At 66.8% G+C, this 113,356-nt stretch carries 100 protein-coding genes and 1 pseudogene; 49 read left to right on the top strand and 52 right to left on the bottom strand.

All coding sequences use genetic code 11. From position 1 onward, the window contains the following. Positions 1–577 precede the first annotated feature (577 nt). Both DVS29_RS24205 and DVS29_RS24200 read left to right on the top strand, forming a co-directional pair. Positions 578–1,186 carry a helix-turn-helix domain-containing protein gene (locus DVS29_RS24205; RefSeq protein ID WP_118183046.1) on the top strand — a complete coding sequence of 203 codons (609 nt, stop codon included), beginning with the start codon at positions 578–580 and terminating at the stop codon, positions 1,184–1,186. 159 nt (positions 1,187–1,345) lie between these two features. Next, positions 1,346–5,461 carry a CheR family methyltransferase gene (locus DVS29_RS24200; protein ID WP_118183045.1) on the top strand — a complete coding sequence of 1,372 codons (4,116 nt, stop codon included), beginning with the start codon at positions 1,346–1,348 and terminating at the stop codon, positions 5,459–5,461. Between the two features lie 139 nt (positions 5,462–5,600). On the opposite strand, the gene DVS29_RS24195 is transcribed toward DVS29_RS24200, so the two are convergent. After that, positions 5,601–6,926 carry a cation:proton antiporter gene (locus DVS29_RS24195; RefSeq protein ID WP_118183057.1) on the bottom strand — a complete coding sequence of 442 codons (1,326 nt, stop codon included), beginning with the start codon at positions 6,924–6,926 and terminating at the stop codon, positions 5,601–5,603. Between the two features lie 182 nt (positions 6,927–7,108). Between DVS29_RS24195 and DVS29_RS24190 the strand changes: the two genes are divergently transcribed. Beyond that, positions 7,109–7,342: a DUF2795 domain-containing protein gene (locus DVS29_RS24190; RefSeq protein WP_118183044.1), complete on the top strand. Its 234-nt coding sequence runs from the start codon at positions 7,109–7,111 to the stop codon at positions 7,340–7,342. Between the two features lie 41 nt (positions 7,343–7,383). On the opposite strand, the gene DVS29_RS24185 is transcribed toward DVS29_RS24190, so the two are convergent. Further along, complete coding sequence (locus DVS29_RS24185) at positions 7,384–8,406, bottom strand: SDR family oxidoreductase (RefSeq protein WP_118183043.1); 1,023 nt, start codon at positions 8,404–8,406, stop codon at positions 7,384–7,386. A gap of 191 nt (positions 8,407–8,597) precedes the next feature. Here DVS29_RS24185 and budC point away from each other — a divergent pair, with 191 nt between their 5' ends. Continuing rightward, a complete protein-coding gene (budC, locus tag DVS29_RS24180) occupies positions 8,598–9,380 on the top strand; it encodes a meso-2,3-butanediol dehydrogenase (protein ID WP_118183042.1) in 783 nt (260 codons plus the stop codon). A 12-nt stretch (positions 9,381–9,392) separates the two neighbouring features. Here the strand turns inward: budC and DVS29_RS24175 are convergent, their stop codons facing one another. Genes DVS29_RS24175 through DVS29_RS24165 form a run of 3 tightly spaced genes read right to left on the bottom strand, consistent with a single transcriptional unit; the run spans position 9,393 to position 13,309 of the window. Then, on the bottom strand, positions 9,393–10,781 hold the full coding sequence (locus tag DVS29_RS24175; protein WP_118183041.1) for an LLM class flavin-dependent oxidoreductase: 1,389 nt from the start codon (positions 10,779–10,781) through the stop codon (positions 9,393–9,395). Next, positions 10,781–12,055 carry an SfnB family sulfur acquisition oxidoreductase gene (locus DVS29_RS24170; protein ID WP_118183040.1) on the bottom strand — a complete coding sequence of 425 codons (1,275 nt, stop codon included), beginning with the start codon at positions 12,053–12,055 and terminating at the stop codon, positions 10,781–10,783. The genes DVS29_RS24175 and DVS29_RS24170 overlap by 1 nt, the downstream gene beginning before the upstream one ends. Before the next feature lie 3 nt (positions 12,056–12,058). Next, entirely contained in the window at positions 12,059–13,309 is a 1,251-nt protein-coding gene (locus tag DVS29_RS24165) for an SfnB family sulfur acquisition oxidoreductase (RefSeq protein WP_118183039.1), read from the bottom strand. 302 nt (positions 13,310–13,611) lie between these two features. Between DVS29_RS24165 and DVS29_RS24160 the strand changes: the two genes are divergently transcribed. Then, a complete protein-coding gene (locus DVS29_RS24160; RefSeq protein WP_240655778.1) occupies positions 13,612–14,667 on the top strand; it encodes an ABC transporter substrate-binding protein in 1,056 nt (351 codons plus the stop codon). A gap of 74 nt (positions 14,668–14,741) precedes the next feature. On the opposite strand, the gene DVS29_RS24155 is transcribed toward DVS29_RS24160, so the two are convergent. From DVS29_RS24155 to DVS29_RS24140, 4 genes are read right to left on the bottom strand one after another with little or no spacing between them, the layout of a single operon-like run. Next, positions 14,742–16,232 (bottom strand): MFS transporter, encoded by a 1,491-nt coding sequence (locus tag DVS29_RS24155; RefSeq protein ID WP_118183037.1) that lies wholly within the window; start codon positions 16,230–16,232, stop codon positions 14,742–14,744. Between the two features lie 15 nt (positions 16,233–16,247). Beyond that, positions 16,248–17,366, bottom strand: coding sequence for a substrate-binding domain-containing protein (locus DVS29_RS24150; RefSeq protein ID WP_240655777.1), 1,119 nt, complete (start codon positions 17,364–17,366; stop codon positions 16,248–16,250). A 47-nt stretch (positions 17,367–17,413) separates the two neighbouring features. Beyond that, positions 17,414–18,799, bottom strand: a complete 1,386-nt coding sequence (locus tag DVS29_RS24145) for an LLM class flavin-dependent oxidoreductase (protein WP_118183036.1) — start codon at positions 18,797–18,799, stop codon at positions 17,414–17,416. A gap of 18 nt (positions 18,800–18,817) precedes the next feature. Further along, entirely contained in the window at positions 18,818–20,056 is a 1,239-nt protein-coding gene (locus DVS29_RS24140) for an SfnB family sulfur acquisition oxidoreductase (RefSeq protein WP_118183035.1), read from the bottom strand. A gap of 258 nt (positions 20,057–20,314) precedes the next feature. Here DVS29_RS24140 and DVS29_RS24135 point away from each other — a divergent pair, with 258 nt between their 5' ends. The 4 genes from DVS29_RS24135 to DVS29_RS24120 all read left to right on the top strand — a co-directional run bounded on the left by DVS29_RS24135 (position 20,315) and on the right by DVS29_RS24120 (position 24,971). Further along, entirely contained in the window at positions 20,315–21,352 is a 1,038-nt protein-coding gene (locus DVS29_RS24135; protein ID WP_420816159.1) for a sugar ABC transporter substrate-binding protein, read from the top strand. Further along, positions 21,349–22,896 (top strand): sugar ABC transporter ATP-binding protein, encoded by a 1,548-nt coding sequence (locus tag DVS29_RS24130; RefSeq protein WP_118183034.1) that lies wholly within the window; start codon positions 21,349–21,351, stop codon positions 22,894–22,896. Before DVS29_RS24135 ends, DVS29_RS24130 begins: the two co-directional genes overlap by 4 nt. Positions 22,897–22,969: 73 nt before the next feature. Then, the gene (locus DVS29_RS24125; RefSeq protein ID WP_118183033.1) at positions 22,970–23,989 is read left to right on the top strand and encodes an ABC transporter permease; all 1,020 of its coding nucleotides are present in this window, start codon (positions 22,970–22,972) and stop codon (positions 23,987–23,989) included. After that, the gene (locus DVS29_RS24120; RefSeq protein ID WP_118183032.1) at positions 23,982–24,971 is read left to right on the top strand and encodes an ABC transporter permease; all 990 of its coding nucleotides are present in this window, start codon (positions 23,982–23,984) and stop codon (positions 24,969–24,971) included. The genes DVS29_RS24125 and DVS29_RS24120 overlap by 8 nt, the downstream gene beginning before the upstream one ends. 93 nt (positions 24,972–25,064) lie before the next feature. Here DVS29_RS24120 and DVS29_RS24115 read toward each other — a convergent pair whose 3' ends face one another. Together DVS29_RS24115 and DVS29_RS24110 are read right to left on the bottom strand one after the other, a co-directional pair. Then, the gene (locus tag DVS29_RS24115) at positions 25,065–26,081 is read right to left on the bottom strand and encodes an ABC transporter permease (protein WP_118183054.1); all 1,017 of its coding nucleotides are present in this window, start codon (positions 26,079–26,081) and stop codon (positions 25,065–25,067) included. Positions 26,082–26,146: 65 nt separating this feature from the next. After that, complete coding sequence (locus DVS29_RS24110) at positions 26,147–27,658, bottom strand: sugar ABC transporter ATP-binding protein (RefSeq protein WP_118183031.1); 1,512 nt, start codon at positions 27,656–27,658, stop codon at positions 26,147–26,149. Between the two features lie 317 nt (positions 27,659–27,975). On the opposite strand from DVS29_RS24110, the gene DVS29_RS24105 reads away from it, so the two are divergent. The 3 genes from DVS29_RS24105 to DVS29_RS24095 are packed head-to-tail and all read left to right on the top strand — an operon-like array spanning position 27,976 to position 30,730. Next, positions 27,976–29,226: a Crp/Fnr family transcriptional regulator gene (locus DVS29_RS24105; RefSeq protein ID WP_118183030.1), complete on the top strand. Its 1,251-nt coding sequence runs from the start codon at positions 27,976–27,978 to the stop codon at positions 29,224–29,226. A gap of 52 nt (positions 29,227–29,278) precedes the next feature. Beyond that, positions 29,279–30,043: a flagellar motor protein gene (locus DVS29_RS24100; RefSeq protein WP_118183029.1), complete on the top strand. Its 765-nt coding sequence runs from the start codon at positions 29,279–29,281 to the stop codon at positions 30,041–30,043. A gap of 15 nt (positions 30,044–30,058) precedes the next feature. After that, positions 30,059–30,730 carry an OmpA/MotB family protein gene (locus DVS29_RS24095; protein ID WP_118183028.1) on the top strand — a complete coding sequence of 224 codons (672 nt, stop codon included), beginning with the start codon at positions 30,059–30,061 and terminating at the stop codon, positions 30,728–30,730. Positions 30,731–30,782: 52 nt separating this feature from the next. Here DVS29_RS24095 and DVS29_RS24090 read toward each other — a convergent pair whose 3' ends face one another. Then, positions 30,783–31,007, bottom strand: coding sequence for a DUF2964 family protein (locus DVS29_RS24090; protein WP_240655776.1), 225 nt, complete (start codon positions 31,005–31,007; stop codon positions 30,783–30,785). Between the two features lie 156 nt (positions 31,008–31,163). Then, the gene (locus tag DVS29_RS24085; protein WP_118183026.1) at positions 31,164–31,616 is read right to left on the bottom strand and encodes a hypothetical protein; all 453 of its coding nucleotides are present in this window, start codon (positions 31,614–31,616) and stop codon (positions 31,164–31,166) included. A gap of 326 nt (positions 31,617–31,942) precedes the next feature. Here DVS29_RS24085 and DVS29_RS24080 point away from each other — a divergent pair, with 326 nt between their 5' ends. From DVS29_RS24080 to DVS29_RS37410, 3 genes are all read left to right on the top strand, one after another. Beyond that, positions 31,943–32,326, top strand: coding sequence for a DUF3564 family protein (locus DVS29_RS24080; protein ID WP_118183025.1), 384 nt, complete (start codon positions 31,943–31,945; stop codon positions 32,324–32,326). A 357-nt stretch (positions 32,327–32,683) separates the two neighbouring features. Further along, positions 32,684–32,941 carry a hypothetical protein gene (locus tag DVS29_RS24075; RefSeq protein WP_118183024.1) on the top strand — a complete coding sequence of 86 codons (258 nt, stop codon included), beginning with the start codon at positions 32,684–32,686 and terminating at the stop codon, positions 32,939–32,941. 59 nt (positions 32,942–33,000) lie between these two features. Then, a complete protein-coding gene (locus DVS29_RS37410; RefSeq protein ID WP_164707980.1) occupies positions 33,001–33,159 on the top strand; it encodes a hypothetical protein in 159 nt (52 codons plus the stop codon). A gap of 22 nt (positions 33,160–33,181) precedes the next feature. Here DVS29_RS37410 and DVS29_RS24070 read toward each other — a convergent pair whose 3' ends face one another. The 3 genes from DVS29_RS24070 to DVS29_RS24060 form a co-directional block, all read right to left on the bottom strand. Continuing rightward, positions 33,182–36,886 (bottom strand): hydantoinase B/oxoprolinase family protein, encoded by a 3,705-nt coding sequence (locus tag DVS29_RS24070; RefSeq protein ID WP_118183023.1) that lies wholly within the window; start codon positions 36,884–36,886, stop codon positions 33,182–33,184. 91 nt (positions 36,887–36,977) lie between these two features. Continuing rightward, complete coding sequence (locus DVS29_RS24065) at positions 36,978–38,267, bottom strand: MFS transporter (RefSeq protein ID WP_118183022.1); 1,290 nt, start codon at positions 38,265–38,267, stop codon at positions 36,978–36,980. 59 nt (positions 38,268–38,326) lie between these two features. Continuing rightward, positions 38,327–39,145 carry a putative hydro-lyase gene (locus DVS29_RS24060; RefSeq protein ID WP_118183021.1) on the bottom strand — a complete coding sequence of 273 codons (819 nt, stop codon included), beginning with the start codon at positions 39,143–39,145 and terminating at the stop codon, positions 38,327–38,329. Between the two features lie 271 nt (positions 39,146–39,416). Between DVS29_RS24060 and DVS29_RS24055 the strand changes: the two genes are divergently transcribed. After that, positions 39,417–40,349 carry a LysR family transcriptional regulator gene (locus tag DVS29_RS24055; RefSeq protein WP_118183020.1) on the top strand — a complete coding sequence of 311 codons (933 nt, stop codon included), beginning with the start codon at positions 39,417–39,419 and terminating at the stop codon, positions 40,347–40,349. Positions 40,350–40,470: 121 nt separating this feature from the next. Here DVS29_RS24055 and DVS29_RS24050 read toward each other — a convergent pair whose 3' ends face one another. The 3 genes from DVS29_RS24050 to DVS29_RS24040 all read right to left on the bottom strand — a co-directional run bounded on the left by DVS29_RS24050 (position 40,471) and on the right by DVS29_RS24040 (position 42,555). Next, positions 40,471–40,743 (bottom strand): hypothetical protein, encoded by a 273-nt coding sequence (locus DVS29_RS24050; protein ID WP_118183019.1) that lies wholly within the window; start codon positions 40,741–40,743, stop codon positions 40,471–40,473. Positions 40,744–40,826: 83 nt separating this feature from the next. Beyond that, positions 40,827–41,453 carry a ubiquinol-cytochrome c reductase iron-sulfur subunit gene (gene petA, locus DVS29_RS24045; protein WP_118183018.1) on the bottom strand — a complete coding sequence of 209 codons (627 nt, stop codon included), beginning with the start codon at positions 41,451–41,453 and terminating at the stop codon, positions 40,827–40,829. Positions 41,454–41,553: 100 nt separating this feature from the next. Further along, the gene (locus DVS29_RS24040; protein WP_118183017.1) at positions 41,554–42,555 is read right to left on the bottom strand and encodes a GGDEF domain-containing protein; all 1,002 of its coding nucleotides are present in this window, start codon (positions 42,553–42,555) and stop codon (positions 41,554–41,556) included. Positions 42,556–42,765: 210 nt separating this feature from the next. On the opposite strand from DVS29_RS24040, the gene DVS29_RS24035 reads away from it, so the two are divergent. Continuing rightward, positions 42,766–44,868, top strand: coding sequence for a putative bifunctional diguanylate cyclase/phosphodiesterase (locus DVS29_RS24035; protein WP_118183016.1), 2,103 nt, complete (start codon positions 42,766–42,768; stop codon positions 44,866–44,868). A 54-nt stretch (positions 44,869–44,922) separates the two neighbouring features. Here DVS29_RS24035 and DVS29_RS24030 read toward each other — a convergent pair whose 3' ends face one another. Next, positions 44,923–46,794: a sensor histidine kinase gene (locus DVS29_RS24030; RefSeq protein WP_240655775.1), complete on the bottom strand. Its 1,872-nt coding sequence runs from the start codon at positions 46,792–46,794 to the stop codon at positions 44,923–44,925. Further along, positions 46,791–47,897, bottom strand: coding sequence for an ABC transporter substrate-binding protein (locus DVS29_RS24025; RefSeq protein WP_240655774.1), 1,107 nt, complete (start codon positions 47,895–47,897; stop codon positions 46,791–46,793). The genes DVS29_RS24030 and DVS29_RS24025 overlap by 4 nt, the downstream gene beginning before the upstream one ends. A gap of 485 nt (positions 47,898–48,382) precedes the next feature. Here DVS29_RS24025 and DVS29_RS24020 point away from each other — a divergent pair, with 485 nt between their 5' ends. The 3 genes from DVS29_RS24020 to DVS29_RS24010 all read left to right on the top strand — a co-directional run bounded on the left by DVS29_RS24020 (position 48,383) and on the right by DVS29_RS24010 (position 52,596). After that, a complete protein-coding gene (locus tag DVS29_RS24020; RefSeq protein ID WP_118183013.1) occupies positions 48,383–49,606 on the top strand; it encodes a sensor domain-containing diguanylate cyclase in 1,224 nt (407 codons plus the stop codon). A gap of 42 nt (positions 49,607–49,648) precedes the next feature. After that, positions 49,649–52,210 carry a GGDEF domain-containing protein gene (locus DVS29_RS38180; protein WP_118183012.1) on the top strand — a complete coding sequence of 854 codons (2,562 nt, stop codon included), beginning with the start codon at positions 49,649–49,651 and terminating at the stop codon, positions 52,208–52,210. A 137-nt stretch (positions 52,211–52,347) separates the two neighbouring features. After that, positions 52,348–52,596, top strand: a complete 249-nt coding sequence (locus tag DVS29_RS24010; RefSeq protein WP_118183053.1) for a DUF4148 domain-containing protein — start codon at positions 52,348–52,350, stop codon at positions 52,594–52,596. Between the two features lie 87 nt (positions 52,597–52,683). On the opposite strand, the gene DVS29_RS24005 is transcribed toward DVS29_RS24010, so the two are convergent. Further along, the gene (locus tag DVS29_RS24005; RefSeq protein ID WP_118183011.1) at positions 52,684–54,459 is read right to left on the bottom strand and encodes a winged helix-turn-helix domain-containing protein; all 1,776 of its coding nucleotides are present in this window, start codon (positions 54,457–54,459) and stop codon (positions 52,684–52,686) included. A 176-nt stretch (positions 54,460–54,635) separates the two neighbouring features. On the opposite strand from DVS29_RS24005, the gene DVS29_RS24000 reads away from it, so the two are divergent. Continuing rightward, on the top strand, positions 54,636–54,893 hold the full coding sequence (locus DVS29_RS24000; RefSeq protein ID WP_118183010.1) for a hypothetical protein: 258 nt from the start codon (positions 54,636–54,638) through the stop codon (positions 54,891–54,893). Between the two features lie 45 nt (positions 54,894–54,938). Here DVS29_RS24000 and DVS29_RS23995 read toward each other — a convergent pair whose 3' ends face one another. Then, positions 54,939–57,974 carry a PAS domain-containing sensor histidine kinase gene (locus DVS29_RS23995; RefSeq protein WP_118183009.1) on the bottom strand — a complete coding sequence of 1,012 codons (3,036 nt, stop codon included), beginning with the start codon at positions 57,972–57,974 and terminating at the stop codon, positions 54,939–54,941. A 640-nt stretch (positions 57,975–58,614) separates the two neighbouring features. Continuing rightward, positions 58,615–59,937 (bottom strand): thymidine phosphorylase, encoded by a 1,323-nt coding sequence (deoA, locus tag DVS29_RS23990; RefSeq protein ID WP_240655773.1) that lies wholly within the window; start codon positions 59,935–59,937, stop codon positions 58,615–58,617. Positions 59,938–60,203: 266 nt separating this feature from the next. Between deoA and DVS29_RS23985 the strand changes: the two genes are divergently transcribed. Continuing rightward, positions 60,204–60,680, top strand: coding sequence for a hypothetical protein (locus DVS29_RS23985; protein WP_118183007.1), 477 nt, complete (start codon positions 60,204–60,206; stop codon positions 60,678–60,680). Positions 60,681–60,986: 306 nt separating this feature from the next. Here DVS29_RS23985 and DVS29_RS23980 read toward each other — a convergent pair whose 3' ends face one another. Beyond that, a complete protein-coding gene (locus DVS29_RS23980; RefSeq protein WP_124800711.1) occupies positions 60,987–61,934 on the bottom strand; it encodes a hypothetical protein in 948 nt (315 codons plus the stop codon). A 353-nt stretch (positions 61,935–62,287) separates the two neighbouring features. On the opposite strand from DVS29_RS23980, the gene DVS29_RS23975 reads away from it, so the two are divergent. The 3 genes and pseudogenes from DVS29_RS23975 (at position 62,288) to DVS29_RS23965 (ending at position 63,227) form a co-directional block, all read left to right on the top strand. Continuing rightward, the gene (locus DVS29_RS23975) at positions 62,288–62,593 is read left to right on the top strand and encodes a hypothetical protein (RefSeq protein WP_118183005.1); all 306 of its coding nucleotides are present in this window, start codon (positions 62,288–62,290) and stop codon (positions 62,591–62,593) included. 86 nt (positions 62,594–62,679) lie between these two features. After that, positions 62,680–62,929 (top strand): annotated as a pseudogene (locus tag DVS29_RS37950) (type II toxin-antitoxin system RelE/ParE family toxin). 10 nt (positions 62,930–62,939) lie between these two features. After that, entirely contained in the window at positions 62,940–63,227 is a 288-nt protein-coding gene (locus tag DVS29_RS23965; protein WP_118183003.1) for a HigA family addiction module antitoxin, read from the top strand. A 19-nt stretch (positions 63,228–63,246) separates the two neighbouring features. Here the strand turns inward: DVS29_RS23965 and DVS29_RS23960 are convergent, their stop codons facing one another. The 4 genes from DVS29_RS23960 to DVS29_RS23945 all read right to left on the bottom strand — a co-directional run bounded on the left by DVS29_RS23960 (position 63,247) and on the right by DVS29_RS23945 (position 66,288). Then, positions 63,247–63,609 carry a hypothetical protein gene (locus tag DVS29_RS23960; protein WP_240655772.1) on the bottom strand — a complete coding sequence of 121 codons (363 nt, stop codon included), beginning with the start codon at positions 63,607–63,609 and terminating at the stop codon, positions 63,247–63,249. A gap of 100 nt (positions 63,610–63,709) precedes the next feature. Continuing rightward, on the bottom strand, positions 63,710–64,015 hold the full coding sequence (locus DVS29_RS23955) for a hypothetical protein (RefSeq protein ID WP_118183002.1): 306 nt from the start codon (positions 64,013–64,015) through the stop codon (positions 63,710–63,712). 383 nt (positions 64,016–64,398) lie between these two features. Next, entirely contained in the window at positions 64,399–65,217 is an 819-nt protein-coding gene (locus DVS29_RS23950) for a hypothetical protein (protein WP_124800710.1), read from the bottom strand. 168 nt (positions 65,218–65,385) lie between these two features. Further along, positions 65,386–66,288 (bottom strand): LysR substrate-binding domain-containing protein, encoded by a 903-nt coding sequence (locus tag DVS29_RS23945; RefSeq protein ID WP_118183000.1) that lies wholly within the window; start codon positions 66,286–66,288, stop codon positions 65,386–65,388. Positions 66,289–66,425: 137 nt separating this feature from the next. Here DVS29_RS23945 and DVS29_RS23940 point away from each other — a divergent pair, with 137 nt between their 5' ends. From DVS29_RS23940 to DVS29_RS23915, 6 genes are all read left to right on the top strand, one after another. Beyond that, positions 66,426–67,766: an NAD(P)/FAD-dependent oxidoreductase gene (locus tag DVS29_RS23940; RefSeq protein WP_118182999.1), complete on the top strand. Its 1,341-nt coding sequence runs from the start codon at positions 66,426–66,428 to the stop codon at positions 67,764–67,766. Positions 67,767–67,807: 41 nt separating this feature from the next. Continuing rightward, positions 67,808–68,545, top strand: a complete 738-nt coding sequence (locus DVS29_RS23935; protein WP_118183051.1) for an amino acid ABC transporter ATP-binding protein — start codon at positions 67,808–67,810, stop codon at positions 68,543–68,545. Positions 68,546–68,653: 108 nt separating this feature from the next. Then, positions 68,654–69,472 (top strand): substrate-binding periplasmic protein, encoded by an 819-nt coding sequence (locus DVS29_RS23930; protein ID WP_118182998.1) that lies wholly within the window; start codon positions 68,654–68,656, stop codon positions 69,470–69,472. Positions 69,473–69,536: 64 nt separating this feature from the next. Continuing rightward, a complete protein-coding gene (locus DVS29_RS23925) occupies positions 69,537–70,352 on the top strand; it encodes an amino acid ABC transporter permease (protein ID WP_118182997.1) in 816 nt (271 codons plus the stop codon). 47 nt (positions 70,353–70,399) lie between these two features. Continuing rightward, positions 70,400–71,737 (top strand): NAD(P)/FAD-dependent oxidoreductase, encoded by a 1,338-nt coding sequence (locus tag DVS29_RS23920; RefSeq protein WP_118182996.1) that lies wholly within the window; start codon positions 70,400–70,402, stop codon positions 71,735–71,737. A 43-nt stretch (positions 71,738–71,780) separates the two neighbouring features. Beyond that, positions 71,781–72,464 (top strand): SDR family NAD(P)-dependent oxidoreductase, encoded by a 684-nt coding sequence (locus tag DVS29_RS23915; protein WP_118182995.1) that lies wholly within the window; start codon positions 71,781–71,783, stop codon positions 72,462–72,464. Between the two features lie 18 nt (positions 72,465–72,482). Here DVS29_RS23915 and DVS29_RS23910 read toward each other — a convergent pair whose 3' ends face one another. Continuing rightward, complete coding sequence (locus tag DVS29_RS23910; protein WP_118182994.1) at positions 72,483–73,388, bottom strand: LysR family transcriptional regulator; 906 nt, start codon at positions 73,386–73,388, stop codon at positions 72,483–72,485. A 193-nt stretch (positions 73,389–73,581) separates the two neighbouring features. On the opposite strand from DVS29_RS23910, the gene DVS29_RS23905 reads away from it, so the two are divergent. From DVS29_RS23905 to DVS29_RS23895, 3 genes are read left to right on the top strand one after another with little or no spacing between them, the layout of a single operon-like run. Further along, positions 73,582–75,030, top strand: a complete 1,449-nt coding sequence (locus DVS29_RS23905; RefSeq protein WP_118182993.1) for a M20 family metallopeptidase — start codon at positions 73,582–73,584, stop codon at positions 75,028–75,030. Continuing rightward, positions 75,020–76,312, top strand: coding sequence for an MFS transporter (locus DVS29_RS23900; protein ID WP_118182992.1), 1,293 nt, complete (start codon positions 75,020–75,022; stop codon positions 76,310–76,312). The genes DVS29_RS23905 and DVS29_RS23900 overlap by 11 nt, the downstream gene beginning before the upstream one ends. A gap of 45 nt (positions 76,313–76,357) precedes the next feature. After that, complete coding sequence (locus tag DVS29_RS23895; RefSeq protein ID WP_118182991.1) at positions 76,358–77,413, top strand: serine hydrolase domain-containing protein; 1,056 nt, start codon at positions 76,358–76,360, stop codon at positions 77,411–77,413. A 48-nt stretch (positions 77,414–77,461) separates the two neighbouring features. On the opposite strand, the gene DVS29_RS23890 is transcribed toward DVS29_RS23895, so the two are convergent. The 4 genes from DVS29_RS23890 to DVS29_RS23875 all read right to left on the bottom strand — a co-directional run bounded on the left by DVS29_RS23890 (position 77,462) and on the right by DVS29_RS23875 (position 80,228). Beyond that, positions 77,462–78,166 carry a cytochrome b/b6 domain-containing protein gene (locus tag DVS29_RS23890; RefSeq protein ID WP_118182990.1) on the bottom strand — a complete coding sequence of 235 codons (705 nt, stop codon included), beginning with the start codon at positions 78,164–78,166 and terminating at the stop codon, positions 77,462–77,464. A 59-nt stretch (positions 78,167–78,225) separates the two neighbouring features. Next, positions 78,226–78,729, bottom strand: a complete 504-nt coding sequence (locus tag DVS29_RS23885; protein ID WP_118182989.1) for an arsenate reductase/protein-tyrosine-phosphatase family protein — start codon at positions 78,727–78,729, stop codon at positions 78,226–78,228. Positions 78,730–78,854: 125 nt separating this feature from the next. Next, positions 78,855–79,142, bottom strand: a complete 288-nt coding sequence (locus tag DVS29_RS23880; RefSeq protein ID WP_124800709.1) for a hypothetical protein — start codon at positions 79,140–79,142, stop codon at positions 78,855–78,857. 255 nt (positions 79,143–79,397) lie between these two features. Beyond that, positions 79,398–80,228, bottom strand: a complete 831-nt coding sequence (locus DVS29_RS23875; protein ID WP_118182987.1) for a CHAD domain-containing protein — start codon at positions 80,226–80,228, stop codon at positions 79,398–79,400. A 316-nt stretch (positions 80,229–80,544) separates the two neighbouring features. Here DVS29_RS23875 and DVS29_RS23870 point away from each other — a divergent pair, with 316 nt between their 5' ends. Together DVS29_RS23870 and DVS29_RS23865 are read left to right on the top strand one after the other, a co-directional pair. Next, on the top strand, positions 80,545–81,015 hold the full coding sequence (locus DVS29_RS23870) for an NUDIX hydrolase (protein WP_240655770.1): 471 nt from the start codon (positions 80,545–80,547) through the stop codon (positions 81,013–81,015). 211 nt (positions 81,016–81,226) lie between these two features. Further along, positions 81,227–82,063 (top strand): AraC family transcriptional regulator, encoded by an 837-nt coding sequence (locus DVS29_RS23865; protein ID WP_118182986.1) that lies wholly within the window; start codon positions 81,227–81,229, stop codon positions 82,061–82,063. 57 nt (positions 82,064–82,120) lie between these two features. On the opposite strand, the gene DVS29_RS23860 is transcribed toward DVS29_RS23865, so the two are convergent. The 5 genes from DVS29_RS23860 to DVS29_RS38175 all read right to left on the bottom strand — a co-directional run bounded on the left by DVS29_RS23860 (position 82,121) and on the right by DVS29_RS38175 (position 86,358). Continuing rightward, the gene (locus DVS29_RS23860; protein WP_118182985.1) at positions 82,121–82,456 is read right to left on the bottom strand and encodes a superinfection immunity protein; all 336 of its coding nucleotides are present in this window, start codon (positions 82,454–82,456) and stop codon (positions 82,121–82,123) included. Positions 82,457–82,640: 184 nt separating this feature from the next. Further along, complete coding sequence (locus DVS29_RS23855) at positions 82,641–83,456, bottom strand: alpha/beta fold hydrolase (protein ID WP_118182984.1); 816 nt, start codon at positions 83,454–83,456, stop codon at positions 82,641–82,643. Between the two features lie 159 nt (positions 83,457–83,615). Next, the gene (locus DVS29_RS23850; protein ID WP_118182983.1) at positions 83,616–85,613 is read right to left on the bottom strand and encodes a tetratricopeptide repeat protein; all 1,998 of its coding nucleotides are present in this window, start codon (positions 85,611–85,613) and stop codon (positions 83,616–83,618) included. A 147-nt stretch (positions 85,614–85,760) separates the two neighbouring features. Further along, positions 85,761–86,207 carry a hypothetical protein gene (locus DVS29_RS23845; protein ID WP_118182982.1) on the bottom strand — a complete coding sequence of 149 codons (447 nt, stop codon included), beginning with the start codon at positions 86,205–86,207 and terminating at the stop codon, positions 85,761–85,763. A gap of 28 nt (positions 86,208–86,235) precedes the next feature. Beyond that, on the bottom strand, positions 86,236–86,358 hold the full coding sequence (locus tag DVS29_RS38175; RefSeq protein WP_276314338.1) for a hypothetical protein: 123 nt from the start codon (positions 86,356–86,358) through the stop codon (positions 86,236–86,238). Positions 86,359–86,683: 325 nt separating this feature from the next. Here DVS29_RS38175 and DVS29_RS37025 point away from each other — a divergent pair, with 325 nt between their 5' ends. From DVS29_RS37025 to DVS29_RS23835, 3 genes are all read left to right on the top strand, one after another. Beyond that, positions 86,684–86,881: a hypothetical protein gene (locus DVS29_RS37025; protein WP_124800708.1), complete on the top strand. Its 198-nt coding sequence runs from the start codon at positions 86,684–86,686 to the stop codon at positions 86,879–86,881. A 114-nt stretch (positions 86,882–86,995) separates the two neighbouring features. Continuing rightward, entirely contained in the window at positions 86,996–87,166 is a 171-nt protein-coding gene (locus tag DVS29_RS37405) for a hypothetical protein (RefSeq protein ID WP_164707979.1), read from the top strand. Positions 87,167–87,372: 206 nt separating this feature from the next. Next, the gene (locus DVS29_RS23835; RefSeq protein ID WP_118182980.1) at positions 87,373–87,810 is read left to right on the top strand and encodes a rubredoxin; all 438 of its coding nucleotides are present in this window, start codon (positions 87,373–87,375) and stop codon (positions 87,808–87,810) included. On the opposite strand, the gene DVS29_RS23830 is transcribed toward DVS29_RS23835, so the two are convergent. After that, positions 87,796–88,539 (bottom strand): alpha/beta hydrolase, encoded by a 744-nt coding sequence (locus DVS29_RS23830; RefSeq protein WP_118182979.1) that lies wholly within the window; start codon positions 88,537–88,539, stop codon positions 87,796–87,798. The genes DVS29_RS23835 and DVS29_RS23830 overlap by 15 nt on opposite strands. 365 nt (positions 88,540–88,904) lie before the next feature. On the opposite strand from DVS29_RS23830, the gene DVS29_RS23820 reads away from it, so the two are divergent. After that, a complete protein-coding gene (locus DVS29_RS23820) occupies positions 88,905–89,852 on the top strand; it encodes a glycosyltransferase family 2 protein (protein WP_118182977.1) in 948 nt (315 codons plus the stop codon). A gap of 171 nt (positions 89,853–90,023) precedes the next feature. Further along, complete coding sequence (gene wrbA, locus DVS29_RS23815; protein ID WP_118182976.1) at positions 90,024–90,626, top strand: NAD(P)H:quinone oxidoreductase; 603 nt, start codon at positions 90,024–90,026, stop codon at positions 90,624–90,626. 81 nt (positions 90,627–90,707) lie between these two features. On the opposite strand, the gene DVS29_RS23810 is transcribed toward wrbA, so the two are convergent. From DVS29_RS23810 to DVS29_RS23795, 4 genes are all read right to left on the bottom strand, one after another. Beyond that, positions 90,708–91,412 carry an AIM24 family protein gene (locus tag DVS29_RS23810; protein ID WP_118182975.1) on the bottom strand — a complete coding sequence of 235 codons (705 nt, stop codon included), beginning with the start codon at positions 91,410–91,412 and terminating at the stop codon, positions 90,708–90,710. A 49-nt stretch (positions 91,413–91,461) separates the two neighbouring features. After that, positions 91,462–91,662: a hypothetical protein gene (locus DVS29_RS23805; protein ID WP_118182974.1), complete on the bottom strand. Its 201-nt coding sequence runs from the start codon at positions 91,660–91,662 to the stop codon at positions 91,462–91,464. A gap of 38 nt (positions 91,663–91,700) precedes the next feature. Continuing rightward, positions 91,701–91,922 carry a hypothetical protein gene (locus DVS29_RS23800; protein WP_118182973.1) on the bottom strand — a complete coding sequence of 74 codons (222 nt, stop codon included), beginning with the start codon at positions 91,920–91,922 and terminating at the stop codon, positions 91,701–91,703. A 136-nt stretch (positions 91,923–92,058) separates the two neighbouring features. Next, positions 92,059–93,732, bottom strand: a complete 1,674-nt coding sequence (locus tag DVS29_RS23795; protein ID WP_164707978.1) for a GGDEF domain-containing protein — start codon at positions 93,730–93,732, stop codon at positions 92,059–92,061. Positions 93,733–94,138: 406 nt separating this feature from the next. Between DVS29_RS23795 and DVS29_RS23790 the strand changes: the two genes are divergently transcribed. Then, positions 94,139–94,783 (top strand): uracil-DNA glycosylase family protein, encoded by a 645-nt coding sequence (locus DVS29_RS23790; RefSeq protein ID WP_118183049.1) that lies wholly within the window; start codon positions 94,139–94,141, stop codon positions 94,781–94,783. A 44-nt stretch (positions 94,784–94,827) separates the two neighbouring features. After that, the gene (locus tag DVS29_RS23785) at positions 94,828–95,214 is read left to right on the top strand and encodes a DUF488 domain-containing protein (protein WP_118182971.1); all 387 of its coding nucleotides are present in this window, start codon (positions 94,828–94,830) and stop codon (positions 95,212–95,214) included. A 123-nt stretch (positions 95,215–95,337) separates the two neighbouring features. Here the strand turns inward: DVS29_RS23785 and DVS29_RS23780 are convergent, their stop codons facing one another. The 5 genes from DVS29_RS23780 to DVS29_RS23760 all read right to left on the bottom strand — a co-directional run bounded on the left by DVS29_RS23780 (position 95,338) and on the right by DVS29_RS23760 (position 102,989). Next, the gene (locus DVS29_RS23780; RefSeq protein ID WP_118182970.1) at positions 95,338–96,246 is read right to left on the bottom strand and encodes a ProQ/FinO family protein; all 909 of its coding nucleotides are present in this window, start codon (positions 96,244–96,246) and stop codon (positions 95,338–95,340) included. Between the two features lie 186 nt (positions 96,247–96,432). Continuing rightward, positions 96,433–99,462 (bottom strand): FAD-binding and (Fe-S)-binding domain-containing protein, encoded by a 3,030-nt coding sequence (locus DVS29_RS23775; protein WP_118183048.1) that lies wholly within the window; start codon positions 99,460–99,462, stop codon positions 96,433–96,435. A gap of 54 nt (positions 99,463–99,516) precedes the next feature. After that, positions 99,517–100,365: a 2-keto-4-pentenoate hydratase gene (locus tag DVS29_RS23770; RefSeq protein WP_240655769.1), complete on the bottom strand. Its 849-nt coding sequence runs from the start codon at positions 100,363–100,365 to the stop codon at positions 99,517–99,519. Next, complete coding sequence (locus DVS29_RS23765; protein WP_118182969.1) at positions 100,365–101,651, bottom strand: MFS transporter; 1,287 nt, start codon at positions 101,649–101,651, stop codon at positions 100,365–100,367. Before DVS29_RS23765 ends, DVS29_RS23770 begins: the two co-directional genes overlap by 1 nt. A gap of 117 nt (positions 101,652–101,768) precedes the next feature. Continuing rightward, entirely contained in the window at positions 101,769–102,989 is a 1,221-nt protein-coding gene (locus DVS29_RS23760) for a pyridoxal-phosphate-dependent aminotransferase family protein (RefSeq protein WP_118182968.1), read from the bottom strand. A gap of 162 nt (positions 102,990–103,151) precedes the next feature. Between DVS29_RS23760 and DVS29_RS23755 the strand changes: the two genes are divergently transcribed. Beyond that, a complete protein-coding gene (locus tag DVS29_RS23755; RefSeq protein WP_118182967.1) occupies positions 103,152–103,877 on the top strand; it encodes a GntR family transcriptional regulator in 726 nt (241 codons plus the stop codon). Positions 103,878–104,367: 490 nt separating this feature from the next. After that, positions 104,368–105,921: a methyl-accepting chemotaxis protein gene (locus DVS29_RS23750; protein ID WP_118182966.1), complete on the top strand. Its 1,554-nt coding sequence runs from the start codon at positions 104,368–104,370 to the stop codon at positions 105,919–105,921. Positions 105,922–106,009: 88 nt separating this feature from the next. Here DVS29_RS23750 and DVS29_RS23745 read toward each other — a convergent pair whose 3' ends face one another. Genes DVS29_RS23745 through DVS29_RS23735 form a run of 3 tightly spaced genes read right to left on the bottom strand, consistent with a single transcriptional unit; the run spans position 106,010 to position 110,858 of the window. Next, positions 106,010–109,258, bottom strand: a complete 3,249-nt coding sequence (locus DVS29_RS23745; protein WP_118182965.1) for a bifunctional diguanylate cyclase/phosphodiesterase — start codon at positions 109,256–109,258, stop codon at positions 106,010–106,012. Between the two features lie 24 nt (positions 109,259–109,282). Then, positions 109,283–109,720, bottom strand: coding sequence for a type 2 periplasmic-binding domain-containing protein (locus DVS29_RS23740; RefSeq protein ID WP_118182964.1), 438 nt, complete (start codon positions 109,718–109,720; stop codon positions 109,283–109,285). Between the two features lie 10 nt (positions 109,721–109,730). Continuing rightward, positions 109,731–110,858 carry a hypothetical protein gene (locus DVS29_RS23735; RefSeq protein ID WP_118182963.1) on the bottom strand — a complete coding sequence of 376 codons (1,128 nt, stop codon included), beginning with the start codon at positions 110,856–110,858 and terminating at the stop codon, positions 109,731–109,733. Positions 110,859–111,097: 239 nt separating this feature from the next. Here DVS29_RS23735 and DVS29_RS23730 point away from each other — a divergent pair, with 239 nt between their 5' ends. The 4 genes from DVS29_RS23730 to DVS29_RS37400 form a co-directional block, all read left to right on the top strand. After that, positions 111,098–111,319 carry a hypothetical protein gene (locus DVS29_RS23730; RefSeq protein ID WP_240655768.1) on the top strand — a complete coding sequence of 74 codons (222 nt, stop codon included), beginning with the start codon at positions 111,098–111,100 and terminating at the stop codon, positions 111,317–111,319. Between the two features lie 391 nt (positions 111,320–111,710). After that, positions 111,711–111,932, top strand: a complete 222-nt coding sequence (locus tag DVS29_RS37020; protein ID WP_124800707.1) for a hypothetical protein — start codon at positions 111,711–111,713, stop codon at positions 111,930–111,932. Positions 111,933–112,092: 160 nt separating this feature from the next. Further along, positions 112,093–112,893, top strand: coding sequence for a hypothetical protein (locus DVS29_RS23720; RefSeq protein ID WP_118182960.1), 801 nt, complete (start codon positions 112,093–112,095; stop codon positions 112,891–112,893). Beyond that, the coding region (locus tag DVS29_RS37400) for a hypothetical protein (protein ID WP_205962512.1) at positions 112,890–113,356 on the top strand (467 nt) is incomplete at its 3' end. The genes DVS29_RS23720 and DVS29_RS37400, both read left to right, overlap by 4 nt.

Below are 113,356 nucleotides of genomic sequence, written 5' to 3'. Positions count from 1 at the left end.
ACCTGCCTGGCGATGTCAACGCCCACTGCGATACTGTTCATCGTGGATCCTCCGGTTGCCGGGAAATGCTTGCATTTTCCACCTGCGCACTTCGATTCCGTTGGCCCGTGAGGATCCACCCTTCCTTTTTCCCTCACTCGGTCACGGGGTGGGACGCGTTCATTTCATTCTCCCGTGGTGCTATCCGGATGCCTTTGTCGCCGGCCCCGCTGCCCGGCCCGCCCGCCCCGTTCCCGGCATGCTCTGGTCCCCAATCCGCAATCTCGGGCCAGCGCATCGATAATCGATCGTAGCAGCCCATTTTTTCAACCAGATCGTCCAATACCCGGCCGTTCCGGACACGCGCTGGCGGGTCGCGCCGATGCGGATCCGCCAGGCCGCGTGCACCCCGAACGACTTTGCACGCCGGTATTCCGGACCTCGCGCGGGGGCACTACAATCCAGTGGAAAGCATGGCCGCGCAACCGGATGTGTCGTTCGACGGACCGTGCAACGGCATGCAAATTGCGCGCCGCGCGTGACACTCGTCGCGAACGCGAGCGTGCCGAAAGCTGCCCGCCCCATCAGGAGACCGAGGTTGCAGCGGACCTACATTTATGCGAACCGGCCGGGCGATCGCCATTTTCCCGAGGCAGACCTGATCCGGGTGGACCGGGCCGGCTACCCCGTCGATCTTGGCCGCATCGCGATCGACAGCGTGCCGCCCTTCACTGCCGCCGCCGAACGGCCGCAACTGCGCGGGCTGCTGCGCCGCGCGGTGCGCGACGACGTGATCGTCTCGATAAGCCTCGCGTGCCTCGGCTGCAGCACCCGCGACGTGCTGGCCACCATCGACCGTTGCCGCACCGCCGAACTGCGGCTCTTCTGTCTGGACATCGGTCGCGTCAATCTCGCGTCGCGATCCGAACCCGCAGTGGTCCGCGCGCTGCGCTCGCTCGTGCAGCTCGACACAAACGCGCGGCAATCGCTCAGCAAGGAAAGCATCTCCGTCGCGCGTTCGCTCGGACGCCGGCCAGGCCGGCCACCGGCACTGTCCGCCGAGGAGCGCAAGAGCGTGCTCGCGCTGTTGCACAAGGGCCTGCCGGTCGCGGAAATCGCCCGGCGCTTCAATACGTCGCGGCAGACCGTGCTGCGCATCCGAAATGGCGCACCGGCCGCGCGCGAGCGACGTCAGGCCGCGGCGTGAAGTGAAATGAGGTGAAGTGGCCGGAATGTCTGGCCGGTTTCGCGTTGAATGCAGGTCGGAGACAATTGCGGGTTGAGAGGCGTCCATTGATGCCGCTTGCCCGACTCAGAGCGCCGCCAGATTGCGAAGGCGGTTCCACACGTTCGAGGATATGCGTTGATGGTTAAGCGAAAAGTGCAGCATCTGCACGGTCAGCTTACCCACCGGATCGTCGGTATCGGCGCATCCGCGGGCGGGCTCAAGCCGTTGCTGGATCTGTTCGAGACCATGCCATCCCATTGCGGAATGGCCTTCGTGATCGTGATGCATCTGTCGCCGGATCACGAAAGCAACCTCGCGGAACTGCTGCAGAAAGTGACCGACATGCCCGTCGTGCGCGTCACGCAGCCGTGCCCGATCCTCGTCGATCACGTCTACCTGATCACGCCGAAGATCGAACTCACCACGGTGGATGACTACCTGCGCGTGCGGCCCGCCAGCAATGACGAAGGGCGGCGCGCGGCGATCGATCTGTTCTTCCGCACGCTCGGCGAATTGCACCGTGAACGCGCGATCGGCATCGTGATGTCCGGCGCCGGCCCCGATGGCTGCGCGGGTCTCGCGCGCATCAAGGAGATGGGCGGCATCACGGTCGCGCAGGATCCTTCGGAAGCCGAATACGACAGCATGCCGCGCGAAGCGATCGCCGCCGGCGTCGTCGACTTCGTGCTGACAGCCGCCGAGATGCCGCAGTACCTGATGGACATCTCGAGCCCGGTGCTGCTCGGCCGGTCCGAGCAGCGGCCCGGTGACCAGAGCGACATCGTCGATGCGGAGAGCAACGAGCGCGCGCTGCGCGAAATCATGGTGATGCTGCGCACGCGCACCGGCCACGATTTCCGCCATTACAAGCGTGCCACGGTGCTGCGAAGAATCGAGCGGCGCATGCAGGTCAACGGCACGCTCGACATCCAAGCGTATCGTGATCATCTGCACCTGCATCCCGACGAAACCCAGGCACTGCTGCAGGACATGCTGATCAGCGTGACGAATTTCTTCCGCGACACCGACGCCTTCCAGGTGCTCGAAAAGGAGGTGCTGCCGCCGATGTTCACGCAGGAGCGCGGCCAGGATCGCATCCGCGTGTGGTCGGTCGGCTGCGCGACCGGCGAGGAAGCGTACACGCTCGCGATCCTGCTCGGCGAATGCGCGGCCCGCTCGGCGCAGCTCACCGAATACCAGGTGTTCGCTACCGACATCGACGAGCGCGCGATCAACATCGCGCGCAGCGGCCTGTACCCCGAGTCGATTCTCACCGATGTGTCGTCTACGCGGGCGCGCCAGTATTTCACGCGCGACGGCAATCACTATCGCGTGCAGACAGAGCTGCGCGAGCGCACGCTGTTCGCGCAGCACAACGTGCTGAGCGATCCGCCGTTTTCGCGGCTCGACCTGATCTGCTGCCGCAATCTGCTGATCTATCTCGACCGCGAAGCGCAGCTTGACGTGCTGAAGATGTTCCACTTCGCTCTGCGGCCGGGCGGCGTGCTGTTCCTCGGCGGTTCCGAATCCGCGGACGGCGTGGGCTCGCTTTTCTCGGTGCTCGACAAGCGCCACCGCATCTATCGCGCGAACGTCAGGTCGCGCACCGATACGCCGATCCAGGCATCCACCACCGGCTCCCTTGAGTCGCGCCCGCTGGTCGCCACCGTGCTGCCGCCCGGCAGCCGGCGCTTTTCCTACGGCGACCTGCACCAGCGGCTCGTCGAGCAGTACGCGCCGCCCAGCGTGCTGGTGAACCGGGACTCCGAAATCGTGCACCTGTCCGATCGCGCGGGCCGCTTCCTGCAGTACGCGGGCGGCGAGCCGTCGCACAACATCATCACCGCGGTGCGGCCCGAGTTGCGCCTCGAACTGCGCACGGTGATCTACCAGGCGCTGCACACGAACCGTAGCGTCGAGACGCGGCGCATTCGCGTGGATCGCGACGGACGCTCGTACTTCGTCAGCATGACCGCGCGCCCCACGCACGACCCGGAAGCCAATGCCGACTTCGTGCTGGTGCTGTTCGACGAAGTGGAAGACAGCATGGGGCACACCGACGTAGCCGCCCAGGATGCGCAGAAGGACCCGATCATCACGCAGCTCGAACGCGAACTGCAGCGCACGAAGGAACAGCTGCAGTCCACCATCGAACAGTCGGAAACCTCGACGGAAGAGCTGAAGGCATCGAGCGAGGAACTGCAGGCAATCAACGAAGAACTGCGCTCCGCCACCGAGGAACTCGAAGCCAGCAAGGAGGAGCTGCAATCCATCAACGAAGAGCTCACCACGGTCAACGCCGAGCTGAAGTCGAAGGTCGAGGAGACTGGCAAGATCAACGACGACCTGCAGAACCTGATCGCGGCGAACGACATCGGCACGATCTTCGTCGACCGCAATATCCGCATCAAGCGCTTTACGCCGCGTGCGATCGACGTGCTCAGCATCATCCCGTCGGATATCGGCCGGTCGCTGCTCGACATCACGCACCGGCTCGACTATCCGAAGCTCGCGGACGACGCGGCCGAAGCGTTCGATTCGCTGCGCCTCATCGAACGCGAACTGAAGAGCACTGACGGCCGCTGGTATCTCGCACGCCTCGTGCCATACCGCACCACTGAAGACCGCATCGACGGCGCGGTGCTGTCGTTCATCGACATCACTGCGCGCCGCAAGGCGGAAGACGAGCTGCGCGAAGGCGAACGGCGCATGCGCATCGTCGCGGAAGGCACGCGCGACTACGCGATCGTCACGTTCGATGACGAAGGCGCGGTCACCAGCTGGAACGCCGGCGCGCAGCGTCTGTTCGGCTATACCGAAGCGGAAATGATCGGCACGTCGCCCGCGCGCCTGTTCGTCGAGGAAGACCGCGAACGCGGCATTCCACAGCAGGAGTTCGAGCTGGCGCGCGCACGCGGCCGCATCGAGGAAAGCCGTTGGCAGGTGCGCAAGGACGGCACGCGTTTCTATGCGAGCGGCGTGCTGTTCAGGCTCGACGACGACGGCGTCAGCGGGTTTGCCCGCATCGCGCGCGACTTCGGCGAACAGACGCAGCCGGGCTTCGATACCGGCGCGCACGGCAGCGACCGGCAGACCGCGCGCGAACTCGACGCGGAACGCCGCCGCGACGAATTCCTCGCGGTCGTGTCGCACGAACTCAAGCATCCGCTCAACCTGATCTCGGCGAGCGCGGAGCTAATCGCGCGCGCGCCGGAAACGCGCCAGAACCTGAACCTGTCGCGCGCGAGCGACACGATCCGGCGCACGGTGCTGAGCCAGGCGCAGATCATCGACGACCTGCTCGATATTTCGCGCGTGCGGACCGGCAAGCTGTCGATCGTGCGCACCGCGTTCGATCTGCGCGAAGTCACCGCGCGCATTGCGTCCGCCGTGCAGGACGAGGCGCAGCAGCGCCAGATCGAGATCGAGGTCGACGCGCCCGGGCAGCCGGTGATCGTCTATGCCGACATCACGCGTCTCGAGCAGATCGTCTGGAACCTCGTCAGCAACGCGCTGAAGTTCACCGGCACCGGCGGACGGATCGCGCTGTCGCTGGTGGTGGACGGCCCGACGGCCGCGCTCAGCGTGGCCGACAACGGCGCGGGTATCGATGCCGCGTTCCTGCCGCACGTGTTCGACATGTTCCAGCAGAGCCGGCACTCACCGCGCCGCGGCGGGCTCGGCATCGGCCTCGCGCTGGTGAAAGAACTCGTCGGTCTGCAGGGCGGCGACGTGCGCGCGGAATCGAAAGGCCCTGGGCGTGGCGCGACCTTCAGCGTCAGTCTGCCGGTGAGGAACCTGCCCGCCGGCGCGTCGCGGTCGCATCACGACTACGTCGCGTCGCTGCACGCGCAACGCGTGCTGATCGTCGACGACGACGCGGTCACGGTCGAGACCTTCCAGTTGCTGCTCGAAAGCGAAGGCGCGACGGTGGTCACCGCGACGAGCGGCGAGGAAGCGCTCAAAGCGCTCAAGCACGAGAGCGCGGACGTCGTGCTGTCCGACGTCGGTATGCCGGGCATGGACGGGCTGAAGTTCGTGCGGCACGTGCGCCGCTTGCCGAACCACGAGCAGACCATCTGCATCGCGATGAGCGGCTACAGCCTTGCGGACGACATCAGCGCCGCGCTGGAGGCGGGCTTCGACGCGCATCTGAGGAAGCCGGTTGCGATGGACGATCTGCTCACAACCGTCGCGCGCCTGCGCGCGGAGCGGCGCGCGCAGCAGCAGAGTCCGGGGACGACCACGGCCTGAGCATCAGCTTCGGCAGCACACGAAGCACGAATGTGGACGCGCCGGCTGCATGGCCGCGCGCGGCCGGCCCGTCAGCGAACAAGTCAGACCTGCATCCGCTCAGCGCATCGTCGTCCAGCGGCGCTCGCGAGCCGCATGATCACTCCGCTGCCCGCGCACGCCGCCCACGCCAGTCGAAGTACCGCGCAAGCGCATAGCCCGCCGTCGAACCGTGCAGCAGCACCGACAGCACGATCGTATCCAGCACGACTGGCAACAAAGGCCGCAGCGCGCCGCGGGTTTCGTCGATGCCCATCGCAATGTAGTAGAACGCGCCGACGCCGCGAATACCCATCCAGCCCATCAGCATGCGTTGCGCGCGGTCCGCCCGCGAGCCCGCCATCGACACCAGCACCGACAGCGGCCGCACCACGAAGAACAGGAACAGCGCGGGCAACACGGCATGCACGTCGAGCATCGCGCGCCAGTGCGCGGACACCACGCAGCCGATGATCAGCATCAGCGACAACTCCGCGATCCGTTCGATTTCGAGCGTGAAGCCGAGCATCGCTTCCGCGAGATAGGCTGGCGCCCGTTCCGGGTCTTTCGCGACGTCGTGTGTCTCGCCGCGCTGCATGGTGTCGAGCACGTCGGCGGGGTTGGCCTCGCCGGTCGCGCGCAGCTCTTCATGGCGCAGCGCGACGGCCGCGACGAATACCGCGAGAAAGCCGTATGCATGCGCGAGCAGCGCCGCGCCATACGAAGCGGCCATCAGACCGAGCGCGATGAAACCATCGAGCCCGATCGCTTCGCCGAGGCGTGTGCGCAGCAACACCACCGCCCGCACGAACACGATTGCCAGCACCCAGCCGATCATGAGCGCGCCGCCCACACCCCACAGCACCGAAGCGACGAACGCGATCCCGCCTTCGAACGAGAACGAACGGCCGTGGCACAGCCACAAGCCCAGCACCGCGAACGGCCACGCCGCGCCGTCGTTGAGGCCGCCTTCGCCGGACAGCGCGAAGCGTACCGGTTCGTCGTCGCCGGCCTGGGTCACGCGCAGTTCGCTCGCGAGCACCGGATCAGTCGGCGCGAGCGCCGCGGCCAGAAACAGCGCTGCGCCCCACGATACGTCGCCGAACCACACGCCGAACGCCGTCATCAGCGCGACGGTGACGAGCATCGCCGGACCGCCCAGGCGCAGCGGTAGCAGCCATAGCGGACTTTTCATCGGCACGCGCAGATGCATGCCGATCGCGAACAGCGACACAACGAGACCGATCTCGGCGAATACGCGCAAGAACGCCGGCCGCCCGATCAGATCGACGTTGACGAGGCCTGCCAGCGATGGCCCGACGACGATGCCCACCGCGAGATAGATCATTGCGCCCGTCAGCGGCAGACGCGCGATCGGACCGCGCGCCAGGGCGACGAACATCAGCAGCACGCCGATCAGCAGGAACCAGAAGGCTTCGGAATTCATCGTGGACAAGTTGTGCCGGATGCACTGCGGCTGCAAGACACGTGCCACCGCCGTCGATGACCGGGGAACGCCGGATGCTTCCCCCTACACCGCGCCTCGCATTTCACGCGCTCGTGATCGACAGGTCGGGATTGCGGGGCTCAACCCACGTAAGCCCATCCCTTTTCTATCGCGGAGTACACATGGCACAGCATCCCGCTCATGCGCAAAATCATCTGCATCCTGACAAGCCGCCGCCCGTCGAAATCGAAAAGGCGCTGAACGGCGGGACCTATCCGACGACGCGCGAACGTCTCGTCGAAGCCGCGCGTTCGAATCGCGCCGATACGGAGGTCGTCGCGGTGCTGAACCAGTTGCCCGACCAGCACTACGACAGCGCCTCGGCGGTAATGAAGGAAGTGTCCCGCCTGCACTGACCGAAGCGAAGCAAGGTGCCGCGCGCAGGTTCCGATGCACGTCAAAACCGTGCACGACGTCGCCCCGCCGCGCTCAATCCAAACACCGTCAACGCCAACGCCGCGCCGACGATGCCGAGCGTCGTGCCGCGATGGGTCGCGAGCCACAGCGTCGGACTGCGCGCGGTCGCTTCTGCGTCGAAGCAGCCGCGCACACGATGCAGCCCCGTGATCGGCTTCCACAGGTTCGAGCGCGTGGCATCCGACGGCGACCTTCTCGGGTCCTCCTGAGCGCGGTAACCGGTCCGGCCGAGGTAATGATCGAGCCACCCCGGCGCCAGCTTGTTCGCGAGAATCGCTTTCAGCGTCGAACTGCCGACATACAGCTCGCGACGCCGGTGCGTCGCCGCCCACACGATCGCGCGCGCCGCGACCTCCGGCTGAAAGATCGGTGCGACCGGACGCGGCGCGCGCGGCATGTGCGAATCCGCCCAGTCGAACTGCGGCGTGTTGAGCGCCGGCATCTGCACCATCGTCACATGCACGCGGCTTTTCAGATGCAGCAGCTCGCAGCGCAATGCGTCAGTGAAACCACGGATCGCGTGTTTCGCGCCGCAATACGCGGACTGCAATGGAATCGATCGATACGCGAGCGCGGAGCCCACCTGCACGATCGTGCCGCGATTGCGCGCGATCATCCGTTTCGCAGCCGCCATCGATCCCCATACGAAACCCAGATACGTGACGTTAGTCACGCGCGCAAATTCGTCGGCGGTGATCTCGGTGACGGGTGAGAACACCGTCAGCATCGCGTTGTTCACCCACACGTCGATCGGCCCCAGCTCGCGTTCAACGCGCTCCGCGGCGGCCTCGACCGCATCCGCGTCGCTGACGTCGAGCGCGATCTGCAACGCGTCGACGCCGAGCGCGCGGATGTCGGCGGCGGTTGCTTCGAGCGCATCGGTATCGCGCGCGATCAGCGCGACGTTCGCGCCGCGCTGTGCGAACGCGAGCGCGGTCGCGCGTCCGACACCGGCCGTCGCGCCGGTGACCACTATCGTTCTTAAAGCCGTGTTCCGTTCCATGTCTGTCCTTTGCTCGCTGCTTCCAGGTAGGCCAATCGCGCGATCGGCATCAGCACTACCCGGCTGCGCCGCAAGCCGCGAGCCACGATGCCTGGGCAAGCCGCCGCCGCTCCTTAACGTCTGCAGATAACGCAAATGGCACATCGCTTGCGCGCCGCTCACCTGTCTATGCGTGTGACCGGGAGATTGCCATGCAGCAGCGATTCGAAGACAAGGTCGTGATCGTCACCGGAGCGGGTTCCGGAATCGGCGCGGCGACCGCGAAGCGTTTCTCCGATGAAGGCGCGAGCGTGGTGCTGTGCGGCCGCACCGTCGACAAGCTGGAGAAGATCGCAACCGGCCTCCCCGCTGACCGCACGCTCGTGCACGCTGCCGACGTGCGTCAGCTGCACGATGTCGCGGCGCTCGTCGCTGCCGCGCTGGAGCGCTTCGCACAGCTCGACGTGATGGTGAACAACGCGGGCGTCGCGCCGACCGGCGCCGTCACCGAACTGCCCGTTGAAGCGTGGCACGATGCGCTTGCGACCGACGTAAGCGGCGTGTTCTACGGCTGCCGGATGGCAATACCGCACCTGAAAGAGACGCGCGGCTCGATCGTCAATGTGTCGTCGGTATCGGGGCTCGGAGGCGACTGGGGGATGAGCTTCTACAATGCCGCGAAAGGCGCGGTGACGAACTTCACGCGCGCGGTGGCGCTCGATTGTGCGTTGGACGGGATCCGCGTCAACGCGGTGTGTCCGTCGCTCACCGCGACCGATCTGACCGAAGACATGCTCGCGGACGATCAGCTGATGAACGCGTTTCGCTCGCGCATTCCGCTGGCTGGGTCGCGCTCCACGCCGTATGCGGAGCCGGAAGACGTGGCGGCTGCGATCGCGTTTCTCGCCAGCGAGGACGCGCGCTTCATCACCGGCGTGAATCTGCCGGTGGATGGCGGCTTGAGCGCGTCCAACGGGCAACCGAAGCAGGCTTGAGCTGAAATGCGACTACTGCGGCCCATTCGCGGTTGAAAGTGCCCCTGCATCCGCACGAAAGCTGGCGCCAGCGTGCCGCGCAGGCAAGCGGTCACCCGAGCCGAATAGCTTGTGACGCAGCGCACCGTCCGCGTACGCGGTCTTGTAGATGCCGCGATCCTGCAACTCGGGCACCACGAGATCGACGAACTGCGCGTAGCTTTCCGGCACCACGGTGCGGCTGAGATTGAAGCCATCGACATCCGCTTCGTCGACCCACTGCTGCAGTTCATCGGCAACCTGCGCGGGCGTGCCAACGATCGCGGGATAGCGCCCGCCCAGCGCAAACATCTCGAGCAGCTTGCGGCGGGTCCAGCCATGCGCCTTCGCGGTGCGCGTCGCCGATTCGATCGCGTTGGTCGGAGCATAGTCGACCGGCTCGTCAAGGTCGTACTGCGCGTAATCGATGCCGGTGCTCGCCGCGAAATGCGCGAGGCCTGCCTCGGGGCTCGCATAGCGCAGATACTCGGCGTGCAGCTCGCGCGCTTCGGCTCCGGTGCGGCCCGTTACCACCACCGCACCGACGAACACCTTCACGTCGTCCGGGCGACGCCCCGCTTCGACGAGTTGCGCGCGCAGCGTGCGCACCGTCTCGCGTCCCACCTCGCGGTTCGGCGGCGAGATGAACACGCATTCCGCGTGACGCGCGGCAAAGCGCTGCCCGCGCCCAGAACTGCCCGCCTGGAACAGCACCGGCGTGCGCTGCGGCGACGGCTCCGCCAGGTGATAACCGTCCACGGTGTAGTAGCGCCCCGCGTGCTGGATACGATGCACCTTCGTTGCGTCCGCGTAGATGCGCGCCGTTTTGTCGCGACGCACCGCATCGTCTTCCCAGCTGCCTTCCCACAGCTTGTAAAGCACGTCGAGATATTCGTCCGCGCGATCGTAGCGTTCGTCGTGCGGCAACTGCTCGCGCCGGCCCATCGCGCGCGCGGCGCTGTCCAGATAGCCGGTGACGATATTCCAGCCGATGCGCCCTTCCGTCAGATGATCGAGCGTCGAGAAACGCCGCGCGAGCAGATACGGCTCTTCGTACGAGAGATTCACGGTCACGCCGAAGCCGAGATGCTGCGTGACGGCACCCATTGCAGACACGAGCAGCGTCGGATCGTTGAGCGGCAGCTGGATCGATTCGGCGAGCGTCACGTCGACGTTGCGCCGGTACACGTCGTACACGCCGACGATATCCGCGAGAAAGAGCCCGTCAAACAGGCCCCGCTCGAGCGTGCGGGCGAGTTCGGTCCAGTACGGCAGCAGCCGGTAGCCGGACGAACGGTCGCGCGGATGCGTCCACAACCCGTGATTGATGTGGCCTACGCAGTTCATGTTGAACGCGTTGAGCAGGATCTGTTTCCTTGCCATTACAGCGCTCCGTGCCGCGGCGGCCGCTTGCCGTTCAGATGGAAGTTGCCGATTGCGTGGTATTTCCAGTGCACCGGGTCGTGCAGCGTGTGCGTGCGCGCGTTGCGCCAGAAGCGGTCGAGGCCGAGACCGTCGAGCGTCGCCGCCGTGCCTGCGAGTTCGAAGAGGCGCGAGCCCGCGTCGAGCGAAATCGTGGTAGTCGCGGCGCGCGCCTCGGCCACCGCGATCGAAGCTTCAGCCACCGAGTGTTCGTCCGGCGCGGCCTGCGCCGCATCGACGAAGCGGCCCGCGCGGCGCAGCAGCGCTTCGGCCGCGCGCAACCGCGCCGCAAGATCGCCGAACTGCGCGATGGCGAGCGGATCGTCGGCGGCGCGTTCGACCTTCGCGTCGATCCAGGGCCGCGCGTGCTCGCGCACGAGGTCGAGCGCGGCCGCGAACGCACCGCGCGCCTGGCCCAGATCGATCGCCGCGTGCATGATCTGCGCGAGCGGTCCGATCGTCGTCGGCCGTTCGAACGAGCTCTGGAACGGCACGACCCAACCCGGCTCGACGCGCACGTGCTCGAACTGCACGGAGCCGCTGCCCGTCACGCGCTGACCGAAACCGTCCCAGTCGTCGGTCACCGTCACGCCGGGCGCGTTGCGCGGCACGAACACGAACCACGTAACGTCGCGACCGTCCTCTTCGGCCACGACGAGGGTCGGGACCCAGTGCGCGTACAACGCACCGGTGCAATAGAACTTGCGGCCGTCCACATGCCAGCCGTCGGCCGCACGCGTGAGCCGGGTGCGACGCGTGAAATCCCGCTGGCCGATTTCGGCGAGCGCATTGCCGAAGCGCTCCCCTGCCAGCACACGTTCGTAGAAAAAGCGCTGCTGCTGGGCGCTGCCGCCCACGCGCAGCACTTCGAGCGCGTAGAAATGATTCTGCGGAATCTGGCCGAGCGAGCCGTCGGCCGCAGAGATCGTCGCCGTCACTTCAGCGAGTGTGCCCGCCGTCACGGCCGGGCCGCCGTACTCGCGCGGCACGGTGATGGTCCACAGGCCGCTCGCGACGAACGCGTCGAGCTCGGCCCATGGCAATACCCGTTCGCGGTCGCGCAACGCGGCATCCACGGCGAACTGGGCGGCGAGCTTGCGCGTGGCTTCCAGCGCTTCCGCATCGCTGGCAATGCGTGCGGGCACGGCGGGTATCGAAGAGCCGACTCCATGTAAAACGCCGGATGCGGTGGAACCCACACGCTCATCGAGTGCGGCAGCAAGATCGGTCTTCATCGTTCAGTTCCACGAATGCCGTGCAGGCAACACATGATTCAGGTGGTAATTGCCGAGCAGATGCAGCTTCCAGCGCAGCGGATCGTGCAACGTGTGCGTGCGCGCGTTGCGCCAGTGGCGGTCCAGGTTGTGCGCGGCGCGCGTGGACGCTGAGCCCGCGAGTTCGAAGAGCTTTTCGCTCGCATCGAGCGCGATCCGCGTGGTCAGCACCTTCGCTTCGGCCACCGCAACGGAGGCGCGCGCGCTCGCATCGGCATCGAGCGGCGCTGCCGCGATCGCATCCAGCGCGTGCCCTGCTTCGAGCAGCACCGCATGCGCGGCATGCAGATCCACCAGCAGACGGCCGACGTCGCCGATGATGTACGGGTCGTCGGTTGCGCGTTCCAGCCCCGAGTCGATCCACGGCCGCGCGCGGTCGCGCACGAACGCGAGTGCGTCCTCCATCGCGGCCTGCGCGATGCCCTGATCGATGGCCACCTGGATCAACTGCGAGGTCGGGCCGAAGAGACCCGGCCGGTCGGCCAGTTGCCAGACCGGCAACACGTCGTCCGGATCGATCGGCACGTGGTCGAATACGACGCTGCCGCTCGCGGTGGTCCGCTGGCCGAACGCGCTCCAGTCGTCGATCACGGACAGGCCCGGCGCATCGCGCGGCACCCACACCTGGACCGCGCGACCTTCGTCGTCGGTGGCGCGGGCGGGCACGCGGTGCGCGAACAGCGCGCCCGTCGAATAGAAGCGATGCCCCGACAGGCGCAGGCCATCCGGCGTCGCGCGCAGACGCGTCCCGCTCTGCAGAATGGTGCGCGACGTCGCCGAGCGGCGCTCGGGCCCGGCGTTGCCGAGCCGCCGCCCGTCCAGCACCTCGCGATAGAAGCGCGCCTGCTGCGCAGGCGTGCCGATTTCGCGCAGCACGCCCAGCACGCCGAAGTGGTTCTGAGGAATCTGGCCGAGCGCGGGATCGGCTTCGCAGAGAATCACGAACACCTCGGCGAGCGTCGCGAACGACACGTCCGCGCCGCCATGGTCGCGCGGCACCGTGATCGCGCCGAGCCCGCTTTCCGACCACTGATCGAGTTCCGCCCACGGCAGACGACGTTCGCGGTCACGTTCGGACGCGCCGCCCGCGAAGCTTGCCGCAAGCGTGCGCGCGGCGGCGAGCGCGGCGGCGTCGCCGGCAATGCGTTGCACCCGGCTGGGGTCGGGCGGTGGCGGAACGCGGCCGCTATCGGGTGTGGCGTGGTGTGTCGGCATGGTAATCGATTCGGGATCGGGCTGACGGGATCGCCCGCTTCGTGGCTCGCGCGTTGCGCCGTCACGGGACGGATTCGCCGCGCGCGTCGCATCGACGGGCAAGCCTCCATTGGACCAGCGCGCGGCGGCGGCGCCTACCAGCGATTTGGCAATTGCTTATCGGCACTCGTGCTTACGGCTTCGCGCGGGGCGGGGACGCAACGCAACGCGCGTTTGGCGCTATCGATCCGCGAGATCGAGATTTGGACGCGCGCGCTGCTCCTCTATAGTCGGCGGCTCCACATCAAACGGGGCCTTTCGTCATGCACGCTTTCCGTCAGGTCGTTCGCTCGCTGCGCGTGCTTCGCGCGTCACATATGGCGGCGACGCTTCGCACGCCGCACACGCTGCGTCGCAAGCTCACGTGTGCCGTGCTTGGCGCAGGGGTCGCGCTCACCGCCGCCGCATGGTGCGGAAGCGCCGTTGCACGCGAGACGGTGTCGATCAGCTATCAGCGCTCGTCGACACTCTTCACCCTGCTCAAGCGCAGCGGCGAACTCGAGAAGCGGCTCAACGCGCAGGGCTACGACGTCAGCTGGCATGAAATATCGGCAGAACTGCTCGAGTCCATGAACAGCGCAAGCGTCGATCTGAACGCGGATGTCGCGGACGCATTCGCACTCTTCACGCAAGCCGCCAGCGCGCCGCTCACCTACTACGCGGAAGAGACATCCGCACCCTCCGCGCAGGCTATCATCGTGCCGTCGGATTCGACCATCCATAGCGTCGCCGATCTGAGGCACAAGCGCATCGCGGTGGCCAAAGGCTCGGGCTGCCACTATCTGCTGCTGGCCGCGTTGCGCAAGGCTGGCCTCGCGGTCAACGACGTCAACGTGCGATATCTGGAAGCGCCCGATGCGCTCGCCGCGTTCCGCGGCGGCAACATCGACGCCTGGGTGATCTGGGATCCGTTCCTCGCGGCCGAACAGCGCGATGGCAAGGCGCGCGTGATTGCCGACGGCCGTGATGGACTCGTGCAGTACAACCGCTTCTATACCGCAAAAACATCATTCCCCGCGAACCATCCGGACGTACTGCGCACCGTGTTTCAGGCGCTCGACGAGACCGGCCAGTGGGTGAAGGCGCACCCGCAGGACGCCGCGCGGATTCTCAGCCCGCTCTGGCGCAATATTCCGGCGCCGACGGTCGAACTCGCGAACAGCCGCCGCAGCTACCGTATCGTGCCCGTGCAGCGCGACCAGCTCGGCGAGCAGCAGCGCATCGCGGACATGTATCACTCGGCCGGCATGATCCCGAACGCGCTGAAAGCGACCGATATCCGTATCTGGACGCCATCCGCCACGACCGCGGCGCAGTGACGCGATGCCTGCGGAATCATTCGAATGAAATGCAACGCGCGGCGGAACTGCCGCGCGTCATCGTCTCGCCCCCTTCAATTAGCGACCGCGTAATCCTCGCGATCGATGTCGTAGCCCGACGGCTCCCAGCGGATCGCGAGCAACATCAGCAGCGACGTCAGCGGCGCGAACGCGATCACCCAGAACACCTTCGTGCCGAGCGCCGCCGCGAGCACCGGGAACAGGAACAGCGACACCGTCGATGCCGAACGCACGAGCGTCTGGTTGAAGCCGACGCCGATGCCGCGAAGCGAGGTCGGATAGCTGAGCGACGCATACGTCATCGCATGCGAGCCCGGACCGAAGCCCTGTCCGAACAGATAGCCGCCCAGCAGCAGGATCGCGAGCGCGACGAACGCGCCGCCCGACGGATGACCGATCAGCGCAAGTCCGATCACCGACACGAACTGCAGCGTCAGACCGGCCACGGTCATCTTCCACGCGCCGATCGTCGGCGCGGTCCGCACGCCGATCAATCCGCCCACGAACGCGAACAGCAGGTTGAGCGTGAGCGACGCGACGATGGTCGTGAGCGTCCCCTGCTTCAGGAAGCTCGCGATGATGACGGGCAACCCGAACACGATCGCGTTGTAGCCGAACGACGACGCCGCGCCGATCGTCGCGGCGAGAATCGTGCGGCGGCGGTAGGTGGCGTTGAACAGGACACCGTAATTGCGCCAGCGCGCTGAGCGGGGTGCGGTCGTCGCCGCCGTCGTGCCGCTGAGGTCGCGTGCCACCACCGCATCGACGCCATACGAACGTTTGAGGATCCGCGCGGCCTCGTCCAGATCGCCCTGATTCGCGGCCCACAGCGGCGATTCGCTGATATAGCGGCTGCGCACCAGAATGATCACGAGCGCGGGTACTGCGCCGAACGCGAGCGTCACGCGCCACAGCCAGCCGAGCTGATGCTCGGGCAACACCGCGTAGAGCGCGAGAATCAGCAGATAGCAGGTGCTCGTGGCCGCGTACCATGCCGGGCACCATGCGGCGACGCTCGCGGCCTTGTTGCCGCGCCCCGCCACCCGTGAGAACTCCGCGAGAAACGCCATGGCCACCGGCAGGTCGAGCCCGACGCCGACGCCCATCAGGAAGCGCGCGCCGCCGAGCACCCAGACGTTCGGCGCAAGCCCCGCGGCGATCGCGGCCACGACGAAGAACAGCATGTCGGCCATGAAGACACGATAGCGGCCGATGCGGTCAGTCAGATAACCGCCGAACAGCGCGCCGAGAATCGCGCCGAACGCAATCGATGCGGACACGATGCCTATCTGCACGGGCGTGAGCGCGAATTCGCGCGCGATGTCTTTCACGCCGTAGGCGAGCGACGTGAGATCGTAGGCGTCGAGAAACACGCCGCCCAGCGCGATCGCAATCACGATGCGCGCGTTGCTGCCGCGCGCGGCGCCGGCATTCACGATATTTGCGACGTCCTGCGCGGTGCGGATGATGGTGCGGCTGGAAGATGCGCCCGCATCGACGGCGGCGCGTTCGTCCGACCTGGACGGTACGGCGATGGTGGACATGATGGCGCCTCGATATCAGTCGTTACGGTTGCCCGGAATCCACGCGGCCGTCGCCGCGTCGCTCGTGCGGAACGCGGGGAATTTCGCGCCGAGCTCGGCCATCGTGTGAATGTCGTTCTTCACGAGATCGTCTCGCGTGATCAATGTCGGCTTCACGCTGATGTGACGCCCCGGGTCCTGTCCCGCCACCAGCAGCGCCGCGGCGCGCACCGACACCGCGCCGACCACCGCCGGATTGGTGGCCGCGGTCGCGACCCACGGGCTGCCCGGCGCACAGATCGCTTCGATGTCGGCCGTCGAGATGTCCGCGCTGTAGATGCGCAGCTTCGCGTCGAGGTTCGCTTCGTCGGCCGCAAGCTTCGCGCCGCGCGCGAACTCGTCGTACGGCGCGAACACGACGCGGATGTCCGGATGCGCACGATACGCGGCGGCCGCCTGATTCGCGACGGATTCGGCGATCGGGTTGTCCACCGTGCCCCAGCGCGCTTTTTCCTGCACGCCCGGATGCGCGGTCTTGAACGTGCGCCACACGGCGTCGCGGCGATCGAGCGGCGCGAAACCCGCCACATACACGTAGCCCGCTGAAAACGCGCTGCCGTTGTCCTTCACCGCCTGCTGCAGCAGCAGCGTCGCGAGGTCTTCGTCGCTCTGTTCGATCTGCGGCACCTTTGGGTTGTCGAGGTTGACGTCGAACGCGACGACCTTGATGCCCTTGTCGAGCGCGCGCTGTACGACGTCTTTGAGCGATTCCGGCAAGCCGTGATTCACGATGATCGCGGATACGTCAAGGCTGATCGCCTGCTGGATCTGCTCGCGCTCTTCGGCCGCGTCCTGACGGCCTTCGTAGATGCGCAGATCGACGCCGAGCGCTTTCGCCTGTTTCTGCGCGCCCGCTTCATAGGCCTGGAAGAAGTCGCCCGTCGACAGATAGTTGACGAGCGCGATTTTCACGCCGCCTTTGTCGAACGGCGCCGGCGCGCCCTGCACGCCGGCCGCGCACGCCGCGTGGCTCAAGCCGAGCGCGGCGGTGGCGAGTGCGATGGCGCTGAACGCGGCGCTGATGCGCGATGTGCGTCGGCGATGCTGCGCGGCTGCGGTGCGCGTGACGGTTTCTTTCTCGTTCGAGCGAGTCATTGGTAGTTCCCCTTTCGTCGTAATGATTTGAATGTTTTCGCGCGCAGTCAGACTGCCGGCTCCGCATGCGGCACGCGGCGATACCACGCGCCCGGATGCGGATCGGCGAGGCGTGGGCCGCGTGCGTGCAGCTTCTCGCGCAACGTGCCGCTCGCGTAGTCGGTCTTGTAGACGCCGCGCCGCTGCAGTTCCGGCACGACGAGTTCGACGAAGTCGCTGAAGGTCTCGTGCGTGAGCGCATACGCGAGGTTGAAGCCGTCGACGTCGGTCTCCTCGACCCACGACTGCAGTTCGTCCGCCACCTGCACCGGATCGCCGACCGTCAGCGGCCCGAGCCCGCCTATGCCGCCCCACTTCGCGATCTCGCGCACGGTCCACACACGCGTCGGATCGGCGCTCGACAGCGCCTCCACGGCGGACTGCACCGCGTTGCTCTCCACATGCCGCAGCGGTTCGTCAAGGTCGTACCTGGACAGGTCGATGCCGGTCCAGCCCGACATCAGCGCGAGCGCGCCTTCGTCGCTCGCATAGCGGCGGTAGTCCGCATGCTTCGCGTGCGCTTCGGCTTCAGTGCGGCCCGTGACAACCGTGTGCAGGTTGAAGATCAGCACGTCGTGCGGATCACGGCCGAACGCCTTCACGCGCGCGCGTATGTCCTTCACGAAGTCCTTCAGGATCACGCGCGACGGCGCCGCGATGAAGATGCATTCGGCATGCTGCGCGGCGAAGTCCTTCCCGCGTTTCGACGCGCCGGCCTGGTAGAGCACCGGCGTGCGCTGCGGCGACGGCTCGCACAGGTGGATGCCGGGCACGTCGAAATAGTGTCCGTGATGGCCGATCGGATGCACTTTCGACGGCTCCGTGAAAACCTGCCGCGCAGCGTCGCGCACCACGGCATCGTCTTCCCACGACGCTTCCCACAGCTTGTAGCAGACCTCCAGGTACTCTTCGGCGAGCGCATAGCGTTCGTCGTGATTTGCCTGTGCCGGCAGGCCGACGTTGCGCGCCGCGCTGTCCAGATACGACGTGACGATGTTCCAGCCGACGCGGCCGTTGGTCAGATGGTCGAGCGTCGACATGCGGCGCGCGAACGGATACGGATGCTCGTACGACAGCGAGCAGGTCACGCCAAAGCCGAGATGCTGCGTGACGTTCGCCATCGCCGACACCAGCAGGATCGGGTCGTTCACGGGCACCTGTGCGGCCTGGCGGATCGCCGCTTCGCCGCTGCCCTGATAGACGTCGTAGATGCCGAGCACGTCGGCGATGAACAGCCCGTCGAAGCGGCCGCGTTCCAGCAGCTTCGCGAGATCGGTCCAGTAGTCGAGCTGTTTGTAGCGCCACGAACGGTCGCGCGGATGCGCCCACAAGCCGGGCGACTGATGCCCGACGCAGTTCATGTCGAACGCGTTGAGGCGGATCTGTCTCGTCATGGCCGGTTCACCGTTCCTTCAATTCCACGCATGGCGAGCCGGCTTCACGCCGTTCAGATAGTAGTTGCCGACCAGGTGATACTTCCAGCGCACCGGATCGTGCAGCGTATGCGTGCGCGCGTTGCGCCAGTGTCGATCGAGGTTGTGCTCCGACAGCGTCGACTGCGTGCCCGCGAGCTCGAACAGTTTTTCCCCCGCAAGCAGCGCGATTTCGGTGGTCAGCACTTTCGCCTCGCCCACCGCCACCGATGCGCGCGCCACGTCGTCCTCGGTCGTCCGCGGTTGCGCAGCGATCTCGTCGAGCACGCGCGCCGCGCGTTCGAGCAACGCATCGGCCGCGTGCAGCTGGATATGCAGGCGGCCGATCTCGCGCAGCGTCAGCGGATCGTCGCTCGCGCGTTCCACGTTGCTGTCCACCCACGGCCGCGTGCGTTCGCGCACGAAGCGCAGCGTGTCGGCCACTGCGGCATGCGCGATGCCGGCATCGATCGCGGCCTGGATGATCTGCGAGATCGGACCGTTCAGTGTCGGCAGGTCGGAGAGCTGATACGCGGGAAACACATGCGATGCGGGAACGCGCACGCGGTCGAGCACGACCGTGCCGCTCGCCGTCGTGCGCTGTCCGAAACCAGACCAGTCGTCGATCACGGACAGACCCGGCGTGCCTTTCGGGATGTATGCAAGCCAGCCCTTGCGCTCGTCGTCGAGCCCGAGCACCGGCACGTAGTGCGCGAACAGCGCGCCCGTCGAATAGAACTTGGTACCTTCCACGACGTAGCTGTCGCCTTCTCGCGTCACGCGCGTCTTCAGGTCGAGCACGTTTTTCGTGCCCTTCTCCGAGAAGCCGTTGCCGAACCGCTTGCCTGCCAGGATTTCGCCGAAGAAGTGACGTTTCTGCTCCGGCGTGCCGGTCAACGCAATCACGTCGACGAGCCCGAGGTGATTCTGCGGCAGCTGTCCCAGCGACGGATCCGCCGCGGAAACGATCCTGATCACTTCCGCCAGTGTGACGAACGACGCGCCCGCACCGCCGTATTCTCTCGGCACCGTGATCGCCCACAACCCCGACTGCGAGAACCAATCGATTTCCTCGTGCGGCAAACGCCGCTCGCGATCGCGCTGTGCCGCACCTTCCACGAGCCGGGCGGCAAGTTCGCGTGCGACGTCGAGCGCTTCCGCGTCGCTCTCGATGATGCGGGCGACGTTAGTGGGCGCCGTTTCGCGATGCAGGGAAACCGGTGGGTCGATTGCTGCCATGCAGGACTCCGCTTCAGTGACTGTTTGCCCAATCTATCAGCGGCCCTGGGCGCGACCAAACGAGGGTTTGGAACATCGTTATTCGTTCGGAGCGCCGATGAATTGCAGTTCACGTGCGATTTACTGCCCGCCATCCGGTCGATAAACATAGCGTGAATCGATGGTTTCAATCCGCATCGACTGTTGAGTAGAGTCGCCTCAGCCTTTTCGGGCTCTTCATCTCCGTTATAACCACACTCTCTCGATCTCGACGCCATCATGATTCGCCGGATTCTCGCCTCGCTCCCGCGCGCTCGCGCACTGCCCCCGCTCGTCGCGGCTGCCACGCTCGTACTCGCAGGTATCGCACCGTTGACTCACGCGCAGGGCGCGACGGACGCAGCCACTAACGACAGCAACGTGCCTTCGCTGAAGGGCAAGCGGATCGGCATCACCGCGGTGGGCACCGATCACTACTGGGATCTGAAGGCCTACCAGGGCGCGATCGACGAAGTGAAGCGGCTGGGCGGCACGCCGATCGCACTCGACGCCGGCCGTAACGACAACCGCCAGATCGCGCAGATCCAGACGCTGATCGCGCAGAAGCCCGATGCGATCGTCGAGCAGCTCGGCACCGCTTCGGTGCTGGAGCCGTGGCTGCAGAAAATCCGCCAGGCCGGCATCCCGCTCTTCACGATCGACACCGCGTCGCCGTCGAGCCTGAACGACACCACGTCCGACAATTTCTTCATCGGCGAACAGCTCGCGCTGAAGCTCGTCAACGACATTCACGGCGAAGGCAACATCCTCGTCTTCAACGGCTTCTACGGCGTGCCGGTCTGCGCGATCCGCTACGACCAGCTGAAGTCCGTGCTCAAGTACTACCCGAAGGTGCACATCATCGAACCCGAGCTGCGCGACGTGATTCCGAACACGGTGCAAAGCGCGTATGCACAGGTGAGCCAGCTGCTCGCGAAGTATCCGAAGGGGCAGATTGCCGCGATCTGGGCCGCGTGGGACGTGCCGCAGGTCGGCGCGACGCAAGCGGTTGACGCCGCGCATCGCGACGAGATCAAGACCTACGCGGTGGACGGCAGCCCCGACGTCGTGACGCTCGTGAAAGACCCGAAATCGAGTGCCGCCGCGGTAGTCGCGCAACAACCCGCGCTGATCGGCAAGACCGCGGTAGATAACGTCGCGCGTTATCTCGCGGGCAATCGCGATCTCGCGCCGTACACCTACGTGCCGTCGATCCTCGTCACGAAGGACAACGCCGGCGCGCTGCAGCAGACCCTCGGCCAGATTGCTGCGAAATGAGCGCACCGGTCGCGCCGCCGGCGGCGCTCGCGCTGGCCGGCATCGTCAAGCATTTCGACGGCGTGCCCGCGTTGCGCGGCGCGTCGCTCGAAGTAGCGCCCGGCACCGTGCATGGACTCATCGGGCAGAACGGCGCAGGCAAGTCCACGCTGATCAAGATTCTCGCGGGTATTCATGCAGCCGACGCGGGCACGGTCAGCGTGCACGGCGCGCTGCAGCCGCACGGCGTCGCGCCGTCGGGCATCGCGTTCATCCATCAGGAACGCCTGCTGCCGCCTACGTCGACGGTGGCCGAAGCGCTTGCGCTCGGCAACGAACCCGCATTCGGGCCGCGCGCGGCCGGCGCGTTACGCCCGCTCGATACGCGCCGTCTCAAACGGCACGCACGCGAAGCGTTGCACGCGCATTTCGGCATCGATCTCGCGCCGGACCGTTTGATCGGCGAGCTCTCCGTCGCGGGACAGCAGATCGTGCAGATCACGCGCGCGCTGATCGGCTCGCCGCGCATCCTCGTGTTCGACGAACCGACCGCCGCGCTCGTGTCGCGCGAGGTAGACCGCCTGCTGAGCACAATCGATACGCTGCGGGCGCGCGGCCTGACGATCCTGTACGTGTCGCACTATCTGAACGAGATCGCGCAGATCTGCGATACGGTCAGCGTGCTGCGCGATGGCGTCGACGTCGCGCACGTCGATGCGCGTGCGACGCCGACTGAAGCGCTCGTCGAAGCGATGATCGGCGCTCCGGTGGCAACGCATACGCCTGCGTCGTCGCGCACGCCCGGCGATATCGCGCTGAGCGCGCGCGATCTCACGGCGCCCGGCCGCTTCGAAGACGTGTCGTTCGACGTGCGACGCGGCGAAGTGGTCGGCATCACGGGCCTGCTCGGCTCCGGCGGCAAACCGCTGTTGCGTGCGCTGTTCGGTCTCGAGCGCGGCGTGGCGGGCATCGTCGGCATCGCGGGGCGCACCGTGCGCTTGCGGCGTCCGCTCGACGCAGTGCGCAACGGCATCGCGTTTGTGCCCGAGGATCGCCGTACGCATGGCGTCGCCACTGCGTTATCCGTGCGCGAGAACACGATGCTCGCGAGCCTCGCCCGCGTGAGCCGCTTCGGGCTGCTTGCGCGTCGGCGGGAGACCGGCGTGGTCGCACGCCTCGTCGCCGCGCTGACGATCCGCACGCACAGCGCCGAGACGCCGGTGCGGCACCTGTCCGGCGGCAACCAGCAGAAGGTCGCGGTCGCAAAGTGGTTGAGCCGTGCGTCGTCGCTGTATCTGCTCGATGAGCCGACGGTGGGTGTCGACGTCGGCGCAAAAGCGGAGATCTACCGGCTGCTCGACGGCCTCGTGCGCGATGGCGCCGGCGTGCTGCTGTTTTCGAGCGACCTGATCGAACTGCTCGGTGTCGCCGATCGCGTGCTCGTGATGAAGCGCGGCCGCATCGTGCGCGAACTCGTAGCGCGCGAAACGGATACGCAGACGGTGCTCGCATGGGCAACCGGTGCACGGGAGACGATCGCGCCGCATGAACGGAACGCGGCATGAACAGCCTGTGTCCCAGCCATCGCCTGCCAGCTGTCGCGCACATCCGCGCTTTCCCCACACTCAGGACACCCTCATGAGCGAAACGCTCGAACTTTCTTCCGCGCCGGCAGGCACGCCCCGCCTGCGCGATCCGCAGTTCTGGCTGCGCAGCGGTACGGCGCTCGCGTTCGCCGTCGTGGTGGCCGGCTTCGCGCTCACGTCGCCGCTATTCCTGACCGTCGCGAATCTTGCGAACGTGCTGCAGCAGTCGGTGGTGATCGGCCTGCTCGGCTTTGGGCTGACCATCGTGCTGATCGCGGGCGGACCGGACCCGATCCGCGGCGGTCTCGATCTGTCGGTCGCGGCCAATCTCGGCTTGTGCGCCGCCGCGTTTGCGGTCGCGCAACGCGATGGTTTGCCTCCCACACTCGCGGTCGCGTTGACGCTCGCGGCCGGCGCCGCCGTGGGCGCGATCAACGCGGTGGCCGTGATCGCGCTGCGCATCGTGCCGCTGCTTGCCACGCTGACCACGATGAACATCGCCGCCGGCTTCGAGCTCGTGCTGACGCAGAACACGTCGGTGTCCACGAGCGGCGCGCTGACGACGTGGCTGCTGGACGACGGTCCGTTCGCCGTGCCGCACCTCGCGTACACACTGCTGCTGGCTGCCGTGCTATTCACCGCGCTCGTGCACTACACGCCGTTCGGTTTGCGACTCGCGGCGGTCGGCGCGCATCGCGACGCCGCGCGCGCGGCCGGACTGCGCACACAACGTTACGTCGCGGCGAGCTACGTGCTGTCCGGCATCGCCGCCGCGCTGGCCGCGCTCGCGTCGGCGGCACTGCTGAGCGGCAGTGCGCCGGGCGCGGGCGACAACCTGCTCGCGGTGGTCGCCGCGTCGCTGCTCGGCGTGGTGTTCTCGCGCCGCCTCGTGCCCACGATCCCCGGCACGCTGTGCGCCGTGCTGTTCATCGGCGCGATCGTCAACGGATTCCAGCTCGACAACGTGTCGAGCTACTACGTCAACGGCGTGGAAGGCGCGCTGATCCTGTTCGTCGTCGCGACGACGGCGATCGTGCGGCGCCGCCTCGCCGGGAGCCACGCGTATGACTGACCGCTCGTCCCTCCTGCAACAGCTCCCGGCCGCGCTCGCGAAGCTGCAGCGCTTCGCACTCGTCGCCGCGCTGGTCGCGGTGATCGTGTTCTTTGCTGTATTCGCGCCCGGCTTCGCGCGGCCCGGCAATCTCGCCGACGTGCTGCTGAACAACTTCGCGCTGCTCGCGATCGCGTCGCTCGGCATGACGCTCGCGGTGTCGCTCGGCGCGGTGGACCTGTCGCTCGGCACGTCGGTCGACGTCGCGAGTCTCGTCTTCGTGCTGCTGTGCGCGCATCACACGAACCTGCTGCTCGCGGCGCTCGGCGGTCTCGCGGCCGCGGCGCTGACGGGCGCGCTGAACGCGGTGCTGGTCGCGCGGATCGGCATCGCGCCGTTTCTCGCGACGCTCGGCACGCTCTTCATCGGCCAGACCGTGCAGCAGCTCGCCACCGACGGCGGCCAGCCCGTCTATCTGCTCAACGTCGCGTTGCCGCCTCTCTTCAGCGCGCTCGCGCACGGCACATTCGCGGGCGTTCCCGTGCCGCTGTGGATCGTCGCGGTGCTCGCGCTCGCGCCGCATGTCGCGCTCGGGCATTCAGTGTTCGGGCGTCAGGTCGCGGCGCTTGGCGCGCAGCCGGGCGTCGCGCGCTATTCGGGGCTGCCGGTACCGGCCATCGTCAGCGCGACCTTCATCGCCAGCGCGCTGCTGTATGGCGTGGTCGGGCTGCTGCTGTCGTCGACGGTCAAGGCGTATGTGCCGCAGGCGGGTAACGGCTATCTGATGAACGCGATCGGCGCGACCTTCATCGGCACGACGCTGTCGCCTGCGCGCCGGCCCGGCGTCGCGGGGACGCTGCTCGGCGTGCTGCTGCTGAGCCTCGTCGCGAACGGGCTGCTGCTGATCGGCTGGAACTTCTACTGGCAGCAGGTCGCGACGGGCGTCGTGATTCTCGCGGTGCTCGCAATCAGTTTCGCGCAGCGCGGCGCGCGTTTCGCTTAGGTTCCAGGGGCCGCGCGCGGCACGTCATGCGCCGGCAATCTCGATGCGCACGCGAGATATCTCGTGCATGCGTGCCATTGCCGGCGCCAGCGGTCACGCGTGCCCTTCCTCGCGCTTGCCGACGCTGAACGTGAACGCAAGCGCGCCGACCAGTAACGCGCCCTTGATGAAATCCTGCATGTAGTACGGCGCGTTCAGCATCGTGAGCCCATTGAGCAGCACGCCGACGAACACCGCGCCGATCACCGTGCCCAGCACATTTGGCCGCTTCGCGCCGCCCACCGCGTAGCCCACCAGTGCCGCCGCCACCGCGTCGAGCAGCAGCGAGTGACCGGCGCTCACATCGCCGCGGCCTACGCGCGCCGCGATCAGCACGCCGCCGAGCGCAGCGATCGCGCCGGACGCAACGTACGCGGCCGCGCGATAGCGCGCCGTCGGCGCACCGGCGAGACGCGCGGCCGTCTCGTTGCCGCCGATCGCGTACAGCACACGGCCCCAGCGCGTCGTCTCCATCACGACGCTGGCCAGCACCGTCAGCAGCACGAGCACGATCACCGGCAGCGGCACGACGTCGAACACGCGCAGCCTGCCGAGCGCGAGAAACGCGTCCGGGAAGATGCCCGACGCCTCGTTGCCATCCGGCAGGATCGTGCCCGTCGTGAGCGACCGGCCGCCGGTCGGAATCAGTTGCAGCCCCGCGAGCAGGAACAGCGTGCCGAGCGTCGCGAGCTGATCGGGCACGCGCAACCGCGTGATCAGCAGCGCGTTGAAGAGTCCAGCGGCCGCGCCGAGCGCGAGACACGCGGCCAGCGCCGACCACGCACCGCCGCTCCACACGACCAGCACGTAGCTCGCCGCCATCTGCGCGGAGGCCGCGATACTCCCCACCGACAGATCGAATCCGCCCGCCGCCAGCGTGATGGTCACGCCGATGCCGAGCAGCGCGGTGATCGACACGCTCTGCAGGATGCTGAACAGGTTGTCGACGCGCAGAAACGCGGGCTGCTCGATCGCGAACAGCACCACGAGCGCGGCCAGCGCGAGCAGCATGCCGCTGCGTTCCAGCGCTGTGCGCCACACCTGCGCACGCGGCGTGCGCGCGATGATCATATCGCGATGAAGCGGCGGCGCGACGGCGCCGACGGGCGGATCGTTCGATGACGTACTCGATTTCATCAGGATGACTGATCGGTAGTGAAACGGTTGGATGGCTTGGAAAATTCGGGCGCGCCGCGATCGAAATGCACGATGCGATCGGCTACTTCGAGCGCTTCCTCGAGATCGCTGACGAACACGAGCGTCGCGCGGCGATGCGCGTGACGGCGCAGCAGTTCGACGATATCGGCGCGCGCGCCGGCATCCACGCCCTGGAACGGTTCATCGAGCAGCAGCACGCGCGCGGGCTCCGCGTGCCAGCGCGCAAGCACGACCTTCTGCTGGTTGCCGCCGGAAAGCCGGCCCGGCCGGTCTTCCGGTCCGCGACAGCGAATGCCGAAGCGTTCGATCGCATCGACGGCCGCCTGACGTTCGCGGCGGCCCTGCACGAAACCGCGGCTGAACCAGCGCGACAGAAACGGAAAACCGATCGTGCCCGCGATCGTCGCGAACGGCACGCTGTCGGGAAACAGCGACGTGCGGCGGCGATCCTCGCTGAGCATGAACACGCCCGCGCGGATCGCGTCGGCGGGAGAACGTGGCTGCCAGCGCGCGCCATCGAGCGTGACGGTGCCGGCAAGCGCCTTCGATACGCCGAACAGCGTGCGCGCGAAACGCGACTTGCCGCTGCCGATCGGACCCGCGATCGCGACGATCTCGCCGCGCCGCACGTCGATGTCGAACGGCGCGCTGTCGGTGCGCAAGCGCAGACCGCGCACGCTGAGCGCGGGTTGCGCCGTATCACCATTGCTGTCATCGGTCGGCGTGCCTGCTCCGGTTTGCGCACGCGCGTCGTGCAGCGGTCGTCCCAGCATCGCTTCGAGCGCGGCGTCGAAATCGATGGGCTTCGGCATCTGCGCGACGATGCGTCCATCGCGCATCACGACCACACGATCCGCGACGCGCCGCAGATCGCCATGACGATGCGACACCAGCAGCGTCGCGACGCCTTCGCCGCGCAGACGCCCGATCAGTTCGAACAGCCGCTCAGCTTCGGCAGCCGAAAGGCTTGCGGTCGGTTCGTCGAGAATCAGCAGCGCGGGACGCGTAGCCAGGGCCCGCGCGATCGTCACGCGTTGCTGCGCCGCGAGAGGCAGGCTGGCGAGCGGCACATCGAGATCGACGTCGAGTCCCACGCGCGCCGCACGCTGCGCGGCTTCGCGGCGACGCACGCGCGCCGGCACGAACCATCGCGACTGGCGATCGCAGAACTGGTCGAGCAGCAGATTGTCCGCGACGGACAGCGTCGGCACGACCGCATCGGCGATCGCCTGATGCACGGTAGCGATGCCGCGCTGCACGGCATCATGCGGCGATTGAGGAACGTAAGGCTTCCCCGTCAGCGTCAAACCACCATGATCGGCCCGATACACGCCGCTGAAGATCTTCACTAGCGTCGACTTGCCCGCTCCGTTCGCACCCATCAACGCGACGACCTCGCCCGCTTCAATCGACAGATCGACGCGATCGAGCGCGATGCTCGAACCGAAGCGCTTGCCGATGCCGGCGGCGTGCAGAACGGGAGAAGACATGGAGACGAACGCGTGCGGTTGGATGGCGACGAAGCCGCGCCTTTCATCCGCATGACAAGCGGCAGACAGACAGGCAGCGACTCATGCAGCACGCTACCGGGCCACGCTCTGCCGGGCAACGAAGCAAACCTGATAACCAAATGAACGCGGTGCCGCATCGCATTGCATCGAACAGAACTCGCGCATCCGCGCAAGCCCCGGAAAATCCTTACCGGAAGTTGTAACAAAATGTTAAGTCGGCCGCGCGCGCCGCCGTTAAAAGGCTCAGACAGACAGCCACACAGTGGCGAAAATCAGCCCGGCTCCGGGGGACCAACATGAACCAGCAACGTGCTACCCGGACGCGCACCGCCGCGCCCGGTGAAGTCATCTACTCCGAAGGCTACGGTGGCGAAGCCGTCGTCTATCTGATTACTGACGGTAAGGTCCAGCTCTCGACGCACTGCGACGACAAGACCGTCGTGCTCGCTACGCTGGGCAAGGGGGAATTCTTCGGCGAAGCCGCGATTCTCCCGCCCGAACCTCGCACGCACACCGCGAAGGCGCTGACGTTCTGTCAGCTGACGGTCGTCGAGGCCAGCGCGATCGAGCAGGAGCTGGAACGCTCGTCGCCGCTCGTGCGCCACATGGTCCGCACGCTCGTACGCCGCGCGCGCAAGCGCGACGAAATGCTCGCGGCCTACACGCGCGCCGATTTCCTGCCGGCGATCGTCTCGTACGCGCATGTGCTGGCGCTGATGGCGACGTCCGAGAACGTCGAAGGCATCAACGAGTGGACGCACGAACGTTCGCGCCGCAGCGACGAAGTGTCTATTCCGCTCGCCGAAGTCGTGAAGCGCTGCCGCGCGATTGCCGGCCATTCGCGGGCGCGCGTGATGACGATGCTGAAGCGCATGGAGCGTCTGAACCTGATCGCGATGGACGGCAAGCCCGCCGAATTTCTCGGCAACGTCGCGACGCGGCCGGGTAGCGCGGACAGCGTGTCACCCCGCCACCACGTGGTGTTCGATCCGGCGCGGATCACCGAGCGCGCGCAGCAGGTCGCGAACGACGATCTCGACACCGCGCTCAACAGCGAGCTCGAACTGATCGATCTCGCGGAGCTGGAAGCGCTGATCGCCGTCGACAAGGCGATGATCCTCAGCAAGCTGTCGCACGGCGAGATCGCCGAAGACGTGTTCGCGTTCCGCAAGAGCCGCGTGCTCAACTACGTCGAGCAGAAAGGCACCGCGTATTTCTCGCGGCGCAATCCGCGCAAGGTGGTGGACGTGCAGTCGCTCGACGACCTGCAGTACGTCGACCAGCGCACGCTCTTTGAAGCGGTCGGCCAGTCCGACTCGTACGACCTCGCGAAGCTGTTCGCATCGAACGCGAGCCCGGCGGCGATCGAACTGCTGCAGTCGGTGATGGCGGAGGCGCGCCGCAACGAGATCTCGTGGATCATGCGGCGCGGCATCAAGGTCGATCCGGTGGAACTCGGCGACATCGAGCAGCGGCTGCTGGACACGGTGAAGGCGATCCGTTCGGCGGTCGCGGCGGGCGCCGAGCCACCGGCGCGCGAAGGCTGAACCCGCGCTTGAATCGAGTCTCCACGCACGGAAATACCGGAACAGAACCCTCATGGACCTCCTGACCCTGTTCGGCTCGCTGTTCGGCGTGGCCGCGATTGCCACGGGCTTCTGGCTCGAAGGCGGCCAGTTCGCGTCGCTGCTGCAGGCCGAAGCGCTCGTCGTCGTACTGGGCGGCACGATCGCCGCCGTGATGATCCAGAACACGTGGGCGCGTTTTCTCGACGGCATCAGGCAGTTCGCGCTCGCGTTTGCGAAGCCGCGTCAGGTGGATCGCGCGCATCTCGCGCTGCTGCTCGAATGGGGCGACGAGGCCAAGCTCAACGGCATGCTCGCGCTGCAGACGATGGACCTGTCCGGTATCGACGCGTTTGCGCGCCGCGGCATCGACCTGCTCGCCAATGGCGTTTCAACCGCGGTGCTCGAAGATTCGCTGCGCCGCGAGCTCGACGCGTACGAGCGCAACCGGATGGCCGCCGCGAAAGTCTGGCAGCAGGCTGGCGGCTATGCACCGACCTTCGGCATTCTGGGCGCAGTGCTCGGCCTGATTCACGTGACCGGCCATATCCTGGAGCCGTCCGCGCTCGGGCAAGGGATCGCGGCCGCGTTCACCGCGACGCTGTACGGCCTCGGTCTCGCGAACCTCGCGTTTCTGCCGCTGTACGGCAAGATCAAGGCGCAGATCGAATCGGAGCTGCGCTTCCGGCGGCTCTACTTCGACGGGCTGCTGGCCATTTCGCGCAAGGAATCGCCGCAGACGATCGAAACGCGTCTGACGGGCGACATTCGCGAGCGCTCCGCCGAACTGCTGGTCTGACGCGATCCTTCTGCCATGGAATATTCGTCGAGCACCTCGTCCGCACGCAGCCGGCCTCATGACGAAGAGGCGGACGACGAGGCCCGTTCGGAGCGGTGGCTGCTCTCCTACGCGGACCTCGTGACCACGCTGATGGTCTTCTTTCTCGCGCTCTATATCCTGCAGCTTTCAAGAACGAAAGAAGCCGAGCTCAAGGCGCGCGCGAACGCGGTCGTGGCGGCCGCGCTGCCTGCGCCCTCGCCCGCTCCGCGGGCCGGGCGCGAGCAGATGAAGACGCTGCTCGCGCCGCTCGTCGCGCGTCAGGAAATCGTGGTCAGCGATACGCCGCAAGGCGTGGAGATCGCGATCAACGCGAAGGTGCTGTTCGACAGCGCGGAGGCCAGCATCCGGCACGAATCGTTCGACGAACTCGGCCGCGTCGCGCAGATCCTGAAGCGCGCCGCGCCCACCAGCATCGTCGTGGTCGGCCACACCGACGACACGCCGATCGCCACCGCGAAATACGCATCGAACTGGGAACTGTCGGCGGCGCGCGCCGGCGCGGTCGTGCGCTTTTTCGTCGAGCATGGAATCGAGTCGCGGCGCCTGGCCGCGATGGGTCGCGCCGACAACGATCTGGTCGTGCTCGGCAACGACGCGGCCGCGCGCGCGGCGAACCGCCGCGTGACGATCCTCGCGCAGTTCTGAACGCGCCCGTCGGCACACCTCAGCGCTGCAGCAAGCGCCGGTTCGAACCGCGTCAGCTTTCGCCGTCGGACGCCAAATTCAGCGCCACCACGAATGCTGACACGCCGCCGATCAGCAGCGCCGCGCCGCGGATCGACGCGCCGGTATCGTCGAACACGAGCCCGTGCAGGATGAATCCGACGCCGAGCAACGAAACGAAAATGGCGATCAATGCGCACGCAATCCGGACGCTGCCCGAATGCGCATGGTGATCGTGGTGCCAGAGATGGAGCTTCACGAGAGCCTCCCGCATGCATCGCGGCCGGCCGGTCACGCGATGGTCAAACGGCCCGCCTATCCTGATGATGATCCGATCGCAGCAGCTCTGCCAGAGGTTTGGCGGAAGTCGCGTCGCGATCCATCCCGCGGCATCGGTACCTGAACAGCCTGACCTTCAAGGCTGCCTGCAGACCACCGCCGTGAGCACGAGCGGCACGACGGACCGGACGGTTGCCGAGCTGCCGGCTTCGCGCACGCGCGATTCGACCGCTTCCTTCGGCCCCGAGACGACCACGCCGTACAGCGTTCCGTCGACAGGCCGACCGTTGCCGGCCTTGAACAGGTCGTCGTCGGGCGCATAGCCGAGCACCGCATACACCCGGAAACCGAATGCCATCAGGCCGCTGCCGGCTGCCGGGCGAAACGCGTTCACCGAATTCGATTCGACCCGCATGGGTTTCGCATCGATCGAGCGGTCGTCGAGCAGGCCGGAAATGAACGCGTGCGGCTGCTGGTCGCAGCCGAGCGCATCATCGATCGCGTGGGTCTGCGCGACGGCGATGCCGGGCAGAGTCGCGGCGGCGCAGACGGCAAGCGCCTGAAAAAAGCGCATGGTTCGGATTCGCATCGTCTCTCCCGCGGGGCCGTCGAAGGTTCCAGGGTTTGAGCCGATCTTACGCGTTCGCGTTCCGTGACCTGTGTGCGGCCGGCATCCATCGTGCAGCGCGCAGCAGTGGCGCATGCCTGCGTTTCGCGTGCTTCAACGAAACCTGGGCAATCTGCGAACTCTGGTATTCAATGGAAGCATTCAAGGACACCGACGCGAGATTGCGTTACGGCAGCTTTCCCGCTGCTTTCCCGCAGCTTTCCGATAGCGGGACATGCGGACGCTCCACCTTGCGATCCGGTCCGTATTGCGACGGCCAACCTGCGCCGCCGCCCTCGGGAGTCATCATGCGCATTACCGTTCACCTCGATGCCTTCGACCATGCCACGCCCGCCACCTATGCGATCCTGTGGCTCGACAAGGCCGCGCGCAGATGGTCGCGCGAAGGGCATGCCGGCATCGACTTTCCAAGCTGGGGCACGCTCCTGCTCGATCGCGGCAGGACCGGCGTCATGACGCAGGACGGCATGCAGTCGCTCTGCATGCTCGACGGACTCGATCTGTCGGAACCGGAGGGCCCGTTCGAAGGCGAGACCGGCACTGTGTCGTGCATGTGCGATGGCGTCGAAGCGCGCGCCAACTCGCCCGAACACGGCCAGTGGCACGTGCAGTGGGTCGACCCCAACGATCCGGTTGCCGAAAGCAGCGTCTTCGCCGACGACGAGATCTGACTGCGCGTCGGCACGCGGTTCATCTCTGCCTTGATCCCGGTTCAACGCCGGGCGGACGGTGCTGTGCCCGTTGAAAGCACGCGCACGCACGTTCGTTCACGGCATCGGGATCGTCCCCATGTCTGAAGAAAACCCCCCGGGGAAAACCCGCTCATCTCATGCGTGCGGCATCGTAAGCGAATCCTGACGTTTGCGTCGGTACCCTTACCGCAGAATCGGCGGCGCCTGATTGGAATCGGCGAGGCCGTCGCCAATACTTTGGGACATGGATGTTCGCGCGCGGCCGGCCGCTTTCGAAGTTTCTTCACAGCCCGGCGCAATCGATGCGGACACCGAACCAGTTCACCGGAGACCGCCATGTCCCACGCTTCTTCCGCCGCACTCGCACTCGCGCCCGCACCATCCGGCGCCACGCGCGAACCGGCCGACACAGCTAAGCCCCATCACGACGCCGACGCGCTGCTTGAACTCGCGCGCACGTCGGGCATGCTCGTGCTGCTCGATGCGGAGATCGGCCAGCAGCGGTATCACAGCGTGGCGGGTTCGGTCGCGTCGCTGGTGCGCTTCGCGATGGCGATCAGCGAAAGCGTTCGCCGCGAACGCGCGCCCTGCTGAGCACGGCGATGATCACCCCACCGAAAGTGGTTGCCGCAGGGCGCTGCCGTCAGCATGCGATGGAACGCATGATCCGGCGCGAACGGCACCTCGGTCCGCGGCTGTTTGCGCGGCGCGTACCCGCATTGGCGTGCTGCCTCGCGCGCACCGTCAGGCCGCCGGTGCTGCGCCGGCCCGAGCGATGCCTGCTGCAGCGGGCCATGCAGGCGCGCACCTGAAGCGCACCTGCACAGCCCGCATTCACTCCTTCGCAGCGCCGTAGCCTCCGCCGCCCGGTGTCTGGATCACGAACACGTCGTTCGCGTCCATCTGCACCTGATGCCGCGCGCCGAAGCTTTCCTTCGCACCGCCGGCCGCGCGCTCGACCCAGTTGCAGCCGGTCGCACCGGGCGCGCCGCCGGCGAGCCCGAACGGCGCCACCACCCGCCGGTTCGACAGGATCACAGCGGTCATCGGCTGCAGGAAGCGCACGCGGCGCTCGGTGCCGTTGCCGCCGCGGTAGCGCCCTGCTCCTCCGCTACCGCGACGAATGCGGAATTCGTCGAGCCGCACCGGAAAGCGCCACTCCAGCACTTCAGGGTCGGTCAGACGCGAGTTGGTCATGTGCGTCTGCACCGCGTCGCAACCCGTGAAGGTCGGTCCCGCTCCCGAGCCGCCGCAGATCGTTTCGTAGTACTGGAAACGGTCGTTGCCGAACGTGAAGTTGTTCATCGTGCCCTGCGATGCGGCCACCACGCCCAGCGCGCCATATAGCGCATCGGTAATCACCTGGGAGGTCTCGACGTTGCCCGCCACCACCGCGCACGGATAGCGCGGATTCAACATGCTGCCTTCCGGAATCCGGATTTCGAGCGGCTTCAGGCAGCCCGCGTTCAGCGGAATGTCGTCGTCGACGAGCGTGCGGAACACGTACAGCACGGCCGCCTTGCAGATCGCGGCCGGCGCGTTGTAGTTGTTCGGCTGCTGCGCGCTCGTGCCGTCGAAATCGACCACCGCGGAACGCGCCGCGCGATCGATGCTCACCGACACCACCACCTTCGCGCCATCGTCCAGCGCGTATTCGTAGCGGCCGTCCTGCAGTGCGCTCAACGTGCGGCGGACCATCTCCTCCGCGTTGTCCTGCACGTGCTGCATATACGCCTTCACGACCTCGATGCCGAACTGGTCGCCCATCCGCGCGAGTTCCTGTGCGCCCTTCGTGCATGCCGCCACCTGCGCGCGCAGATCGGCGAGATTCTGCTCGACGTTGCGCACCGGATAGCGGTCGGACAGCAGGCGGTCGCGCACCGCGCCTTCGAGGAACGTGCCCTCGCGCACCAGCTGCACGTTGTCGAGCAGCACGCCCTCTTCGCCGACGTGCACCGAATCCGGCGGCATCGATCCCGGCGTAATGCCGCCGATGTCCGCATGATGCCCGCGCGCGCCGACAAAGAACGTCGGTTCGCTGGTGCTTTCGGCGCCGTCCGCGAACACCGGCATCACGACCGTGATATCCGGCAGGTGCGTGCCGCCGCTATACGGCGCGTTCAGCATGAACACATCGCCCGCGCGCATCGTGCCGCGGCGGCGCTCGAGAATCGTCTTCACGCTCTCGCCCATCGATCCGAGGTGCACCGGCATATGCGGCGCGTTCGCGATCAGGTTCGCTTCGCCGTCGAACAGCGCGCACGAGAAGTCGAGCCGCTCCTTGATGTTCACCGAGTACGACGTGTTCGCGAGCGTCACGCCCATCTGTTCGGCAATCGACATGAACAGGTTGTTGAACACTTCGAGCATCACGGGGTCGGCCTCGGTGCCGGCCGCGAAGCGGTTCGCGCGCGCTTCGTGGCGCTGCATCACCAGATGATTGCGCTCGCTGACTTCGACACGCCAGCCCGGCTCGATCACCGTCGTACCGGTCGGCTCGTTGATCACCGCCGGCCCTGTCACGCTGAAACCGGGCCCCAGCGTTTCGCGGTCGTACACCGGCGTATCGAGCCAGCGGCCGCCCGCGAACACGCGGCTCGTGCCGACCGGCGCGGCATCGCGCGACGCGTCGTCGCGTACCGGCCATTGACCGTCGTCGGTGGCCTGCGCGGCGCCGATCGCTTCCACCGCGATCGCTTCGATCACGAGCGGGCGGTTGCGCATCAGGAAGCCGTAGCGCACCTGGTACGCGGCTTCGAACGACTGCGTGACCACTTCGGGCGCGAGCGAGAACGGCACTTCGAGCGACGTGTCGGTACCGTCGTACTTCACGTGCATCGAATGCTTCACTGCGATCGCGCGCGGCTCGATGCGCTGCTCCGCCACTTCGTTGCGTGCCGCGTCGGCGAGCGCCGCGTATGCTTTCGCGCAGCCGGCGAGCGACGCTTCGCCCAGCACCTGTTCGACCGCGAGCTGCCGCATCGCGCGCACGTCGGCAAGTCCCATGCCGTACGCGGACAGCACACCCGCGAGCGGATGGATATGCACGTTCGTCATGCCGAGCGCGTCCGCGACGAGGCAGGCATGCTGACCGCCCGCACCGCCGAAGCACGCCAGCGTGTATTTCGTCACGTCGTAGCCGCGCTGCACGGAAATCTGCTTGATCGCGTTTGCCATGTTCTCGACGGCGATCGTGACGAAGCCTTCCGCGAGTTCCTCCGGCGTGTGGTGGGTGCCGGTCGCGTTCGATACCTCGGCGGCGAGCGCGGTAAAGCGCGAGCGTACGATGTCCGCATCGAGCGGCAGATTGCCGTCCGGGCCGAACACCTTCGGGAACCACGCGGGGTTGATCTTGCCGAGCATCACGTTGCAGTCGGTCACCGTCAGTGGGCCGCCACGACGGTACGCAGCGGGCCCCGGATTCGCACCCGCGCTTTCAGGACCGACGCGCAGCCGCGCGCCGTCGAAGCTGCAGATCGAGCCGCCGCCGGCCGCGACCGTGTGGATCTTCATCATCGGCGCGCGGATCCGCACGCCGGCCACTTCGGTCGAGAACTCGCGTTCGTAGTCGCCCGCGAAATGCGTGACGTCCGTCGACGTGCCGCCCATATCGAAGCCGATGATGCGATCGAAGCCCGCGAGCGTGCTTACTTGCGCCGCGCCGACGATGCCGCCCGCCGGCCCCGACAGGATTGCGTCCTTGCCCTGGAAGCGCTGCGCCTCCGTCAGACCGCCGCTGCTCTGCATGAACTGCAGCGGCACCGGCCCGAGATCGTCCTGCACCTGGTCCACATAGTGCCGCAGGATCGGCGACAGATACGCATCGACTACCGTGGTGTCGCCGCGCGATACGAGCTTCATCAGCGGGCTCACTTCGTGGCTCACCGAGATCTGCGTGAAGCCGATCCGTTCGGCGATCGCCTTCAGGCGCTGCTCGTGATCGTGATAGCGATAACCGTGCATCAGCACGATCGCACACGAGCGAATGCCCTTCGCGTGCGCCGCGCTGAGCGCAGCGAGCGCCGCGGCTTCGTCGAGTTCGCGCACCACGTCGCCATCCGCGCCGATCCGCTCGTCGATCTCGATCACGTCTTCGTACAGCAGCGACGGCAGCACGATCTCGCGGGCGAACAGCTGCGGGCGATTCTGGTATGCGATACGCAGTGCGTCCGCGTGGCCCTTCGTGATCGCGAGCACGGTGCGCGCGCCCTTGCGTTCGAGCAGCGCGTTAGTCGCGACCGTCGTGCCCATCCGCACGCTGTCGATCAGCTCCGACGGCACCGGCGCGCCGGCCGGCACGCCGAGCAGTTCGCGAATGCCGTGCACCGCCGAATCGCGATACCGTTCCGGGTTCTCCGACAGCACCTTGTGCGTGACGACGCGGCCATCGGGACGGCGCGCGACGATGTCGGTGAAGGTGCCGCCACGGTCGATCCAGAATTGCCAGCGGCGCTGGCCTGAGTGATGAGCAGGCTGATTTCGTTCCTGGTCCTGCCCTGCGGCGGGCTGCGATCGGTGCTGCGATCCGTCGTAATCCATGTTCGTCGGTGTTTCCAGTTGGGTTCGAAATAAGAAGTCAGGATAACGAAATATGTACGATGCTGAAGACCCCGATTCCGGAGTCCCGCGCTTACGGCGTCAACTCCCGACCACGCGTTTCAGGCAGCGACAGCGCAGCCAGCATCACGACGCCGTACGCGACTGCGGCAAACGTGCCGATCGCGGCGCCGAGCGTCATCTTCTGCGCGACGTAGCCGATCAGGAACGGGAACGTGGCACCGACTGCGCGGCCGAAGTTGTAGCAGAAGCCCTGCCCCGAGCCGCGGATGCGGGTCGGAAACAGCTCGGTCATGAATGCGCCCATTCCCGCGAAAATGCCCGACGCGAAGAATCCGAGCGGGAAACCCAGCACCAGCAGCAACGTGTTGCTGAGCGTGAGCCGCGTGTAGACGAGCGCGATGATCATCGATGCGACCGCGAACAGCACGAACGAGAGCTTTCTGCCGAGCCGGTCGCTGGCATACGCACCGGACAGATACCCCGCATACGAACCCGCGATGATCACCGCGAGATAGCCGCCGGTGCCCACCACGCTCAGATGCTGCTCGGTCTTCAGATACGTGGGCAGCCACGTGGTGATCGCGTAATAGCCGCCCTGCGTGCCGGTGGCGAGCAGCGACGCGCGCAGCGTGGTCCACCATACATCGGCGCCGAAGATCTCGAGAAACGACGCGCGCTGCTGCTGCGCGGCTTCGGTGTGTTTCTGCGCGACGTGCACGTCCGGTTCCCTGACGAGCCGGCGGATGAAGATCACGAACGGCGCCGGCGCAATGCCGATCGCGAACAGCGTGCGCCATGCGATCTCGCCCGGCAGCAGCGTAAACACCAGCGTGTAGAGTCCCGCCGATACGGCCCAGCCGATCGCCCAGCCCGCCTGCACCATGCCGACCGCCTTGCCGCGATCGCGCGGGCGGATCACTTCGCCGATCAGCACCGCGCCCGCGGTCCATTCGCCGCCGAAGCCGAGTCCCATCAAACCGCGTGCGACGAGCAGCTGCGTGTAGTCCTGCGCGAACGCGCACGCAAGCGTGAACACTGCGAACCAGACGATCGTGATCTGCAGGGTCCTCACGCGGCCCACGCGATCGGACAGCACGCCCGCCAGCCAGCCGCCCGCCGCAGACGTCAGCAGCGTGACGGTGCCGATCAGGCCCGCTTCGCCCTTCGTCAGACCCCAGCTTGCAATCAGCGCGGGAATCACGAAGCTCAGGAACTGCGTGTCCATCGCGTCGAGCGCGTAGCCGAGCTTGCAGCTCCAGAACGCGCGGCGTTCGTTCGCGTTCGTGTGGCGGTACCAGCCGAACAGGCCGCCGCCCGCCGCGGAATCGACGGAGCGATCGAGCGCCACGTCGGACTTCATAGGTCGTGCATCCATTGTCATGATGGGTCTCCCTGGGTAGCGGTATTCAAAGCACGTGTTCACAGCACGGCTAGCGATGCGTTCGTAATGTCGGTCATCAACATGTGCCCAGGCCGATGGGCGATCGCAAACGGCAGCTTCGCGCTTTCCAGCGCGCTTTGCGGCGTGACGCCGCAGGCCCAGAACACCGGAATCTCGTGTTCGTGGATCGACACCGCGTCGCCGTAAGTGGGCCGCGACAGATCGGCGATGCCGAGCGCGGCCGGGTTGCCGATATGGATCGGCGCGCCGTGGATCGACGGGAAGCGGCTCGTCACCTGTACCGCGCGGATTGCATCGGCGCCGCTCATCGGCCGCATCGACACGACCAGCTTGCCGCCGAAGCGCCCTGCCCGCTGGTTGTCGATGGTAGTGCGGTACATCGGCACGTTCACGCCTTCGTCGATGTGCCGCAGCGGAATGCGCTCGCGCGCCAGCATCTGCTCGAACGAGAACGAGCAGCCGATCGCGAATGCGACCAGATCGTCGCGCCAGAGTTCGAGCAGATCGGACGGCTGTTCGCACAGTTCACCGTGGCGATAAACGTTGTAGCCGGGCGCATCGGTGCGGATATCGAGGTCGCGGCCGAGCGCGGGCAGACTCCATGCGCCCGGCTCGCCGACCGCCAGCAGCGGACAGGCTTTCGGATTGCGCACGCAGAAGCGCAGGAAGTCGTCGGCGAATTCGGCGGGAACGATCGCGAGGTTCGCTTGCGCGTACTCGCCGCAGAAACCCGCGGTCGGGCCCGTGAAGGTCTTGCTGCGAACCTGCCGGCGAAAGTCGTGAGGCATGAGGGTGAGGTCCTGTCGAAGTGATTGAACGAAGGTTAGGACCGCCATAAACATCGCGCCAGCAAGTAATTGCGCGCAGAAGCGTCAAGGTTTTCTTAACGGAATGCCTGGGGTTTTCCATGACCGGCAAGCGCGACGCAGACGCTGACCGCCCGTCGCGCGGGGCGCCGGTGCTTCGTTGCGTGCGCTTCGAATCGCCGCGCATCGTTGCACGGCATCTGCCCAAAATCGTCCATCATTTAGTTTTTCTCTCGCGTGTTCGCGGGTCTGGCGCTACCATTTTCGGGCGTCCCTACCCGCTGGTTCACTCTTTGAATCGATGAACACACGCTTCCTCGAAACCTTCGTCACGCTCGCGGAGCTCGAAAATTTTCGCGCGACCGCACGCGTGCTGCATGCCACGCCCGCCGCCGTGTCGCTGCGCATCAAGTCGCTCGAAGACGAGCTGAAGACGGAACTGGTCGACCGGCAGTCGAGCGTGTTCCGGCTCACGCCCAACGGCCAGCATCTGCTGGGCCTGGCCCGTGAGGTGGTGCGCGCTGCACGCGCATTGCGCGAAGCGGCGGGACAGGAGCCGGTGATCGGCGGCAAGCTGCGGCTCGGCGTGATCGAGACGCTCGTGCACAGCTGGCTGTCGTCGTACATCACGCATCTGAATACGACCTACCCGGAGCTCGAAGTCGATCTGACCGTCGATTCGAGCTCGGTGCTGCAGCGCCGGATGCTTGCGGGCGAACTCGACATCGTGCTGCGTGTGGAAGGCATCGACAACACGCGCATCGCGTCCAGCGCGATCGCGAGCTACCCGGTGCGCTGGATCGCGCGCCGCGACCTGCTGCCGCGCCGCGCAACCGGCGTGGCCGGCCGGCTGTTCGACAAGCCGATCCTCACCTTCGGCCGCGGCACCGCGCCGCAGGTGGTGCTGGAAAGTCTCGTGCGCTCGATCGCGCGGCAGGAAAACGTGCGCGAGCACGAGATCCGGCTCACCTGTTCGCCGTCGGTCGCGGCGATCGTGCAGCTGGTGCGGGACGGCTATGGCGTCGCGGCCATTCCGCATCTGTTCGTGACGAAAGAGCTGGAGAGCGGCGAATTCGTCGAACTGCCGATCAAGCCGCTGCCGCCGCCGATCGTCGTGTCGCTGTGCAAGCCGGTCGATGCGAGCGCGATGATCCACGCGTCGGCGGAGGCTGCGTACTTCGCGTGCTCGACTTATTGCCAGACGTGGAAGAAGGACTACATCGAAGCGCTGTAGACGCAAAAAGGGCCCGGCAGCGTGTGCCGGGCCTTCAAAGGTCGCCTGCCAGGGGAAGCATGGCAACCTCACGTGGCCTGGAGGTCAAGCCAGCGCTATCGAAAGCCGTCAGAGCGGTCCGTCAGAGCGCACCGCCGGCTGGACGCCGGCACGCGTTGACGATCCATCCATCCGGGGCGGCGGCGGGAATCACCAGATCCTCATCGGACCGCGCGACGCGCGACGACATGTGGTTCGGCATCAGCCGCTGCGGCAGCGGAACGGTATTGAGCCGCGCGCGGTAGTACGCGCACCCCGGCTGCGGCTGCAGGGTCGAAGCGGCCGGCTGCGCGAACGCGCCGGCGGTGAACAGTACACCGAGTAAAGGTGCGCAGTAGAAGAGTCTCGATTTCATGACATCACCTCCTTGCGGCGCTGGCGGCATCGAATCCGCAGGCACGCGGCAGAGCAATCATCAAGCAACCGTGAAGCGTGCCACTAGGCCTCGCCGGTTTCATCCTTCCCGATCACGAGCTGGCCCGCCGACGGAAACATGAAGCGCGGCACATCCAGATTCTGCGGCGCGGGCTTGTCCTTGAACACACGCCCGGCAAGGTCGTAGGTCGACCCATGGCACGGGCACAGGAAGCCGCCGGGCCAGTCGTCGGGCAGATTGGCTTGCGGGCCCGGCTGGAAACGCGGCGACGGCGTGCAGCCCAGATGCGTGCAGACGCCCACCACGACCAGCAGCGCGAGCCGCCCTTCGCGCCCGCGATACGGGTTGTTGCAGTACGCGGGGAGCGGCATCGAGAACGGCTTGCGCGTGTCGGGATCGGCCACCATCGGCGTGGCCTTCTGCACGGCGTCCAGCATCGCCTGCGTACGGTTCACGACGAACACCGGCTTGCCGCGCCAGGCCACGGTCATCATCGTGCCTGGCTCGAGATGGCCGATCGCGACCTTGACCGGCGCGCCGGCCGCCACCGCGCTGGCGGGCGGATCGAGCGATTCGACGAACGGCGCGATCGTCGCGATGCCCGCCACACTTCCGGCAACCGAGGTCGCGACGAGCCATCGGCGTCGCGCCTCGTCGAACTCATACGCATGGACGAATGACGCTGTCATCGCTCCCTCCTTCCACGTCGCCGTGCTCGCTGTACGTGCCTTAAACGTATGACCCGGAGCTTAAAGGCGACTTAAAAGGGGTGAGGTGAATGCAGCCGCGTCACACCTTGTGGTGTCCGTGCCGCATCTGCTTCTGGCGGAACATCGCGGCGTCGGCGAGACCCAGCGCCTGCACCGGAGACAATCCCGGCGCCGCGGCGACGCCGCCCGCGCTGCCGCCCCAGTAGTCGAAGCTGCAGCCGTTCAGGTTGAAGCGGCCGCGCGTCGCGCCGGCCGCGCGCGTGCGCAGGATGCTGCAGCCATGCTCGGCCTGGCGCGGATCGCTCGGACCGGGGCCGACGATCGCGAACTCGTCTTCGTTGAGCCGCGCAACGATATCCTCGTCGCGCACGCTGCGGCGCAGCCGCTTCGCGCATTCCTGCAGCAGCAGATCGCCGGTCGCCCAGCCGTGCTGGTCGTTGATCGCCTTGAAGCCATCGAGATCAAGCGTCACGACGAACACGAAGCTGCGCTCGCGCACCGCGCGCGACATCAGCCGGCCCAGTTCGTCGACGAGCGCGCGACGGTTCGGCAGGCTCGTCAGCGGATCGATCAGCGCATACGCCGCGAGCCGTTCATCCGCCGCGTGCAGTTGCGTGAGCGCGAGATCGAGCTCGATGTGCTGCGCGATCAGCTTCGCAAACAGCGCAAACACGCTGCGGGCCAGCGCACTGGGCACGCGCCGCTCGCGGCTCGCCGCGCACAGCGTGCCGACCACGAGCCCCGCCGCCGTGCGCACCGGAATGCTCGCGAAGGTCCAGACGCCCGTCATCGCGACTTCGGTGGGCGTGCTGACCTCGATCGCCGAGAAGCCAGCAGTCTCGACCGAGCGCCGGCAGAAGCGGTCGATCCAGGGCAGCGCGGCGCCTTCGGGCACGACGAGCGCGCCATCGTTGCGCGCGAATCGGACTGCCTGCACGCGGCCGTCCACATCCAGCGACGTGAGGAACGACGACTCGCAGCCGGTGACCGTTCCCAGCATGTCGAGCATGGGGGGCACGAGTTCGTCGAGCGTGCGGGCGCCGGCGACCGTATCGGACAACTGGGCGAGTATCGAGTCCATGCGCTGACGTGAAAATGGAAATGAGCGATAGCGGGAATATCGGCACCCGGCGCGCCTTCTGAAGCGACTTTCACGGGGTCGGAAACACTGTGCTCCGCGCTAACGTTTGCGCCGAATATTTGATACCCGCGCCCTAAACATTCATGCCAAACTCGCCGATCATTCCGGCAGCGCGACGCACGAGCGCCGCGATCCCACTCATAAAACCCTATGCCGTCGAAGAACAAGGCCGCCTCGCCCGGCGCCGAAACCGGAACCGCACTCACCCCCGTCGGTTCCGACACGATGTACCAGCTGCTCGTGCAGAACATCACCGACTACGCGATCTACATGCTCGACGTGGACGGCATCGTCACCACCTGGAACAGCGGCGCGCTGCGCGCGAAAGGCTACGGCGCGAGCGAGATCGTCGGGCGCCACTTCTCGTGCTTCTACTCGCATGACGACCGCGAAAACGGCATCCCCGGCCGCAACCTGGCGACGGCGCGCACCACCGGCAAATACGAGGCGTACGGCTGGCGTTTTCGCCGGGACGGCAGCCGCTTTTGGGCCAACGTGGTGATCCAGCCAATCTACGACGACAACGGCGAACTCCACGGTTTCGCGAAGATCACCCGCGACTGCACGACACAACGCGACAGCGCGCTCGCGCTCGAGGCGACCACGCGCAATCTCGATCTCGCGCTCGAAAACATGCTGCAAGGACTCTGCCTCATCGATGCGCAGGGCCGGCTGATGCTCGTCAACCAGCAGCTCGGCCAGCTTGTGTCGGTCTCGCCCGCGCAGCTGACGCCGGGGCTGCGCGTGCCTGAACTGCTGCGGCTCGTGCATCGCGTCGCGCATCCCGCGGCCACGCCGGCCGATACGCGCCGCTTTCGCCGCCAGCTCTTCGCGGGCTGGGGCCGCGATCGCGAGCAGCACGTGACCGAGTTCGAGCATCGCGGCCGCGTGATCGAGCTCGTGATCCGCGCGCTGTCGGATGGCGGCTGGGTCGCAACCGCGACGGACATCACCGAACGGCGCGCAGCCGAAGAGCGCATCACGCATCTCGCGCATCACGATCTGTTGACCGGCCTGCCGAACCGCATCGATTTCCAGCACAGCGTGCGGCGTCTGCTGTCACGCGCGGACACCTCGGCTTCGATGGCGCTGCTGTATCTGGACCTCGACCGCTTCAAGGCCGTCAACGATTCGCTCGGCCACCATGCCGGCGACGAACTGCTGAAGGCGGTCGCGCAGCGCCTGTCGCTCACGCTGCGCGAAGGCGACGTGCTGTCGCGGCTGAGCGGCGACGAGTTCACGATCGTGCAGCGCCACTGCCGCGACGCCGGCGAAGCGGAAGCGCTCGCGCAGCGCTGCATCCGCCAGCTGACGCGACCGTTCGATATTCTCGGCAGCGAAGCGTCGATCGGCGTGAGCATCGGCATCGTCGTGCACCCCTCGTGCGGCAGCGCACCCGACGACGTGCTGCAGCAGGCCGACCTCGCGCTCTACAAGGCCAAACGCGAAGGACGCAACGGCTACCGCCTTTACGAGCACGGTATGGGCGATCCGCTGCGCCAGCGCAACGAACTGGAAGCGGACCTGCGGCGCGCGCTGCGCCGCCGCGAGCTGACGCTGCACTACCAGCCGATCGTCGATGCGGCGACCGGCCGCCTCACCGCATGCGAAGCACTGATCCGCTGGCATCACCCGACGCGCGGCCCGGTGCCACCGCTCGAATTCATTCCGCTCGCCGAAGAGCGCGGCCTGATGCCGGAGCTCGGCGCGTGGGTGCTCGAACAGGCGTGCCTCGATGCCGCGCGATGGCCCGAACACGTGCGCGTGAGCGTGAACGTGTCGCCCGCGCAGCTGCTGTTCGAGGAGTTCGTGCACGTGCTGCGTCGCGCATTGCAGCACTCGCGGCTGCGCGCCGACCGGCTCGAAGTGGAGATCACCGAAACCGCGCTGCTCGAATCGTCGGATACGCCGCGCGCGGTGTTGAACGCGATCCGCGCGCTCGGCGTCGGCGTCGCGATGGACGACTTCGGCACCGGCTACTCGTCGCTGAGCCTGCTGCAGGGCTTTCCGTTCTCGCGGATCAAGATCGATCGCAGCTTCGTCGGCGGCCTGGGTGAGGACCGCAAGTCGACGGCGATCGTGCGTTCGGTGATCGGCCTGTGCGAAAGCCTCGGCATTCCGGTGATCGCCGAGGGCGTCGAAACCGCGACGCAACGCGAGGCGCTCGCTACCGAGCGCTGCGGCGAACTGCAGGGCTTTCTGTTCAGCCGCCCGGTACCGAGCGACAGTCTCGGCGCGTGGCTCGCGAACTAAAGCGCAACATGCAACGCAAAAGCCTGCGCGCATGCACGCACGCGCGGCGCAGATTCAGCCTTCCTGATCCGATCGCACGAACGACTGCGCGTGCTCCACGCTATCGCCGAACGAGAGCCGCACGGTCGACCCAACCTCTTCCTCGCTCGTGATCTCGAGCTGCGCACCGATCATCCGCGCGCGCTCGCGCATGCCCTGCAGACCGTAAGAGCCACCCGCCGCCGCACGCGTCACGTCGAAGCCGATGCCGTCGTCGCATACTGTGATGTAAAAGCCGCCGTCGTCGCTTCCGCCGCCGCACAGCAGCACGTCCACGTGCGACGCGTTCGCGTGGCGGCTCACGTTGGTCAGCGCTTCCTGCACGATACGGAACACCGCGGTCGCGCGATCGTCGCCCAGTGCGGGTTCACGGCCTTCCAGCCGGAACCGGCACGCAATCGCGCTGTGCCGCGAAAAGTCCTGCACCAGCCACTCGAGCGCCGACACGAGCCCGAAGTTGAGCGCCGCCGGCCGCAGATGACTCGCGACGTTGCGCACGATGCGAATGGTCCGCTCGACGAGCTCGCCCATCTCCCCGACCTTGCCGCCCCACGCGGCGCCCTGGCTCAACAGCAGCTTCAGCAGCGACACGTCCATCTTGATCGCGGTCAGCAGCTGGCCGAGTTCGTCGTGGATCGTCATCGCGATCTGCTTGCGCTCTTCCTCGCGGATCGATTCCTGATGCGCGGACAGCTGCCGCAGCTGCTCGCGCGACTCGCGCAGCTCGCGTTCCGTCCGCATGCGTTCGCGCACTTCCTGTTCGAGCTCGTCGCGATGGCGTGTGAGCGTTTCCATCGCCTGCTTGCGCGCGGTCACGTCGGTCAGCTGGCCCTCCAGCCACTCCGGTCCCACCGCGCCGTAGCGCGAGCCGCGCGCGTTGAGCAGGCACCAGACGGCGCGGCCGTCGGCACGCGTCATCTCCAGTTCGAGCCCGGCGATCTTGCCGTCGGCGCGCAGCAGGTCGAACAGTTCGCTGGTCTGCTGCGCGCTGAACGGCAGTTCAGGTGCAACGGTGTCCGAAGCATTCGCGGCGATCGCGGCCGAGAGGCTCGCGACGTCGTCGTAGCCGAGCAGATGCGCCATCGCCGGATTCGCTTCGCACAGCGTACCGTGGCGGTCGAGCACGAAAATCCCTTCCAGCGAGTTCTCGACGATGCCGCGGTACTTGCGCTCGCTTTCCCGCAGCGACGCCGTCGAATCCCACAGGCGCTCGGCCATCACGTTGACGCGCGCGGCGAGCCGCCCGAGTTCGTCGCTGGATTCGACCGTGCAGCGCGCGTCCAGATCGCCGCCGGCAATCCGGTCCACCATCTCTTCGAGCCGTGCGATCGGCCGGCGCACCACCTGCCGGATCAGCAGGAAGGTCACGCCGTACAGCACCGCGAGCACGGCCGCGAGCGTGACGAGCACCGCGGTGCGCGCCGTCGCGAAATTGCGCTCGGTATAGACCTTCGTGAACACCACACGCACTTCGCCGATCCGTTCGCGCGGTGCATCGCCCGCTGGCGTGAATTCGATCGGCTGCACCCGCACCACCGTTTCGGCGGGGCCCGGCTGCGGCGCGTTGCGCACGTCGGCGATCACACCGTAGTTCGTCGCCGTCACGGTGAAGCGCACCACTTCCGGATTGGGCGCGAGCGCCTTCAGCTGTCGCGCGATCGCGTCGCGGTCCACGTTCCACAGCGGCTGCGCAAGCGACTGGCCGTACAGGTCCGCGATCCGGTTCGCGCGTTCGTCGAGCTCGACGAGCCGGCGTGCGCGCGCATGCTCGAGCAGCACGAATGCGGTGCTGCCCGCCACCAGCGTGATCAGCACCACAAGCGACACCATCAGCTTCGCGTGCAGGCTGCGGGTCCATACTGGAGGACGAACCGGGCCGCGCATCATGCCGCCTTCGCCGCGCGGTTCAGCAGCGGCTGCAGATCGAAGTCGTACTGGCCGGCGCGGCGCAGCCGGTAGCGCGAATAGCCGCTGAAATCCGGCGCGTTGCGGCGCTTGAACGCGATCTCGTAGTAGCGCGCCGCGTTCTCGCCGTACAGCACCTTCAGGTAGTCGAGCTTCAGACGCGGGCCGCCCACGTCGGCGAAATCGACACCGTGGTGGTAGTCGTAGAGCACGACCATCGCACACGCGCCGATGAACTGGTCGCCGGCGACGATCGCCGCGAGCTTGCCGCTGATGACGGTCGCCACCGCTTCGGGCAGTGCGCCGAGGCCGCCGACGATTGCCGGCGCATGCTTCGCCTCGACGGCGGCGAGCGCGCCGAGCGTCATCGTATCGTTGGCAGCCCACACGATGTTGGCGTCCGGATAGCGCGCGAGCAGCACGAGCGCTTTTTCGCGGCCGTCGGCGAAGCTCCAGTCGCCGTACACGAGCTGCTCGATACGGTCCTGCGGCCGGCGCGCTAGCGCTTCCGCGACGCCTTGCGCGCGTTCCTTCGAAACCGGCGTGATCGGGTCGCCGGTGATGCCGATCACGCGCGCGGGGCCGTCGCCGTTCACGCGGCACAGGTAGTCCATCAGCCGGAAGCTGCCGCGCGCTGCGTCGGCGGTGATCGTGCCGATCCAGTTCGCGATCGCGCCGCGCTCGTTGCCGGTGGCGGCGCGCTGCGCGTCGGTCAGGTCGTTGTGGATCAGCAGCACCTTCGCAGGCGATCGCGACAGCGTGCGCAGCATCTGCGCGGCCGCCATCTTCTCGTTGACGATCACCACGTAGTCCGGCGGGTCGCTGCGCGCGGCGACGCTTTCGGCCTGGCGCAGCATCAGCAGATGGTCGCGCTCCGCGTACAGCACCTCGAGCTGCATGCCGAAGCGTTCGGCGGTGGCCGTCATGAACCGCGACACGAGCTGCCAGTGCTGGCCCGTGCCGCGCTCGGTCTCCTCGCCCGGGTTCAGGAACACGATCCGCGCCGGCGTGTCGCCGCGGTCCGGTGCGGCCCATGCCGACGGCGACGCGGCGAGCCCTAAGCCCGCGCCCAGGACGCCGCTCATGCAGCCAGCCAGCATCTGTCGTCGGTTCATGGTGGGGTGAGGGAGAAGGGGTCGATGCGCCCGGCGCGCGACGCCGCGGGGGCGCCGGTCGACCGTTGCGCGCAGCATAGCGCGGCGCAATTACACTGACAATCGGGCTACCTGAGAGGTGACCTGAGAGGTGACCTGAGAGGTGACCTGAGAGGTGACCTGAGAGGCGACCTGAAGGGTGACCTGAGGGCGCTCCTGCGCGCCGAGCTGCGCTTCTCCACGCCCGTCCCCTGCCCAGCGCCCGGCCACCGAGCGCCACCGAGCGTCGAACTCGGGCGCTTTTCCCCTCCAGTTCCGCCGATCGGACCGGGCGCGCCGCGGCTATCCTTCCGGTCAGGATGCGCAAAATGCGTATCCACGCCACAGACCGGCTCGCGCATCGCGCCGCCGGCCGGCCCGAACCCGGCCGCTTCGCGCCCCTCCCGCGAACCGGCAGACGTTGACTGTCCGACACCATGCATACGATCGAACCGCTTCTCAAACGCCGGCTACGCGTCAGCGCGCTCCTCGGCGCCGTGCTGATCGCGGGCGCGGGCATTGGCGCGTCGATGCAGCAGTCGGAATCCGACTGGGTCCGGCACTCGTACGAAGTGCTACGCGTCGAGGCCGAAATGCGCGCGGCGATGCTGGTGCGCGACTCGGCCACGCTGCGCTACGCGTACGGCATCCCGACCTTCGGCACCCTCGCCCACGACCCGGACGCCGCCCACAACGAAGCGGACAGCGCCTACGAAAAATCGGAACGGCTGCGCGACCAGCTGCTTGACCTGACCGCCGACAATCCGCGCCAGGTCGCCCGGCTGCAGGCGCTCGGCGGCGCGATGGCGCGCCTGCGCGCCCGCATGGACGCCGTGCACGAGAGCATGGCGGCGGGCAATCCGCAGGCCGCCCGCGAGTACGTGTCGCAGAACGGCTATCTCGAAGACCGGATGACCGCGCGCAATATCCTGCGCGACTTCGAGACCGAGGAGTACGGGCTGCTGGACGCGCGCCAGGCCGCGCTGTCGCGCTGGGCGCTGCTGCTGTGGGCCGGACTGATCGCGCTCGTCGCGATGATCGCAACACTGCTGTATCGCACGAAGAACGCGATCGGCGCGGAGATCGGCCGCGCGGGCGCGCAGCAGGCGCAACTGCGCGAACTTGCGTTCACCGACCCCGAAACCGGGCTCGCGAACCGCCGCATGCTCGACGAGCGCTTCCGCCGTCTCGCCGAACTCGCGGCGCGCGACGGCACGCCGCTCTCGCTGGTGCTGCTCGACTGCGGCGGCTTGAGCTCCGTGAATACGGCGTGGGGCCATGCGGCCGGCGCGCGGATCCTGCGCACGGTCGGCACGCGCATCGAGGCTGGCGCGTTGCGCCCGGACCTGATCGCGCGTCTGCACGCCACCCAGCTGTGCGTGCTGCTGACGGGCGTCGACGGCGAGCGGGCGCGCACCGCCGCGGCCGCCTTCGCGCGCGACGTCGGGCGCGCGGTGAGCGTGATCGAAGGGCTCGACGTCGATCTGACCATCACGACCGGCAGCGCATCCTACCCGCTCGACGGCGCGTCGCTCGACACGCTGCTCGACGATGCGCTCGCACAGATCGCCGCCCAGACGCGTACGCCGCTGCCGTCGGCGGTTCCGCATGGCGCGGCGCGTGTCGCGGACCTGCCGCGCAGCGCGGGAGGCGCGCGATGACGCGCTGCACGTGCGCCGGCCGCCGCAGCGCAGGATCGGGCGATGTCTGACGTGGTACGCCAGCGCAGCCTCATTCGACGCGTCCGCCGCTTCGCCGCACATGCGTTCACGTGCCAGAGCGGCGCGCTGCTGCTGACGCTCGTCGCCGCGTTCGAGCTGGCGGTCGCGGTGCTGCATCGCGCGGGGCTCGTCGAAGCGACCTCGCGCGTGCTGCCGCTCAACGCGCTGTGCTTTGCCGCGTTCGGCGCGACGCTTGTCGCGGAAGCGCACCGCCGCCGGCCCCGCGCGCGTCCGATGTTCGCGGTGCCCGGCCTCCTCGTCGCGCTCGGCATCACGGTGCTGTGGGAGTGGTTCCAGCGCATCGGCTTTCATCTCGACGCGCGCTACGTGGACCGCCTGCTCGCGGATCCGTCGAGCCAGCAGTATCCGGCGGCCGCGCTCACCGCGGTCGGCTTCCTGTTTGCCGGTTCCGCGCTCTACTACACGAGCGCGTTCGACGGCACGCGCGACAGCGTCGCCGTGCGCGCGTCGACCTATGGCGTGGTCGCGACCGGCGTGCTGGGCCTGTTCGGCCAGGCGATGGGCATCGGCAGCCTGTGGGCGTGGGGCGATCTGCTCGTGGTCGCGCCGCTGAACGGGGTCGGCTTCGTGCTGGGCGGGATCACGCTGTGGTGCATCTGGGCTGGACGCCGCCCGGGCATGTCGGTGCTCGGCGAGCGGCCCGACGCGCGCATCGGCGTGATCTCCGCGCTCGTGCTCGCGGGCGCGAGCCTCGCGGTGGGCGTCGCGGTCGCGACGATGTTCGTGCGCAGCGAAGAGCACGAGATGCGCCGCGACACGCTGCGCGACGTGACGGAGCGCGCGCGCATCCTGTCGTCGCTGCTCACGTCGACGGAAGCGCGCACGCGCGCGTTCTCGAACAAGCTCGCGCGGCATCCCGGCGTGATCGCCTGCGCGGCCGACCGCGCGCGCTGCGCGTCGCTCGCGCTCGACGCGTACATCGGCGAAGGCGGCTTCAGCGCGATCCGGCTCGAAGACGGCGAACACCACGTGCTCGCATCGGCGGGAAACTGGCAGGGCGTGCCCGCGCAGGTGGTGCGGCTCATCCCGCAGGACCCGGGCGGCGCGCGCACGGCGTGGCTGCTGTGGGACGGCGCGTATCTGTACCGCCAGCGTCAGGACGTCGTACTGACAGCACCGGCTGCGGCGTCCGGCGTCGACGGCCATCTCGTGCTGGAAACGCAGCAGCTTCTGCCGGTGATGGATGCGGTGAACGTGTCGCACGGCAACGAGGACGCCGAGCACTTCTTCCTGTGCGGCGCCGAAGCCGGCATGCTGCGCTGCTTTCCGACCCGCGCCGGTGAAGTGCCGCACAACCGCGCGCTCGACAGCACGTCGGCGCGGCCGATCTTCTCGCTGCTCGCGTTCGCCGGCCAGACCGGCGCCGTGCATCGCCGCGACGTCTGGCACGAAGACGTGGTCGCGGCTTACGCGCCGGTCGGCAGCACCGGTCTCGCCGCGACCTTCAAGGTGCGCGCGGAAGCGTATCTCGCGCCCGTGCAGCGCGCGCTCCTGATCGCGCTCGTGTCGATCTTCGCGGGCGTCACGGTGGGCACGCTGTTCCTGCTTGCGCGGATCCGCCCGCTCGTGGTCGCGCAACGCGCGGCCAGCGACGCGCTGCGGCAGAGCGAAGCGCAGCTGCGCACCGTCACGGACGCGATCCCGTCGCTCGTCGCGTTCGTCGACAGCGGCGAAACCTGTCGCTACGCGAACGCGGCGTTCGGCACGATGCTCGGGCTCGAACCTTCGCAGGTGATCGGCCGCTCGCTCTTCGACGTGCTTGGCGACGCGGGCTACGCGCTCGCGAAGCCGTATCTGGAACAGGCGCTCGCCGGGCACGCGGTGGCCTGGAACCAGCCGCTCGCGACGCCGCACGGCGAGCTGCGCATCGAGTCGCACTACCTGCCGCGGCGCGGCAGCGACGGGCGTGTCGACGGCTTCCACGTGATCGTCAACGACATCACCACGCAGTATCTGAAGGCGGTGGCGCTCGAAGAAGCTGCGATGCGCGATGGTCTCACGCAGCTCTTCAACCGCACCGCGTTCGCGCGCAAGGCCGAAGATGCGCTGCTCGAACGGCGCCGGCACGGCGCGCTGCTGGGCGCGTGCTATATCGATATCGACCACTTCAAGCAGATCAACGACACCTACGGCCATGCCGCCGGCGACGCCGTGCTGCAGACGATCGCCGCACGGCTGCGCGAGGTCACGCGCGGCAGCGACGTGATCGCGCGGCTCGGCGGCGACGAGTTCGCGATCCTGTTTCCGCGGCTGCGCGACGAAGCGTCCGCGGGCGCGATCGCCGCGCAGATCTGCGCGGTGGGACGCAAGCCCGTGCCCTGGGATGGCGGCGAGATCAGCGTGTCGCTGAGTCTTGGCATGGCGCTTGACCAGGGCAGCGTGTTCACTGCCGATGCATTGCTCGGCACCGCCGACGACAAGCTCTACGAAGTGAAACGCACCGGCCGCGGCAGCTGGAGGCTCGGCTTCACGCGCGCGGGCAGCAAGGCGGCCACGCTGCCCGCCGGCACCGTCCAGACTTAAGCATTTCTCCACCTCCTCTCCATGGTGGCGCGCGCCGCGCGGACCGAACATGGGCTCACGCGATCGGCCCGTGCCGCATCGCCGGGCCGCCAGCGCATCGCTGGCGCCCTCGGTACACAGCCATGGAGGAATCGGACATGAACACCCTTCGAATCGTGGTGGCCTGCGCGGCCGCCTGCATCGCGGTCGGCGCGTGGGCGGACGACGCGACGACGGCCACGAACCAGACCGAACAGCCGGCGCAGGATACGGGCGGCGTGATGCCGGGCATGCAGACCGGCGCGAACCAGGCGTTGACGCGCGAGCAGGTCAATCAGGACTTTTTGCGCGCACAGCAATCCGGGCAGATCGAGAAGCTGCAACGGGATCTCTATCACGGCAACTGATCCGCGCGCGACGGGACGGGGCACAGCGGCGGGCATGACGGCGAGGCGTGGACGCGTGTCGACGTCGCGCCGCATCCGCGTCTTCGCTCACTGCACGATCTGTTTGACGATCGCGCGAAATTTTCCGGTGGTCCGGTAGCGCTCGAACCACGGATTCGTGCGCAGTTCGACGAGGCGCGAGCTGCGTTCCGCGAGCGCGCGCTCGAGCCAGTGGAACATCTCGTCGGGCGCGGAGAGCCGCGCGAAAGTCTCGGCCAGCAGCAGCGGCGACGTGTAGCCGCTGCGCTGGCGCGCGCGCAGGTCGTCGAGATGTCCCTGCAGCACCGCATCGTAGCCGCCCGCTTCCCAGCGGCTTCGCACGGTAGCCGCGGCGATCGCTTCGGCGCAGCCCGTCAGCGCCTCGACGGTGGATTCCGTCGCCGCCTCGAAGAGACCTCGCACCTCGAACGCGATCGCCAGCAGTTGATAGACGAGCGGCGACTGCTCGCGGTGACCGGGCGAAAAATACTCCCGGACGATGTCCTCGTGCTTGCCTGCGAGCACGAGACCGAACGCGCGCGAGCCCTGAAAACCGTACGGATCGATCTTCTCGGCGCGCGCCATCGCGGCATAACCCTCTGAATCGCGGCCGATGCCGAGCAGGAGGCGCGCATACAGCCGGTGCGACTCGGGATGGCTTGGATTGAGCCGCAGCGCCTCGCGAAACCCGGCCTCGGCGCGGCGCCAGTCCCAGTCGTAGAAGTAGTGCACGGCGGCCATCGCGTGATGCGCCTCCGGCAGCGCGGGATCGAGTTCGAGCGCGCGCTCGGCCATCGCGCGCGCGATCGGCCAGCCCTCGTCCGGCGCGAAGCAGCCATGCACGACCGTCGAGCCGTAGTAGTTCGACAGCCCGCAGTAGCCGAGCGCATAGGTCGGATCGCGTTCGACGGCGGTATCGAAGTAGCGGCGGCTGCGGAAGAAGTCTTCCGCGCTCAACGCGTGGTGCGCGCAGAAGCCCGCGTCGAAATGCACGCGCCGGTACCAGAAGTAGCGGCCGCGCAGATACGCGTCGTGCGCGGCGGGGTCGACCGGCAGGCGCCGCGCGAGCAACGCTTCGCGCTCTTTCGCGATGGCCGGCGTGATGTCGGCGGCGAGCGCCGCGCCGAGTTCTTTCAGGATGTCGAGCGCGCCCTGCGCGACCGGTTCGTGCACGCGGCTCCACACCTGCGTCTGGTCCGCGCAGCGCACGAGCGTCGCGAGAATGCGGCTGCGCGCGCCCTCGCGTGCGAGCGAGCCTTCGAGCACGTAGTCGAGCGACAGCTCGCGGGCGATCTCCGCGATGCTCTTGCTGCTGCCGCGATAGCGCGCTGCGGTCGTGCGGGCGATCACCACGAGCCGCTCGGGGCCCAGCATGCCGAGCGTCGCCGACGCTTCGTTCGCGAGCGCGTCGCAGAAGTCGTCCTGCGCGGCATCGCCGGTGACGTTTGCGAACGGCAGCACCATCAGCCGCGCGGGAGGTCCGCCCGCTGGTGCGTCCGCCGCCGCGTCAGGCGATGCGCGCGACGGCGCTTCGATGCCGTCGAGCCGGTAGCCCTTGCCCTTGACCGTGATCAGCACGCGCGGACTCGACGGATCGTCGCCGAGCGCGACGCGGATCTTGCGCACCGCCGTGTTGATGCCGTTCTCGGTGTCGCGGTACAGGTTGCCGCCCCACAGTGCCCGCACCATGTCGGCGCGCGACACCAGCTCGCCGTCGCGCGACGCGAGCAGGATCAAGAGCTCCATCGGCAGACGCTCGAGGCGCACCTCCTCGCCCGCGCGCCGCAGCTGGTAGCGTTCGATGTCGAGCTCGCAGTCCGCGAACTTCACGAGTCTCGCGTTCATGTGCCCTCCGTCGGCTCCATTGACTATAGTTGCCGCGCTGACGAATCGCCTGATCTTTCGTCGCGCGACGGCCCTGCTGCAGCGCCCGCCGGGGAAGGGTCGAACAGCGGCCGGATAGCGGCCGGATAGCGGCCGCGTGGCCGGAAGCCTCGTCCGATTGCGGGTAAACTGTGCCGATGGAGAAATGCCGCTACTGCCACAAGTTGCGCGACGAATGGGACTGCCACGGTCAGGAGTGCCGCACGGCGATCGTCAAGGCATTGAGGAGACAGCGCCTCGGCCTGCCGATGGTGCCGAACGTGATCCGCAACGAGATTCCGCCGGACGCGAGCACGGGCGAGGTGATCGCCCAGTTGTCGCGTCGGCGTCTGCGCGCGCGCCGCGGCAACGAAGAGCGGCGCGAACGCCGCGAAATCGACTACGGCGAAGATTAAAGCGCGGGGGAAGACCGCCGCGGATCGCCGCGCGGTCGTGCCCGCTCAGAGCAGCGACCCGCTGCCGCTGTGCTGCGGCACCGCCCGAGCCGGCAGGCGCACGGTGATCTGCGTGCCATGTCCCGGCGAACTGTGCACATCGATCTCGCCGCCCAGCATCAGCGCCCGCTCCTTCATGCCGATCAACCCGAACGACGTTCGCCGTGCCTCGCCCGGATCGAAACCGCGGCCGTCGTCGCGCACTTCCAGCTCGTAGCCCGCGTCGCGCTCGCGCAGCGCCACGCACGCGCTCGCCGCGCCGGCGTGCCGCATCACGTTGGTCAGTGCTTCCTGGGTAATCCGGAATAATGCCGTCGCCCGCTCGTCGTCGAGTTCGACCTCGCCGGACGGCACTATGAGCCGGCAGGCAATCTGGCTCGCGCGCGAAAACTCCCGCGTCAGCCATTCGAGTGCGGCGACGATGCCTTCGTCGAGCACCGCGGGCCGCAACAGCGTGATCACGTTGCGCACCACCTTCATCGTGTCGTCGGCGATGCCGAGCATGCCCTGCACGCGCGCCGCGATCGCCGGATGACCGCTGCCGAACTCGATGCCGAAAGTCGACACGCCCATCCGCAGCGCCGTCAGATGCTGGCCCAGCTCGTCGTGAATCTCGCGCGCGATGCGCTTGCGTTCCTCCTCGCGCGCGGTTTCGCGGCGCGACGTCAGTTCGCTCAGCAGCGCGTACGATTCGCGCAGCCGCCGCTCCGCATCCATCCGGTCGGTGATGTCGCTCCAGATCGTCAGCACGCTTTCGATCCCGCCCGCCGCGTCGTATTCAGGCACCGCGCGCACGTACCAGCTCGCGAGCCGGCCGTCGTGCTCCCACGTCAGATCGATCTTCTCGGGCACACCGCTTTCCATCACCGTGCGCAGCTTCTGCCGCAACGCGCGACGTGCGTTCAGCGGCGCGACCGGCAGCTGCATCAGCGTCTTGCCGGCCGCTTCGCCGGCTTCGAGCCCGCTGATCCGCTCGAATTCGGGGTTCGCGTAGACACAGCGGAACTCGCGGTCATAACGCACGATGATGTCGGGCGCGTTCTCCGCGAGCGTGCGGAACGCGGCTTCGCTCGCACGCAACGCGGTTTCGGCGGTGCGCAGACGCGTGATGTCGTGCGCGATGCCAAGCACGCTCACCACCTTCCCCTCCGAGTCTTTCTCCGGCACGTGACGGATCTCGAACACGTGCGGCTGGCCGTCGATCTCCCAGCTCGCCTCGACCTCGTTCGACTGGCCTTCCTCGACCGCGCGACGGATGCCTTCCTCCAGCACCGCATTCTGTTCGCGCTGGTCGACCGGCTGGATCTCATGCAGCCGCTTGCCGACGAATGCGTCCTGCGGCATGCCGAACGAGTTCGCGACGAGCGGGTTCACGTACAGATGGCGGCACGCGGGATCGAAGCGCGCGATGAAGTCCGGGAAGTTTTCGGTCAGCGTGCGAAAGCGCTCTTCGCTGCGCTTCAGTTCGTCGACGTCGCGGCAGATCGCGAGCACGCTGCCAACCGCGCCGCCCGTCATGAACTCCGGCACGAGCCGCACGTGCCCCCAGCGGACCTCGCCGCGGCCGTCGCGAAAGCGCGTCTCCCGGACGATCTCCGCGCCGCTCTCGATCACCTGTCGCAGCCACTCCACGTATTGCGCGAACTCGATGACGGGCGACTCCGACGCCTGGATCGGGTCGAGCGGCACGGCTGGAATGGGCGGCACGATGCGCTGCAGCGCGGGGTTCGCATAGATGCGCCGATAGTCGCGATCGTAGCGCGCGATGTAGTCCGGCGTGTGCTCGACCACCGCGCGAAACGCCTGCTCGCTCGCGTGGAGCCGCTCTTCCGCACGCTTGCGTTCGGTAATGTCGCGGCCGAGCGCGAGCACGCCGGTCACCGCGCGGTTCGGTCCGCGCTCCGGGATGATGCGGATGTGATGGTGGCGCGTGCCGTGACCGAGGTCGGCGAGCGTGAGTTCGACCTGCTGCTCGATGCCCGTCTCGAGGCAGGTGTAAAGCGCCTGCTGATAGTCCGCGTAACCTGGCGCCGACATGCGGTCCAGCGGCCGTCTGCCGAGCAGGTCCTGCAACGGCTTGCCGAGCGTCGCGACGAGTTCCGAGTTCGCATACACAAGCCGGCAGTCGCGATCGTAGCGGCAGATGATGTCTGGCGTGTTCTCCGCGAGCCGGCGAAACTGCGCTTCGAGTTCCAGCTGCGTGACGAGCAGCGCTTTCGTGCGCACGCTGCCGGTAGTGTCGCGCGCAATGCCCGCGATGCGCGCGATCCGCCCGTCGCCGCCGCGTACCGGCATCAGCGTCGCATGGAAGTAGCGCGGCTCGCCGCCCACTTCCAGCGTCAGCTCCTGCTCGATCGCGGCCTCGACCGCGACGCAGCGCACGAACGCATCATGCAGCGTGCCCGCAAGCGCGGCGGGCATCGCTTCGTCCACGGGACGTCCGATCATCTCCGTGCGCGTGATGCCGAACGCACTTTCGCACGCGGCGTTGATCTCGATCAGCGGAAAGCGCCGGCCCGCGTCGACGCTTGCCAGAAACAGCACGTCGGACACGTTGTCGAAAATCTGCCGGTAGCGGCGCTCGCTTTCGCGCAGCAGCGTCTCCGCGCGGCGGCGCTCCGTCACGTCGCGCGCGAGTGCGAGGTTGTACTCCTCGCCGCCAAACGCGAACTGCGACACGTTGATCTCGACCGGAAAGCGGCTGCCGTCCTTGCGCCGATGCAGGCTTTCGATCGTCAGCGAACCGACACGCTTCAGCGCGGACCAGACTTCGTCCCAGCGGGTGAAGTCGAAGTCCACGTCGACGTCGACGACCGTCATCTGCAGCAGCTCCTGCTGCGTGTAACCGAGCGAGCGACACGCCTCCTCGTTCACGTAGACGAAGCGCGCGGTGCGGTCCGCGAGAAACGCGGCCTCGTGAACGCGATTCAGCGCGAAGTGCAGCAGCTCGGTGCGCCCCGCGACCGGATCGGGCGCGCGAACGCCCGTTCGCAGCGAACCCTGTCGATGCTCGTCTTCACCCTGCGGCGCGTTCTCTGACATTGATCTACATCGATCGTTTGGTGTGACGATAGCCGCGCGGCCCCGCGTGGGGTCACCGGCTATTCAGCTTTTCAGGAATTCTGCGCCGCGAACGAGGCCCGTACAAGAAGCCGCCTTCCCTGGCCGACCCAGGGTCGACCTTGACGACGCTGAACGATCGCACGCGACGATCACCAACCGCAAATTGCAACGGACCCGGTCATAACACCCCAACGGGACCACGACGGAGCGGCAAGCAAGAATGTTCCGGGCGTGCCATACTCATTCGCCATGCTGTGTTTTCTTCTTTCGCGGCACTGACCATTCGCGCAACCGCGCACCGCGGGACATGGCGGCACACTACCGCACTCTGCCGGGCAGAATCAGTCTTTCCTTAACGGATTACCAGTCGTTCCCTACCGCCCGGCTCTTTCCTCGATGTGCCCACCTGCCTTAATCTTTACCTGACGTCGCGGCCGGATGCCCGCGTCGTCCTCCCAGCTGCCGGCGGTCCTCGACGTCGGAATAGCTCCTGACGCCGCGTGTCTTCGCCGGCGTCTTTTTTTTGCCTGGACGGTTTGTGGCGCGTGCTTTTGCTTGTGTTTCGCAGTGAATTTTATCGTTCGCCATCCTGATCGAATGTCGGATGACCTGACGCAGGTCAGTCGATCAGTTCGTAGAGCGTGACGGGCAGTTCGGGCATGACGGCGTTGGTCTCGATCGCATAGGCGGCCAGCACGTCGCGGGCGGCCTGCGCGGCGCTCGCTGTATCGCGCGCATGGACCATCGCGAGCGGCTGCCCGGCCTCGACGACCTGTCCCAGTTCCGCGAGATCGGTGAGACCCACCCGATGATCGACGGCGTCTTCCGGATGACGCCGTCCGCCGCCCAGCGACACGACCACGAGCCCGATCTCGCGGCAATCGATGCGCGCGACGACGCCACGCACCGGCGCCGGCACCGGCATCACGACGGGCGCGCGCTGCAGGCAGCGGTCCGGCGCATCGACGAGATCCGCGGCGCCGCCGAGCGCGCGCACCATGCGCGCGAAGCGCTCCGCCGCGGCGCCCGATGACAATGCCGCGTCGAGCTGGGCGCGCGCGCTCGTCGCGTCGGCGGCGAGCCCGCCGGTCACCAGCATCTGCGTCGCGAGCGCCATCGTCACGTCGTGCACGCGCGTGGGCCGCGCGCGTCCCGTCAGATAGTCGATCGCGAAGCGGATCTCGAGCGCATTGCCCGCGCACGGCGCGAGCGGCTGGTTCATGTCGGTGAGCCACGCAGTCGTCTTCATGCCCGCGCCGTTGCCGACGTCGACGATGCTCCGCGCCAGTTCCACCGCACGCGAGCGCGTCGGCATGAACGCGCCGCAGCCAACCTTCACGTCCATCACGAGCGCGTCAGCGCCAGCCGCGAGTTTCTTCGACAGGATCGACGCGGTGATCAGCGCGACCGATTCGACTGTCGCGGTGACGTCGCGGATCGCGTAGATGCGGCGATCCGCCGGTGCGAGCTGCGCGGTCTGACCGATGATCGCGATGCCGACGTCTTTCACCACCTGCTGGAAATACGCGGTATCCGGCGTCAGATCGTAGCCAGGTATCGACGCGAGCTTGTCGAGCGTGCCGCCGGTGTGCCCGAGGCCGCGCCCCGAGATCATCGGCACGTGGCCGCCGCAGGCCGCGACGAGCGGGCCGACCAGCAGCGAGGTCAGGTCGCCGACGCCGCCGGTCGAATGCTTGTCGATCACCGGCCCGTGCAGACCGAACCCGGCCCAGTTCAGCACCTCGCCGGAATCGCGCTGCGCGAGCGTCAGCGCGACGCATTCGTCGAGACGCATGCCGTTGAAGAACACCGCCATCGCGAACGCGGCGATCTGGCCTTCGGACACGCTGCCTTCGACGATGCCGCGCACGAATGCGGCGAGGTCGGCGGCGTCGATCGGCAAACCGTCACGCTCGCGGCGAATCAGTTCCTGCGTCAACACGTTGCGCGCTCCTGTTCGGGGATCGTTGCGGCCGCATGGGGTGGCAGGCCACGCCGGGCTCGAAGGATCCAGTATAGGGGCGATGCGGTACGACATGACAGCTGGCCGTTCGGCCGATACCGGACGCGTCAGGGGCACCCATACCATGTGCCGGTGCCTGGAGATGAAACGATGATGAGCCGCCGAAACCGCCGCTGCATGACCCCGATCGATTCGAAGACCCATGCGGATCGCGTCTCGCGCAACGTTCAGCGCGCCGCACGCCGATGAAGCTGGAACTCGAAATCTGGTGGTTCGTGGTCAACGTGTTTGCCGTTGCGGCAGGGCCGTGGATCGCGAACAGTATCGTTTTCCTGATCGTCCGGAGGCTCGATCCGACCGAGCAATGGGATCCATGGCGCGCGTACCGCGAGTATCAGATGGGGTTTGTCGCAATGGGATGGACGACCACGGCACTTTACGAGATAGCGAGCCGCGAGACGCTTCTCTCGCATGTCGGGTTCATCCAGGTCGTCCTGGGTTTCTGCATCGCATTCGGTGCGCTGTTCGCGGCAGGTGGTGCACGTCAACCCGTCGATCCGGCGACATGCGAAACGGCCGACCGCGACGCGGGAATCTGGAATCGGCTCAAAGTGTGGGCGGACTTTTACCAATTCTTTACATTTTCGCTGATTGCCTGTCTGGTATCATTCGTACTACTAGACATTATCCATGTGAATAACGCGTCTCACCTTGCCGAGTAGGAGTGTCCATGCCGCATGCCGATCATCGCCGCAACCAGTTCCCGGAGCCGTTCCGGACGGTATTTTTCCGGTCAGCTAGATATCGATGCTGGCTCTCGTCGTAGCAACGGTCTGTCTGCCGGGCCTGCAAGTTCCGGAATTGTGCAAGAGGATATTCCACTAACTGCCAGCGGCTCTGGCATTGGACTGCTGGGATCCGCCGTCGGTATCCCACCTCGACGCGCTTCGGCGGACTTTCGTATTTCTGGTGGATGCAGGCGCCGATCAGCTGAGATGTGCTCTCTGACTACCGCCGACTCCTGCCGACTAACGGCGGAAATCCCCGCCATGCGAGACACCTGCCTGCCCCGCGCCGAACTGTCCGCTACTCGTTGTGCCCGCAGCAAATGCACCGCTGCCGTCTTGCATGGCACCTGAGCCATCATCGAGAAGATTCCGCCTCGCGCCCGCACGAACTGCGGCTGCGTGCGCCGTACCATTCGCCGGCGGCGCACCGTGCGCGACGATCGGCGCACGGCCATAGCGGTAGGGCTGATCCAGTTGCAGTACTGCGGCCACACTGGGATTGCAGCCGTCCGTGACCACCAGCGTCTCCTGCGAGAACGCGCCGCCCGTGCCTACGCCCGCCGCGACCATCCCACCTGCATGCACCGTGTCGCACTGGCGTGACGCGACGAACGTGATCGCCCCCGCCGGGATCGACACATCGACGAGTTCCGCGTGACCGACCACGACGTCGAGCAGCCGCCCTGCGTCGAGCACGCCGTCCTGAACCGGACCTGTCTTGATGAAATCGACCTGCAGCGCGAAGCCGGTGAGGTGCTGCGCCTTCGGCGGCAGCGCGAGCGAATACGGCGCCGCGCGTGGTCCGTCGTCGATACCCGCGAAACTGCCGCCGCTCGCGGTCACGCGCATGCCGATACCGGCGAGACTGGTCGGAAACACCTTGTCGAAATCGCGTACCGTCTGCAGCGGGGTCACGAAGCGCACCTCGCGCAGATTCGGTCCCGCGTCGCACGTGAACGGAACGTCGTGCAGCGCCGCGACGCGCACCGAGCCGAGCGTCGCGCCGACTGGCGCATCGTGCGCCACCGCGATGGTCGCGGGCGGCAGCGACAGTTCCTCGCGAACGCCGGCCGCAAGCGAACACGCGGCATGCGCAACCTGCGCGCCGCCGAACCACGTCGCCGCGACGAGCGCGATCAGCCTGAACAACTGGGCATAGCGTCTGGTCCGTACCTGCTTCCCGTTCACATCGTCACCATGCGCCTGTTCTCGTGCCGGCGATTGTACGGACGTCACGGCGGACGCACGACTTCGCATCCTTACCGCGGATGACACCGCGCGCACCTGTCAGCGTGTTGCAAATGCCGTGCGATTCGCGTGAAAGCCGTCATCATCTTTCCCACATAACGGGCCGTTTTCGCGCGCGTCCATGCGTCGCGTAAGGAAACACTGAACGGCCCGGTCCGAAATTCCTGATTTCGCGTTTTGCGCAGTCGCAGGTATCAAGTCCGCTCACGACGCCCCGTATACATGCGTATGCGACTCGACGATTCCGTTGCGCGGTCGCTCAGGGATCGAAGGTTCAGGGTCAAGGAAAGGCGATGAATGTTCTGCGGCATCTCTTCAAGCGTCTCGATCAGATGGAGATCGAGATGGACTCGTCGTGGTCCAGGGACCGCAGCCTCGTGATCGCCGAGATTCGCCGCAAGATCATCGAGTACAAGATCGACCTCGCGGACCTGAACGTGCCGTCGAAACGCAAGATCCCGCGCGCGCGGGGCGACGCGCGCAATAGTGCGAAGCGCAAGACGGAGAAAGACGGCGCGGCCGGTAAAGGCAATCCCGACGCGGCGGCAGATCAGGCGCGCGATCCGGCCGATCTCGATCTGCCGGAGAAGGCGCCCTGAGCACGCTATAACGGCTGGCGTTATATAACGCGTCGCGTTATAGTCAGTCGACGGCGATCGAGAACTTCAAGGACAGAGAGACCGCGCTGGTCTGGTCAGATGACCGCTCCAGGCGGCTTCCGCGAGAGATCCAGCAGATCGCACGCCGCAAGCTGCGGATGCTTCACAACGCATACAGCCTTGCCGACCTTCGCATTCCCCCCCGCGAACCGGCTCGAGGCATTGGCAGGTAACCGGCGCGGCCAGCACAGTATCCGCATCAACGACCAGTGGCGGATCTGCTTTCGCTGGGAAGACGGACACGTCCGCGATGTCGAGATCGTCGACTACCACTGAGGAGCCGCACATGGCAAAGCTCGAAAATGTACACCCGGGCGCGGTGCTCAGCGAAGAGTTCCTCGAGCCGTTGAACCTTAGCCAGAATGCGCTTGCACGCGCAATGAAGGTACCGCCGCGGCGCATCAACGAAATCGTCCACGGTGACCGGAACGTGTCCGCGGACACCGCGCTGCGGCTTTCGATCGTGCTTGGCACGACGCCCCAGTTCTGGCTGGGGCTGCAGGCCGACTACGATCTCGAGGAAGCGGCCAGGAACGCCGACTTCTCCGAACTGCACCCGCTTGCGACGGCGTGACGCTGCCGGCAGTCGCGTCTCACCGCGCGGCCCCCGCATCGCGCTGCGCCTCGCCCAGCGCGATGCTTTCCATCGGCAGCGTCGTCGCTGCATCGATCACATCGGCGTAGCTGAAGCGGTACTGGTCGTGCAGCGCCTGCAGGCCGGCCGCGCCGTAGCAGAAGTCTGCGAGCGCGATCGTGCGCAGACCGATAGGATAGTAGAGCCGTTCCAGACACGTGGACGTGGATGGCGCGGCGTAGCCCGACCACTCGCCGTCGAGGGTCACGTCGTCGGCGCCATCGAAACCGTCGTCGCACGACGTCATCACGAGCGCGCACAGCGCAAGTGCGAAAACCAGCCAGATAATCGAAGCCCGCATGTTGAATGACTGAAGTTGCATCGGTCATTCAGACACGCGCATCGCCACAAGGTTTGTGAAGCTGGCTTACCGTACGTTTCGCGCCTTTACCGCAAGAACGCAGCAACGCACGGCGGCGCCATCAACCGAAACGCTGCCCTCTTCGCTGCAACTCGTTCAGGTAAGCATTGGTAAGACCGAGCAACGATTCGCGATAGCCGTCGGGGAACACGACGTCGTCCATCGAAGCGAGCGCGTCCTCGATGCCGCCGCGAAACGCCTGCGTGACGCCGTGGCATTGCGTCGGCGACAGATGCGACAGCGCCGCGTCGACGAGCTTGCACAGCACGACGACCTGCGCGGTCAGATGCGCGATTGCATCATTGCCGGCGTCGGATTGAGATGAGGTTGGGTCGGCGCAATCGGCCGATAGTGCGGAAGGAGTCATGGTACGTGGGTCCAGCGAAGTTGCGATGCCGCGATCCGGGCAATCGATGTCCGCAATCGCACCTGTGCGGCAACGTCAACTACGCTGCCCTGCCCCATCGAGTCGGCAGGGCATGACGCATAGTACGACCAGCTTCTCGAACACCAAAGCACCACCGGTGTCGGGATTTCCTGATTTTACGGTGGGAGCATTTCCCGGTCCATGCATGCCGCGGCGCACAGACCGATGCATCGAAGCGTCACCGCGCTACAATCGCCGCGTCGCGAGACGCTGCGCACTGCAAAGCATCGCAATCTCCGCGCCATGCGCACGGATCAGCAAATAATCAGGGACGCGACGGCTTCGATCCCGCGCGCCCCCGATGTTCATCGAACCAGCGGCACTTACCAGCCCGACTGATAGTACGAGTACGCGTACGCCGGCTGATCGCCATAACGCGTCACATAGCCCGGCTGCCAGTAGCGTACCGGCACCGCACGGTACGCGCGCCGTGGCTGCACGATCATCACCGGCGCGCTGGGCGCGGGCTGCTCATACACATACTGCGCGGGCTCCGGATCGGCGGATGCGACGTACACCGTCGCGGGCGGCGGCGCATAAGCCTGCGTGCGCGGATCGTCGACGGGCGTGTAGTTGAAACCAGACTGCGTGTAGACGTTCTGCGTCTCGACGTATTGCACTGGCGGCTGCTGGTACGCGACCTGGCGCGGCTGTGCATAGGCCACCGGCTGCGGCGGCTGCCACGCCATCTGCGCCTGCGGCTGAGGTTGCGGCTGCTGCACCGGCTGATAAGCGACGGTCTGCTGCTGCGGCACGTGAACGGGCGGCCGCGGTACCTGCGCGTAAGCGCGCGGCTGCGGCTGCGGCTGCGGCTGTGCCTGCGGCGGAATGCTCGTGTAGCGCGAGTTGTCGTCCTCGCTGACGGTATGCGGCAACGGCGGCAGCGGCGGGACTTTCGCTTCGCGCTCCGCTTCTTCCTTGCGGCCGGCGATCAACCCGTTGCGGTACGCGCGCGCTGCATCGCTCATGCGATGCTGCGGGTCCTCCTGCGCACCGTCGGCATTGATCAGATATTCGTTCGGCGACAGCGTTCGGGCGACCGCGGGATCGCCGTGATCGTAAGCGCTTTCCGGACCGTCCGCGAAAGCGCCTACGGAAACGCTCGCGAACAGCATGCCCACCAATACGGAGACTTTACTCATGGCACAGACTCCAAACCTTCAGCAAGTGGACGGCATGCGCAAGTGCCGATGTCGGTTCGCCGCTTGACCGGCGAACGGGTGAAGAGAAGCGCTCATGTATAACGGCAGTCCTGCTGTTTAGCCGCATGCGGGTAAACACCGCTCCTTTGCACCATTCAGTCACACCACTCACTTGCGCCACGCGCTCAGCTCGCGCGCCATCGTTTCGTTCGCGAGTTCGAGGAACGCCCGCACGACCGGGTTCGTCTGCTGCAGTTGCGGGCACACGGTGTAGCCGCGAAACACGATGTCCGGCGAAAACGGTCGGAACGCGATGCGCTTCGGACTGGTGTCGAGCGTCGCGAGCGGATTGACGATGCCGATGCCGAGGCCGCGCGACACCAGTGCGCAGATCGTCGCGCCGTACGGCGTTTCGATCGCCGGCACCTGGTCCGCGTAGGCCTCGCGCAGCACGCGGTCGATCGACGCGCGCGTGTCGTCCGCGTACGAAGGCAGGATCAGCCGCTCGCCGCGCAGGTCCGCTGCCGCGATGCGTTTGCGCGCGGCGAGCGGATGACGCGCGGGCAGCGCGCACTGGCTGGGCAGGCGGTACAGTTCGGCGCTCGTCACGCCGAACGCGTCCGGCGTGGTGGTCGCGAAGCCGACGTCGCAGTACGCCGACGACGCCCAGCGCTGAATGGTCCCTTCGCTGCGCATCTCGAGCGATACCGCGACGCGCGGATACGCCGCGAGAAACCGCTCGATCACCGCCGGCACGAACGACAGCGCGAGCACCGGCGCCGCGACGAGCCGCAGCCGCCCGCTGCCGAGCTGACGGATCTCGCGCGCCGAATGCGCGAGCTTCTCGAGCCCGACGAAGCTGCGATCCACTTCGCGATAGAACGCGCTGCCCGCATCCGTCGCGCGGATCCGTCCGCCGTTGCGTACGAACAGCGCGAGCCCGGTTTCATCCTCCAGTTCCGCGATCAGCCGGCTGATGCTCGGCTGCGAAGTGCCGAGTTCCGCCGCCGCGGCGGTCATCGAACCGCGCAGCATCACCAGCCGGAACGCCTCGATCTGCCTCTGGTTCATCTCCGCTGTCTCCGTCGCGCGCTGGCCAAACCGCAGCCTGCCATATCAAAAATGAATGGAAGCCCTTTTTGTCGCTATTTGACCGGATAGCCGCCGCAAACCTAGACTGGTTTACAGTTAAGCAACGGCCGAATTCCATGCGCCCCGATGCCCTGCTCTTCGACGACGCGTTCCGCGTCGCGCCGTACTGGTGGGAAGCCGCACCGCCCGAGACGGCGCGCGCGCCATTGCCCGCGAGCGTCGATCTCGCGATCGTCGGCAGCGGCTACTGCGGGCTGTCCGCTGCGGCCGAAGCCGCACGCCATGGCGCCAGCGCGGCCGTGCTCGATGCGGCCGAGCTCGGCGCGGGCGGCAGCACGCGCAGCGGCGGCATGGTGTCGAGCGGCCAGAAGCTCGCGCTGACCAACGCGATTCGCGGCGTGTCCGCCGAACGTCTCGTGCGGCTGATGCACGAATCGATGGCGAGCTTCGACTACCTGAAACGCCTCGTCGCCGACGAATCGCTCGACGCCGATCTGCGCATCACCGGCCGCTTCTTCGGCGCGTACACGCCGGGGCATTTCGAACAGCTGCGCCGCCAGGGCGAACTGCTGCGCGACAAGACCGGCGTCACCGTACACACGATCACGCGCGACGCACAGCGCGCGATCATCGCGTCGGACTACTACTACGGCGGCATCCTCGTCGACGAATACGGCGGCCTGCATACCGCGAAATACCATCGGTCGCTGCGCGAACTCGCGCGGCGCCGCGGCGCGACGCTGCATTCGCATGCGGCCGTCGAGCGGATCGAACGCGTGGCGATCAACAGTTCGCCCGCCACGCGTTTTCGCCTGCACACCGCGCGCGGCGTGCTCGACGCGAAACACGTGCTGGTCGCGACCAACGGCTACACCGGCAACCTGCTGCCGTTCTTCGCGCGCCGCGTGCTGCCTGTCGCGAGCTACCAGATCGCGACGGAACCGCTGCCGCCCGGCCTGATGGACGTGCTGAATCCAGGCCGCCGGATGATCAGCGACTCGAAGCGCAACCTGTTCTACACACGCCCATCGCCCGACGGCACGCGGATGATCTTCGGCTCACGGCCCGCGATCCGCGAGGTCGACGAGCGCGCGGCCGCGCGCCTGCTGCATTCGAAGATGGTGCAGCTGTGGCCCGCGCTGCGCGACGTGCGGATCACGCACGCATGGAAAGGCTATGTCGCGATGACCGGCGACAAGCTCGCACACATCGGCGAGCACGACGGCATCCACTACGCGCTCGGCTGCAACGGCAACGGCGTCGCGCTGATGAGCTACCTGGGCCAGCGCATCGCGCGGCACATGCTGGGTGTCGAGCGCGACGCGGGCGCGTTCGGCGAAGGCGCGTTCCCGGTCAGCGCGGCGGGTGTCGCGAGCCATGTCGCGGTGCCGCTCGGCGCCGCGCTCTATGGGCTCGACGATCTGTGGCGTGGCCGCGTGCGCGCCGCGCTGTCCTGAACCTGCTGCATCGCACGCATCTCACCTCGAAGGAGCGACGCATGATCCGCCTGCACAACGTGTCGAAATGGTTCGGCGAGCATCAGGTGCTCGCCGACTGCTCCGCGACGGTCTCGCGCGGCGAAGTCGTCGTGATCTGCGGGCCGTCGGGCTCCGGCAAGTCGACGCTGATCAAGTCGGTCAACGGGCTCGAGCCGGTGCAGCGCGGCGAGATCGTCGTGAACGGCCTGACCGTCGCCGCGAACGGCACGCAGCGTATGACCAATCTCACGAAGCTGCGCGCGCAGGTCGGCATGGTGTTCCAGCACTTCGAACTGTTCCCGCATCTGAGCGTGCGCGACAACCTGATGCTCGCGCAGCGCAAGGTGCTGCGCCGCGGCCGTGACGAAGCGGCCGAGAAGGCGCGCGCGTTGCTGCAGCGGGTCGGTCTGCGCGCGCACGAAGACCGTTACCCCGCGCAGCTGTCGGGCGGTCAGCAGCAGCGCGTCGCGATCGCGCGGGCGCTGTCGATGGACCCCGTTGCGATGCTGTTCGACGAGCCGACTTCTGCGCTCGACCCGGAGATGGTCAACGAGGTGCTCGACGTGATGACCGAACTCGCGAGCGACGGCATGACGATGCTGTGCGTGACGCACGAGATGGGTTTCGCGAAGCGCGTCGCGAACCGGATCGTGTTCATGGACGGCGGCGCGATCGTCGAGGACGACACGAAGGAGCATTTCTTCGATCGTCCGCGCTCGGCGCGCGCCCGCGAGTTCCTGTCGCGCATCCTGCATTGACCGACTGAACCGAATGCGGTGCTGCCCGCGCATCGCGGGCCACCGGAGCACTGCTCACCGTTTGCGCTTTCATCCGTCCAACGCAGTTCCTTTCGAAGGAGCCACATCATGCGTTTCCGTCATCTCGCGCGACTCTTCGCGATTGCCGTTCCTCTCTGTTTCGGCGCGCTCGTGCCGGCGCATGCCGAGGACGTCGGCACGCTCACGCCCGGCAAGATCGTCGCCGGCGTCGATGCGAACAACAAGCCCTACTCGTACATCGACAACGGCAAGATGACGGGCTTCGACGTCGAGCTGATCCGCGCGATCGCCGCGAAGCTCGGCCTCACCGCCGACTTCCGCGCGCAGGACTTCAGCGGCCTGCTGCCGAGCGTCGCGAACCAGCAGATCGACCTCGCGGCCGGCTCGATCTCGATCACGAAAGACCGCCTGAAAATGGTGGACTTCTCCGAAGGCTATCTGACGGGGCTCCTGAGCGTCGCGACGCTGCCGGGCAGCCCGATCACCGGCGATGTCGCGTCGGTGAAAGACAAGCGGATCGGCGTCGTGCAGGGCACCATCGAAGATACGTACTCGGACAGCTACCTGCCGGGCGCGCAGATCGTGCGCTTTCCGAACCTGAACGCGGGCTTCCTCGCGATGCGCTCGAAATACATCGACGGTTACTTCGTCGACAAGACGCTCGTCGAAGGGCTGCAAGGCAAGTACCCGCAGATGAACATTGCCGACAAGCTCGATATTTCCGCGGTGAACCTGCCGGCCGGGTTCCCGGTGCGCAAGGGCAACACGAAGCTCGAAACGGCGCTCAACAAGAGCATCGACGAACTCGTCGCCGACGGCACGTGGCTCAAGCTCTATCTGCAGTTCCATCCGGGCTATCCGAAGCCGGCGAACCTGCCGCCGTACCAGATGAAGACCGGCAGCTGAACGGTACCGCGTCTCAGGTCGCACATCGCGCCGCGCATCGTCCACCTTCAACGAGGAGCGCATCATGAACGCCTTTCTGCAGAACTTCCTCGACTGGCCTCTCCTGATCGGCTCGCTGCCGGCGCTGCTCGGCACCGGGCTCGTCAATACGCTCGTGCTGTCGCTGTTCTCGACGGTGCTCGGCATCATGGCCGGCATGGTGCTCGCGCTGATGGCGGTGTCGAATACGCGCTGGCTGATGCTGCCCGCGCGCATGTACGTCGACCTGTTCCGCGGGCTGCCCGCCGCGCTCGTGATACTCGTGGTCGGCCAGGGGCTCGCGCCCATCGGTCTGCAGATCTTCGGGCCCAATCCGTATCCGCTCGCGATCGTCGCGCTCGCGCTGATCTCGTCCGCGTATATCGCGGAGATCTTCCGCTCAGGCATCCAGAGCGTGGGGCGCGGCCAGCTGTACGCGTGCCAGGCGCTCGGCATGAGCTACTGGAGCGGCATGCGCCACGTGATCGTGCCGCAGGGCATCCGCCGCATCCTGCCCGCGCTCGCGAACCAGTTCATCTCGATCGTGAAGGATTCGAGCCTCGTCTACTTCCTCGGCCTGCTGACTTCGCAGCGCGATCTGTTCACGATCGGCCAGAATACGTCGGTGAATACCGCGAACCTGTCGCCCCTCGTCGCGGCCGGTGCGGTCTATCTGCTGATCACCGTGCCGCTCACGCACGCGATCAACCACATCGACCGCTGGACCAACCGTCACGCGAATCCGCGCGCGCGGGCTTCGCGAGCGGAGCGGCGCGCGGATCGCATCGCGGGCACGGCGCGCAGCGGCGAAGCGGTGCCGGCTGCGAACGCGGCCGCGGGTATCGCGAAACGGCAAGGCTGACGCATACTTCGAAGCTCCGACGAATCCACCACCTGAACAACGCCAACATGGGACCACAAGTCGAACCCGTCGCCGACGATACGCAACTGCCCGCGCGGGCCGACGTCGTCGTGATCGGCGGCGGCATCATCGGGGTGTCCACCGCGCTGTACCTGAGCGAAAAGGGCCTCACGGTCGCGCTCTGCGAGAAAGGCCATATCGCGGGCGAGCAGTCGAGCCGCAACTGGGGCTGGGTGCGCGTGACGCGCCGCGATCCGCGCGAGCTGCTGCTGTCGATCGAAAGCCTGAAGCTGTGGCGCACGCTCGACCGCACGCTCGGCATCGAAACCGGCTTCAACCAGTGCGGCATCCTGTACATGACGAACGACGATGCCGCGCTCGCCGAGCATCTCGACTGGCTGAAGCGCGCGAAGCAGATTGCCGGCGATACGTTCGACACGCACGAGGTGGATGCGAAGGCCATCGCGGCTCTGCTGCCGGGCGCCGTGAAGACCTACAAGGGCGGGCTCTTCACGCCCGGCGACGCGCGCGCCGAACCGCAGAAGGCCGCGCCCGCGATCGCAAACGCACTGCGCAAACGCGGCGTGAAGATCCTCACGCCGTGCGCGGTGCGCGGCATCGAAACCTCCGCGGGACGCGTGAGCGGCGTCGTCACCGAGCACGGCACGATCCGCTGCGATGCGGTCGTGGCAGCGGGCGGCGCGTGGACGCGGCTCTTCTGCGGCAGCCTCGATATCGACGTACCGCAACTGCTCACGCGCAGCTCGGTGCTGCGCACGGAACCGCTCGAAGGCGGCCCGACCTGCAGCGCGAGCAACAAGGAGTTCGCGTTCCGCAAGCGCGCGGATGGCGGCTACACCGTCGCTTACGGCTTTCGCACCCACGCGGATCTGACGCCCGATGCGTTCCGCCTGTTCTTCAAGTACATCGAAGCATTGAAGAGCGTGATGGGGTCGCTCAGGATCGGCATCGGCCGGCGCTTCTTCGATGAACTGAAGCGCCCGCGCCACTGGGCGCTCGATCAACCCACCGCTTTCGAAGCAGTCCGCACGCTCGATCCCGAGCCGGTCGTGCCGTACGTCGACAACGGGCTCGCGGAGTTCGTGAAGGTGTTTCCGCAGCTTGCCGGCGCGCGCATCGCGCAGCGCTGGGCAGGTTATATCGACGTCACGCCGGACGCGATTCCGGTGATCTCGGGCGTCGAGCGGCTGCCGGGGTTCTTCATCGGCACGGGCTTCTCGGGACACGGCTTCGGCATCGGTCCGGCGGCGGGCAAGCTGATGGCGGACCTCGTCGTGAACGACACGCCGCTCGTCGATCCGCACGCGTTCCGGCTGTCGCGCTTTTCCGACGGCACAAAGATCGTGATCGACGCGGGGTTCTAGCAGGGGCTCATTCTCGACAGCTAAAACGCGGAGGACGACAGCAATGGACAAGGTAGCGATGATTTCAGGCGGAAACCGTGGCATCGGCCTCGAGATCGCGCGCGAGCTGCATCGGCGCGGCTACCGGCTGTCGCTCGGCGTGCGCGATCCGGCGTCGTTCCATCCGGAGTTCGATGCGTTCGTCTCGCCTTATGAAGCGCGCGATGTCGACGCGGGCCGCCGCTGGGTCGACGCGACGATCGCGCGGTTCGGTCGGCTCGACGTGCTCGTCAGCAACGCGGGCATCTGCAGGATGATCACGTTCGAAAACGGCACCGACGCCCTCCTCGACGAAACCTTCGACATCAACGTGAAGGCACCCTTCCGGCTCGTGCAGGCCGCGCTGCCGCATCTGCGCCGCGCGGGCAACGCGCGTTTCGTGCAGCTCGCGTCGCTGTCGGGCAAGCGCGTGAAGAACCTGAACGTCGGCTACCAGATGTCGAAGCACGCGGTGATCGCGCTCAATCACGCGGTGCGCCGCGCAGGCTGGGACGACGGCGTGCGCGCCACCGCGATCTGCCCGGGCTACGTGAACACCGACATGGCCGCGGGCATCGCCGATCTGCCGCCCGACGCGATGACGCAGCCGCGCGACCTCGCGTTGATCGTCGCCAACACCATCGAGCTGCCGAACTCGGCAAGCGTCGCGGAAGTGCTCGTCAACTGCCGCCACGAAGATCTGTTCTGAGCGTCGCGCAGCGCGGGTTCAACCCACCACCTCCGGCCGTTCCATCTCCTGCCTCAACAGATCGACGAACGCGATCACCGGCTGCGGCAGCGTGCGCCCGGCCATCGTCTGAACCTGCAGCGTGCGCTGGTGCAGTTCGGGATTCGCGATCGGCACCGCGGCCAGTCCGTCCACCTTCAACCGCGTGCGCACCGTGATATATCCGGTCAGCGTGACCGCGTCCGTGTGCCGTACGAAGCTCTGCAACGCCTGGTGATAGTTGCTGACGAACACCGGCTCGAAGATCAGCCCTTCCAGACTGCACGCAATGTCGAACAGCTGCCGGATCGTCACGCCCTGGTTGTCCATCGCGAGCGGCCATTCCATCAGATCGGCGAGCGACACCGACTCGTGCGCGGCAAGAGGATGGTCGTGCCGCATCAGCGCATAGATCGGCGCGCGCTGTGCGACCTGCACCTGAATGTCCCGCTCAGGCGCGATGCTGAAACATACGGCGAGGTCGTGGGTGCCCTCGCGCACACGCTGCGTTGCAGCAGACGGCGCCGACACATCGAGCTGGAAATGCGCGCGCGGATGCGTGCGCAGGAAATGCGCGAACACCTGCGGCAGAAAATACGGCGCCACGCCCTCCGAACTCGCGACGCGGATCGTCACGCGGCCGTCCGCGGTCATGCCGCGAATCTCGTCGGCGATACGCTCGTCTTCGAGCTGGCTGCGCCGCGCGTGATTCGCGAGCAGCCGCCCCGCATCGGTCAGCACCATGCCGCGCGGCCGCCTTTCGAATAGCGGCGTGCCCATCTGTTCTTCGAGCTTCGCGATCTGCCGGCTCAACGCCGAGATCGCCACGTAGAGCCGCTCCGATGCCTTGCTGAGCGAGCCGCTGCGGGCCACCTCGAGGAAATAGCGCAGTGCGGTCTGATCCATGGTCTCCGTGGCGCGATGCGCATGAGTTGGGTCACCGAAGCTTTGCCGTTGCGGCAAAGCTCGCTGCCAAATATTGTAATTGTCCAGAAATATCGTCCACGTCAGCATGGGTCGTCAACGAGTGCGCGCCCGCATTGCGCGCTCGCTTCGATCTAATCGAGCGTCCCCACGACGCGCCACGACGGAGATCTACGTGACCCGCGACACGGCCATCCAGCTTGCCACCCAGCGCTACGAATCCGGCGCGTTTCTCGACGACCTGCAACGCCGCGTCGCGATCCGCACCGAAAGCCAGGAGGCCGATAGCGGCGCCCGGCTGCGCGCCTATCTCGACGACGAACTCACGCCGACGCTCACTGCCTGGGGTTTTACCTGCCGCGTGGTGGACAATCCGGTGGCGAGCGCCGGTCCGTTCCTGATCGCGCATCGCCACGAAGGCGACGATGTGCCGACGGTGCTGAGCTACGGTCACGGCGACGTGGTGCGCGGCTACGACGCTCAGTGGTCCGACGGCCGCTCACCGTGGCAGGTCACGGTGGACGGCGAGCGCTGGTATGGCCGCGGCACCGCCGACAACAAAGGCCAGCACAGCATCAACCTCGCCGCGTTGCGCGCGGTGCTCGACGCGCGCGATGGCAAGCTCGGCTTCAACCTGAAGCTGCTGTTCGAAACCGGCGAGGAAGTCGGCTCGCCGGGCCTGCACGCGCTGTGCCTGCGGCTGCGCGACGAACTCGCCGCGGACGTGCTGATCGCGTCCGACGGCCCGCGCCTCGCCGCCGGCCGGCCGACGATCTTTCTCGGCTCGCGCGGCGTGATCAATTTCCGGCTCGACGTGAACCTGCGCGACGGCGCGCATCACTCGGGCAACTGGGGCGGACTCCTGCGCAATCCGGGCGTGGTGCTCGCGAACGCGATCGCGTCGATGGTCGATGCGAACGGCCGCATCGCGATCGATGGACTGCGTCCGCCGCCGGTTCCCGATTCGGTGCGCCGCGCGCTCGCGGACATCGTGGTCGGCGGGAATCCGGGTGAACCCGAAGTCGATCCGGATTACGGCGAACCCGACCTCACGCCGACCGAGCGCGTGTTCGGCTGGAACAACATCGAAGTGCTCGCGTTTCGCACCGGCAACCCGGAGAAGCCGGTCAACGCGATTCCGCCGCAGGCGTTCGCGCACATGCAGATCCGCTTCGTCGTCGGTACCGACTGGCGCAACCTGCAGTCGATTGTGCGGCGCCATCTCGACGCGCACGGCTTCCCGATGGTGACGGTCGAAGTGGAGCGCGGCATGCCGGCCACCCGCGTCGATCCCGAGAACCCGTGGGTGCAATGGGCGCTGCGCTCGCTCACGCAGACCACCGGCACGCAGCCGGTGCTGCTGCCCAACCTCGGCGGCACGCTGCCGAACGACGTCTTCGCCGACGTGCTCGGCATGCCGACGCTGTGGGTGCCGCACTCGTACCCCGGCTGCTCGCAGCACGCGCCGGACGAACATCTGCTGGGCCCGGTGGTGCGCGAAGGGCTGCGCATCATGGCGGGCCTGTTCTGGGACCTCGGCGCGCGCAGCGGCGACGCCCCCGATGCCAATCCCGCGGCCCATCTGCCGCGCAAGTCGACCGGAGGCCGGCGCAATGAGCACTGAGTCCGTCACGATCCCGCAGTCCACCCACACGCCCGCATCGCGCCGCGGCGTCGCCCGGCTGATCGTCGCCACGTCGATCGGCAATGCGCTCGAGTTCTACGACCTCGTCGTGTACGGCTACTTCGCGGGCACGTTGTCGAAGCTGTTCTTCCCCGCGCACAACCACACGGTGTCGCTGCTGATCACGCTCGGCACCTTCGCGCTGTCATATCTCGCGCGGCCGGTCGGCGCGCTCGTGCTCGGTTCGTACAGCGACCGGCACGGCCGCAAGGCGTCGCTCACGCTGTCGATCGGCATGATGACGCTCGGCACCGGCATGGTCGCGCTGATGCCGTCGTACGCGTCGATCGGCCTCGCCGCGCCGGTGCTGATCTTCGTGTCGCGCGTACTGCAAGGCTTCTCGGCGGGCGGCGAGTTCGGCAGCTCGACCGCGTTTCTGGTCGAGCACGCGCCCACGCGCAGCGGCTTCATGTCGAGCTGGCAGTTCTCGAGCCAGGGCGCGAGCACGCTGCTCGCATCGTTGTTTGGCGCGGTGCTGACGGGCACGCTCACGCAGCCGCAGCTCGAAGGCTGGGGCTGGCGCATCCCGTTCCTGTTCGGCATGCTGATCGGCCCGATCGGGTTCTACATTCGCCGCCGTATCGACGAAACGCCCGAGTTCGAGCAGGCCGAAAAAGTGTCGTCGCCGGTGCGTACCGTGCTCGCGACGCAAAAGGCCGGCGTGCTCGTGTCGATCGGCTCGCTCGTGCTGACCACCAGCGCGAACTACATGCTGCTCTACATGCCGACCTACGCGTCGCGTCAGCTGGGCCTCGCGCCGTCGTCGGGCTTCATCGCGACGCTGACCGCGGGCTTCATCATGATGACGCTCGTACCGTTCGTCGGACACCTGTCCGACAAGGTGGGACGCATCCGCATCATGCTCGTGATGGGCGTGCTGTTCTTCGTGACGATCTATCCGGCATTCGTGTTCATGAACGCGCACCCGTCGCTGCCCACGCTGGTGGCCGCCGTGGTGTGGGTCGCGCTGCTGAAGGCCACCTACTTCGCGCCGATTCCCGCGCTGATGGCCGAGCTGTTCCCGACGGAGACGCGCACGACCGGCATGGCGTTCGGCTATAACATCGCCACGACGATATTCGGCGGTTTCACGCCCTTCGCGGTCGCGTCGCTGATCGCCGCGACGGGCAACAATCTCGCGCCGGGCCTGTATCTGATGATCGCCGCGGTGATCAGCCTGGTCACGCTGGTGTGGGCGCGCGTGAAGCTGCAGGTGCGTTAGGCGCCTTTTTCAGAAGCCGTATGGAAACAGTCAGGATCGCCAATCATGTCTGAAAGCCTGCAACGCGCAATCCGCTTCGCCATCGAGCACGAATCGACGTGGGACCGGAACGTGGACGGCGCATGGGGTGTGCACGTGAACGACCCGCCGCCATGGAACCGGCTGCTCGGCCCGGTACACGACCGTGGGCCCGTATCGGGCGCGATCGCGATGGGCGGCCGTATGCTGACGAGCTGGGGCGAGCCGGACCGCCCTGACCTCACGTTCAGCATCGCGAAGACCTACCTCGCGCTGCTCGCGGGCGTCGCGCACGACCGCGGCCTGCTGCCCGATCTCGACGAGCCCGTGCAGGTGCGCGTGCCCGGCATCGGCTTCGACGATCTGCACAACGCCGAGGTGACGTGGGCGCACCTGCTGCAGCAGACGAGCGAATGGCAAGGCGTGTGCTTCGGCCTGCCCGACCAGGCGGACCACTATCGCGCGGTCACGTTCGGCGATCCGCCTGCGGGCAAGAAAGGCGACCGGCGTCCAGTGCAGGCGCCGGGCACGTACTGGGAATACAACGACGTGCGCATCAACCAGCTGTCGCTCGCGTTGCTGCACCTGTTCGACCGGCCGCTGCCGGACGTGTTTCGCGAAGCGATCGCACGCCCCTGCGGCGCGACGGACACCTGGAACTGGGCCGGCTACGACAACGCGTGGGTGGAACTTGCCGGCGGGCGGCGGGTGCAGTCGGTGCCGGGCGGCACGCACTGGGGCGGCGGTCTGTCGATCAGCGCGAACGACCAGTTGAAGATCGCGCAGATGCTGCTCGACGATGGCATCGCAAGCGGTCACCGCGTGCTGTCGAAAGCATGGATATCGCGGATGCGCACGCCCTGCCCGCTCGCGCCGTTCTACGGCTATCTGGTGTGGCTCAATACCGGCCGCAAGATGTTCCCGAGCGTGCCGGAGACGAGCTGGTTCGGCGTCGGCGCGGGCAGCTCGTTCATGTGGATCGAACCGTCGCTGCGGCTCGCGCTGATCGTGCGCTGGCTGAACCCCGAACATGCGAACGAATTCTTCGGACTCGTGCATCAGGCCGTGCGCGAGCTGCGCTGACGGGTGAGCGCTTTACATCGCGCTTTACAGCTTGATTCACACCGCGATTTACACGTAAGCCGCCAGCAACGCAACCACCGCTGAAGCTGCGATCAGCAACACCACGGCCAGCAGCGGCGACACCATTCGCGGCGCGCGAACCGCACCGGGCAGCCGCTTGTAGCCGGTGATCATCGGGCGCACGAGGTTGTGCCCCTTGATCGCCGCATACGCGACGATCGCGAGCAGGTGCAGCGCGATCGCGACGAGCAGCACGTCCCACACCACTGCATGCAGCGTCGCGATGCCGTTCGCGATCCAGCCCGGCACGATCCCGGCGAGCGGTCCCTCGTCCGCGACTTCGTTGTAGACGTAGATGCCGCTCAGCGTTTCGATGAAGAGGAGCGCCAGCAGCACGAGCACCATCCAGCCGCCGGCGGGGTTGTGGCCGGGCTGCCGGTCGGGTTCGCGGTGGAACAGATGACGCAGATGGTCGACCGCCGCCGCGGGCGACGCGACGAAGCGCGCGAAGCGCGCGGTCTCGCTGCCGAAGCAGCCCCACAGCAGACGGAACAGCACGAGCGCGAGCAGCGTTTCGCCGATCCGCACGTGCCAGTCGATCCAGTTCTCGCGCTCGGTCACATACGCGAGCGCGACGAGCACGACGGCGAGCCAGTGGAAGAGCCGCGTCGGCAGATCCCAGACGCGTACGCGGCGGACTGGCGCTTCCGGGTCGCGCGATGCGGCGGATCGGGTGTCGGGGTTGACGGGCATGGGGCCGATCGCTTCAACGGACTGGATGAAATCCGATGATAGCGGCTTCGGCGTTCGTGTCACGCGGTGGCGGGCAGGTCGCGTGAGGTATCGCTCAGCACCGCGCCAAGCGCGGCGATGGCCGCGCGCGCGGGCGTCGCGCTGCAGAAGCTGTCGACACGCCGCAGCAGTTGCCAGAACGCGCGCTGAACCGCGCGCGTGCGGATCGCGATGTCGTCCATCGTCGCGAATGCGGTGTCCACTTCCCAGAGGCAGATGGCAGGTTCGCCGGGAAACGCCGGCAGCGCGCGGTCGTGCAGACGATCGCACAGCACGACGACGTCTAGCCGCGGCGCCCATTCGCCGGTGAACTCGTGCCAGCTTTTCGGATTGAGCAGATGCGTGGCCGAGATGCCGGGCCGCAATTCCGCGAGCGCCATCCGGTCGACCTGCGCGGCCGGCTCCCAGCCGGCGCTGTAGGCTTCGAAGCGCGGGCCGCCCAGTTCGCGCAGCAGCGCTTCCGCCATGATGCTGAGCGCCGCATTGTCACGGCACAGAAACAAGACTTTACAAACGTCACGCACGGTGTATCCCCGAGTCGGTCCTATGTCGCTTTTTGTGCCCCGATTATCGCTGTTTCTGCCGGCCAATCAATGACAAAACAATAGAGGCCGATTTCGGAGGGACGCTTTCGGGTTCGACTAGCCGCTCAGACGCCCGCGGGACGCCCGTCGTGCGCGAGCGCAACTGCCGGAACGTCGTGCTCCGTCAGCAGGTTGTCGAGCACGAGCAGCAGGTCCTGTTCGTCGGGCACGGTGCCCCAGCGGCTGCGCGCGGACGCCGTCGCGATCGCGAACCACGAGTCCGGCGGATACCACTGGTGCGTCACCTTGCCGTGCTCGACGACACGCAGGCGGCCGCTGTCGCGCTGATAGTCGACGACGACTTCGCCGCCGCGCACACGCCGGCGCGCGCTGATTTTCAAGGGGTCCGACATGCTGGTCTCCGGCGCGCTCTTCCGCACGCTCATCCGTTGCGCGGGCCACGTCCCGCGCTTCGGCGGGATCGTGGCGACATGCGGCTTCGACGTGCAAGCACCATGCCCATTCGGGCAGATCGCCGCGTGTTGGGTATCGGGCCGCGGAGCGCGGCGATTTCGACTGGAAAGTGCGCCGTGTTGAAGAGCGGCGTGCGCCGTGAGCGCGCCATGAGCACCGGGCCGGTGCTCGGCCTGAACGCGGCACGCCCTAGTTCACATCAGTTTCGCCGCCGCGCGCATCTTGCGCTTGCGCGCCTTGCCGAGTATCGCGAGCACGGTCCCGCCAGACTGCGCATCCGGGAATACCCCGAGGTTATGCTGCAGCAGCGCTTCGCTCGCGACGACGTCGTTCAGTTCGCCGAGCCGCTTTTGCACCTTCTTCAGCGGCTTGAGCGCCTTGCGCTGTTTTTTCGCGAGCAGCGGCTCGAAGAACTCCAGCAGGTAGCGCACCTTCTTCGCGGCCTTGCGCACGTCGTGAAACGACGCGTAGTCGCCCCGCTTCGCGTGCGCGGCGCGCCGCATCCGCCGCTTCAGCGAGCGGTCCGCCGATGCGAACCGGCGACGTGCGAAACGTTCGAGCGGCGTGCGTTCGTGCGCGGTGTTCAACGCGCGATTGGCGGTCTGCAGCGCGGCACGCAGCATCGGTTTGACGTCGCGGCCGGCCAGCAGCTCGCGGCTGCGTTGCAGCGCTTTCGCGCGCTCGGCTTCGAGGGCCGCGATATCGAGCGCCGCGCTTTCCGGCGCGTGCTTCAGCAGTTCGATCAGGATGTCCCAGTCGCGCGTTTCGCCGGCGGCCGCGGCGAGGCGCTTGAAGAGCGCACGCTGCTGGTCGTCGAAGCCGCGGTCGAGGAGCGGCCGGTACGCCCACAGCAGCGAACGCAACCGGCGCAGCGCGACGCGCATCTGATGCAGCACCTCGGCGTCCGTGCTCGACGCGAGCGCGGCGGCCTGACCGACCGCTTCGTCGATCAGCGGTCGCGCGTACTGGGAGAACTGGCTTTCCGCACTGTCCTGGGCTGGCGTGGCTTCGTCTTCGCGAGTCATGGTGTCTCCAGCAGCAACGTGTCCAACCGACGCAAGATGAATTCCCGGTCCGCGGTTCGCGGTTCGCGCCGCCATTCGGACCGATCACGGCGCGTGATTCGCGCGCGGTGCCGTCATGCCAAGCCGTCATGGATTCGTCACAATCCGCCACCACCATGACGTGGGACGTTCTCCCGCTTCGCGTTGCGGGCAATCATGCACGCGGGTGACGGCGCTACGTCTTCTGAAATTATAGATAGAGGCGGCCCGGCCTGGCATCACGCTTGCGGCCGCATACGCCCGGTCACCGAGGGTCGAGTCGCCTGTGAAGCAGTCCATGAAGCAGCCTGTGAAGCAGCGAGCCACTGTCATCTGCCGGCAAGGAACGCAAATCCTGCTGGTGTCGCGTCAACACGGCCGCTGGGCGCTGCCTGGCGGACGGCCGAAACCAGGCGAGGACCTGGCCCAGGCCGCCGCGCGTGAACTGCTCGAAGAAACCAGCCTGCATGCGCTCGGCCTCAGCTATCTGTTCGAATTCGTCGGCGCGGGCACGCATCACCGCGTGTATATCGTGCGGACCGCGCCCGGCGAGGTGCCGAAGCCCGGCAACGAAATCGCGCGCTGCCGCTGGGTCGAAGTCGCCGACGTGCCGGCGCTCGCGGCCAGCATCGCGACCAAAGGCATCGTCGATGTGCTCGCCACGCCACCCGTGAAGGGCAAGGTAAGGCGACCTGGCCGCCGCGGCCGGCAGGATGCTTTCAGCCGCAACGTGTCGTATGCGATGCGGGAGATGGGCGAGATCGTGTAGCGTGTGGTGCCGTGCCGTGCGGTGCGGTGCGGTTGAGATGCGCCGCGTCCACGCATTGCATCTGGTGCGACCGCATGCGCGCGAGCCTGGCGTGAACCCCACTACGGCCCGCGTGATAGCATCGGTTGCGCCTTGACTGCCGCAACCCGCCGCCGATGCTCCCCACTTGCCACGCTCACTCTGCCCGCCGTCTTTCGCGGCTATCTCCGCCATGCCGCTCGCCGCGCCGCCCGAGCTGAACGAAGGCCCCGGCCACGCGCTCGCCCGCCACTATCCGCGCGGCCACGAGATCGATGCGCACGCACACACGTGGGCGCAGGTGCTGTACGCGGTATCGGGTGTGATGTTCGTCGAAGTGGGACGCGAAGCGCTCGTCGTACCGCCGCAGCGCGCGGTGTGGCTGCCGCCCGGCACGGTGCATTCGATCCGGATGATGAGCGCCGTCGACATGCGCAATCTCTATCTGCACGAACGCGATATCGGCCACCTGAGTCGCCGCTGCGACGTGTTCGAGGTCAACGGACTGCTGCGCGAACTGCTGAAGACTGTCGCCGAGCGCGAGCATGAACGCGACGAAACGTACCTCGCGGCCGCATACCGTCTCGCCGCGCTCGAACTCGCGCATGCGACACGTTACCCGTTGCGGATTCCGTTGCCCGATGCGTCGGACCGGCGTCTCGACATGCTGTGCCGCGCGGTGATCGAGCGGCCTTCGGTCGATATCGGTTTCGACCAGCACGCGGCGTTCGTCGGCGCGAGCGTGCGTACGCTGGCGCGGCTGTTTTCACGCGAGCTCGGCATGGGCTTCGCGGAATGGCGCCGCCAGGTGCAGCTCGCGATTGCGGTCTCGCGGCTTGCCGAAGGACAGGCGGTGAGCGCGGTGGCGCGTTCGCTTGGCTATCTGCCGAGCAGCTTCAGCGATATGTTCCGGCGTGAACTCGGCGCGCCGCCCGGTGAATTCCGTCCGGCGCAGACGCTCGGCACTTCTGTTCAACCCGTCGATGGATTCGATGCCGGGCCGACACGATCTCGCGGCGAGCTTTCCTGATCCGGCTTTCGTGCTTCAAACCACTCGCGCTTTGCAACTCGCTCGCGAGTTCGACGTTCAGCCCTGCTTCACGCAGCGGCCGTTGATCATCTGCCCGTCGCAGTGACTGCGCGCATGCGCGCGGCGGGTCAAAATCGCGAGCGTCGACGTCGCGGACAAACGGCGGCTGCGGCGCAACGTCGTCGTGATTGCGCGCGGCGTAGCGCGCTGCTGCACCCACAGGAACGCGGCCACCCAGCCGACGATGGTCCAGCCCAGCAGCACATTGAACACCGTCAGTTGTGCCGCGTCGTCGTGGCCCCGTGCATCGGCAAGAATCGAAGGCAGGCAGTACAGCAGCACGGCAGCGAGCACCACGACGGGCGCGGCGAACAGCGCGAGAGGATTCGACATGACACAACTCCAGCAGAGTCGGAAGTGCCAACGATTGTAGGCATCTGTCCGCGCTGGAGCGATACGCGCAACGCGAAAACTCTGTTTCGCCTGCGCGGCTAATCGGAGGAGAAAGCGGGCTGTAAAGCGAGGCTCTGAGGCGGGCTGTAGAGCTGGCTGTAAAGCGACGCGACGAGTGAAGCGCTCAACGCGCCGCGACAAGCACGCGCGCGACGAAGCGCAGCATCACGTCGTTGAAGCGATCCGGCCTTTGCAGCGGCGCGAAGTGCGTGACGTCGCGCAGTTGCACCAGCTCCGCATCGGGCAGACTGCGCGCCAGATATTCCGCGTGCTCCCAGCGGATGAATTCGTCGTTCGCGCTTTGCGCAACGAGCACCGGCACGCGAATTTCAGCGAGATCTTCGGCGCGGTATTCAGGCTGCGTGCGCTGCATCTCGCCAACCGCGGCGACAAACGCGTCGAACTGATCCGGCGTCGCGGAGCGTTCCGCGTAGTCCTGCCGGTGACGCGCGAAGCAGCGGTCGATCAACGGCGTCGCGACGAATGGCTTCGTGCCTGACGCATCCATGTTGCACGCGAAAAACAGCACGCCCGCCACGCGTTGCGGCGCCTGCCGCGCGAGCACGAGCGCCGTGCACGCGCCATCGCTCCAGCCGACGATCGCAGCGCGCCCGATGCCAAGGGTATCCATCACCGCTAGCACATCTGACGCAAGCAGTTCATATGAAAACGGCCGCGCGTCGCGCGTGCTGCGGCCGTGACCGCGGCTGTCGATCGTGATCGTGCGATATCCCGCAGCGACGAGCGCGGGCACCTGATGGCCCCAGTTGCCGCTGTGTCCCAGGCCGCCGTGCAGGAGGATCACCGTGGAGCCCTTGCCATGCGACGCATACCAGAGCTGCGCGCCATCGTGCGCGACGTAGGCGCTGTCGTTCGCAGGTGGCAGTGCGGGTGCGCCGTGCGCGGCGAATTGCGCGAGGTCGTCGTCGGTGGGCAGCATGAGGGTGGCTCCAGTAATCGGTGCGTTCACTGCGTGTTCATTGCGGCGTTCACTGCGTGTTCAGTGCAACGCTCACTGCATCTTCATCGCAACGTTCACTGCATGTTCACTGCGCCGCTCACTGCGTGTTCATCGCGGGGTTCACCGCAACACTAACGCTCATTGCGGCTCGATCGCCCGCGCTTCCGCGAAACGCTCGATGCACGCCTGCCGCATCGCTTCCACCGGCGCGGCCCAGTTGCCGGGTCGCGGCTGCCGGAACACGCGCATCTGCGGATACCACGGCGAATCGGTGCGTCCGTGCAGCCAGCGCCAGTCAGGATCGTGGCTCGGCAGCAGCACCCAGCACGGCTTGCCGAGCGATGCGGCGAGATGCGCGGTCGACGTATCGACGCAGATCACCAGATCGAGTTCGCCGATCACCGCGGCCGTGTCGGCGAAATCGGTCAGCTCGTGACCGAGCGCGACGAGCGGTTGCCACGCGGGCGGGTTGTGCGCCTCGTCTTCGCCATGTCCTTTCTGCAGGCTCACGAACGACACGCCCGGCACGCTCCACAGCGGCGCCAGCGAAGCAAGCGACGCCAGCGACCGGTTCGCATCGTTGTGATGACGCGGGTTGCCTTTCCACACCACGCCGATACGTGGCCCCACAAGCTCGGGCTGCAGCATCGCGAGACGTTCCCGCCAGACGTCGGCACGCGCTGCATTGATACGCAGATAGTCCGCGGACGGAATCGTGTCGAGCGTCGTCCCGACGCGAAACGGCACGCTGAGCAGACTCGTCCAGCAATCGTAGTCGCCGGTGCGGGTCACCGCGTCGTCATGCGAGAACACCGCATCGACGCCATCGACCGCCTCGAACAACCGATGCAGCGGCGCCATGCACACCACACCGATGCGCTCCGCTCCCGCCGCTTTCAGCAGCGGCAGATAGCGGCCGAACTGGATCATGTCGCCGAGACCGTCCTCCTGCCAGACGAGAAGCCTGCGGCCATGCAGCGCTTCGCCCTGCCACTGCGGCAGCGGCAACACCGCTTTCGTTTTCGCGTGAATGAAGCGCGGCAGCGTGTAGCGCGACTCGTAGAGCCGCCAGCCTTCCTCGTACGCGCCGAGATTCAGCTGCAGCGTCGCGAGGCTGAACTTCGCCTCGACGTACTGCGGGTTCAGTTCGAGCGCGCGACGGTAATGCGGTTCGGCATCGTGCGGCTGACCGAGCGCGCGCAGCGCCGCCGCGAGATTGTGATGCGGTTCCGCCGCGTCGGGACGCAGCGCGAGCAGTTGCTCGTATACATCCGCGGCTTCGCGCAGACGTCCGGCTGCCTGCAGCACGTTGCCGAGATTGTTGAGCGCCTCGACGGCGTGCGGCCGGATCCGCAGCGTCTCGCGATACGCGGCTTCCGCTTCGGCGTTGCGTTCCAGCCGGTGCAGCACGATCCCGAGATTGAAGTGCGCGTCCGCGTGCTGCGGATGCAGCGCGATCGACTGACGGAACGACGCTTCCGCTTCCGCGAGCCGGTTCAGTGCGAGCAGCGCGCCGCCCAGACTGTTGTGCGCCTCGACGCTGTCCGGCTGCAGCGCGATTGCGAGCCGGCACGCGAGTTCGGCTTCGAGCAGCCGGCCTGTGGACTGCAGGAGGCTGCCGAGGTTGCCAAGCGCATCCGGATAGTGCGGACGCAACGTCAGCGCCTGCTTGTACGCGGCTTCCGCATCGGCGAGCTGGCCCAGCTGCTTGAGCACGTTGCCGAGATTGTTGTGCAAGTCCGGACTGTCCGGGCGAATGGCGAGCGACGCGCGATACGCGCGTTCGGCATCGTGTGCGCGGCCCTGTTCATGCAGCAGCAGACCGAGCGTGAAGTGGGCATCGGGATCGTGCGGGCACAGCTCGATCGCGCGGCGGCAGGTGCGCTCGGCTTCGTCGCGCTGACCGAGGCCGTGCAGCACGATCGCGAGACTGCGGTGCGCGTCTGCATCATTGGGTTCGACCCGCAGCAGCGCGCGCAGCACGGCTGCGGCTTCGTCGAGCCGCGCGCTGCCGTGCAGGTGCGCGGCGAGCTCGCGGTACGCGTCGGGGCTGGCCGGATGCGCGTCGATGGCCCGGCGCAAGCGGGCTTCGGCGGCGGCCGGGTCGGACGGAACGGTGGGCGGAACGGCGGTCATCGGCGGATCGGGTGGGCATCGTAAGCTGGCTGGACGCCAGCTTACGCCGGATCGGTACGCGCCGAGCGCTGGAAAAGCGTAGCCGCAGGCGCTCTGTTCGCTGGATTGAACGGGCCGCGAAGCGCCGCCGCCAACGCCGCCCGCCTGCTACTGCAGGCCCTTTGGCGGCTGCGGGTTGTTCGCGGGATTGGTGTCGTACTTCGTGACCTGTTCGATGTCGCCGCCAACCAGCGCGCGCAGCTCCGCTTCGAGCGGCCCGGCGAGTTCGGCCGGATAGACTTCCGCGCCGTCCACATAAACCGTGAACGCGCGAAGGTACTTCGCCTGCTTCTGCGGATCGTCGATCGTCGCCCGGGTCCAGTGGTACAGCGGATACGCATCGGGACCGAGCTGTTCCGCCTTGCTTACGTAAGCGGCGAACGCGTCGTACTGGCACTGGAGCGTCGCGCGGTGGCGTCGGAGCACCTCCGCGAGCGCTTGATGCGCACCGCCCGCCGGATCGCGACGCAGTTGCTCCGCGAGTTCGGGCGCCAGCGTCATGCGCAACTGGAACTGCCACGAATCGGACTCAGATTTCGTCTTAGACTCGGCCATCGATGCTCCGTCGACAGAAATGCCGCCCTCACCCGCCGCCGAGCAGCCGCAGCAGGTCGACGAGGAGCGTCCACGCCATCACGATCAGTTGCCACAACTGCTCGAGCCGCTGCCAAAGCCCGGCGTGAAAGAGCCCTTCGATCCAGTTCATGCGGTTTAGTCGGACACCTTGATTTGGGCAGCGGAGCGGCCGGTGCCGTCGGCCGGGCGCGGGACCGGGCTTCGTCGCCGGTCCGTGCGCGCTTCGCTGCAATTCTGTTCGCGCCGCGCTAAGCTTGCGATCGCGCGAATGCAGCCGCTCGGATGCGGTGCATCCCGACAGTATCGCATCCAGTGTCGGTCCGCGCGCCAGATCGTCAGATTCGGTGAGGAATTGCAGGTATTGCCGCGCGTCCAGGCTCACATGCCGGCACCGGCAGCGGACGACCCGCGCGAAACGATCGCGCGCAGCCGTGCGACAGGACAGTCTGAACACCATGAATGAAATGTTTGTCTCGAGGAGTAGCGCGCTCTCGTTGATCGCGGAAGAGCGGCGTCTGCGCCATGACGGCCGGCAGGCTGCAAGCGGCAGCGTGTCGGACGACGATCTCGTGCGCCTGCTGCTCGACGTGCGCGCCGGCCGCATCGAAGCGTTCCGGCTGCGAGCCGACCTCACGATCCGCATCATGACGTGATGGGTCGAAACCGCATCGAAGCTACACCGAAGCTACACCGAAGCCACAACCGGACCGCATGAGCACATCGGCTACACTCCCTGCAGCGCAGTCACATAAAACAGGGAGGATTCAATGACGCTGGTGATTTATCTGGTGGGCTGGCTGATCCTGATCGGCGGTATCTCGTGGGCGCTGGTCTCGCTGCACGTATCGCAACTTCACGTCGGCATCGTCGCCGTAATCCTGCTCGGTATCGCGGTGATCACCGGCGCAACCCGCACCCGCAATCGCGACCGGCAGTAGCGTACGAAGTTGCGTCGCAGTTGCGTTCCAGCCGGCCTTCGCGCCGGCTGCTCGCAGCGCTTTCCCAACCAGCAGGAAACACTGCATCTTCCGATGCGCGCGTGCGGCGCGTGCGCGAAGCACCGATAATCGCGTGTCGGTTCTCAAACCCGCGCAAAACCGCACATGGCCGCGATGGCCGTTCACCCTCCTCGCCGCACACTCCGATGTACAAGAAAGGCTCCGCACTCGAACTCCAGTTTTCTCCGGCACGACTCAACGATGGCGCGGGCGATCCGTTCTGGATCGACCTCACCGCGAGCGAAGCCGAACGCCTGCTCGCCGCGCTGCAGGCGCGCCTGTCGAACGGCGCGCATGTCAGCAGCAACGGCACCGATGCGCCGATCGTGTTCAACCTCGACAGCACCACGCCCGAATCCGCCGACGAAGCCGCACAACGCACCGATGCGCGAGTGCACACCGAAGTGTCATCGGATGAATTCAGGCAATGGGTTTGCGTGATCTGCGGCTGGATTTACGACGAAGCGGCGGGTTGCCCCGAAGACGGCCTCGCGCCCGGCACACGCTGGGACGAGGTGCCCGACGACTGGCGCTGCCCGCTGTGCGACGTCGGCAAGACGGATTTCGCGCTAGTCGAGTTCTGACGCGCTCGTGTTGTACGCGAGCGTCTCGTCGAGCCAGCGGCTGAACGACGCGACGACCGCGCGGTTCAGCTCGTGCCCGATCGGGAAGATTTCGATGCGATGCCGCACGCCGAGCGAGTCCAGCTGATCGCGCGCGCGATCGGCCCACGAAACGGGCAGCTTGTCGTCGAAGCGGCCGTGCGCGACGAACGCCGACAGCGAACCCAGCGCGGCGCGCGGTGCGATGGCCGGTTCGAGTTCGGGCAGGACGCGCCCGCTCATCATCGCAAAGCCGATCACCTCGCGCGGCGCGCTTAAGCCCACGCTCGCACTCAAAATCCCACCCTGACTGAAGCCCGCGACCACGGTGCGCAGCGGCGCCGCGCCGTCGCGCTCATGCAGTGCGTGGATCATCGCGAGCAGCCGCGCGCGGCTCTGCTCGGCCTGCTCCGCGTTCACCACCGGCCCCCGCGCGCTGAAGCACACGCGAAACCACGCGAACTGCTGCGGACCGAGCACGAGCGGACCGCGCACCAGCAGCACTTCGATCGCGGGGTCGAGCCACGCCGACGCCATCGCGAGATCGGCTTCGCTGCCGCCAACGCCATGCAGTAGCAGCACGCGCGCAACGGGCGCGACGGGCACATCCGCGCGCGCGGTACGGCGCAGCCGGTAGCGCAGCCCCGACACGGGTTCTTCGAGCAGTTCCGCCGGCCTCTCGCCGGGACTGTCGTCAGCCGCTTCCGTCATGCCGTTCTCCAATGACGCGCCATTCGTACGGCCCACGATGGTGCACGACCGACCGCGTCCGCATCGCACATCGCGCACCGGGTTGCCGCACCGCAACGATGGTAACCCGTGCCGCGCGATGTACCGCAGCGGTCAAAAAACTTTCACGCCCGCGTCCGACGAAAGCGGTCGCGCCTTTCGCGTCGCGCTGCGCGCGTTGCCCCACGGATGGCACGCGAATCGCTTCAGCACAATCGAGCAATGTCGTGCGCAACGCTTGAAATCGGCGTACCGTGGAAGGTAACCGCGCGTCGTCGAGATCGTCGGCACCGCACGGGAACGCGGCATGCAAGCCGCAACCATCGATTGATGCCTGGCCCCTCGCCATGTCGACCTCGCGGATCGCCGTCGTCGTCTTCACCCGCAATCGCGTCCGCGAAGTGGTGACGACGGTCGCGCGTCTCTTCGAACTGCCCGAGGCGCCGCCAATCCTGATCGCCGACGACGCATCCGAAGACCACACCGTCAGTCTGCTCGCGAACCTCTTCCCCAGCGTGCGAATCGTGCAGGGCGCGACCCGCGTCGGCGTGCCGGCCTGCAACCGCGCGGCCGCGTGGGCGGCTTCCGACTACCACGCCGACTACCTCGCCTTCACCGACGACGACCTCTGCTGGGAAGCCGGCGCGCTCGACCGCGCCGTGCAGATGCTCGACACGCATCCGCGCATCGCGATTCTCACCGCGCACGTTTCGATGGATGGCGGCGACGAAGCGGAGCCCGCGTGCGCCGCGTTGCAGGCCAGTCCGTTGACCGACGACGCGCTGCCGGGCCCGCTCCTGACGCGCTACCAGCCGGGCGCATGCGTGATCCGCACGGCGGTGTTCGGCATGCTCGGCGGCTATGAATCGAGGCTGCGCGACGCGGGCGCCGACGAACTGCTCGCCCTCGACGTGCTGGCCGCCGGCCACGCGATCGTTTATTGCGAAGCGCTGCGGGCACGGCGCGAACCATCGGCATCGCCCGACCGCGCCACCCGCCGCGCGCTCGCGGCACTTCAAGCGCGCAACGCCGCGTGGGTCGCGTGGCTGAGATTGCCGCAGTGGTTCGCGTGGTGGGCGACGCTGCGCGCGCTCGCCGTGTTCGCCGGCACCTTCGCGTTGCATCGCGAGGCGTGGCCGCTCATCGACGGCATTGGCTGGGCGTGGCGCAACCGCCGGCGCGTGCCCGCGACGGTCCATACAATGCGCCGCCAGGTGGTCGCCGCCGAGCGCCGGCGCGCGGCGCTGTCCGCGGCCGCGACCGCTGCCTCGCATCATGAGGATCTGCGCGCGTAGTGTTTCGATAGCTTGAAGAACGCATCGACGTCGCGCCATCGCGTCGCGGCGCATCGAGCCTTCGTCACGAACCCGCACTATCGTCAGGTGGTCCAAGCAACGCGGCTGCGTGTTTCGTGAGGTCACGCGGCCGAACCGTCATGCCCATGAAACCTTTCCCGGAGCGAACTCATGGCAAAGATCCTGGTGCTGTACTACTCGATGTACGGTCATATCGAAACGATGGCCGAAGCCGTGGCGGAAGGTGCGCGCGCGGTGCCGTCCACCGAAGTGACGATCATGCGCGTGCCCGAAACGATGCCCGCCGACCGCGCGAAAGCCGCGGGCGCGAAGCTCGACCAGCAGGCGCCCGAAGCTACGCCCGCCGATCTCGCGAACTACGACGCGATCATCTTCGGCACGCCGACGCGCTTCGGCAACATGGCCGCGCAGATGCGCAATTTTCTCGATCAGACCGGCGGCCTGTGGATGAAGGGCGCGCTGGTCGGCAAGATCGGCAGCGTGTTCGCATCGACCGGCACGCAGCACGGCGGTCAGGAAACCACGATCCAGTCGTTTCATACGACGCTGCTGCATCACGGCATGGTGATCGTCGGCGTGCCCTACTCGTGCCCGGGTCTGACGAACATGGACGAGATCACAGGCGGCACGCCGTACGGCGCGACCACGCTCGCGAAGGCCGACGGTACCCGCAGGCCGAGCGCGAACGAACTCGACATCGCGCGCTTCCAGGGCCGGCACGTCGCGGAGATCACGGTGAAGCTCACGCGGTGAAGCTCACGCGGTGAGATTCACGCGGTGAGATTCACACGGTGAAATTCGCGGGCTGAGGCGGACAGCGCTCGCGCTGCGCGCTCAGCGTTCGTCCGTCGCGTTGTTCACGTACATCGACTGGATGCCGACGCGCCCCGGTCCCGTGAAGCGGTTGACGATGAAGTTGAAGCCCGCGCCGAAGAGCCCGCTCGACAGCCGGTCGACGACGGTGTCCATCTGCACCTGCGGGTCCTTGTAAAGCCAGCCGCCCGGCTCGATGTCGATCGTCTCGCCGGCGGCGAGCACCTTCTCGAACACGTTGCCGTAGCCGTGCAGCCACAGCACACCGTCGCCGTCATGCCCGCGGAAACGGTCGATGAAAAAGCCGGTCTGGCCGAACAGCATGTTGGTGATGCCGCGCACGCGCTCGAACGTGTACTCGATGTTCGAAGTCGCGGCGAGAAACTGGTGCTCGCGCACGTGCAGTTCCTGCCCCGCGCCCAGATGGATCGGCACGATGTGTCCGGCGCCGTCGCGGCTGAATGCGATGATGCCGTCGCCGCTCGCTTCCGTGATGAACACCTGCATGCCGGCGAGCATGCGCTTGACCGCGCCCTTCACTGGCCGGATGCCGATGCGCACATTCGAGTGCTTCCACAACAGGATGTGATGCTCGAAGTAGACCGGGCAGCGCGACACGTCGACCGACAGCACGGGCACGAGCTCGCCGCCGATGTGATAGGTGACGCCGCCGAAGGTTTCGTCGGTGAGGCTGGTGGGTAGCAGACGCGGGAGTTGCTGGTTCATGGGATGGGCGGCGATGGCCGTCGTTATCGATCGATTGTCCGAGCCAGCATCAGCTGTTGCCGTCGACCCACGCGCGCGCCCATTCGATCCCGGCGGTGCGTGCTTCGTCCTCGGTCCAGAACATGTCGAGGCGGCCCGACGTCTGTATCAGCACGTCGTCGCGCGTCACGGTGCCGCTCGCCACATAGCGGCCCGCTTCGGGAACCGCATGCCCCCACAGTCCATAGCCACGATATTGCTCCTGCGCCATGTCGCCCCCTTGTTGTGCCGATAGGTGCCGTTACGCGTTCAATGCCGGTGGCCATCGCACCAGCCGACTGCCCACGCGTGTGCGCATTCGATCGCATCGGACTGGCTCGCGAAAGCGTCGATTTCGCCGGAATCGCAGGTGGCTGGAAGCGAGGTGCCGCGGCTCGCGGCGTGGGTGATTCGGGCGCGTGCGTACCAGGCGCCGTCGTCGCCGTGACGCGGATGGCAGTCGATGTGGAACCGCTTGTAGACGAACTGCATGCGAGCCCTCCTGTGCGTGCATCCTAGCATGCGCGCAACCCGCGACGAACCCGCAAGCCGCATGAAATGGGCTCGTGCGGACAGCGTGAGGAGGCGTGAGTGCTGGACACCGCGCGAGACGGCGCGACGCGTCAGTTCAGTGATTGCGCGACGAGCGCGGACCTTCGGCGCCGGCCGGCGCGGGGAGATGGCCGCCCGCGTGCGCGCTGTGCGTGCCGGCATCGGGTAACGCCAGCACTTCGGCGATGCTTGCGATCGCGTGCGCTTCGTCGCGCACACGCTCGTCCGGGTCAGCCGCGGGACGTCCCTCCGCTTCGATCCGGTTGCGGCCCAGCAGCTTCGCGCGATAGAGCGCGCGGTCCGCGGCATCGACGAGATCCGCGGTCGATCCCGCATCCGGAAATTCGAATGCGGCGATGCCGATGCTGATCGTCAGCAGACTGCCGGTCGGCGTGAGGTTCGGAATGGCGAGCGCGTGCACGGCGGCCTGCATCCGCTGCGCGACGCTGCGCGCGCCGGATTCACGGCAGACCGGCAGGATCGCCGCGAACTCCTCGCCGCCATAGCGCGCAAGCAGGTCGCCCGCGCGCGGCGACGCGGACTTCAGCGCCTCCGCGACGGCGGCGAGACACCGGTCGCCCGCGGGGTGACCGTGCTCGTCGTTGAGCGTCTTGAAGAAGTCGATGTCGATCAGCAGCAGCGCGAGCGGATCGCGCGTGCGCTGCGCGCGCTGCCATTCGGCGGCGAGCGTCTGGTCGAACGAGCGGCGGTTCGCGGTGTTCGTCAGCGCATCGGTGAGCGCGATCATCTCGAGACGGTCGCGCGCTTCGCGCAGTTCCTGTTGCATCCGCATGTAACGGCCCTGCAGTGTCGTGGTGCGCAGCGCGTACGCGACCACCGCGAACAGAATGCCCGCGGTACCCACGTGCAGATGCTTCGGAATCAGCGAAATGCTGAGCACGAGCAGCGACACCGTATAGAACATCGGGCTGCCGGTTTCGATGAAGATCGCGAGCTGGCGGCGCTCGGTCGCCGGGGCTGCTTCCGTTGCCGCACTGCGGTTGCGCGGCGGCGTGAGTGCCGCGACGATCAGCAGCAGGAACGGCAGGTCGATGATCGCATCGAAGACCGGATGGTTGTCGGTCGCGGCGGAAACCGCGGACCAGTTGTTGTAGATGCCGGCCGTGATCGCGTAGATCCACATGAACGCGCACAGGATCTTGAAGAACGCCCGCTCGGGACCGCGCGGCTGCGCGAACAGGCGAACCGTCGCCGCGAGCACCAGAATCACGTTCTCGATGTTGTAGGTCAGGATCAGCACCGACAGCGGAATCGGGTCGACCTTGCCGGTCTCGAAGGGCGTGACCGAGAAGATCGCGATATAGGTCAGGTAGCCCGTCAGCGCGACCTGGAAGCCGTCGATCCAGATGAAGAATGGCAGCCGCCGCTCGACCGGCGGCGTCGACGACGCGAGCAGCAGCGGTGCGCCGAACAGGAAGAAGCAGAAATCGGAGCACCACGCGACGCTCGCGGGAAGATGCTGGATCATGTCTTCCCATGCGCTCAGGTACATCCCGCAGGTCCACAGGAAGATGCCGAGGCACAGCAGGATCCATGCGGCGCGCGCGTGTTTCGGTTCGGCGCGGATGCGCCACAGACACGCGGCGACGGTGAGCGTGGGCAGCGCAAGCAGGAACGGATAGGTCGCGAACTCGAACCGCCGGCTGAGCACGACGAAGCACGCCGTATGCAGGCTGATGAAACAGACAGCGAACAGTACGAGGTGTGTCAGCCTGGGCGCACGGCGCACGGTTTGATCCTGAAAGTAAGGCAGGCGAAAGCCATTGCGAGCCAACGTTGGGCGGCCGACGACGACCATGACAGCCATTACGCCAGATATCGGCATGTCGAAGTGCGAACTTGAGCGCGGAAAATAATCCCTCGTACGAAAACAGTTCGGACAACTGCGGGCGTGTTGCCTTGCTGCATGGGGCGCCGACGCATCGTTATTCAGGTTGCGATACGATGGCGAGTACCGTCCGCGCGTGACGCGAGAAGCCGATGCTTCTTCAACTACGATTCAAACGCGCGTGTGAACGATTTGCAGTTCGTTCGCAATGGGTTCAAAGCGCATTCGAAGCGCATCCGCGATCGAGTCGTATCACGTCGTGAGAGCATTCCACGCGTCATCGCGCATTCAATTTGATCGCCTCACTATGCCTACCCGCTCCGCTCCGTCCCTCGATCTGCTGCTACGCGAAGTGCGCGCGTGCCGTGCGTGCGAAGCGCATTTGCCGCATGGCGTGCGGCCGGTCGTGCGCGCGGCCGGCAGCGCGAGCATTCTGATCGTCGGCCAGGCGCCTGGCGCGAAAGTGCACGCGTCCGGTGTTCCATGGGACGACGCGAGCGGCAAACGATTGCGCGAATGGCTGGGTGTGGACAGCGAAACGTTCTACGACGAGTCGCGCTTCGCGATCGTCCCGATGGGGTTCTGTTATCCGGGCCGCGGCACAAGCGGCGATCTGCCGCCACGGCCGGAATGCGCGCCGCTGTGGCTCGACCGGCTGCTGGCCGAACTGCCTGCCATCCGCCTCACGCTGCTGGTCGGCCAGTATGCGCAGCGGCATTTTCTGCGCGACACCCGGCTCGCGTCGCTCACCGACACCGTGCGCGCCTGGCGCGACTATGCGCCCCGCTATGTGCCGCTGCCGCATCCGTCGCCGCGCAACACCGGCTGGCTCAAGCACAACCCGTGGTTCGACGCCGACGTGCTGCCGATGCTGCGCGAACGCGTCGCCGGGCTGCTGACGGTGCGCACACCGCACATCGACATATCGCGTGCAAACGATCTGGTATCCTGATCGATATCGAACCTGCTGTCATACACACACAGCGCGGAGACATCATGTCACGCACGAAAAAGCATGCCGCACCGATCCAGATCAAACGCGCGTATGACGAGCCGGCGGAGAGCGACGGCTATCGCGCGCTCGTCGACCGGCTGTGGCCACGTGGCCGCAGCAAGGCGACGCTCGCGCTCGACGTATGGGCGAAAGACCTCGCGCCGAGCAACGCATTGCGCGAAACGTTCTGCCATGTGGTCGAACGCTGGAACGATTTCCAGCAGCACTATCGCGACGAACTCGCGCAACCCGGGCAGCAGGAACGGCTGAAGAGTTTGCTGGCGGAAGCCGGCGACCAGCCGATCACGCTCGTGTACGGCGCGAAGGACGAGGAGCACAACCAGGCCGTCGTGCTGCGCGACGTGCTCCTTGAGCTACGCAAAGGCTGACCACGCCAGCGCATCGGCCGATTGCCGATATCGCGTTCCGACCCGCAACGGAAATGAAACTGCCCGTATGCGGCTCGTTCGATCGACGAGCCGGCTACGGGCAGCGTTGACGCACTGGCAGGCTTATTCGCCGGCGGTCGATGTGCCGGACGCGGGCGCGTCGGCGGAGAGCGGAGCATCGCTGGAGGGCTGATCCGCGGTTTCGGCTGCCGCGGTTTCAGCCGCAGCGGGTGCGGCAGGCGTGGCCTCAGCGCCCGGCGTGGCGGCAGCGTGCTGCGCGTCACCCGGGGGAACCACTTCAGCAGCCGGCGCGCTCGCCTCACCGGCAGCAGGCGCAGCCGCGCCAGCCGCAGATGCCGTCGCAGCACCAGCCGGCGCGCCCGAGGCAGCCACACCAGCGCCAGCACCAACCCCAGCCGCCGGCTTCGCCGCCTTTGGCTTCGACGTCGCGCGGCGACGCGCGAACGCCGCTTCTGACGCGGTTACGCGCCCCACTTCGGCGCCGTTCAGATCGACACGCGGCGCGCCATCGGTAATGCACGCCCAGTAGCGGCTGCCGCGGCACCACGTGGACACCGCATCGCGAATTTCCTGCTCGTTGAGCCCCAGTTCGCCGGCCTGCGCGAGCAGATCTTCGAGAATGCCGATCTTCAGCGCGACCTTCGGTGCGGGATTCTTCGGGAACGCGGTCGGGAAGCGCTTCTGCAGCTTGCCGATGGAATGCACGACCGGGTCGACCGGCGGCCGCGCCGGCTGGCGTTGCGCCGCGCGCTGATCCGGCGCGCCTTTCGCGGGACGCGCATGCTGGTCTTTCGCAGGCCGCGCGCGCTGGTCCGCGCGCGGATCTTTCGATGCGCCCGGCCGGTGCGCGCCGTGCTTGCCCGGCGCGCCCTTGCCTTCTGCGCCCTTGCCCGCCGTACCGTTGCCGTCCGCGCGCTTCGCTTCGCCCGATTTCTGCTGGCTTTGCTGCCGCTTTGCCCGTGCTTCCTGCTCCAGCCGCTTCTTCAACTCGGCCAGTTGCTCAAAACCCATACGATCACCTTCATTCCAATGACGCCGGATTGTATCAGCCGGCCGACAGTCTACGCCCATCAGAATTCAGGTGTATGCAGAGTACGTATCGCGCACCGGCTACGCGAAGCGGCCCGCGCATCGCCGAAACGGGGACGGGACCGCAACCAGCGAGCGCGCTTCCCGTCCCCAAAACACGCATGCCGCTCACGCCAGCGCCATCTCCAGCACCCGCGCGACGTGCAGTGCCGCGGTCTGCGCGCCGTCGTGGATCTGATGACGGCAACTCGTGCCGTCCGCAACGACCAAATCCGCCGCGTCCGCGCGGCGCACCGCCGGCAGCAGCGACAGCTCAGCCATCGCCTGCGACGCCGCGTAGTGCTCCGCCTCGTAGCCGAAGCTGCCGGCCATCCCGCAGCACGACGACTCTATCGGCTTCACGTCGAGCCCGGGAATCCAGCCGAGTACGTTCTGCACTGGCCGGAACGCGTCGAAGGCCTTTTGATGACAGTGGCCGTGGACCCACGCGCGCGGTGCGTCGATCGCGCGCAGACGCAGCTCGAGCCGCCCCGCGGCCTGTTCGCGCACCAGAAATTCCTCGAATAGCAGCGCGGCTGCCGACAGCTTGCGTGCTTCGTCGCCGAATCCGTATTGCAGAAATTCGTCGCGCATCGTCAGCAGGCACGACGGCTCGAGCCCGACGATCGCCACCCCGCGCTCGACGAACGGCATCAGCGTATCGAGCAGACGGCGCGCCTCAAGCTTCGCCTCGTCGACGAGGCCCGCGGCAAGAAACGTCCGTCCGCAGCAGAGCGGGCGCTCGCCGGCGCGCAGATTGAAATGCACGCGGTACCCGCCGGCTTCGAGCACGCGCTGCGCGGCGCGGGCATTGTCGGGCTCGAAGTTGTCGTTGAACGTGTCGACGAACAGCACGACTTCTTTCTGCGCTTGCTGCACAACCCCGGCGCTTGCCGACGCGGCCCGCGCGCTGGCGAGGAACGGCGTGCGAAAACGCGGCAGCGACCGCTCGGGCGCAAAGCCGATCGCGCGCTTCGCCCACGCGGACACGACCGGAATGCGCTCGGCCGCCGCCGCGAGTCCGCCGATGCGCGCCACGCTGCGCGCATAGCGCGGCATGAACGCGACGAGTTTCTCGCGCAGCTTGATGCCGTGTTTCGACGTCCATGCGGCGCGCGCTTCGATCTTCAGCTTGGCCATGTCGACGCCGGTCGGGCAGTCGCGTTTGCAGCCCTTGCACGACACGCACAGATCGAGCGTGTCCTTCACGTCGCCGCTTGCGAGGCCTTCGTCGCCTAGCTGCCCGGAGATCGCGAGCCGCAGCGTGTTCGCGCGGCCGCGCGTCACGTGCTGCTCGTCCTTCGTCACGCGATAGCTCGGGCACATCGTGCCCGCGTCGAACTTGCGGCAATGGCCATTGTTGTTGCACATCTCCACCGCTTTCGCGAGACCGCCCGCCAGATCGTCGCCGGTGCCGGGCGCGGTCTCGGCGCCGGTCAGCGGATCGCGGCGCACGTTCCACGCGGACCAGTCGAGCGCGGGCGTCAGCGCCTTCTCGCGATAACCCGGCGAGAAGCGGAACAGCTTCGCGTCGTCCATCTTCGGCGGGCGCACGATCTTGTCGGGATTGAAGCGGTTCTCGGGATCGAACAGCTGCTTGATCTCCGCGAACGCCTGATTGAGCTTCGGCCCGTACTGCCACGCGATCCATTCGCCGCGGCAGAGACCATCGCCATGCTCGCCGGAGAATGCGCCCTTGTACTCGCGCACCAGTTCCGCGGCCTGCTCCGCGATCGCGCGCATTTTCGCGGCGCCGTCGCGGCGCATGTCCAGAATCGGCCGCACGTGCAGCGTGCCGACGCTCGCGTGCGCGTACCACGTGCCTTCGGTGCCGTGTTGATGGAAGATTTCAGTGAGGCGGCTCGTGTATTCGGCGAGATGTTCGAGCGGCACCGCACAGTCTTCGATGAAGGACACCGGCTTGCCGTCGCCCTTCATGCTCATCATGATGTTGAGGCCCGCCTTGCGCACCTCCCACAACGCTTTCTGCTCGTTCGCGTCGGCCATCTTCACCACCGAATGCGGCAAGCCGAGATCCCCCATCAGGTCGTCGAGCGCGTTCAGGCGATGCGTCTGCACATCGCGATCGTCGCCTGCGAATTCGACCAGCAGGATCGCGTCGGGCCGACCCACCAGCGCCTTTTCGATCACCGGTCTGAACGCCGGGTTTTCCAGCGCGAGCTCGATCATCGTGCGGTCCACCAGCTCCACCGCGGTGGGCTTCAGCTTCACGATGTGCTGCGTGAGGTCCATCGCCTGCCAGAAGGTCGGGAAGCTGACCACGCCGAGCGTCTTGTACGCAGGCAACGGTGCGAGCTTCAGCGTGATCTGCCGGCTGAACGCGAGCGTGCCTTCCGAGCCCACCAGCAGATGCGCGAGATTCGCCGCGCCGTCGTCGGTATACGCGAGCGGATTCTGGCAGTCGAACAGATCGAGGTTGTAGCCGGCCACGCGGCGCAGCACCTTCGGCATGCGTTCGGCGATCTCGCCGCGCTCGCGCGTGGCGATCCGCTGCACGCCTTCGACGATCGCGGCCAGCCGCGCGCCTTCGTGCGGCAGCTTCAGCGACTGGAAGCGCGCCTCGCTGCCATCCGCGAGAATCGCGTCGATGCCGAGTACGTTGTGCACCATGTTGCCGTACTCGATCGAGCGCGAGCCGCACGAGTTGTTGCCGGTCATGCCGCCGATCGTGCATTGCGCGGCCGTCGATACGTCGACCGGAAACCACAGCCCATGCGGCTTCAGCCACGCGTTCAGATGATCGAGCACGACGCCCGGTTCGACGGTCACGGTGCGCGCCGCCGCGTCGAAGTCGACGATGTTGTTGAGCCACTTCGACGTATCGATCACGAGCGCTTCGCCGACCGTCTGGCCGCACTGGCTCGTGCCCGCGCCGCGCGCGAGCACCGGCGCGTGCTCGGCGCGTGCGATCTCCAGCGCCGCGCGCAGATCGTCCTGATCGCGCGGCACTGCGACGCCGATCGGCATGATCTGGTAGATCGACGCATCGGTCGCGTAACGGCCGCGGTTCGCGGCATCGAAATGCACGTCGCCGCGCAATGCTTCGCGCAAACGCCGCGCGAGCGGCGACGCAGCACGCGCCGACGACGGAACGAGATGGATCGGCTTGACCAGCAAGCCGGATGTGGGATGAGTCATGTCGACCACCTGTGCGGCGTATATAAGCGACGTTTATGAGCGACGTGCGCCGCGTCAGAACAGCTCGAGATGAACGGGCGGCAGGCCTTCGATCGTGCCGCGCGCGTTACCCGCGCGAGTCGGGAAGAACATGCCGGTATACGAGCCGGTCGTGACGATCATGTCGGGCGTCACCGCGATGCGCAAATGCTGCGTGCAGTGGTTGACGACCCACGGCAGCAGTCGACGTGGATCGCCCGCGGGGTTGGCTGCGGGTTTGCCGGCCGTTGCGCGCGACACGTCTTCATTATCGAAGTGAAACTGCAACGCAGGCGCTTCAAACGGAAAATCGTCGCGATACGGCACCGCGTCGCCGATCACGAGCGCGCCGTGGTTCTGCAGATCGGCGAGCTGCGCGAAGCGGTCCACGTTCGGCCACTCGCGAAAGCGGCTCGCGACGATCTCGACCGTCGCGGCCATCGTGCCGATCGCGGACAGCACCTCATCGCTCGTGTACACGGTGGCACGCGGTTCGAACACGCGCGCGAAGCGGAACGCGATCTCCAGTTCGAGGCCGAGCGGCGCGTAGCGCTCGCGCGCGAACCGCGCGCCGCTCGCGTGGCATGCATCGAGAGGCAGCGGTGCGCCCTGGATCGGACCGTCGGCGGATTTCGCGCCGACCTTCCAGCCGCCGATGCCCACGCCGCGCCGCGCAAGTATCTCGTGCTGAACCGCGAACGCCGCAGCGGCGTCGGTGGGCAACTGTCCGGGCGGCGGCGTATCAAGCGTCGCGCCGCTTTGCCATGCGCCCGCGAGCCGCGCGGCGAGCGTTGCCAGTTCAGGCCATGATTGCGGCGCGGCATGCTGCTGCGCCTGCGGCGCATCGGGCGTGATCCATACCGTGCATTGATCGAAGCGGCTCATCATGCCCCCAGTTGCGACGCGACCGTATCACCTTGCTCGGCGCCCTGCGAGAAGCGGCTTTCAGGCTGCATCCGGAATGCAAGCACCACGCCGATCGCCATCAGCAGCATGCTGCCGACGAACGGCAGTTCCCAGCTGCCGAAGCGGTCGATCAGGAAACCGCCCATCACCGGCGAGATGATCGCGGCGAGCGCGGAGCCCGTGTTCATCATGCCGCTCGCGGTGCCCGAGTATTGCGGCGCGATGTCCATCGGGATCGCCCACATCGGGCCGATCGTCATCTCGGCGAAGAAGAAGCCGGCCGCGAGACACGCCATCGATCCGTACAGGTCGTGCATGAACATCATCGGCACGAGCGCGACGAACGTGCACAGCATGCACACCGACACCATATAGCTGCGCGCCCGCTTGAGGCTGCCGGTGCGCTGGAAGATCCAGTCGGTGACGATGCCGCCGAGCGTATCGCCGAGCACGCCCGCGAAAAAGACCACGGACGCGAAGATCGCCGACTTGTTCAGTGCGAGGTGATAGCTGTGCAGGAAGTACTGCGGAATCCAGCTCAGGAACAGCCACAGCGTCCAGCCGTAGCAGAAGTACACGACCGTGACGGGCGCCATCTTCCTGAAGAGCGCGAGCCACGGCAGGTTCGCGGCGCGTGCCTTCGGCTCCGGCAGGATCGCGAGTTCGGCTTCGGTAATGCGGCGATGCTCCTGCGGATGCTCGGTGAAAGTCAGCGCCCACACGGCTACCCAGATAAGGCTCAGCACCCCGCATGCATAGAACGACTCGCGCCAGCCGTAGCGCGCCATGATCAGCACGACGACGGCGGGCGCGACCGCGTTGCCGACCCGCGACGCCGCGTGGGTGATGCCCTGCGCGAAACCGCGCCGTTCTTTCGCGACCCAGCGCGACATTGCCGCGGTCGCGGCCGGGAACGTCGCGCCTTCGCCGAAACCGAGCAGCAGGCGTGCGGCGAACAGCGTGACGAGACCCGTCGCGAAGCCGGTCAACAGCGTCGCGACGCCCCACAGCGCGCCGCAGAACAGCAGTGTGCGGCGCGCGCCGAAACGGTCGCTGATCCAGCCGCCGATGATCTGGAAGATCAGATACGGATACGCGAACGCCGAGAACACCAGACCGACCTCGGTATGCGTGAGATGAAACTCCTTGCCGAACCCTGCCGCCGCCGTGCTGACGTTCACGCGGTCGAGGTAGGTGATGAAGTACATGATGCACAGCATGATGAGCACGATGCTGGTCGCGCTCGTCAGTCGATACCGTTTCATCGGTCAGTCTCCGTTGCCTGTTCGTGTGTTCGTGCCGGCGCCTTCGTGGGCGCCGGCGATCGGTCTTTCTCGCTTGCCTTACGTCGCTACCTTATGCCGCCAACTTATGTGGCCACCTCAAGCTGCCGCTTTCAGCGCAGCCGTCTTCGCCTGTGCGGCGAGATACTCCATCGCGGCCGGCAGCCCGCTGTCCTTCAGCGGCACGCCCGCGATCCGCAGGCCCATCTCGCAGCCCGCGAGCGTCGCCATCAACGTGAGGTCGTTGCAGTCGCCCAGGTGGCCGATGCGGAACATGCGGCCCTTCGCCTTGCCAAGCCCGGTGCCGAGCGACATGTCGAAGCGTTCGTAGATGATCTTGCGCACCGCGTCCGCGTCGACGCCGTCGGGCATCATCACGCCCGTCAGCACCGGGCTGTAGACGGCCGGGTCCGCGCACTGGATCTCGAGCCCCCACGCGCGCACCGCACGGCGGCACGCTTCGGCGAGGCGCTGGTGACGCGCGAACACGTTGTCGAGCCCTTCGTCCTGCAGCATGTCGAGCGCTTCGGAGAGCCCGTACAGCAGGTTGGTATTCGGCGTGTACGGCCAGTAGCCGGTCCTGTTCATCTCGACGATCTCGGCCCAGCCCCAGAAGCTGCGCGGCAGCTTCGCATTCGCGCTGGCCGCGAGCGCCTTCTGCGACACCGCGTTGAAGCTGATGCCCGGCGGCAGCATCAGGCCTTTCTGCGAGCCGGACACGGTCACGTCGACGCCCCACTCGTCATGCCGGTAGTCCGCGCTCGCGAGACCCGAGATCGTGTCGACGATCAGGAGCGCCGGGTGGCCCGCCGCGTCGATCGCGCGGCGCACCGCGGCGATGTCCGATGTGACGCCGGTCGAGGTTTCGTTGTGCACCACGCAGACCGCCTTGATCGCGTGCTGGCCGTCTTCGCGCAGGCGCTTTTCGATCATGTCGGCCTGCACGCCGCGCCGCCAGCCCTCGATGCCCGGCAGGCCGAGGAATTCCGGCTTGAGGCCGAGGCTCTCGGCCATCTTCTTCCAGAGCGTCGCGAAGTGGCCCGTCTCGTACATCAGCACCGTGTCGCCGGGGCTCAGCGTGTTCGACAGCGCGGCTTCCCACGCGCCCGTGCCCGACGCCGGATAGATCACGACCGGCTGTTCCGTCTTGAAGATCTTCTTGATGCCGTCCAGCACTTTCAGGCCGAGCGCGCCGAATTCCGGGCCGCGGTGGTCGATGGTCGGATAGCTCATCGCGCGCAGGATGCGGTCGGGTACCGGGCTCGGCCCGGGGATCTGCAGGAAGTGGCGGCCGGCGGGATGAAAATCGAGTTTCAGCATGGAAGGTCTCCGGGTTGAATTTTGCATGCAAAAAACTATACCCCCGATTCCGTGACGATCTCAAAACAAATCGAGCCCGTGTTTACCCGCAGCAAGTATGACTTTGTTACCGTTCCTACCCTCAGCTAGAATCGGTATTCAATAGCATTCGTGACTTTTTGTATGCAAAATCCCGATCTCATCGAACCCAGCGGCACGGCGCCGGCCCTGCCGAAAGTGGAACGCCAGCGGCTGCACGACACGGTCGTCGACCATCTGCGCCGCTTCATCGTCGAAGGCGTGCTGGAACCCGGCCGCAAACTCAACGAACGCGAGCTGTGCGAAACCCTCGGCATCTCGCGCACGCCGCTGCGCGAGGCGCTGAAGGTGCTCGCCGCCGAAGGGCTGATCGAGATTTCGCCGAACCGCGGCGCGTCGGTATCGAAGATGTCGGAGGCCGAACTGCGCGAGATGTTCGAGCTGATGAGCGGGCTGGAGGCGTTTTCCGGCGAACTGGCATGCGAGCGCATCACTGCCGCGGAGATCGCCGAGATCAAGGCGCTGCACTACGCGATGCTCGCGTGCCGCGCGCAGAACGACCTGGCCGGCTACTACAGCCGCAATCAGGCAATCCACGACAAGATCAACGAAGCCGCACGCAATTCGGCGCTGCGGCAGACCTATATCTCCGTCAACCGGCGCCTGCAGGCGCTGCGTTTCCGCTCGAACTACCAGATCACGAAGTGGGACCGCGCGATCCACGACCACGCGGAAATGCTCGAAGCGCTCGATGCGCGCGACGGCAAGCGGCTCGCGTCCATCCTGCGCCATCACCTGCTGGAGAAGCGCGACGCAGTGCTGCAGATCCAGTCCGACGTGGAGGCCGCGCAGGCGAAACTCGACGCCTGAATGCGATTGCTTGCGGCCGCATCCAGACAGGACGAGCCGCTGCTCAATGCGTTTTGAGCATTCATGCAGCTTATGCTGCTTTCCTTCGCTTACCGCGAAATGGATCAACACGTCTGTGCTTAAACCATTTCACATTGCGCGTTTCATCCGGAGTCCAGACGATCGCGTCTGGCCGCGCTTCTCCACGCGCTTCGACACGCGCCCGTCATCGTTGTTCATATTTCGCGCACGGAACCCCAGGCGAAATCCCATATTCCAGGCGGCTATCGCGAGCTTGAACGGATAAGCCCCGAAAAAATGGCGCAAATCGTCGCAGGTCCTTCGAAACACCATAAAGTTTTCGCGCCCGACTGCCGTTGATGCTCAGTGGGCGCGTAAATAATCTGTCTGCAAGCAAGGTCTCACCGACGCGCGTCCACAACGTGGATGGAAAACCCGAGGCGACGCGAAGGGTGCCGATATCGCGCGAGCCCAACAACGAGAGAAAACAATGTTGAACAAGCTGTCGATTCGCGCGAGTCTGACCTGGATGATTGCCTTCTTTGGCATCGTGCTGGTGGTCGGAGCCGCTGCTGGACTGTTGTCGCTGCGTGCGAGCAATGCCTCGCTGCAGCAGATGTATACGGTCGATACTCCGGCCGTCGCCGATCTCGAAGGCAGTGCCGGCCAGTTGCTGCGGCTGCGCCTCGCGCTCGCCACCTATGCGTCGCTGACCGACCTGAACGACCAGGCCGGCGCAAGCGCGGTGCTCAAGCGCTTCGATCAGTATCTGAAGATTTCGACCGACCGCCTCGATCACTTCCTGTCGATCTCGGGCGGCGACGATACCGACCAGCAGCTGATCCGCCAGATGCAGGACAAGCGCAACACGTTCCTGCACGAAGGCGTGGACCCTGCCCTCGCCGCGCTGAAGTCCGGCGACCGCAACGCGTTCTCCGAACTGCAGGCGCACAAGCTGCCGTCGCTCTACAACGGCTACGAGAAAGCGATGCTCGCGCTCGAACAGCGCCAGATCCAGCACGGCGCCGAACGCTACCAGGCCGCGCACGACCGCTTCATCACGGTCAGCATCGCGGTGGCCGTCGGCATGGTGCTCGCGCTGCTGTTCGCGTGGCTCGGACGCGTCGCGTTGATGCGCGCGATCGTGCATCCGGTCGACGCGGCGATCGCGCAGTTCCAGCGCATCGCGGGCGGCGACCTGACCGCGAAGGTCGTGGTGGAGAGCGACAACGAGATGGGCAAGTTGTCGGCAGCGCTGCAGAAGATGCAGGACGCGCTGATCCGCACGGTCAACACGGTGCGCGAAGGCACCGAATCGATCGACACCGGCGTGAGCGAGATCTCGTCGGGCAATACCGATCTGTCGCAACGCACCGAGGAACAGGCTGCGTCGCTCGAAGAGACCGCGGCGAGCATCGAGGAACTGACGTCCACCGTCAAGCAGACGGCCGAGAACGCGCACCAGGCCAGCTCGCTCGCGCATGGCGCATCGGGACTCGCAGCGCAGGGCGGCGAACTCGCGCGCGAAGTGGTCGGCACGATGCAGCACATCGTCGACGACTCGCGGCGTATCGCGGACATCGTCGGCGTGATCGAGGGCATCGCGTTCCAGACCAACATCCTCGCGCTGAACGCCGCCGTCGAAGCAGCACGCGCCGGCGAACAGGGCCGCGGTTTCGCGGTCGTCGCAAGCGAAGTACGCTCGCTCGCGCAGCGCAGCGCCGCTGCGGCGAAGGAAATCAAGGAACTGATCGATACGTCGACGGCGCGCGTGGAAACCGGTGCGACGCTTGTCGAACGCTCGGGCTCGACGATGACCGACATCGTCGGCGCGATTACGCGCGTGAGCTCGATCATGGGCGAGATCGCCTCGGCCGCGTCGGAACAGAGCACCGGCATCGACCAGGTGAACCTCGCGGTCGCGCAGATGGATCAGGTGACGCAGCAGAACGCGGCGCTCGTCGAACAGGCGGCCGCTGCCGCGGCATCGCTCGAAGATCAGGCGCGGCGCCTGAGCGCGGCGGTGGCGGTGTTCAGGACGTAATCGCAGGAAGAGCAAGCGAAGCAGGAGAGAAACGGCGCGAGGCATTCGCGCCGTTTTCGTTTTCGCCACCTCGGTCAGCGCGCCACCCTCAAACCGCTTCCACCGCCGCTTCCGCATCGCGCGGCAGATCGCGCAGCATCGCCTCGATGTGCGCGGGTGCGACCGGGCGGCTGTAGTGATAGCCCTGGATCTCGTGACAGTTGTTGTCGCGCAGGAAGTCGACCTGCGCCTGGGTTTCCACGCCCTCGGCAATCACATTGAGGTTCAGACGCTGGCCGAGTGAGATCACCGCCATCGCGATCGCCTTGTCGTCCTCGCCGTGCGGCAGCTCGCGCACGAACGACTTGTCGATCTTGAGCCGCACGATCGGGAAGTGCTTGAGCGCGGAGAGGCTCGAATAGCCGGTGCCGAAGTCGTCGATGGAAAGCCGCACGCCCATCTCCTGCAGGCGCTTCATGGTCTCGATCGAGCTTTCGAGGTCCTGCATGATGAGGCTCTCGGTCAGCTCGAGCTCGAGATAGCGCGGATCGAGCCCGGTGCGCGCGAGCGCGTCGCCGACGCTCGCAATCCAGCCCTTGTGCAGGAACTGCCGCGCCGACACGTTGACCGACACCGTCACCGGCGGCAGCCCCGCGTCCTGCCATCGGCGGTTCTGCGCGCACGCGGTCTGCAGCACCCATTCGCCGATCGGCACGATGAGGCCGGTGTCTTCCGCGAGGGGGATGAAATCGGCGGGCGCGATCGTGCCTTCGGTCGGGTGATCCCAGCGCAGCAGCGCCTCGACGCCGAAGATCACGCCGGTGCGCGCATCCACCTGCGGCTGGTAGACGACGCGGAACTCGCCCTTCGCGAGCGCCTCGCGCAGCTCCTCCTGGCGGCGCAGCCGCTCGTGCACCTTGATGTTCATCTCCGACGTGTAGAACTGGTAGTTGTTGCGGCCCAGTTCTTTCGCGCGGTACATCGCGGCATCCGCGTTCATCAGCAATGTTTCGGTATCCTCGCCATCGGCCGGATAGTTCGCGAGACCCATGCTGCACGTCACCTGGTACTTCTGGCCCGCAAGTTCGACGGGCTCGAGGATCGCGTTGCGCAGGCGTTCGACGGTCGCCTTCACCGCGGCTTCCTCGTGCGAATCGTCGAACAGCACGAGCACGAACTCGTCGCCGCCCAGGCGCACCACGGTATCGGTGCTGCGCACGCAGCTCACCATGCGCGCCGCGATCGTCTTCAGCAGGTCGTCGCCGGCGCGGTGACCGAGGCTGTCGTTGATCAGCTTGAAGTTGTCGAGGTCGACGAACACCACCGTCACGCCGCGCTCGTAGCGCTGCGCGTGCAGCAGCACCTGGCTCAGACGGTCGGCGAGCAGCGTGCGGTTCGGCAGGCCCGTGAGCGCATCATGATTCGCCATATGGCGGATGCGCTCCTCGGCCTGGGTCCGCTCGATCGCGATGCCCGCGATGCGGATCGCCATCGCGACCATCTGCGCCTCGACGCCGTCCGGATCACGATCCTCGCGCGCGAAGATCGTCAGCGCGCCGAGCGCGTTGCCGTCGTGCGACAGGATCGGCATCGAGCGGCATTGCGTGAAGCCGGTCAGCTGCGCTTCGAGCACGGCATCGCCGAAGCGCTCGTCGTTCGGCAGGTCCGCGATGAACACGGGCTGATGCGTATAGATCGCGAGACCGCTCGGGCCGGCTTCGGGCCCGATCAGCGAACCATTCGCGACGCGGCCGAACGAAGCCGGCAGGCTCGGCGCGGCGCCGACGCGGATGTGCAGGCCGTCGTCGTCGCGCAGCAGCACGGCGCACGCGCAGTCGCGAATCTGCGATTCGAGCAGATGCATCAGCGAAGTCAGCACCTGATCGAGCGGCGTGCTGGTCGCGATCATTTCGAGCACGCGGTTCTGTTCGATGCGTCGCACGTCGGCAAGCTTGCGCGCGGTGATGTCGCGCACGATCGCGACGACGCCGTTGTCCACGCGCACCACCTGGCGGTGCAGCCAGACCTGCGAACCGCCCGGGCGCACGTGCTGCCACTCGCGCTCCTCGACTTCGCCAGTGTCGAACACGCTCGCGAACTCGCGCGCGGTGTGGTAGTCGTCAGTATCGGCGAACACCGCGTCGAGCGACGCGCCGAGCAGTTGCGTACGCGCCTGTCCCGCCATCTCGATGCCGCGCCGGCTCACGTCGCGCAGCACGAACTCCGTCTGCGCGGCGCGCGTGCCGCGTGCCGCCTCGGCCGGCACGCGCTCCCACACGAAGAACGCGTCGAGGCTCGCCTCTGAAGCGACGAAATAGGTCTGCTGGATCTGCCGGGCGCGCGCGCGGCTCTTCGCGAGCTGCCAGCTCTTCAGGCTCAGGATCGTTGTCAGCAGCACGAGCAGCGCGCTGCCCGCCGCCGTTTCGACCACATAGACGAGACGGTCGTGGCGATAGTGCGCGAGCTGTTCGTCGCGCGACAGCCCGACGATCGCCGCGAGCGGAAAGCCATGCAGCACGCGCACGTTGGTGAAGCGTTCGACGCCGTGGTCCCACGGCTGCACCGCGAGCGTTTCCGTCGAATGGCTGGTGGCAAAGCCGGCCGGCAACGCCGCGCCCCACGACACGTCGTCGCCGGTCTGCTGCACGCGCATCGCGCCGTCAGAGCCGAGCAGCCCGAGGAAGCCCTGCCGGCCCATGCGCGGCTGGTCGTAGCTGCTCGTGAAGTACGACGGATCCATCGACAGCATCGCAATGCCGGCGAAGCGCCCCGCCGCATCCGACAGCCGGCGGCTGAAGATCATCTCGGGCGCACCCGATTCGGGGTCCGCGCTGACGCGGTCGATGTAGAGCGAGTCGCCACTGCCGAGCGCCTGCGCGACGAAGTACGGCTCGTTCGCCAGATTCTCGGGCGGCGTGTGGCGCGTGCTCGCGGTCACATCGCCGTTGCGGTTCGTGATCGTCACCTTGAAGACGATCGCGGACGGCAGCATGTCCTTGTTCTGCAGTTCCGCGAGCGCTGCGTCGCCTCGGACCGCGTACGCGTAGGCGACCGACTTCAGCGTCTGGTCGATCGAAACGAGGTTACGCACCACCTGCGCTTCGTAGGTGTCGGCGAGCTCGCGGCTCGATTCGATTGCGGCGCTGGTCGCGGCCGTGTGCTCGACGACGACGACGTGGATCACCGAGCCCCACGCCACCGCGAGCAGCACGAGCGCGAACAGCGGAAACCACAGCCAGGTTTCGCCGAAGCGGCGCCGCGTGCGCGCCGCGAACGCGCCCAGCCATGAGCGGCGCACGCCGGGCGCGTGGCTCGCGGGCGTGTCGCCTTGCTGGCGGACTGCGTCGGAATCGCTCATGGGCGCCTCGGGTTTATGCGGCGGTCAGTGCAGCGTCAGTACGGCCTTCACGCTCGGATCGAGTTCGCTCTTCTCGATGTAGCCGATCGTGTTCGCGCCGTTCGCCACGAGTTTCTTCACGGCGGTGGCGTCCGCGACTTCGCGCGGCGGCTGGCCGCGGCCGGTGAAGATCAGCTTCGACCAGTACGCGCGCAGCTGCGCGGGCGACTTGCCGGCCACGTCCTTGTAGAACTCGGTGCGGTTCGCGGAATCGTCCGCGAGGTCGACCGGCACGACGTCGCCGCCGCCCGGCAGCTGGCTCGTGCGGCCGAGGTAGATGTCGGCGACCTGGTTCTCGCTGAGCGTGCTCACCGGGTTCTTCGCGGAGACGATCACGACGAGCTGCGCATCGCACACGCTCGCGCACAGCCACAGCGCGACGCCGACGAGGCCCGTTTGCAGAATCCGTTTCGTGTGGTTCATCGCGGCGGCCTCAGAACACGAAATCGACGGTGGCCGTGACCACGTTGGTGCCGCTGCCGAGCTGATAGCCGGGCTGCTCGTTCGTGAAGAGCCCGGTCGAACCTGCGGGCGTCCACACGTGGTCGTACTGCATCTTCAGGTCGACGTTCTTCATGAAGTCCCAGCGCACGCCGGCCGACACCGAACTCTGGCCGACGTTGTAGTTCGGCGACAGCACCGGGCGATTGAGCGAATGCTCGGTCGCGTACGTGACGTACGGCGTGAACCTGCCGATCCGCACGCCGCCCGTCGCGTAGCCCGCGACGTAACCGGGCGTGAGTCCGTCCACCGTGACGCGCGCGATTTCCGCCTGCACGAACCAGCGTTCCATATCGAGATCCGCGGCGGCGCTATACACCGTGGCGGTCAGGCCGGACGCGAACGGCACCGATACTTTCGCGTGCACGTAGCCGACGTGCGTCGTGAGCTCGCGGTATTCGAGCGTGTCGAACAGGCCGAAGATGCCGGTCGCCTGGGTGCGCAGCGGGCCGGGAATCGCGTGGAACGTGCTTTCGCCGAAGATCACGCGCGCGGTGTCCGTCACTGGGCCCCAGTGCATCCGGTACGACGCGTCGATGCCGTCGCTGTTGGTGATCGGCTGCGCATCGTAGAGCTCGGACGGCACACGCACCCACGGGTTCGCGTAACCGACTTCGCGATAATCCGAGGTCAGGAAGGTCGGCACTTCGATCCGACCGACGCGCACGTTCACATCGGGCGTGAACGCGTAGTTGACGTTCGCCCACTCGAGCGTCGGCGTGTAGCTGTTGTCGTAGTTGTTGTGCGAGACGACCTGCACGAACGCGGACAGCTTGTTCGTGAACTGCGCGTTCAGCTGCAGACCGAGGCGGCTGTCGTCGCCGAAATCGACCGTGCGGCTCGCGCCCGCGCCGTACGGCTCGAACGCGCTGCCGGCGTAGTCGGCGGTCCTGAGACTGGAGTAGGTCGCGCCGAACGTGCCGAAGCCGCTCAGCGTGAACATCGACAATGGGCCATCGGCGCGGGCCGCGGGCGCGGCCGCCGCCATCGCGAGCGCGATGAAAGCGGGACGCAGCCGGAACCTGCCCGCGAGGACGCCGGGAACGACGAGACTGCGCATGTGAGAAGTAGCCAGGACAGAAGACAGAGGAAAGCTCCTGTCTTACGGCGTCTTACGCGCATTCTTTAGCGTTTCCGCAGACGATTGGCGCGAGAATCTTCTAAATGCAAGAGATTGAAATGGGGACGCATACGGATTAGGCAGCTTTTCGAGTGCAGCCTGAAAACACCCTTCTATTCGGCGTTTAAAAGCGGGGGCGCGCGGCTCAAGATGGGCCTGTCGCCGCCGTCAATCTGCACATGAATAGCCATAACAACCGCACCATGCCGTTCGATACCGAGGACCCCTGCTTCGCCGAAGCGCGCGCGCTCGCCGCGAGCGTGATCGCGATCCGCCGCGCGCGCGGCCAGACCAATCCATCCGATCACGAGCCGGACTCCGCGGCCGCGTTCATTGCTGGCGAGAGTTTCGCGCGCGATGTGATGCGGATGCTGATGGCGATCGACGGGGTGGAGATCTGAGTGGCGGCGTGTTACGCACGACCCGACTTGACGTTCCACGGGCGCCTCGCTCCCCTCGGCTCATTCGACAAATAGGTGCAGCAGATTCGCCGTCGCTAGCCGAACGGCCGAGTGTCATCAACGGATCGGATTCCTTAGAATTGACGCTTCCAGTCGACGCTTTCCGGAACCGTCATGAAACACCCTCAAGCCAATCCCCAAAGCAGGAGAGTGCCGTCCAGGCTGGCGGCGGCACCATCCACAGCAGACCTTTCCCGTTATGCCGAATCCGTCGAGTACGTCGGCAGCGGCGACCAAGCGTGCGCCGTGGCACGGTATTCCGCCGGCTTCGCGCCGGGCAACGCATGCCAGCCGCTGCCCCAGCCATCCGACACGCGGCCAGGCCACGGCGATGCTGAAGGCTGGAATTCTGGCCGGCAACATCAGCGAGGACTTTGACGGAGAACTGCCGAAGCGGGTCTGGTACAAGCGGGCATCGGGCATCTTCGAGGTGAGGCTGACGGATCGCGCGCATATTGGCTCAGGCAAACCGGCGGGCTACAAAGGATGGCCGGACGCGCTGGACAAACTGCCGGACAGCCCGCGGAATGTGAGGGCGTGCGATGCAGCTTGATTTCCTCTGCGACTGGCAGGACGGACCGGCCGAGGTCCGCCTCTAATCCCATCGCGCCTCATGGGCCAACCTGTCGGTCGGCGTCGACGAACAGCGCTTCACCCAAAACACCCCCCTTCACCGTGACGACGAAGACGGCAGCGCGTCAGATTCCGTTTCCGTGAGCGTATTTCCGCTTGCTGAATTCGTGGCGGCGAACTGGTGGGTCCTGTCGCACGAGCCGCTGGAAAAGCATGGCCTGCTCGCGGATGCGACAGCCTTCAATCGACGGCACTGGATCGACCGACACACTGACAGCTTTGCCTATCCCACGGTGGGTTTCTTTGGCGCTGACTCGTCGGTGCGAGTCGTCGCCCGGCCGTCCTGTATCGAAAGCGCGAACCTCCAGTTTCCGGTGTCCTCCGGCGGCACCGATTCGGGCTGGGAAGGCGTCGAGCGGCAAGACGTGGAAGCCACGCCGCTGGCGTTCCTCACCGAAACAGCCGGGCGGCTGCCGGCGGGTGAAGACCAGGCCTGGCTGAAAGACGTGATTACACGCGTCCGGCAATCCCGTGCCGATCAAGGCGAGGCCACCTACTGCCGCTACGCCGGGCTGCTCGGAGGCGATCCCTACCAGCCCGGCGACGATCTCGAGCATGCGGTCACGCGAACAATCGCGCTCCTCGACGAAACGGTCGCCGCGGAAATGTTCGCGACAGCGGAACTCGCCGATGTCGTGAGCAAAGCTTCGTGGATCCGGCAGCAGACCGACTCTGCCATTCGACGTTCACGGGAAGCGGCCGCGCATGCGGATGGCCTGAAAGCGGATGTTCGCGCCGTCGCGTCCGTGGCGGGGAAGCCATGGGAGCGCGGCTACCGGATCGCCCAGGAACTGCGAGCACGGCTGGAGTTGTCGCGAGATGTTCCGCTGCCGGATGTCGATGCCGTCACCGTGCCCTTCTGGGCGCAACGTCCGACGTGATTTCGAGCATCAGAAATACGGAAACGAATTGCGGCGCGCGCGGCATTGCGTCGAAAAACGGCGATGGCCTCGCGCTCGCGGTCACGAAGCAGAACTCGCGAGACCCGCGTTTTCAACCCGTGGCCACGTTCGCCGACTTTCTGTTCTCGGAGACTGGCGAGCTATTCCTGTCGACAGGCGCATCGACCGACCGGCAGAAGCGCGACCGCGCCTTTGCGGCCGGATTTCTGGCACCGATCGAAGGCATCAAGGGCAAATGGTCGAAGAGCCGGTCGCCCGAGGTGAATCAGGAGGAGATCGCACGCGATCTGGCCGTCTCGCCTTACATCGTGCGATATCAGGTTCTGAACCAGGCCGGGTATCTTTGGGAATCGAGTAGGGTGAGGGGTTACCCCCTCAGCCCTCTCACACCACCGTACGTGCGGTTCCGCATACGGCGGTTCAGTTCATGCTCTGGAGGCGA

It is taken from the genome of Paraburkholderia phosphatilytica, from assembly GCF_003443895.1.
GTDB classification, from domain to species: domain Bacteria; phylum Pseudomonadota; class Gammaproteobacteria; order Burkholderiales; family Burkholderiaceae; genus Paraburkholderia; species Paraburkholderia phosphatilytica.
This window is presented reverse-complemented; position numbering and strand designations above follow the sequence as displayed.

Bases quoted from the DNA above. Each gene is read 5' to 3' on its own strand.
- DVS29_RS24200 (WP_118183045.1), top strand. From the start codon at position 1,346: ATGGTTAAGCGAAAAGTGCAGCATCTGCACGGTCAGCTTACCCACCGG.
- DVS29_RS24195 (WP_118183057.1), bottom strand. From the start codon at position 6,926: ATGAATTCCGAAGCCTTCTGGTTCCTGCTGATCGGCGTGCTGCTGATG.
- DVS29_RS24190 (WP_118183044.1), top strand. From the start codon at position 7,109: ATGGCACAGCATCCCGCTCATGCGCAAAATCATCTGCATCCTGACAAG.
- DVS29_RS24185 (WP_118183043.1), bottom strand. From the start codon at position 8,406: ATGGAACGGAACACGGCTTTAAGAACGATAGTGGTCACCGGCGCGACG.
- budC (WP_118183042.1), top strand. From the start codon at position 8,598: ATGCAGCAGCGATTCGAAGACAAGGTCGTGATCGTCACCGGAGCGGGT.
- DVS29_RS24175 (WP_118183041.1), bottom strand. From the start codon at position 10,781: ATGGCAAGGAAACAGATCCTGCTCAACGCGTTCAACATGAACTGCGTA.
- DVS29_RS24170 (WP_118183040.1), bottom strand. From the start codon at position 12,055: ATGAAGACCGATCTTGCTGCCGCACTCGATGAGCGTGTGGGTTCCACC.
- DVS29_RS24165 (WP_118183039.1), bottom strand. From the start codon at position 13,309: ATGCCGACACACCACGCCACACCCGATAGCGGCCGCGTTCCGCCACCG.
- DVS29_RS24160 (WP_240655778.1), top strand. From the start codon at position 13,612: ATGCACGCTTTCCGTCAGGTCGTTCGCTCGCTGCGCGTGCTTCGCGCG.
- DVS29_RS24155 (WP_118183037.1), bottom strand. From the start codon at position 16,232: ATGTCCACCATCGCCGTACCGTCCAGGTCGGACGAACGCGCCGCCGTC.
- DVS29_RS24150 (WP_240655777.1), bottom strand. From the start codon at position 17,366: ATGACTCGCTCGAACGAGAAAGAAACCGTCACGCGCACCGCAGCCGCG.
- DVS29_RS24145 (WP_118183036.1), bottom strand. From the start codon at position 18,799: ATGACGAGACAGATCCGCCTCAACGCGTTCGACATGAACTGCGTCGGG.
- DVS29_RS24140 (WP_118183035.1), bottom strand. From the start codon at position 20,056: ATGGCAGCAATCGACCCACCGGTTTCCCTGCATCGCGAAACGGCGCCC.
- DVS29_RS24135 (WP_420816159.1), top strand. From the start codon at position 20,315: ATGATTCGCCGGATTCTCGCCTCGCTCCCGCGCGCTCGCGCACTGCCC.
- DVS29_RS24130 (WP_118183034.1), top strand. From the start codon at position 21,349: ATGAGCGCACCGGTCGCGCCGCCGGCGGCGCTCGCGCTGGCCGGCATC.
- DVS29_RS24125 (WP_118183033.1), top strand. From the start codon at position 22,970: ATGAGCGAAACGCTCGAACTTTCTTCCGCGCCGGCAGGCACGCCCCGC.
- DVS29_RS24120 (WP_118183032.1), top strand. From the start codon at position 23,982: ATGACTGACCGCTCGTCCCTCCTGCAACAGCTCCCGGCCGCGCTCGCG.
- DVS29_RS24115 (WP_118183054.1), bottom strand. From the start codon at position 26,081: ATGATCATCGCGCGCACGCCGCGTGCGCAGGTGTGGCGCACAGCGCTG.
- DVS29_RS24110 (WP_118183031.1), bottom strand. From the start codon at position 27,658: ATGTCTTCTCCCGTTCTGCACGCCGCCGGCATCGGCAAGCGCTTCGGT.
- DVS29_RS24105 (WP_118183030.1), top strand. From the start codon at position 27,976: ATGAACCAGCAACGTGCTACCCGGACGCGCACCGCCGCGCCCGGTGAA.
- DVS29_RS24100 (WP_118183029.1), top strand. From the start codon at position 29,279: ATGGACCTCCTGACCCTGTTCGGCTCGCTGTTCGGCGTGGCCGCGATT.
- DVS29_RS24095 (WP_118183028.1), top strand. From the start codon at position 30,059: ATGGAATATTCGTCGAGCACCTCGTCCGCACGCAGCCGGCCTCATGAC.
- DVS29_RS24085 (WP_118183026.1), bottom strand. From the start codon at position 31,616: ATGCGAATCCGAACCATGCGCTTTTTTCAGGCGCTTGCCGTCTGCGCC.
- DVS29_RS24080 (WP_118183025.1), top strand. From the start codon at position 31,943: ATGCGCATTACCGTTCACCTCGATGCCTTCGACCATGCCACGCCCGCC.
- DVS29_RS24075 (WP_118183024.1), top strand. From the start codon at position 32,684: ATGTCCCACGCTTCTTCCGCCGCACTCGCACTCGCGCCCGCACCATCC.
- DVS29_RS37410 (WP_164707980.1), top strand. From the start codon at position 33,001: ATGGAACGCATGATCCGGCGCGAACGGCACCTCGGTCCGCGGCTGTTT.
- DVS29_RS24070 (WP_118183023.1), bottom strand. From the start codon at position 36,886: ATGGATTACGACGGATCGCAGCACCGATCGCAGCCCGCCGCAGGGCAG.
- DVS29_RS24065 (WP_118183022.1), bottom strand. From the start codon at position 38,267: ATGAAGTCCGACGTGGCGCTCGATCGCTCCGTCGATTCCGCGGCGGGC.
- DVS29_RS24060 (WP_118183021.1), bottom strand. From the start codon at position 39,145: ATGGCGGTCCTAACCTTCGTTCAATCACTTCGACAGGACCTCACCCTC.
- DVS29_RS24055 (WP_118183020.1), top strand. From the start codon at position 39,417: ATGAACACACGCTTCCTCGAAACCTTCGTCACGCTCGCGGAGCTCGAA.
- DVS29_RS24050 (WP_118183019.1), bottom strand. From the start codon at position 40,743: ATGAAATCGAGACTCTTCTACTGCGCACCTTTACTCGGTGTACTGTTC.
- petA (WP_118183018.1), bottom strand. From the start codon at position 41,453: ATGACAGCGTCATTCGTCCATGCGTATGAGTTCGACGAGGCGCGACGC.
- DVS29_RS24040 (WP_118183017.1), bottom strand. From the start codon at position 42,555: ATGGACTCGATACTCGCCCAGTTGTCCGATACGGTCGCCGGCGCCCGC.
- DVS29_RS24035 (WP_118183016.1), top strand. From the start codon at position 42,766: ATGCCGTCGAAGAACAAGGCCGCCTCGCCCGGCGCCGAAACCGGAACC.
- DVS29_RS24030 (WP_240655775.1), bottom strand. From the start codon at position 46,794: ATGATGCGCGGCCCGGTTCGTCCTCCAGTATGGACCCGCAGCCTGCAC.
- DVS29_RS24025 (WP_240655774.1), bottom strand. From the start codon at position 47,897: ATGAGCGGCGTCCTGGGCGCGGGCTTAGGGCTCGCCGCGTCGCCGTCG.
- DVS29_RS24020 (WP_118183013.1), top strand. From the start codon at position 48,383: ATGCATACGATCGAACCGCTTCTCAAACGCCGGCTACGCGTCAGCGCG.
- DVS29_RS38180 (WP_118183012.1), top strand. From the start codon at position 49,649: ATGTCTGACGTGGTACGCCAGCGCAGCCTCATTCGACGCGTCCGCCGC.
- DVS29_RS24010 (WP_118183053.1), top strand. From the start codon at position 52,348: ATGAACACCCTTCGAATCGTGGTGGCCTGCGCGGCCGCCTGCATCGCG.
- DVS29_RS24005 (WP_118183011.1), bottom strand. From the start codon at position 54,459: ATGAACGCGAGACTCGTGAAGTTCGCGGACTGCGAGCTCGACATCGAA.
- DVS29_RS24000 (WP_118183010.1), top strand. From the start codon at position 54,636: ATGGAGAAATGCCGCTACTGCCACAAGTTGCGCGACGAATGGGACTGC.
- DVS29_RS23995 (WP_118183009.1), bottom strand. From the start codon at position 57,974: ATGTCAGAGAACGCGCCGCAGGGTGAAGACGAGCATCGACAGGGTTCG.
- DVS29_RS23985 (WP_118183007.1), top strand. From the start codon at position 60,204: ATGAAGCTGGAACTCGAAATCTGGTGGTTCGTGGTCAACGTGTTTGCC.
- DVS29_RS23975 (WP_118183005.1), top strand. From the start codon at position 62,288: ATGAATGTTCTGCGGCATCTCTTCAAGCGTCTCGATCAGATGGAGATC.
- DVS29_RS23965 (WP_118183003.1), top strand. From the start codon at position 62,940: ATGGCAAAGCTCGAAAATGTACACCCGGGCGCGGTGCTCAGCGAAGAG.
- DVS29_RS23960 (WP_240655772.1), bottom strand. From the start codon at position 63,609: ATGCAACTTCAGTCATTCAACATGCGGGCTTCGATTATCTGGCTGGTT.
- DVS29_RS23955 (WP_118183002.1), bottom strand. From the start codon at position 64,015: ATGACTCCTTCCGCACTATCGGCCGATTGCGCCGACCCAACCTCATCT.
- DVS29_RS23950 (WP_124800710.1), bottom strand. From the start codon at position 65,217: ATGAGTAAAGTCTCCGTATTGGTGGGCATGCTGTTCGCGAGCGTTTCC.
- DVS29_RS23945 (WP_118183000.1), bottom strand. From the start codon at position 66,288: ATGAACCAGAGGCAGATCGAGGCGTTCCGGCTGGTGATGCTGCGCGGT.
- DVS29_RS23940 (WP_118182999.1), top strand. From the start codon at position 66,426: ATGCGCCCCGATGCCCTGCTCTTCGACGACGCGTTCCGCGTCGCGCCG.
- DVS29_RS23935 (WP_118183051.1), top strand. From the start codon at position 67,808: ATGATCCGCCTGCACAACGTGTCGAAATGGTTCGGCGAGCATCAGGTG.
- DVS29_RS23930 (WP_118182998.1), top strand. From the start codon at position 68,654: ATGCGTTTCCGTCATCTCGCGCGACTCTTCGCGATTGCCGTTCCTCTC.
- DVS29_RS23925 (WP_118182997.1), top strand. From the start codon at position 69,537: ATGAACGCCTTTCTGCAGAACTTCCTCGACTGGCCTCTCCTGATCGGC.
- DVS29_RS23920 (WP_118182996.1), top strand. From the start codon at position 70,400: ATGGGACCACAAGTCGAACCCGTCGCCGACGATACGCAACTGCCCGCG.
- DVS29_RS23915 (WP_118182995.1), top strand. From the start codon at position 71,781: ATGGACAAGGTAGCGATGATTTCAGGCGGAAACCGTGGCATCGGCCTC.
- DVS29_RS23910 (WP_118182994.1), bottom strand. From the start codon at position 73,388: ATGGATCAGACCGCACTGCGCTATTTCCTCGAGGTGGCCCGCAGCGGC.
- DVS29_RS23900 (WP_118182992.1), top strand. From the start codon at position 75,020: ATGAGCACTGAGTCCGTCACGATCCCGCAGTCCACCCACACGCCCGCA.
- DVS29_RS23895 (WP_118182991.1), top strand. From the start codon at position 76,358: ATGTCTGAAAGCCTGCAACGCGCAATCCGCTTCGCCATCGAGCACGAA.
- DVS29_RS23890 (WP_118182990.1), bottom strand. From the start codon at position 78,166: ATGCCCGTCAACCCCGACACCCGATCCGCCGCATCGCGCGACCCGGAA.
- DVS29_RS23880 (WP_124800709.1), bottom strand. From the start codon at position 79,142: ATGTCGGACCCCTTGAAAATCAGCGCGCGCCGGCGTGTGCGCGGCGGC.
- DVS29_RS23875 (WP_118182987.1), bottom strand. From the start codon at position 80,228: ATGACTCGCGAAGACGAAGCCACGCCAGCCCAGGACAGTGCGGAAAGC.
- DVS29_RS23870 (WP_240655770.1), top strand. From the start codon at position 80,545: ATGAAGCAGCCTGTGAAGCAGCGAGCCACTGTCATCTGCCGGCAAGGA.
- DVS29_RS23865 (WP_118182986.1), top strand. From the start codon at position 81,227: ATGCCGCTCGCCGCGCCGCCCGAGCTGAACGAAGGCCCCGGCCACGCG.
- DVS29_RS23860 (WP_118182985.1), bottom strand. From the start codon at position 82,456: ATGTCGAATCCTCTCGCGCTGTTCGCCGCGCCCGTCGTGGTGCTCGCT.
- DVS29_RS23855 (WP_118182984.1), bottom strand. From the start codon at position 83,456: ATGCTGCCCACCGACGACGACCTCGCGCAATTCGCCGCGCACGGCGCA.
- DVS29_RS23850 (WP_118182983.1), bottom strand. From the start codon at position 85,613: ATGACCGCCGTTCCGCCCACCGTTCCGTCCGACCCGGCCGCCGCCGAA.
- DVS29_RS23845 (WP_118182982.1), bottom strand. From the start codon at position 86,207: ATGGCCGAGTCTAAGACGAAATCTGAGTCCGATTCGTGGCAGTTCCAG.
- DVS29_RS38175 (WP_276314338.1), bottom strand. From the start codon at position 86,358: ATGAACTGGATCGAAGGGCTCTTTCACGCCGGGCTTTGGCAGCGGCTC.
- DVS29_RS37025 (WP_124800708.1), top strand. From the start codon at position 86,684: ATGAATGAAATGTTTGTCTCGAGGAGTAGCGCGCTCTCGTTGATCGCG.
- DVS29_RS37405 (WP_164707979.1), top strand. From the start codon at position 86,996: ATGACGCTGGTGATTTATCTGGTGGGCTGGCTGATCCTGATCGGCGGT.
- DVS29_RS23835 (WP_118182980.1), top strand. From the start codon at position 87,373: ATGTACAAGAAAGGCTCCGCACTCGAACTCCAGTTTTCTCCGGCACGA.
- DVS29_RS23830 (WP_118182979.1), bottom strand. From the start codon at position 88,539: ATGACGGAAGCGGCTGACGACAGTCCCGGCGAGAGGCCGGCGGAACTG.
- DVS29_RS23820 (WP_118182977.1), top strand. From the start codon at position 88,905: ATGTCGACCTCGCGGATCGCCGTCGTCGTCTTCACCCGCAATCGCGTC.
- wrbA (WP_118182976.1), top strand. From the start codon at position 90,024: ATGGCAAAGATCCTGGTGCTGTACTACTCGATGTACGGTCATATCGAA.
- DVS29_RS23810 (WP_118182975.1), bottom strand. From the start codon at position 91,412: ATGAACCAGCAACTCCCGCGTCTGCTACCCACCAGCCTCACCGACGAA.
- DVS29_RS23805 (WP_118182974.1), bottom strand. From the start codon at position 91,662: ATGGCGCAGGAGCAATATCGTGGCTATGGACTGTGGGGGCATGCGGTT.
- DVS29_RS23800 (WP_118182973.1), bottom strand. From the start codon at position 91,922: ATGCAGTTCGTCTACAAGCGGTTCCACATCGACTGCCATCCGCGTCAC.
- DVS29_RS23790 (WP_118183049.1), top strand. From the start codon at position 94,139: ATGCCTACCCGCTCCGCTCCGTCCCTCGATCTGCTGCTACGCGAAGTG.
- DVS29_RS23785 (WP_118182971.1), top strand. From the start codon at position 94,828: ATGTCACGCACGAAAAAGCATGCCGCACCGATCCAGATCAAACGCGCG.
- DVS29_RS23780 (WP_118182970.1), bottom strand. From the start codon at position 96,246: ATGGGTTTTGAGCAACTGGCCGAGTTGAAGAAGCGGCTGGAGCAGGAA.
- DVS29_RS23775 (WP_118183048.1), bottom strand. From the start codon at position 99,462: ATGACTCATCCCACATCCGGCTTGCTGGTCAAGCCGATCCATCTCGTT.
- DVS29_RS23770 (WP_240655769.1), bottom strand. From the start codon at position 100,365: ATGAGCCGCTTCGATCAATGCACGGTATGGATCACGCCCGATGCGCCG.
- DVS29_RS23765 (WP_118182969.1), bottom strand. From the start codon at position 101,651: ATGAAACGGTATCGACTGACGAGCGCGACCAGCATCGTGCTCATCATG.
- DVS29_RS23760 (WP_118182968.1), bottom strand. From the start codon at position 102,989: ATGCTGAAACTCGATTTTCATCCCGCCGGCCGCCACTTCCTGCAGATC.
- DVS29_RS23755 (WP_118182967.1), top strand. From the start codon at position 103,152: ATGCAAAATCCCGATCTCATCGAACCCAGCGGCACGGCGCCGGCCCTG.
- DVS29_RS23750 (WP_118182966.1), top strand. From the start codon at position 104,368: ATGTTGAACAAGCTGTCGATTCGCGCGAGTCTGACCTGGATGATTGCC.
- DVS29_RS23745 (WP_118182965.1), bottom strand. From the start codon at position 109,258: ATGAGCGATTCCGACGCAGTCCGCCAGCAAGGCGACACGCCCGCGAGC.
- DVS29_RS23740 (WP_118182964.1), bottom strand. From the start codon at position 109,720: ATGAACCACACGAAACGGATTCTGCAAACGGGCCTCGTCGGCGTCGCG.
- DVS29_RS23735 (WP_118182963.1), bottom strand. From the start codon at position 110,858: ATGCGCAGTCTCGTCGTTCCCGGCGTCCTCGCGGGCAGGTTCCGGCTG.
- DVS29_RS23730 (WP_240655768.1), top strand. From the start codon at position 111,098: ATGAATAGCCATAACAACCGCACCATGCCGTTCGATACCGAGGACCCC.
- DVS29_RS37020 (WP_124800707.1), top strand. From the start codon at position 111,711: ATGCTGAAGGCTGGAATTCTGGCCGGCAACATCAGCGAGGACTTTGAC.